This window comes from Corynebacterium sp. J010B-136 (assembly GCF_002967075.1).
Taxonomy (GTDB): Bacteria; Actinomycetota; Actinomycetes; order Mycobacteriales; family Mycobacteriaceae; genus Corynebacterium.
Genome location: NZ_PUGE01000007.1, coordinates 1 through 115,343, shown reverse-complemented (window position 1 = coordinate 115,343; position 115,343 = coordinate 1). Strand labels below are relative to the sequence as shown.

The following is a 115,343-nucleotide window of genomic DNA, read 5'->3' as shown; positions in this document are numbered from 1 at the left end:
CGATATTATGGACGGCCATTTCGTCCCGAATCTCTCTTTTGGTCCAGATATCACCAAGGCAGTTGACGGCATCACCGACCAGGTTCTCGATGTGCATTTGATGATCGAGGAGCCAGCACAGTGGGTAGAAACTTATGCTGAAGCAGGTGCAGATTGCATCATCTTCCACGTCGAGGCGGTTGAAGACGAGGCAGCAGCGCTTGCACTGGCAGCTAAGATCCGTAAGCTCGGCGTTCGCGCTGGTTTTTCCATTAAGCCGAATACGCCAATCCAGCCGTGGCTCGATAAGCTCTCGCACTTTGACTTAGTTCTGGTGATGAGTGTTGAACCGGGCTTTGGCGGGCAGAAATTTATGCCGGAGATGCTCGATAAGGTGCGCAAGCTCCGCTCAGCTATCGATGACCAAGGCTTAGATACGCTCATCGAAATTGATGGCGGAATTTCTGCTGACACCATCGCGCAAAGCGCGGAAGCTGGCTGCGATGCATTCGTGGCGGGTTCGGCAATCTTTAAGCAAGCTGACCGCGCAGCCGAGGTAGAGAACCTGCGAACTTTGGCCACCATCTAATTAAGGGATTACTGGATTATGGATAGCAACCCCGGTGAAGACCAGGCCGTAGCTCCAATTGTGGAGCAGGCGTTGCGCACCGCAATGTCTGCAGGGTGGGAAGTGCGCGGGACGACCAGCCCGAATCCACCGGTGGGTGCGGTAATTATTTCGACATCGGGTGAGATTGTGGGCACCGGTGCAACCCAGCCGGTGGGCGGGGCGCACGCAGAAGTCCAAGCGCTAGCCGATGCCGCAGGCAAGACCGAGGGCGCTACCGCCGTGGTGACGCTGGAGCCGTGCCGGCATACTGGCCGCACGGGGCCATGCACGCAGGCTTTAATCGACGCTGGCATCAAAGATGTCTTTTTCTTACACTCCGACCCGAATCCGAGTGCGGGCGGCGGGGCACAAGTGCTTGTCGAGGCCGGCATCAACGTCGAGCAGCTGCCAAGTCCGGAGGGGGTGCCGGATGCGCTTATTCCGTGGTTGAAGTCCGTGCAGTTGGGGCGTCCACACGTTACGTTGAAATTTGCGCAGACTATCGATGGCTTTACTGCAGCTGCCGATGGCACCAGCCAGTGGATCACTGGGGAAATGGCGCGTGACTATGTCCACGCTGACCGTGAACACCGCGATGCCATCATCATCGGCACTGGCACGGCCTTGATTGATAATCCATCGCTTACTGCCCGTTATCCAGACGGCACCCAACGCGAACATCAGCCACGGCGCGTTGTCATTGGCCGTCGCAATATTGCCGACGCTGGCGATGCCGCGTCTAATCTCAACCGGCTTGGATTTGAGCAATATGCCACCATCGATGAAGCTCTGGCCGAGCTTTATGCCACCGGCGCCCGTGATGTGCTCGTCGAAGGCGGAGCAGGTTTGGCCTCAGGCTTTGCCAACCAAGGACTGGTGGATTGGCTGCAGGTCTACCAGGCGCCGCTCCTACTAGGTGAGGGAATTTCCGTCTTGGCACATCCGTTGACCAATACGTTGAAAGGCGCAGCGCGCTTTGCCCGCGGGCAGGTTCTGGCGCTGGGCGATGATTTATTAATCAACTACGTGCGTACGGCACACACTAATTAATTTCACTAAAGGAGAATTGGTTGTTTACTGGGCTGGTTGAAGAAAAAGGCAAGGTTATCGCGCTGGAGGAGCTTGGGGATTCTATCCGCATGCAAATTGAGGCACCGGTGGTAACCGCTGATGCTCAACTAGGAGACTCCATATCTGTCAACGGCGTGTGCTTGACCGTCGCAGAGCTGGGAGACGCGACGTTTATCGCCGACATTATGCAGGAATCTCTTAACCGCTCAGCGTTGGGTAAACTTGCGCCACAGAGCACGGTAAACCTCGAACGTGCCTTGCTGCCTACCACCCGATTGGGCGGGCATATCGTGCAAGGCCATGTCGATGGCACCGCCAAACTAATCTCCCGCACTCCGTCGGAGCACTGGGATATTTTGCGTTTCGAATTGCCAGCGGATCTGGCTCGTTATGTTGTTGAAAAGGGCTCGATCGCAATTAGCGGTACGTCTTTGACGGTATCCGCAATTGGGGAAACCTGGTTTGAGGTCTCTTTGATTCCAGTGACTTTGCGCGACACCATCTTGGGTGATTTAGCCGACGGTGATCTGGTTAATCTCGAGGTTGACGTGTTAGCGAAGTATGTCGAGAAGATGGTTCGCCCCCAAGGCGAGGTTTAACAAGGGTAGAGACTAAGCTAGATAGCTATGAACGCACCTTTAAATAGCGCAGTTCGTCTGGACTCCATCGAGGAGGCGATTGCGGATATCGCTGCCGGCAAGGCAGTAGTTGTAGTTGACAACGAGGATCGTGAGAATGAGGGTGACCTGATTTTCGCCGCGGAGCTTGCAACACCTGAGCTCGTAGCTTTTATGGTGCGCTATTCCTCGGGTTATATTTGCGTGCCTTTGCTGCCTGAAGACTGCAAGCGCTTGAACCTGCCACCGATGATGGGCAGAAATGAAGACGTGCGCGGTACTGCGTATACCGTCACGGTTGATGCAAATACAGGCACCACCGGTATTTCCGCCACTAGCCGCGCAGAAACTATGCTGCGTCTCGCAGACCCTATGAGCGTGGTGGATGACTTTACCCGTCCAGGGCATGTGGTTCCGCTGGCTGCGCGTCCTAATGGTGTGCTTGAGCGTGATGGGCACACGGAAGCCGCCATCGACTTGGCTCGCTTGGCGGGCCTGCGTCCAGCGGGTGTTTTGTGTGAAATCGTCTCTGAAGAAGACCCGACCACGATGGCTCGTTCCGAAGAGCTGCGTCGCTTTTCTGATGAGCATGACTTGAAGATGATCTCCATCGAGCAGCTCATCCAATGGCGCCGTCACAATGAGACTCAGGTACTTCGCACGGTCGAAACCCAGTTGCCAACGGACTTCGGTTCTTTTACCGCACTGGGCTACAAGCACGAGATCGACGGCCAAGAGCACGTGGCACTGATTGCAGGTGGCGTGGAAGAACTCAACGGTGCCGAAGATGTTTTTGTCCGCGTGCACTCAGAGTGCCTCACCGGCGATGTCTTCCATTCCCGTCGTTGCGACTGTGGCCAGCAGCTGCACCAGTCTATGGAGATTATCCAAGAGGCTGGCCAGGGAATCATCATTTACTTGCGCGGTCACGAAGGCCGCGGCATTGGACTTTTGGCAAAGCTTAAGGCCTACAGCCTGCAAGATTCAGGCCTCGATACTGTCGATGCCAACCTAGAGCAAGGCTTGCCGGAAGATGCCCGTGAATACTCAGTCGCCGGGCAAATCCTGCGCGATCTGGGCATCAAGTCAGCAAACCTGTTGACCAATAATCCGCACAAGGGCGAAGGCTTGCGCGGTTTCGGGGTAGAAGCGTCCGCGCATACTCCGGTAGAAGTAGAGCCAAACGCAGACAATATTGATTACCTGCGCACCAAGCGTGACCGCATGAACCACGATTTGCCGCAGGTTGCGCGGTGGGACGCTGCGCACGCACCGAAGTAAGAACCCTGAAAAACGTCGAAGAAAGCAAGAACATGAGCAAAGAAGGACTACCAGAAGTCGCCACGATTGATGCCACCGGCATTTCCGTCGCGGTTATCAGCGCAACCTGGAACGCAGATATTTGTGACCGCCTCCATGAGCGAGCACTTGCTCATGCACAGCAACTTGGCGCCGAAGCAGATGGTTTCCGCGTCGTCGGCGCACTGGAGATTCCCGTCGCGGTACAAGAAGCAGCACGCCACTACGACGCAGTTGTAGCACTGGGTTGTGTTATCCGTGGTGGCACTCCGCACTTTGATTATGTCTGTGACTCCGTTACTCAGGGACTAACCCGAATTGCGCTGGATACTTCCAAGCCGATTGCTAATGGCGTGTTGACGGTCAACACCCACGACCAAGCGGTGGATCGTTCAGGTGCACCAGGTGCTGCCGAAGATAAGGGCGTAGAAGCCATGCAAGCGGCTTTAGATACTGTGCTGCAATTGCGTAATATCAAAGAACGCGCATCCAAGCGCGGACTGTAGGAGATGACTAATTCCATGACTGACTCAACGGCTGGTGCCCCCGGCGACTACCAACCGAAGAAGAAGCTAACTGATGAAGAGATCTTGGCGTATACCACCGCCGATCCCTTCGCTATGACCTCCACGAAGCCGTGGGAGTTGACTATTTCCTCGCCATTTCTGCGCAAAGTGGCGTGGGTGTGCATCGCGATTGTGATTCCCGTGCACCTTTTTATGGGCATCATGCTGGATATCGAATTCACCGGTGCGTATATCACTTTCATCGATAAGCTAGCTTTCCCTGGCATCGGTATTGTCATATCGATCATCGCGTGGCTGGCTTTCAACCGTCCACGCCTGCGCGCTAACTCTGATGGGGTAGAGATCCGCAACATCATCGGCACGCGCTTTTACCCGTGGGAAGTCATCTACGGCATGTCTTTCCCCGAAGGCTCACGCATGGCGCGCATCGAATTGCCGAATTTCGAATACGTGCCAGTCTGGGCAATCCAATCCGGCGATAAAGAAGCAGCGATTGCTGCTACCCGGAACTTCCGCGAACTAGAAGCGAAGTACATGCCGCTGGATTAACCAGCACACAAGAAGGGAAGTTGGCCACCGTGGCAGATCCAAGCACTTATCGGCCCGCTCCTGGAACCATCCCGACAGATCCAGGCGTATATAAATTCCGCGATGAAAATAAGCGCGTTGTATATGTCGGGAAGGCGAAAAACCTTCGCTCGCGGCTTTCGAACTATTTCCAAGACATCACGCAGCTGCACCCGCGCACCCGCCAAATGGTGCAAACCGCGGCGAGCGTCGAGTGGACGGTTGTTGCCAGCGAAGTAGAAGCTCTTGCGCTGGAATACACGTGGATTAAGAAATTCGATCCGCGCTTCAACGTCAAATACCGTGACGATAAAACTTATCCGATGCTGGCGGTATCCGTTGGCGAGCGCATTCCGCGAGCATTTTTCTACCGCGGTCCGCGCCGTAAAGGCGTGCGCTACTTCGGCCCTTATTCTCACGCGTGGGCTGTGCGTGAAGCCTTGGATCTACTCACGCGAGTCTTTCCCATGCGCACGTGCTCCAAAGGCGTTTATAACCGGCATGAAAGCCTTGGCCGTCCGTGTCTATTGGGCTATATCGGCAAGTGCAATGCGCCGTGCATTGGGCGAGTGAGCGAGGACGAGCACCGCGAAACTGTTAATCAGCTGGTCTCGTTTATGAACGGCAACACCGGCCCGGTGGTACGCCAGCTCACGGCACAGATGCAGGAAGCATCGGAAGCATTAGAGTTTGAACGCGCGGCACGCCTGCGCGATGACCTTGAGGCCATTAATAAAATCATGGAGCAACAAGCCGTTGTCTTCACTGATTCGACGGATGCGGACCTCATCGCTTTTCACACCGATGAGCTGGAAGCCGCAGTGCAGATTTTCCACGTGCGCGATGGACGTATCCGCGGCCAACGCGGCTGGGTTGTAGAGCGCATGGGCGACCAAGCCCCACTGGAGAAAGTCGACGAAGGCGAAGACGATCCAGCTCTTGCTGTGCTGATGCAAAACTTCCTCATTCAGTTCTACGGTGATGCTGTTGAACGCGAAAAGATTGAGGCCGAAGAAGACGCTGCATTACAGCGTAGGGGAGTAGACCAAGAATCCCGCGCTACGCCCCGGCAAGGCAAAGTTATCCCGCGTGAAATTCTCGTGCACACCATGCCCGAAGAATCTGATGAGGTAGTCAAGCTTTTGGAAGACCTGCGTGGTGCACAAGTGGATCTGCGTGTCCCGCAGCGCGGTGATAAGCGTGCGCTGATGGAAACAGTGGAAAAGAATGCGAAGGATGCGCTGCGCCAGCATAAGCTCAAGCGCGTCGGCGATCTGACCGCGCGTTCGGCGGCACTGCAAGATATCCAAGATGCGCTGGGCATGGAAACCGCGCCGCTGCGTATTGAATGTACGGATATCTCCCATATCCAGGGCACCGACGTTGTGGCATCGCTAGTTGTTTTTGAAGACGGCGTGCCGCGCAAGTCCGATTACCGGCGTTACCGAATCAAAGAGGCCGCGGGCGATGGTCGCTCTGACGACGTTGGCTCTATCGCTGAAGTCACCCGTCGCCGCTTTAAGCGTCACCACGAAGACAAATTGGCTCTTCCCGATGAAGAAGCCGAGGCATCGAACTTTGCTGATGAAAATGTCATCGAGGAAACCACGGATGTGGCGCGAAAGTTTGCCTACCCACCTCAACTCTTTATCGTTGACGGTGGTGCCCCGCAGGTAGCTGCTGCTCAAAAGGTCTTTGATGAACTAGGCATCGTCGACGTGACCTTGGTGGGATTAGCCAAGCGATTGGAAGAAATTTGGGTCCCGGGTGACGATGAGCCAGTCATCTTGCCGCGCAATTCTCAGGCTTTGTATTTGCTGCAGCAGATCCGTGATGAGGCGCACCGCTTTGCCATTAGCTATCACCGCCAACAACGCTCCAAGCGCATGCGTTCTTCTGTGCTGGACTCCATCCCTGGGCTGGGACCAACCAGGCGCACAGACTTGGTCAAGCACTTTGGCTCTGTCAAGAAGCTCAAAGAAGCTAGCCAAGAAGAGATTGCCGAAGTCAAGGGCATCGGCCCCAAGATGGCGGAAACCATTTTTGAGCATCTGCATGCTTAAAACCGGTAGCGGTGTTGCACCTGGAAGAAAAATTGAGATCACAATCCCAACAATGCTTTATTATTCTCCCGAGATAACTATTTCACGTTAGACTGGCGGGCATGACAACCAATGAGATGCCACCGATTTTGCTGACTGGAATGTCAGGTGCCGGTCTGAGCTCGGCATCAAAGGTTTTAGAAGACAAAGGTTACTATGTCTCGCACAATTTGCCGCCGCATCTAATCCCAGAGGTGTTCAAAGCAGGGCGGGATAATGACCCACCCGTCAAGCCCTTGGCCGTGGTCACTGATACGCGTTCGCGGGTATTTCCCGGCTCTTTCGGAGAAATACTTGCGGACCTAGAAGATATTGAAGTCAAGCCGACTATCTTGTTTTTAGATGCACGCGATGATGTTCTAATTCGCCGCTTTGACTCCGTGCGCCGCACCCACCCTTTGCAAAAAGGGGACACCCTAAAGATGGGTATTAGCAGGGAACGCGAGGCAATGGAAGACGTGCGCGATGCCGCAGATGTCATCATTGACACGACCTCTTTATCCGTCCATGATCTGCGCCGCGCGATTGAAGCTTCCTTTGGCTCCATGAGTGGCAACCAACAACATGTGACCGTGCAATCATTCGGGTTCAAGAATGGTTCACCGCGCGATGCCGACCTCATAGTAGATGTGCGCTTTTTGCCGAATCCCTACTGGATTCCAGAATTGCGCGGCTTCCGTGGAACCGATGAACCGGTTTCTGACTACGTGTTAAGCCAAGATGCCGCTGAGCCTTTCATTGAGAACTTCCTCGTGATGTTGGAATCCATGCTGGATGGATATCGCCACGAGGGCAAGAATTTTATTACCGTCGGCGTGGGATGTACCGGTGGGCACCACCGCTCAGTCGCGGTATCTGAAGAGATCGTGCGTCGCTTGCGTCATCGCACCGACTTAGATGTCAACGTTTTGCACCGAGACATCAATACTGGTTAACGTGCACTAAGCTCTTTTACATCTTTCTTTTTTGCCTGCTTGTCCTGAAAGTTTCAGGCAAGCAGAGCTCTTTAAATCCCCTAAGGAGTGTGTTGAGTACTTCTTCCGTTAATATCGCGTGTCTCGGCGGCGGGCATGGTCTGTTCCAGACCTTACTTGCCGCTCGGCAATGCGATCCCACCAATATTTCTGCCATCGTCACCGTCGCAGACGATGGGGGTTCCTCGGGACGCTTGCGCCGCGAGCTCGATATCATTCCGCCGGGTGACCTTCGCATGGCGTTATCAGCTCTTAGCCCCGAAGATGACAATGGCCAACTGTGGGCAATGACATTGCAGCACCGCTTTGGTGGCACTGGTGCGCTTGCCGGCCACGCGGTGGGCAATTTGCTGATTGCGGGTTTGGCTGAAGTCCTAGGTGATATGCAGGCAGCGCTGGACCAGGTGACTGCCTTGACGGGCTCCCGAGGTCGCGTGCTACCGATGGTTAATCAGCCGCTCAATATTGAAGCCGAAGTCGCAGGGCTTGACGATGACCCCCGTGTCATGCGCCCAGTACGCGGACAGGTTGCAGTTGCAACAACTCCTGGACAAGTACGCCGCGTGCATCTTTTGCCGGATGCCCCGCAAGCTAACCCTCGGGCGCTGCAAGCTCTTAACGAGGCGGACATCATCACCTTAGGGCCAGGATCCTGGTTTTCTTCCGTGTTGCCACACGTGTTGGTTCCACAGATTGTTGATGCCATTTCACGTTCTAATGCACTGCGTGTACTGGTTCTTAACTTATCTGCAGAGCCAGGGGAGACCAGTGGTTTCTCTGTAGAGCGCCACCTGCACGTGCTCGCCCAACACGCACCGAAGCTGCGCGTTGACCGCGTCGTGGTCAATAGTCATATGCAGCTAAGCGGCAGTGAGCGTAACCATATCCAGCGTGCGGCTGCGCAGTTGGGTGCGGAAGTTGTTTTTGATGATGTCTGTATGGTTACTAATGATGGATTAGAGCTCAACCGCCACGATCCGGCAAAACTAGCGCGCGTCATTCGATCTTTGCACGATGAGTGGGTCACAGCACGCTAACTGCGGTTAGCTGCCTGAGCATGGGCTCAGGCAGGTGCGCTATCGTTAATAATCTGACTCGGATGAGTATTTTCAAAAGGCAGGGAGATTTCTACAGTGGCATTGACCGATGACGTCAAGAAGGAACTTACGGCGACGACGACTACCCGTCCCAGCGCCCGTGCTGCCGAGGTTGCAGCGATTCTTCGCTTTGCAGGTCAGCTCCACACCTCCAATGGCCAGCTTGCTTATGAGATTGAATTAGAAGACCAGGCGATTGCCGATCGGCTCATCAACGCTATCCAAGATCTCTACGATATTAAGGTCTCAAGCCATATTGTTGGACCGCAAGGATCAACAAAGAAATCGCGCATTCAGTTGCGCATTGGTGCAGGTGCTAAGGAATTAACCCGCCGATTGGGTCTGGTGACACGTTCTGGCCATCCAGTGGTGGGCCTGCCACCGCAGGTGGTCTCCGGTTCGATTGCAGATAATGAAGCAGCGTGGCGCGGTGCCTTTTTGGCGGCAGGGTCGCTGACGGAACCGGGACGTTCTTCTTCCCTGGAAGTTGTGTGTCCATGCCAGGAAGCTGCACTGGCGCTTGTTGGTTGCGCGCGTCGCCTCGGCATTTCCGCTAAGACGAAAGAAACTCGTGGTGCAGATCGCGTGGTCATTCGCGATGGGGATGCCATTGGTGCACTGCTGACACGCATGGGTGCGCAAGTTACCCGCCTGCAGTGGGAAGACAAACGCCGCCGTCGGGAAGCACGCGCTTCCGAAAACCGACTGGTGAACTTCGATGATGCTAACTTGCGTCGTAGTGCTCGCGCTGCTGTGACTGCTGCGGCGCGTGTGGAACGCGCGATGGAAATCCTCGGCGATGAAGTACCTGAGCATTTGGCTGATGCTGGAACGCTGCGAGTGCAGCATCGACAAGCATCGCTCGAAGAGCTAGGCCGACTCGCTGAACCGCAGATGACCAAGGATGCTGTTGCAGGACGTATCCGCCGTTTGCTGTCGATGGCGGACCGTCGGGCGCAAGAACTAGGGATCCCTGATACTAATGAAGCAATCAACGAGCTTTCCTACGACGCTGACGAGTAGGAAAATCGGCGAATAAAGCTGAGAAATAGCAACGGTGTGCGTGTGATATCGCCACCGTTTTTCTAATTGAGACATATATCACAGTTGATGTGTGGCAATTCGGTCACAATCGGACATATACGGATTTACCTGCTGTTATCGCGCCGGCCCTTGCCCGAAATTGCGTGAATTTTAGTCTGATTGTGTTGGAATATCCGCAGAATGTGTGGGTTTGCTTTTATAAATCTGCGCAGTGTAGGGAACCTCGGTACTATCGGCAGTGTCGGAGAAACTTCCTCGATATAAATCTTTGAAGTAATTCTCCCAGGCAATAGCTTTTGTCGTACTCCGCTTCCCAACTTTTTAGGAGACAACTACCGTGACCACCCGCATTGGTATTAATGGCTTTGGCCGCATTGGCCGTAACTTGTTCCGCGCAATTGCGCAGGGTAACACCGACTTAGAAGTCGTGGCACTCAACGATCTCACTGATAACGCCACCCTGGCGAATCTTCTAAAATACGACTCCGTGTTGGGGCGCTTTGACGGGGAGATTGATTACGATGATTCGGCAATCATCGTCAATGGCAAGCGCATTGCTGTCTACGAAGAGCCGGACCCAAAGAACCTCAAGTGGGCTGACAACAACGTCGACATCGTCGTTGAGTCCACTGGCCGTTTCACCGATGGCGAAGCTGCAAAGGCACACATTGAAGCTGGCGCAAAGAAGGTCATCATCTCCGCACCTGCGAAGAATGTTGATGCGACCTTCGTCTATGGCGTGAACTCGGACACCTACGATCCGGCCAACCACAACATCATCTCGGCTGCATCCTGCACCACCAACTGCCTGGCACCAATGGCAAAGGTTCTGCACGAGAAGTTCGGTATCGAAAAGGGCCTGATGACCACCATCCACGCCTACACTGGTGACCAGCGCCTGCAGGATGCACCGCACAAGGACATGCGTCGTTCACGCGCCGCAGCGGTCAACATGGTTCCTACCTCTACCGGCGCAGCCAAGGCTGTCGCATTGGTACTGCCTGAACTCGAAGGCAAGCTGGACGGCTACGCAATGCGTGTTCCAACCATCACTGGTTCTGCGACCGACCTGACTTTCACTGCCTCCCGCGACGTTACTGCGGAAGAGATCAACGCAGCGATCAAGGAAGCAGCCACCGGCGAATTCGGTGAAACCCTCGCGTACACCGAAGACCCAATCGTCTCCACCGACATCATCTCCGATTCCCACGGCTGCATTTTTGACGCTGGTATGACCAAGGTCACTGGCGGCAATATGGTGAAGGTTCTGGGCTGGTACGACAACGAGTGGGGCTATACCTCCCAGCTGGTTCGCACCACCGCACAGGTTGCTGCAGCGCTGTAAAGCCTGCTGGTATTATTTCCATGTGCTTGAAATGAGCTATACCGACCCGCCTTAGCTGGCTGGGTCGGTATTGTTTTAGGTAAAGCTTTCACACAATTTTTCTATTGCGTGCCAATCGTGCACAGAAACAAGGAGTTGACATGGCATTTAAGTCCCTGGATGATTTGCTGGCAGAAGGCGTCGATGGGCGCCACGTGCTGGTTCGCTCTGACTTTAATGTTCCCCTCGATGACGACGGCAATATCACCGACCCGGGCCGCATCAATGCCTCCCTGCCGACTATTGAAGCTTTGGTCGAAGGCGGCGCGAAAGTAATCCTCAGTGCTCACCTGGGACGTCCAAAGGGAGAAGTCAACGAGAAGTACTCCCTGGCACCAGTCGCAGAGGCTCTCAGCGAGGCACTGGGGCAGTTCGTTGCACTAGCTAGCGATGTCACAGGCGAAGATGCACATGAGCGCGCTAATGGCTTAAGCGAAGGCGATGTCATGCTCATTGAAAATGTGCGCTTCGATCCTCGTGAGACTTCCAAGGATGAGTCAGAGCGCGCAGAGTTTGCTGCAGAATTAGCTGCTCTGGCTGCTGACGATGGTGCATTTGTTTCCGATGGCTTTGGTGTCGTGCACCGTGCACAGGCGTCGGTTTACGATGTTGCCAAGCTGTTGCCGGCATATGCAGGCAAGCTGGTGCAGTCGGAGCTTGAGGTGCTGTCGACGGTTGCGCAGAATCCTGAGCATCCTTATGTCGTTGTGCTCGGCGGTGCGAAGGTTTCTGACAAGCTGGGCGTTATCGAAGCCCTGGCTGATAAGGCTGACAAGGTCATCATCGGTGGTGGCATGTGCTACACGATGTTGGCGGCGCAGGGCTACAACGTCCAAAAGTCTTTGCTGCAGGAAGACCAGATTGATAACTGCAAGTCCTTGCTGGAGCGCTTTGGCGATAAGCTTGTACTACCAGTTGACCTCGTTGCGGCTTCCGAGTTTGCGGCCGATGCAGACAACAAGGTCGTCGAACTAGACGGCATTCCTGAGGGCTGGATGTCGTTGGATATCGGACCAAAGTCGGTCGAGGCATTCGCTGAGGTTCTGGCTTCGTCCAAGACTGTGTTCTGGAATGGCCCAATGGGTGTATTTGAAATGGAAGCGTTTGCGCAGGGCACCGCTGGTGTTGCGCAGGCCATTATTGATGCAACCGCCAACAATGGTTCCTTTACCGTCGTCGGCGGCGGCGACTCCGCTGCATCAGTGCGCACCCTCGGTTTGGATGAAGCTGGCTTTAGCCACATCTCCACCGGTGGCGGCGCATCCTTGGAATTCCTGGAGGGCAAGACCCTGCCAGGCGTCGAGGTTCTTGAGTCCTAAATCGCGGTATTTTCCGCTACTTTTTGAAAGGATGTGTGCCAAATGGCGCGTACCCCACTTATTGCTGGCAACTGGAAGATGAATCTTAACCACAAGCAAACAATCGGTGAGCTGCAAAAGTTCGCCTTTACTTTGCCAAAGGAATACTACGAAAAGGTAGATGTTTCCTTCCTGGTGCCTTTCACCGATATCCGCACCGCCCAGACGCTTGTGGAAGGCGACAAGCTGAAATTCACCTATGGTGCCCAAGATATCTCGCAGCACGAGTCCGGCGCGTACACCGGTGAAGTATCTGGCGCAATGTTGTCTGCACTGGGTTGCACCTATGTCGTTGTTGGCCACTCCGAGCGCCGCGAGTACCACAATGAATCCGACGAACTGGTGGCTAAGAAGGCCGCCGCAGCGTTGGAAAACGGCATGTCTCCGATTGTCTGTGTTGGTGAGCCGTTGGAGATTCGCGAAGCCGGCACCCACGTCGACTATGTCGTAGAGCAGACCCGCGCGTCGCTTGCTGGACTGGATGCTGATGCTTTGGCGAAGACCGTTATTGCTTATGAACCAGTATGGGCAATTGGTACCGGCAAGGTTGCCTCAGCTGACGATGCCCAAGAGGTATGCGCAGCAATTCGTGCGTTGGTCAAGGAACTTGCTGGCGACGACGTCGCTGCCGGCATACGTATTCTGTACGGTGGCTCCGTCAAGACCGATACCATCGCGGAAATTGTATCAAAGCCAGACGTAGACGGTGGCTTGGTCGGTGGCGCTTCGCTCAGCGGTGAAGAATTCGCAAAGCTGGCGGCATCTGCTGCGAACGCTGTTTAGTGGCCTTAGGGCCGTGCTCAACGCAAGCGGATGGCAATGGTGTAATATTGCCAGAAGCGAATATCTCATATCAACATGCAAGGTAGCTAATTAATGATTTTGACTCTGCAAATCGTACTGGTCATCGCCGCGATTTTGATGACAGTGTTTGTCTTGCTGCACAAGGGCAAGGGCGGCGGCTTGTCCAGCCTTTTCGGTGGCGGCGTTCAGTCGAACCTTTCTGGTTCCACCGTGGTGGAAAAGAACCTCGACCGCTACACCGTGGTCATGGTCATCATTTGGCTTGCCTGCATCGTCGGCCTTAACCTCATTCAGGCTTACGCTTAAAGCTTTTTCCTGGAAGCACGAAGCCCCGCTCAGAGTAACTCTGAGCGGGGCTTTGGACGTTTTAGAACCGCATTTTATTTAGGCAGTTTGCCAGCGGCGTTTTCTGCGAGGAAGAGAATGGTTTCCTCCGCGCCGTGAGCACCGGCGGCTGGCCAATCCTCGGCAGGGGAGCCAGCAGCCACGTGCGCTGCGGCCTCGGCTTTTTCTTCACCCGCAACGAGCAACCAGACATGCTGCGCTTTAGCGATGGCCGGAAGCGTAAGCGTCAGGCGCTCTGATGGCGGCTTCGGACTATCGTGCACGGCGACTACAAATTCTTCCTGTTCACGCACAGCATCAGTATGCGGGAAAAGGGAATTGATATGTCCTTCGCCACCCATGCCCAGAAGATGAAGGTCGAAGCCCTCGGGTGCGTATTCGCGCAGTTCCTCTTCGTAGGCATCGGCAGCTGAGCTCATAGAAATCGCGCCTAAATCAAAGCCGTGGATGTGGCGGTTCGGGATATCGACGTGGTCAAGAAGCGCTTCGCGTGCTTGGCCCTCATTGGAGTCCGGGTCACTAACCGGAACGTTGCGCTCATCGCCAAAGAAGATGTGAATCCGTTCCCAATCAATACGCAAAGCAGGGAAATCTTCCCCTTGGTCACGTGCTGCTTGGTCTAGGCGGCGTAGTTCTTTGAGCATGCCAATGCCAGCGCCACCGCCGGTGAGTACAACTCGCGCAATACCATCGCCATGGACACCTCCATTAAGAGACTGTGCTTGTGCGACGACGTCAATGAATTTCAACGCCGCGGAAGATATGAGCTCCTCGAGGTCAGCAACGCGATTGATAGTCACCATGACTAAAGTTAATGTCCTTTCAGGTACCTGCGCCGTTTCAAAAATTGTCCGGCGCAGAAAACTAAGCGATATAAAACTAGTTAGTAGTCTACTTGGCGCAGTCCGCGCAGTGTGTGTGCGTAGGCCTTATCCGCGTCCAGGTGGCGCAATTCTTCAGACAAAATCTCTGCACTGGAGCGGGTATTGAGCGCGACCATGGACTCCGGAGAGCCCGGAACATTGACGCGGACAGAACCTGCTTCCACGGCATCAATGATGATGTCGGAAGTATCGCGGAAAAAGTGCACGCTATGAATCGTGAATTTCTCATCCGCGCTGGATTTCGCTCCTGACGCTTCAGTTACAAGCCGCTTCACGGGAACTCCTAAGCGATCATGCAACCACGCTGCTGCCAAGTCGACTGCCAAGCTGTTGCTTGGACCAGAGACCTCGACGCGCTGAACTGCCTCATGCGGCAAGCGGTCCAAAGACGAGGCGACGATACCGCGCCACTGAGTAATCTCACCCCATGCCATATCGGTATCGCCCGGGGTGTAGCCGGAAGACAGATTGCCCAGATCCTGCTTGGTGGTGGCGTGGGTGATGCGACGTTGGCCTAAAGCGCCAATCGGTGTGCGTGCAGGTTCCGGTGGCGCAGCAGTTGGCCACCAGACCACGATTGGGGTATCAGGTAGCAACAGGGGAGTAACAACCGATTCGGCGTTATCTGCCAAAGCACCGAAGAGGTGCATAACCACGATTTCAGAAGCGCCAGCTTCGCCGCCGACACGCAGCTCTGCATTAAGCAATGGCTCCGCGCGACGATTACCGCGAATAACCACGAGCACGCGCGAGGGGTGCTCATGGGAGGCATCACGAATTGAATCTAATACCGCATCGACTTCATCATCGGCGTTGACGACCACAATCAGGGTCAACACGCGAGAAGTCGTCAGGGTGTAGTGCTCTTGAGCTTCAACGAGACCGCGCGCAATTTTGCTCGTGGTCGTATTGGGCATTGGGGTGATCACAGCTATTTATCCTTCACGCTTGATGATTTACGGACGACGCCAGGTGCGGCCAGTGCGCGAGAGCATGGCATCAGCCGATTCCGGCCCCCAGGTGCCCGCAGCATAGCTTTCTGGTTGGCCATTGTTCTCCCAGTATTCCAAAATTGGGTCGAGCATGGCCCAGGAAAGCTCCACTTCTTCATTGGTCGGAAACAGCGAGGATTCATCCAACAAAGCATCCAAGATCAAACGCTCATAAGCTTCTGGCGATTCTTCCGTGAAGGCCTGCGCATAGGAAAAGTCCATGTTAACGTCGCGGACTTCCATCGTGGACCCCGGAACCTTGGAACCAAAGCGCAAGGTCACGCCTTCGTCGGGCTGCACGCGAATGACCACGGCGTTAGCACCAAGTGCCGCAGCCTGATTGCTATCAAATGGCTGGTGCGGAGCTGGCTTAAAGACCAAGGCAATCTCGGTCACGCGGCGACCGAGACGCTTGCCGGTACGCAGGTAGAAAGGTACTCCGGCCCAGCGACGTGAGTTGACCTCCAAGGTACAAGCCGCGTAGGTCTCCGTGGTGGAATTAGGGTCGAAGCCTTCTTCTTCGCGCAGGCCCTTGACGTATTCCGAGCCTTGCCAACCAGCTGCGTACTGGCCACGCGCGGTGGTCTTAGACAAGGGGTAGACAGGCGTGGTTGCCTGTAAGACCTTAATCTTTTCAGCCTGCAGCGCCGAAGGACGGAAAGAGCTAGGTTCTTCCATCGCAACAAGCGCAAGGAGCTGAATGAGGTGGTTTTGGATAACGTCACGTGCTGCGCCAATGCCGTCGTAGTAGCCGGCACGCCCGCCCAAGCCGATGTCTTCAGCCATGGTGATTTGCACGTGGTCAATGTAGTGCGCATTCCACATCGGCTCATAAATCTGGTTCGCAAAACGCAATGCCATGATGTTTTGCACAGTTTCTTTACCGAGGTAGTGGTCAATGCGGAACACCGCATCTTCGGGAAAGACCGCGTTGACGATTTCATTGAGTTCGCGCGCAGATTCTTGGTTGTGGCCAAAAGGCTTTTCGATGATCACACGACGCCATGAATCATCCGTTGGAGTAGCCATGCCGACGCGTTCGATCTGGTGACAGATATCCGAGAAGTAGTCTGGCGGTACCGACAGGTAAAACGCCCAGTTTCCACCGGTGCCACGTGATGAATCTAGCTCTTTTAAGCGTGCGGAGAGAGCATCGAAGCCCTTGTCGTCAAAGTCACCGGAGACAAATTCAAAGCCCTGCGCAAGATGAGTCCACACATTCTCACGAAACGGGGTGCGTGCTCCAGCTTCAACAGCCTGCTTTACATAGTCGCAAAAGGCTTCTTTATCCCACTGCCGGCGGCCGTAGCCGACGAGGGTAAAACCAGCTGGCAATAAACCTCGGTTGGCCAAGTCGTAAATTGCCGGCAGGAGCTTCTTGCGGGCAAGGTCACCGGTTACACCGAAGATGACCATGCCGGCTGGTCCGGCAATGCGGGGGAGGCGTTTATCTTTATCATCACGCAGGGGGTTAACCCAGTCGCTAGGGCTAGTCACAAGCAAGCAATCCTTTCAGCGAAATTGAACTCTTCCGAGTCTACTAGCTTGTGCGGATTGGTAGTTGCTTGCCACTAAAAAGATGTCGGGTGCCAGCATGCGTTTATGCATCCTGGCACCCGACAGCTTCGTATACTTCGTTAGCTCGCCATAGCGATTGACGATTAAGTAAGGCGTGGGGTTACTGATTCGAGGAGTTCATTCCACGCGTCAACGAACTTTTCTACGCCTTCGCGCTCAAGCTGCGCAAAGACATCGTCGAGATCGACACCAATTTCCGCGATATCACGCAGGACCTGTGCTGATTCCTCAGCAGTGTTGGTCAAGGTGTCACCGTGCAAGGAATCGGATTCCAAGGTGGCGTCGATGGTCTTTTCTGGCATGGTATTGACCGTGTTTGGGCCAGCGAGTTCCGATACGTACAAGGTCGGTGCGTATTCAGGGTTTTTCACGCCTGTCGATGCCCACAGCGGACGCTGCAGGTTTGTGCCCTCCGGCAAGTCGGAAGCATTTTCCAACTCGGAGAGGTACAAAGCATAAGCCTGCTGTGCATTAGCAACGCCGGCCTTGCCGCGAAGCGCAAGAGCTTCATCGGAGCCAATCTTTTCCAAACGCTTATCAATTTCTACATCCACGCGGGAGACGAAGAACGACGCCACAGAGTGGATCTTGGAGATGTCCAAGTCGTTTTCCTTCGCACGGCGAATGCCGGTCTTGAAAGCCTCGATGACTTCCTTGTAGCGCTCAAGAGAGAAAATCAAGGTGACGTTGACGGAAATACCATCAGCCAAAGCTTCGCTGATAGCGCTCATGGAGCCATCGGTCGCTGGGATCTTGATCATGACGTTGTCACGGCCAACGCGGTTCCACAATTCACGCGCCTGCGCGATGGTCGCATCAGCGTCGTCAGAGATGCGCGGATCTACCTCGATAGATACACGACCATCTTTGCCGCCGGATTTCTCGAAGGTCTCCTGGAATACATCGCAGGCATTGCGCACGTCGTCAATAGCCAGTGAGTAAACTGCCTCATCTGCCTTTGCGCGGTCTGCCTTTAGCTGTGCGAAATCTTCGTCATAAGCGGTGCCCTGGGTCATTGCTGTGGCAAAGATCGCTGGGTTGGTGGTGACACCGACGATTGATTTGGTGCTGATGAGTTCTTTGAGGTTGCCAGACTCGAGGCGGTCGCGTGACAAGTCATCAAGCCACGTGGAGGTGCCGAGTTGTGCTAGTTCATCAATGGTGGTCATATGCCTTAACTCCTAATTCTTCGCTGCGGCTAGAGATTCTTCAGCAGCGGCGACGACGTTGTCGACGGTAAAGCCATAGCGCTCGAAGAGCTCTTCAGCAGGTGCAGAAGCACCGAAGTGCTCGATAGATACTGCGCGACCTGCAAAGCCCAAGTACTTGTGCCACGACTGAGCGACGCCAGCTTCCACTGAAACGCGTGCCAGAACAGATGATGGCAGAACTTCTTCGCGGTATTGCGCAGGTTGTTCCTCAAACCATTCCTGGCATGGCATCGAGACTACTCGCGTTGCGGTGCCCGCGGATTCCAGCTGCTTTGCAGCCTCGACTGCAAGCTGAACCTCGGAACCGGTGGCGATGAGGATTACGTCTGGGGTTTCTGCAGATTCTTCTACGAGGACGTAGCCACCGCGACGAACACCTTCGGCTGCCTTTTCCTTTGTGCCTTCCAGCACTGGGATGTTTTGGCGGGTGAGGGAAAGGCCCTTTGGAGCAGCCTTGTATTCCATTGCTGCAGCCCATGCCTGCACGGTCTCATTAGCATCCGCTGGGCGGATAACAGACAGATTAGGTACTGCGCGCAATGCAGAGAGCACCTCGACTGGCTGGTGGGTCGGGCCGTCTTCGCCCAGACCGATGGAGTCGTGAGTCCACACGTAGTAGGTATCAGTCGACATCAATGCGCCCAGACGAACAGCTGGGAACTGGTACTCGGAGAAGATCAAGAAGGTGCCGCCGTAGACGCGGGTGTTGCCGTGCAGTGCGACACCGTTCATGATTGCAGCCATCGCGTGCTCACGGATACCGAAGTGTAGGTTACGGCCAGCGTGCGGATCAGCGGACCACATGTCGGTGGTGATGGACTCTGGGCCAAAGGACGGTGCACCCTTGATGACCGTGTTGTTAGAACCTGCGAGGTCAGCGGAGCCGCCCCACATCTCCGGCAACTTAGCTGCCAGGGCCTGGATAGCTGCCTCAGAAGCCTTACGGGTTGCAACACCCTTCGGGTCTGCATCCCAAGAAGGCAGGTCTTCAGCAAAACCTTCTGGCAACTCACGTGCTGCAAGACGGTCAAACAGCGCCTTATTTTCTGGGTTGGCAGCTGCCCACGCGTCGAACTTCTGCTGCCACGCGGCCTTCTTCTCTTCACCGCGATCCGCGAGCTTACGGGTGTGCGCGATAACTTCGTCGTCAATGTGGAAGTTAACAGCTGGATCGAAACCGAGGATTTCCTTGGTTGCTGCCACTTCATCATCGCCCAAGGCAGCGCCGTGGACGCCACCAGTGTTCATCTTATTTGGCGCTGGGTAACCGATGACGGTCTTGACGCGGATAAAGGATGGGCGAGAGGTCTCAGCCTTAGCGTTTTCTACAGCTTCCAGGATGGATACGACGTCTTCGCCGGATTCCACAGTCTGCACGTGCCAGCCATAAGCCTCGTAGCGCGCATTGACGTCTTCATTGAAGGCAATGTTGGTGTCGTCTTCGATGGAGATGCGGTTGTCATCCCAGAAGACAATCAAGTTGCCCAACTGCTGCGTGCCAGCCAGCGAAGAAGCTTCTGCGGTCACGCCTTCTTGCAGATCGCCATCAGATGCGATGACAAAGACGTAGTGATCGAATGGGGACTCGCCGGCTGGGGTCTCTGGGTCGAAAAGACCGCGCTCCTTGCGCGCTGCCATAGCCATACCCACAGAGGAAGCTAGGCCCTGGCCAAGTGGGCCAGTGGTAATTTCTACGCCATCAGTGTGGCCAACTTCTGGGTGACCTGGAGTTAGAGAATCCCAGGTGCGAAGAGCTTCGAGGTCTTTCATCTCCAACCCGAAACCGCCCAAGTACAACTGGATGTACTGGGTCAATGAGGAGTGACCGACTGACAAGACAAAGCGGTCACGGCCTGCCCAGTTGACGTCCTTAGGGGCGTGGTCGAGCACGTGCTGGTACAGCGTATAAGCCAGCGGTGCCAAAGACATCGCGGTGCCCGGGTGGCCAGAACCGCAGTTTTGTACCGCGTCTGCTGCTAGAACACGCACGGTATCAATCGCGCGAGTGTCAAGCTCTGACCAGTCATCGGGGTAGCGACGCTCTGTCATCGCCTGCAATTCGGGGGAGAGGTTCGAAGAAGACACGGTTTAAGTTGCCTCACCAATCTAATCGGGATTATTACTGACGCGTACAAGTCTACTGATTCCTCGCCCGGGAAGGATCGACTAGATGAAGCTATTTCGTCCTTTCCACAAAAAGTTGTAGGCTGGGATGGTTAGCTGCTGCTTAACCTACTTATACGTAGATAAAAGTTGATGGGCTTATTGTCACAACACCCCAATGTGACATTGCCTACCAATTAGGTGCGGCGGGGAACTACATTGATTTCCTGTTCGACTAGTAAAGCGTAATCGGCACTGAGGTGCCATTATTTTTTAGTACAAATACGCGCCTGAACAAGCAGATAACACATGCTCCGATCAACACTCGGCGTATCCCAATTCTGCTGCACTGCGCAAAGACAATTAATAGTTGGAGGAAAATTCCTTGGACACCATCAAGGCCTATATTGCTTTGACAAAACCTAGGATCATCGAGCTCCTCCTTGTAGCCGCCATCCCTGCCATGCTGCAGGCTCAGCGCGGTATCGAAGCCGCTGCCGATAATATTTGGCTCATCGTATCCACCATTTTCGGCGGATGGATGGGTGCTGCGGCAGCGCACACGTTCAACAACGTGGTCGAATATGAGCTTGATCAAAAAATGCAGCGCACCCGCGCGCGTCCTTTGGTTCGTGGAAAAATCAGCCGTAAGAATGCTGCGGTCTTCGCCTTCATCATGCTGGCATTGTCCGTGTTCTGGCTCGGAGTTTTGGCCAATTCGTGGTTAGCAGCATTTTTCGTCTTGCTGACTAACTTCTTCTACGTCTTCGTCTACACCAAGTGGCTGAAGATGAAAAACGAGCAGGGCATCGTGTGGGGTGGCCTTGCAGGTTGCATGCCAGCACTCGTTGGCTGGGCTGTTATTCGCGATAATGCGATTGATGGTCAGCCAGACCGCTGGTGGCAAGCAGTTGTTCTTTTCCTCATCATTTTCTTCTGGACCCCGCCACACACCTGGGCGCTGGCAATGAAGTACAAGGAAGACTACCGCCGCGCTGGTGTCCCAATGCTGCCGGTCGTTGCGAAAGAAACCGAAGTAACCCGTCAGATTGTGTGGTACACAGTCGGCACTGTGATTGTGACTTTCCTTCTGCTTCCCGCAGCATCGTGGATCTATCTGGTTGCCGCTGTAGTTTCCGGCATCGGATTCTTGTGGATGGCTATTCGCCTGCACGATGGCGTGAAAAAGGGCGCGAAGGTCAAGCCAATGCGTCTATTTATCTACTCCAATAACTACCTCTCGGTACTGTTTATCGGCCTGACCATAGACGCGATTGTCGGTTGGGAACCACTCGGCCGCATGCTGGGTTGGTCAACCGTTCTCTTCTAAGTAAGCGCCCTCGATTGAGGACATAAGTACATAAATACATAATTTAGACGTGGCCTCCACTGGGAAAACCCTGGTGGAGGCTACGTCCTTGTTGTAGATTAGTGCAGATTAGTGCCAGTTAGCGCTGATCTGTGCTGCTTGGTTGCACCCGGAGGACGATAGAGCCGGTTGTTTTGCGGTTCTGCAAGTCGGTGTGCGCTTGACGCGCATCTTTAAGGTCATAGACATCGTGAACGCGGAAGGTGAGCTTTCCTTCGTTGACCATTTGTACGACGGTAGAAGCGCGCATCTGGAACTCAGCATCAGTGGCGGTATAGGCACCAATAGAAGGGCGCGTGAGAAAGATTGAGCCGTGCTTATTAAGTACCTGTGGGTCAATCGGGTCAACAGGGCCAGACGCCGCGCCAAAGAGGCAGACGATGCCGCGTGGACGCACTACTTCGAGCGATTCCTGGAAGGTGTCTTTGCCGACGCCGTCATAGACAACATCAACGCCGCGGCCGCCATTAAAGCGACGTACTTGTTCAGCGAGACCACCCGAATAGCGGAAGACTTGATCGGCGCCGGCTTCGTAGGACAGTTGCTCTTTTTCATCGGAAGAGACCACCGTGTACACGGTGGCGCCTGCAGCCTTGGCCATCTGAGTGGCCAATAGGCCCACGCCGCCGGCCCCAGCGGTAATCAAGCAGGAGCTATTTTCGCCCAAGTCGGCTACGCCGTGGATAAGGTAATGCGCGGTGATTCCTTGCAGCAGCATGGTGCCTGCGACATTGATGTCGATGTCATCAGGAACTGCCACCATGCGGTTGCGGTCCACACATACTTGCTCTGCATAGGAGCCAAAGGCATTGTTCCAGGCAACCATGGTGCCCTCAGCGATTTCGCCTTTCGGGTCTAGTGCTACCCGGCCGACGCCTTCTAATCCAATGGTAAAAGGTGTCGCGGCATTATAAATGCCCTCCCGATAATAGGTATCGATGTAGTTAACGCCGGCAGCGACGACGTCTACTAATACCTGCTCCTGGCTTGGGGTCGGGGAGGGCACTTCGGTGTATTCCAGTACTTCTGGACCACCATGTTTTGCTACCTGGATTGCATACATATATCCAGGCTAACTGTTTTTAGCGTGAAGCGAGTGATTTTTGGCGCTTTTCGCGCTTGATATCACCCTCAGGTGAACCGGTCTCAAGACCTAAGCTGCCACCTGCTCGCACGATTCCATGAGCATAAAGCAACGCTGAATATGCGGTAACAACGGAAGACATTCCGATGTGGAATGGAATGGTCCAGCGTGGTACACCCATGTAGAACTGGAATACACCAATCGCCCACTGCACGATAATGCAGGCGATAAGAACCCAGCCCGCGCTCTTAGCGGCTTGCGGCGCTTCCTTGCGGTACAAAAGGACCTGGACGATGACAGTGAAAATAACGTAGACATACATGCAGGCAGCATGGATATAGGCCATTACCTTGGTGTCCACATCTAAGCGGCCTTCCATGCCCACGCCAGCATCGCCAGCGTGCACACCAGAGCCAGTAACCATCGTGCCGGTCATCAACACCACGCCAAGCGCTACGGCGGCGACAATCGCGAGGTAACGGATGACATCGTTAAGCGCTGGCGTGCGAGCCCCATCATCTGCTTCCTTAATGCGCGAATACAGCATGGCGGCAATCCACACCAGAACCATCGACGGAAGGAAGTGGATAGCCACAGCCCACCAACGAAGGTCCAAAAAGACGGAGATAGCGCCGAGGACGGCCTGTACAGCAATGCCCGCAAGTGATAACCACGCATAGAGTTTGAGTTCATAACGGCGCTTTGCCATGTGCATAGCGACGATGACGGCAATTGCCGCGGCAGCAACCACAAAGGTCAACAAACGGTTACCGAACTCAATGACCTGGTGAATCCACGGAGCGGCACCTGGAACAGGAACCAAGGAACCAGCGTGGCAGTTCGGCCAGGTTTCACAACCTAAGCCTGAGCCAGTAACACGCACAACAGAGCCAGTAACCGTGATGCCACCTTGGCAGATCAAAAGAATCAACGCGATGATTCTTTGCTGCTTAATCGACGGGGCAGTATCGCGGAAGAAGCTGCGAACCCGGTTGATAGGGCCGAAGTTACTGTTTGTAGGTGTGTTTTGTGTGGAAGAAGAATCAGTCATGGCGCTCACAAATACCAACGTTACCTTTGAATATGGGGGTGGCCTAAAAAATTTGGGGTGGGAAGAAGAAACTCACATTTAGCCTTCAAACCGGAACCATTTGCTTGCCGCAAACGACGCAACAACGGCCCACGCAGCCAAAGAGACGACAGGAAGGATCGGGATGGACCCTGCCAGAGCCTCAGCCAATCCACTTGCTAGTGCGACCGACGGAATGATGTTGAGCCAACCGACATCAGTGAGGCCTTGGGAGTACAGTGTCCAGCCCACGATGCCCAGCAGCACGAACCAAATGAGGTTGGCAAGCGCAAGCACCATCTCAGCACTTAAGCTGCCACCGACGGTAAGGCCCATGGCGGTAAACGTCGCAACGCCTAAGAGCAACACCACACATGCGAGCAAGATACCCGTCAGTGGCGCGCGGAAGCCGAGGAAATAAGAAGCAAGCCCCAAGATAATGACCTGGAGGCAGACCATGGCGAATACTGCGATGATTTTGCCGACGATGATGGCCCACGCCGGCGCACCGGAGGCGCCACTGCGTTTCAGAGCCCCATAGCGACGGTCAAAGGCCACAGCGATTGCTTGGCCGGTAAAACCAGCAGAGGTGGCAGCTACGGCAAAGACCATGGGAATCGCGCCATCCATGCCGCCGAGATCCTCAGCGAAGGGGAAGACGCGAAAAGCAATGAGCATGCCCAAAGGAATGATGATGCTCAATAGCTGCTGTTCGCCGTGGCGAACCATGAGCTTGGCTTCCATGATGCCCTGCGCAGTAATCATCGAGGAGACACTAGATGCTCGGGCATCAGGGGCAAAGGTGCCAGGGGCGAAAGTCGGCAAGACTTGTCCGTTCATCACGGCTTCAGATGAAGTGGTGTTGGCCATTGTGTGTACTTAGCTCCTTAAGTGCCGGCCGGTGATATCGAGGAAGACATCTTCCAAATTGCGATGCGATGTTTCTAACTGCGTGATCAGAACCTCTTGACGCTTTAATTCAGAGGCAATCTTTGCAATTGCTTCCGGTGTTGGCTCGAGGTTGATGCGATAATGCAGCGGTCGAATGGCAGCGATTGTTGACCCGACAGAATTCTCGAAGGCTTGCTCATCCACATCTTTATTGCTGGTGATGAATACTCCTGCTGAATGAGCGATCTGAGTTAGCTCGTCCGGTGCTCCCATTGCGACTTCGTGGCCGTGGTCAATGATCAGGACGTTATCGGCGAGAGCCTCAGCCTCATCCATCAAGTGCGTGGTTAGCACGACTGCGACTCCGTCACGCTTGAGTGCGCGGATTAACTCCCACACCGCGATGCGCGATTGGGTGTCTAGTCCTGCGGTGGGCTCGTCCAAAAAGACCAAGTCAGGCCGGCCGATGATAGCTAGCGCCAGCGCCAATCGTTGCTGCTGGCCACCAGAAAGACGGCGGTAGGTATTCTTCGCAACCCCGCTTAGCCCTAAGATTTCAATGAGCCAATCTGGATCGTGTGGATTGGCGCTATAGCGTGCTGCAACCTGCAGCATCTCGCGAACTTTGATGCCGGTGTAGCCACCGCCGCCTTGCAGCATGATGCCAACGCGCTCGCGGACTGCATCGGGATGGGTTGCGGGATTTAAACCTAAAACGGAGATTTCTCCCGAAGTTGGGGCAATAAACCCTTCGCACATTTCAATGGTGGTTGTCTTGCCAGCGCCATTGGCGCCCAACAGACACAGCAATTCACCCCGGTGAACACTGAAACTTAATCCGTTGACCGCACGCTTGTCTCCGTAGTCTTTGATTACGTTCTCAAGGCGCAAAACCGGCTGTCCATCAAAAGTTGTACTCACGGTCTCCTAGTCTAGGGCACGAGTTCTCATAAGGCGTAATGCGACCAACCCGAAGGTGATTAAGGTCGCTAATCCCACAGCCGCTGAAAGATAGATCTGCGCAATAGTTCCAGGCGGCAATCCCAGTCCGCGGGGCAGGACTACAAAGCTCATTACCGCAGAGTAAATCACCACGGAGTAGAGGAAGAACCAGCGATTCGCCCATGCAGCAAGTGGGAAAATTGCCCACAGAATGTACCATGGGTGCACTACAGGAAAAAGGATGACCAGAACCAAGGTAGATACCCCCAGTCCGCCAATGGGGTGCATAACCCCGCGGAAGGTCGCAAAAAGCATGCGCACCATAAATCCGGCCGCGGCCAGAATTCCGACAGCCCGGGTGACGGACAAAATGGCTTCGGTGTGATCGCCAAGGCCCAGCATCATGCCGATGAAGCCAGAAGCGACGCCGACATCGGTGGACACAGACAGCCACGAGCGAATCGTCGCGGCACCTCCTTGGCCAGTGATCCACCCCAGGCCAATACCGGAGATGACGGTAAATGCAGCGATGGTCGCAAGAAGGATGATGAGAAAATATCCGGCAGCTGCCAAAATCGCGAGCCAGGACTTCATTTCAACTCGCTGGTGTAAAAAGCGTGCCAGCGCCATGCCGGCGAAACCGAGGCCAATAAAACCGGTCACTTTGACCATGCCCGCGGCGGAGATGAGCGCACCGCCCCCGAGAATTAGAAGCCATCCGGGCCAGGCAAAAGACATCGACAAGCGAGCGCTAGTATGCAGCTTATCGATGCCGCGTAGTGCCAGTTCCATGCCGACCAACACGAAACCAAGCATGAGGGACTCATTATGAATACCGCCAATGAGGTGCAAAATGGTCAACGGGTTTAAGATACCCAGCCACAGTGCTGCCGCCGGTTGAACCCGACACCGCTTGGCCAAGGATGTAATTGCCCACCCTGCTGCAATGACACCTAGGACAGAGGTGATGCGGTGCAAAATTACTGCCGCCACGATGGAGTCATTGGTAATAACGCTGATTACTGCCGCAATCCCTAAGGCGACTGGACCATAGGGAGAGGGGGAATTAGCCCAGATAAACGGCACTGATCTAGCCAGTGCATCTCCTGCTCCGAGGAGTTGAACAGGCCCTGCCGAATAAGGATCCATGCCCTGGACCACGATGGAGCCATTAGCAATATAGGAATAAATATCTTGAGTAAAAAGCGGCGCGGTAACAAGGATGGGCAACGTCCAGCTAAAAAATATGGCCCACACTTGGGTTGGTTTAAGCAGATGCTGAGGAGACCGGGAAAACGGTCGATGAAAAAGCAGGGGAGTGCCAGCCATTGGCGCCAGCATCAGCCACGCGATAACAATGAGTCCAACCCCGATAAAGACCATGGCGCTGGAAGACACCAGCATCCGGCCCATCAATTGGCCAAAAGGTAATTCGCCATAGGGGTTGCCCACGACCGGTAAAGCGCCAGCGCCAAGACCGCCAAGTCCAATTAATAAGGCCCCAACGGTGCCAATCCAGCGGAGGATGAAGATCTTGCGGCTATCGCCCAGAGACTGGCTGCTGAGATCTGACTGTGCTTTGTCCTCCCCGTGCAACAGAGCAGAACGAGAGCCAGCTGTGCCAACGCGGGGGAGTTCCCCGCGGACTTCGTTCAACATCTCGCCGAGACGACCCAGTCTTATCCTCATGGCCTATCACTCTAATGCCCACCACCTCGGGGGTGGGTAAAGATGTGCCTTTGGCTACACATTTTGCGACAAATTCAGCCCTGTTTCTTGTGAAATGGCTGGGAGTGGCGCTATTTACGCAACACCTATGTGCGAATTCGCCACGCCGATGACCTGCATTATTAGCAATTGGGAATGAATTAAGGAACACTAGTGTTGTCTAAAGAGAGAGCAAAAGGAGGTGGGCGCAATGGCGACAGAAACACAGTTACAGGCCGAGACTCGGTCAACTGATGGCGACACGCGCCGCCAAGTCATGCTTTTGCTGCTCAAAGAAGGTCCGATCACCGCGTCCGATTTGGGCACAGAGCTTGGTCTTTCAGCCGCTGGCGTACGCCGGCATTTAGACATCCTGGTGGAAGATGGCTTGACGGAAGTTGTCAATCGCCGTCCGCAGCCCAAAAATGGGCAAGCAGCGGGGCGTGGCAGACCGGCTAAGCACTTTCGCCTCACAGATAAAGGTCGATCCCAGTTCGGCCATACATATGACGAACTTGCTTCAGAAGCACTCGATACGCTGCGCGAGATCGGTGGCTCTGAAGCTGTCAAGAAATTCGCCATTCTGCGCATGGAACGGATTCTCGCTGACATCGAACCCCTCGTGGGGGCGGATGAATCGGTCGTGGATGTAGCCCGTAAACTTGCAGCTGCACTGGACGATAATGGGTATGCAGCCACCATCAGTGAGGCTGGACAAGGTGTACAAGTTTGTCAGCACCATTGCCCAGTAGCTCGAGTGGCCGAGCAGCACCCAGAATTGTGTGAGGCGGAACAGGAAGTCTTTTCCGCCCTGTTAGGCACTCACGTACAGCCCTTAGCCTCTATTGCAGATGGCCACGGAATCTGTACAACGAATATCCCCTTGACACCAATTAATAAAAATTCAGACGAAAGGAGCAGGGCATGACCCAGGCAAAACCGGCGCCAGGTACTGAAAAGAAGATGACCGATGACGAGATCATTGAGTCCATTGGTGCTTATGAATTCGGCTGGCACGACTCTGACGTCGCGGGTGCAGCAGCACGCCGTGGCCTAAGCGAGGACGTTGTCCGCGATATTTCTTCTCAGAAGAACGAGTCCGAGTGGATGCTGGAACAGCGTCTTAAGGCTCTTCGCATGTTCGAGAAGAAGCCAATGCCAAAGTGGGGTGCTGATCTTTCCGGCATCGACTTCGACAACATTAAGTACTACGTCAAGTCCACCGAAAAGCAGGCTCAGACCTGGGAGGACCTCCCAGACGACATCAAGGAAACCTACGACAAGTTGGGTATTCCAGAAGCTGAGAAGCAGCGCCTGGTCGCAGGTGTTGCTGCGCAGTACGAGTCTGAGGTTGTCTACCACCAGATCCGCGAGGACCTGGAGGAGCAGGGCGTTATCTTCCTGGATACCGACACCGCGTTGAAGGAACACCCTGAGTTGTTCAAGGAGTACTTCGGTACTGTCATCCCAGCTGGTGACAACAAGTTCTCTGCTTTGAACTCTGCTGTGTGGTCCGGCGGATCCTTTATCTACGTTCCACCAGGAGTCCACGTAGACATTCCGCTGCAGGCTTACTTCCGCATTAACACTGAGAACATGGGTCAGTTCGAACGTACCCTGATCATCGTTGATGAGGATGCCTACGTGCACTACGTAGAAGGCTGTACTGCACCTATTTACAAGTCTGACTCCCTGCACTCTGCAGTCGTTGAGATCATCGTGAAGAAGGGTGGACGCTGCCGCTACACCACCATTCAGAACTGGTCCAACAACGTCTACAACTTGGTGACCAAGCGCACCAAGGTAGAAGAGGGCGGCACCATGGAATGGGTCGATGGCAACATCGGCTCCAAGGTCACCATGAAGTACCCAGCAGTATGGATGATGGGTCCTCACGCTAAGGGCGAGGTTCTCTCGGTAGCGTTTGCTGGCGAAGGCCAGTTCCAGGACACCGGTGCGAAGATGAAGCACCTGGCTCCATACACCTCTTCTAACATCGTCTCGAAGTCTGTTGCCCGCGCTGGTGGTCGTACCGCCTACCGTGGCCTGATTGAGGTACACCCGAACGCGCACCACTCATACTCCAACGTTGAGTGTGACGCCTTGCTGGTAGACAACATCTCCCGCTCGGACACATACCCTTATAACGACATCCGTAATGACTACGTGACCCTGGGTCACGAGGCGACGGTTTCGCAGGTTTCCGAAGAGCAGCTGTTCTACCTGATGTCTCGCGGCATCGAGGAAGAAGAAGCAATGGCGATGATCGTTCGCGGTTTCGTTGAGCCAATTGCGAAGGAACTCCCAATGGAGTACGCGCTTGAGCTCAACCGTCTGATCGAACTGCAAATGGAAGGATCCGTAGGCTAAACAAAATGCTGAATTCTAACGAATTTTCTAGCGCAGTTGTCGAGGGCGCTGGCTACCAGACCAAGGGCGATTTGCCTACCTCTTTCGACGTCGAGGCTTTCGAGGTTCCAGGCGGTCGCGACGAGGAATGGCGCTTTGTTTCATTGCGTCGTCTTCGCGGCCTCCACAACGGTTCTTTCGCTGAGTCCCTGAAGGTTGTTCCACAGCAGACCAACGTAACCGCTCCTGAAGGCGTCAAGGTTGAAACCGTAGACGACACCAATGAGCGTCTGCGCGCTGCTGGCGCACCATCGGACCGCGTAGCTGCGCAGGCGTGGACCTCCATGCCGGAAGCAACGCTAATCACCATTGACCCTGAAACCCGCTCCGAGCAGCCAATCGAGGTCACCATCTCGGGCGCTGGCGAGGGCAACGTTTCCTTCGGCGCGACCACCTTTGATGTTGGCCGTCACGCTGAAGTGACCTTGGTTGTCAAGTACGAAGGCTCCGGCACCCACGCTGATAACCTTGGATTCGTCATTGGCGACGGTGCACATGTAACCGTCATCATTGACGCTGACTGGAACAACGACGCAGTTCACTTGTCTAACCAGTCCATCGTGATGGGCCGTGACTCTGTCATGCGCCACAACTCCGCCATCTTCGGTGGCGAGGTTGTACGTATCTTCCCACGCGTTCGCTACACCGCTCCGGGCGGCGACGCTGAACTGCTGGGCGTTTACTTCGCTGATGCTGGCCAGTACTTCGAAAACCGTTTGCTGGTTGACCACTCGGTTCCAAACTGCCGCTCGAACGTTCTCTACAAGGGCGCACTGCAGGGCACCAAGGAAAATGAAGCACGTACCTGCTGGGTTGGTGACGTCCTGATTCGTTCTTCTGCACCTGGCACTGACACTTACGAGACCAACAACAACCTGATTCTGTCGGACGGCGCTCGCGCTGACTCGATTCCAAACCTGGAAATTGAAACCGGCGAAATTTCAGGCGCTGGTCACGCTGCAACAGTTGGTCGTTTCGACGACCTAGAGCTGTTCTACCTCATGTCCCGCGGTATCCCCGCTGATGAGGCACGTCGTTTGATCATTCGCGGCTTCTTCAATGAAGTCATTCACCGCATCCCGGTTCAGTCCTTGAGCGAAGAGCTTGAGCGCCGCGTTGCCGTCGAACTCGAAAAGATCAACGCTTAAAAAGCACACGCGTAACACTTCATACATCGCAAGTATCAGACTAATCAGACAGAAAGAGCACTAGATTGTCTACTCTAGAAATCAAGAACCTCCACGCCCAGGTCCTGCCGAGCGAGGAAGGCGCAGAGCCAAAGCCAATCCTCAAGGGCGTTAACTTGACCGTTAACTCCGGTGAGACCCACGCCATCATGGGCCCTAACGGCTCCGGCAAGTCCACCTTGTCCTACGTTATCGCTGGTCACCCTCGCTACGAGGTTACCGAAGGCGAAGTCCTGCTCGATGGCGAAAACATCCTCGACCTTGAGGTCGACGAGCGCGCACGCGCAGGCCTCTTCTTGGCTATGCAGTACCCAACTGAGGTTGCTGGCGTGAAGATGAGCCAGTTCATGCGCTCTGCTGTTACCGCTGTGCGCGGTGAAGCACCGAAGCTGCGTGAGTGGAACAACGAGCTCAAGGAAGCTCGTGAGCGTCTGCACATCGATAAGTCCTTCATTGCTCGTTCCGTAAACGAAGGCTTCTCCGGTGGCGAGAAGAAGCGCCACGAAGTAATGCAGCTCGACCTGCTCAAGCCAAAGTTCGCTGTCATGGATGAGACCGACTCCGGTCTAGACGTTGACGCACTGCGCATTGTTTCCGACGGAATCAACTCCTACCAGGAGGAGACCAAGGGCGGAATCATCATGATTACGCACTACCAGCGCATCCTCAACTACGTCGTTCCTGACTTCGTACACATCTTCTCCGACGGCCAGATCATCAAGACTGGCGGCGCTGAGCTCGCACACGAGCTTGAGAATTCCGGCTACGAGCAGTTCATTTAAGAAAGATTATGTCCACACCTGCATTTGATATTGAATCTATCCGCAGCCAGTTCCCTGTGCTTAGCAGGACGGTTCGAGGCGATAAACCTTTGGTCTATCTCGACTCGGGCGCTACTTCCCAGCGCCCGCTGCCGGTGTGGAAGGCCGAAGAAGACTTCGTGCTGAATAAGTTTGCGCCCGTTCACCGTGGAGCATACCAGTTGGCCGAAGAAGCTACTGACGCCTATGAATCTGCACGCGATAGCATTGCCGCTTTCGTTGGCGCTAAGGGTGAGGAAATCGCGTTTACTAAAAATGCGACCGAAGCCCTTAATGAAGTCGCTTTCGTGCTTGGCGATGCCCGCGCGGGCAAGCTTCAGGTCACCGCGGATGACACCATCGTCATCACGGAACTAGAGCACCACGCAAACCTGGTGCCATGGCAGGAGCTTGCCGAGCGTACCGGCGCTACTTTGAAGTGGTACAAGTCCACAAAGGATGGCCGCATCGATCTGGATTCGCTCGAGCTCGATGGGTCTGTCAAAGTTGTGGCCTTTACTCACCAGTCCAATGTGACGGGTGCTGTAGCCGACGTCGATGAAATCGTTCGTCGGGCAAAGGCTGTCGGTGCACTTACCGTGCTGGATGCTTGCCAGTCGGTGCCGCACATGCCGGTTGATTTCCACGCACTCGATGTGGATTTCGCAGCATTTTCCGGGCACAAGATGTGTGGTCCTTCCGGTGTCGGCGTGCTCTATGGCAAGGCTGAACACTTGGATAAGCTGCCTCCATTTTTGACCGGCGGATCCATGATCGAAGTTGTGACCATGGAAAAGACCACGTTCGCGGCTCCTCCGCAGCGCTTTGAAGCGGGCACTCAAATGACCAGCCAGGTTGTTGGCCTCGGTGCCGCAGTGAAGTTCTTGTCTGAAATCGGCATGGAGAATATCCATGCTCACGAGCAAGACCTCACCGCTTACGCTCTGGAAAAGCTCAATGCTATTGAGGGCTTGACCATTGTCGGTCCGACATCTCCTGAAGACCGCGGCGCGGCTTTGTCCTTCCAGGTTGAGGGCATTCACCCACATGACTTGGGCCAAGTCCTCGACGACCATGGTGTAGCTATTCGCGTTGGTCACCACTGTGCGTGGCCTGTACACCGCACCATGGGTGTGCAGTCGACTGCGCGTGCTAGTTTTTATCTGTACAACACCCGCGACGAGATCGATGTCTTGGCTGAGGCTATCGTGGCGGCTAAGAATTTCTTTGGGGTGAATTAATGCTTGATTCGATGTACCAAGAAGTGATCCTGGATCACTATAAAAACCCACAGCACAAGGGTTTACGCGAACCGTTTCAGGCGGAAGTTCACCACGTCAACCCATCTTGTGGTGATGAGCTGACCCTGAGGGTGCAGTTGTCCGCAGATGGCAAGACGGTGGAAGACGTCTCCTATGACGCGATTGGCTGCTCGATCTCCCAGGCCTCAACTTCGGTTATGGCCGAGGAAATCATTGGAAAGTCTTTAGAAGAAGCGAACTTTAAGCTCGCTGAGTTCGAGAAGATGATTACCTCTCGTGGCAAGGAAGAAGGCGACGAAGACATCATCGGTGATGGCGTAGCTTTTTCCGGTGTATCTCAGTATCCGGCTCGCGTAAAATGTGCACTACTAGGCTGGAAAGCCTTCCAAGCTGCGTCGGCTGACGCACTCGACGAATTGGAGTCATAAATGACTAATGCCAACCCAACTCCCGATCCGTACCAAAACGAAAGCTCTTCCTTTGACGGTGCGCGTACGCGCCCTGAGCAAACCGAAGAGCAGATCGCCAAGATCTACGACGTTGCGGAGTACATGCGCGACGTGATTGACCCTGAGCTGGGCATCAATATTGTTGACCTTGGTTTGGTCTACGACATGTGGTTTGAAGAGCTCGAAGGCAAGAACACCGTTGTTATCAACATGACCTTGACTTCGCCTGCATGTCCTTTGACTGACGTTATTGCTGAGCAGATTGAAGATGCCATCATCGGCAATAAGCAGGCAGAGGCAGTAGACCTCAACTGGGTTTGGATGCCACCATGGGGTCCAAACATGATTACCGAAGAAGGCCGTGAGCAGCTCCAGGCTCTAGGTTTCTCCGTTTAATCTTGTTCTAATACCCGGTGAAGTACTGATTTAAACCGGGTTCAAAGATTCGCCTCAGTGCACACTTTGGGTGTGCCGAGGCGAATTTCTTTTCTTTATATAATGCTTAATTAGGAACTACGGCTTTGACCGTTAGAATGGTTCGTTGTGATTGTTACCCAAGACTTGGAAGTGCGCGTCGGCGCCCGTACGCTACTCGAGGCACCTGGCCAGCAACTGCGTGTGCAGCCCGGTGACCGGATCGGACTGATCGGTCGCAACGGTGCGGGCAAGACGACTTCGATGCGCATCCTGGCAGGGGAGACCGAGCCGTACGGTGGCAAGGTCGTATCTTCTGGTCCTATTGGCTACCTGCCGCAGGACTCCCGTGAAGGCAATATTGAACAGACCGCGCGTGAGCGTGTGTTGTCGGCTCGCGGACTCGATGAGATTAAGCGCTCCATGGCGAAGGCTCAGGAGATCATGGAGACCACGGAGGACGAGAAGAAGCGCGATAAGGCCATCGTTAAGTACTCTCGTCTGGAAGAACGCTACCAAGCGCTGGGCGGATATGAAGCCGATGCTGAGTGTGCGCAGATCTGTGACAACCTAGGATTGCCAGTACGTGTCCTTGACCAAAAGCTGGGAACACTTTCCGGAGGTCAGCGCCGCCGCGTCGAGCTTGCCCAGATTCTCTTTGCTGCGACTTCCGGTTCAGGCAAGTCGGAGACTACTTTGCTTCTCGATGAGCCCACCAACCACCTTGATGCTGACTCGATTACGTGGCTGCGTGGATTCTTGGCTAACCACGAGGGCGGCCTTATCGTGATCTCTCACGATGTTGAGCTCCTCGACGCAGTCTGTAATAAGATTTGGTTCCTCGATGCTGTGCGCGCTGAAGCTGATATCTACAACATGGGCTATAAGAAGTACTTAGACGCTCGCGCCACTGATGAGGCTCGTCGTCGCCGTGAGCGTGCCAACGCGGAGAAGAAGGCCGCAGCCTTGCACAAGCAGGCCGCTAAATTGGGTGCGAAGGCTACTAAGGCGGCAGCTGCGAAGCAGATGCTCGCTCGCGCGGATCGCATGATGAACCAGCTCGATGAAGTTCGCGTGTCCGACAAAGTTGCCAGCATCAAATTCCCTGAACCCGCTGCATGCGGTAAGACCCCAATGTTTGCCAAGGGTCTGACCAAAATGTACGGCTCACTGGAGGTATTCGCCGGCGTAGACTTGGCCATCGATAAAGGCTCCCGCGTCGTTGTGCTGGGCACCAACGGTGCCGGTAAGACCACACTGCTTAAGCTTCTTGCCGGTGTTGAGCGCACCGACGGCGAAGGGGGCATTGTCTCCGGACACGGTCTGCGCATCGGCTACTTTGCGCAGGAACACGACAACATCAACCCGGATAAAACTGTGTGGGAAAACACCATCGAAGCCTGCCCCGATGCAGGCCAGCAGGATCTGCGCGGTTTGCTGGGCGCGTTCATGTTCTCTGGCGACAAGTTGCAGCAGCCAGCAGGTACCTTATCCGGTGGTGAAAAGACCAGGCTTTCGCTAGCATCACTAGTTTCATCACGTGCTAACGTGCTGCTTCTCGATGAGCCCACCAACAACCTTGACCCACAGTCCCGCGAGCAGGTGCTCGACGCTCTCAAGACCTACACCGGCGCCGTGGTCCTCGTGACACACGACCCCGGCGCCGTCAAGGCCCTAGAACCCGAACGCGTCATCATCATGCCCGACGGCGATGAAGACCTCTGGTCGGACGAATACATGGAGATCGTCGAGCTTGCTTAGTCTTCTCAACCCACTTGTGAACCTCGGTGTCATCTTTGCAGGTGTACTAGAGGCTGTCTAACATTATCGTGCAAGGACTTGATCAGTCGTAGCAGCGTTCGTGGGCTTCCACTTTTGAAAAACCGATCGCCGAATTTCCCAACTAGATGGTATTTCTAGTTGGGTTTTCTCTTGTCCTGGGAATTAGATCAGGTTCATTGCTCCCATGCTGCTCAGGGCATGGGTGTTGCCCACCAGTTTGCCGCCTGGGGTGTGCAGGCGGACCTTGCCGCGGTGGCGGCGCATCCTCCCGCGATTGGGCTTGCCTCGTTTCGGCTTTCCTGGTCTGCGTTTGTTGCGCTGACCGTCTGGGTCATCGTTATTGACGCCGTTGTGATACTTACACAACATCGTCAAGTTTGATGGCTTAGTGTGCCCACCGTTCTTATGAGCATCGATATGGTGCACCTGGCACCGATCGGCAGGCACGTTGCAGTCCGGCCACGGACACACCAGGTTCTCCGCCATGGCAAGAGTGCGCAGCTTGTCTGACGCGAATCGGGCTTCGTAGAGATTGACTGGCCCGGCGGTGGGGTGGAAAAGCCCGACGTAGAGTTTGTCTCCGAGTGCACCTTCCATCGCGGTGTTAATAAACTCGGCACCGGTCATGGTCGTGCCGTCGGATAAGGCGACGATTACTTCCTCGCCCTTGCCGCAAGAGACTTTCTCGAAATCGTCGAGACCGATAGCAATCACTGTGCGTTATTCAGGCTTGATAAGCCCGGTGCCATCACCTTCGACTAGGTCCCAGAAGGGTTCCAGCAATGCTTCAGAACGTGGCTGGTCATCGTCTTTGATGGCAGCATCAAGCGTCTTTTCTAAGTCGGTAATCTTCCGTTGGGTATCGGTGATGCTAATGGTTCGGAGGCCATCAATAGCTCGGCCTACGCGCACGCCGCGTTGTTTGGGTTTATCGCCGCCTTCTTCGGTGATGCGCTTTTTGGCGTATTCATTGACTTCTTCTAAAGACCCTTCACGAGCGATAAGTTCAGCGCGAAGCTTCCACGCCGCGCCGCGGGCTTTGAGCTTCTTGGCGTGCTTGTTAATCATCAGCAGATGGTTGACGCTCAACTGGCGCTCTTCGGCAAGGGCTATAGCCTCGCGCTGCACTCGTGGGGAATCACACGGGCTAAAAAGGGTGCTTGCAAGTCGGGTGTAATTTTTAGCTAATGAAATTTCAATGCCGTCATCGGCTAGATCGTAAGGGGAGTACTCAGCGCACAGGCGTAAAAAGCCAATGCCGTTGCTGGTGAGAAGCTTGAAAGCTTTCATTAATGGGTCCATGACTTCGACACTAAAAGCCGCCGCAAGCTAGCGCTAGTGCAAGTTCAAAAATCTGCCCGAATTTCACATGACACGTCACCCAAACGGCGAAGTTATCCACAGGAAAGATAATCAGGTAAGACAATCAGGCAAGAGCAAATGCTACGAGATTGAGTGAAAGGCACACCCTAGAAGCGGATCTGCAATTCTTGACTCTCGTGATCAACTTGGGGTCTCTAGTTTTTCTGCTCCTATTTCACTCTTTAGTGGAAGCAGAAAGAACCTGGGATTGATCAATTACTCGTAACTGTGGTCCCTAACCCACTCGAGTGATTCGCAATGTTCAGGGTCAGTGATATAACCGGTATCGCACGCGACAACTGCTTGAAGCTCACCAGAGGAGGGATTCCGTTCTCCCTGACTATTAGTACCGTAACCACATTTGTAGGCAGGACAGGTACCTCCATCTGCATAGGGGATGTTAGCAAGACGTTCTTGTTCCTCAAGGTACGCAGCACGTGCGGGATTATCTGGGCTGTTTGCCCAACTTTCGGCTTCTAGATACTCGGGACCTCCGAGCTGCTCAAAGCAGTAGTCAGTGTAAATAGTTGAGCCGTCGGACATTCTGGATTGGATTCCAGGAGGTATGCCGATACATTCCACAATGTAGGGTTCAGCAGCTTCGGCAGGCACATGGTTTTCGGATTGTTCTGTCGGCTCAGGCTCCAGCGAGGGGAACGGATCTGAAGTGGTAGTTGCTGCACTCGTTGTAGAGCTACTGCTTGCGAGCTGAGTGGATGTCTTGGTGCTAGACGGGGCTGTATCAACTGTGCTTGATGTAGCCGGTGTGGAATCTGGTGCTGAGCAACCAACGACCAGAAGGGACGTAGCTGCGATAGGGAGAAGTCGCTTCATCTTGAAAATTCTTTCTGGGTATGGGGACGCCAACCCTTAACACTTTTGACCGTCAGTCCAAGATTTTGATCTAAGGGCTATGACCAACGTGCTTTGGGTGCCGCTCCACTTCGGAGACGGCACCCATGATTTATCGTGAGTGGGGAACTGAAGGAAGACTACTCGGCGAGGAAACCTTCTTCGACGAGGAAGTCGTAGGCCACATCGGCGTAGTCTTCGCCATCGATATCGACGCGGGCGTTAAGTTCCTGCATCCGTTCGTTGGTCAGGATATCGGCCAGGGGAGCGAAGAGCTCTTCGATCTCGGGGTGTTCCTCTAAGACTTCAGAACGCACTGTCATTGCTAGGTTGTACTTCGGGAAGAAAGCTTCGGGGTCTTCCAGAACGTTGAGGTCAAGCGCTGGGATGCGACCATCGGTTGTAAAGACCACGCCTAGGCTGCAGTCACCGTTTGCAACGGCCGCATAGACTGCACCGACATCCATTTCCATGATGTTGTCGTGCGGTGGTTCCTCCAGCCCGTATTCTTTCAGCAGTGGGAAGAGGCCATCGTTACGCGCGCGAAACTCAGCATCTGTACAGATGGTTTGCTCTTCCATCGGAATGTTCGCGATATCGTGCAGTGTTTCCAAACCATACTCATTGGCCACCTCCTGATTCGATGCCAACGCGTAGGTATTATTCAGGGGATACACGGGTAGCCACTCGATATCATTGGCAGCATCGGCTTCGCGGACCGCTTCGTACTGTTCCTGCTCATCCGGGATCGGATCAGCATTGCCCATGTACGTAATCCACGCTGTGCCGGTGTACTCAAACATCATGTCCAGGTCTCCAGAAACCAGCGCCTGACGCGCTGAAGTCGAGCCCGGCACGTTGGTGAGATCGCGAGCATTAGCACCTGCAGATTCCAAAAGGATGGCTGCGATTTTGCCCAGGATAATCTGCTCAGTGAAGTTTTTAGAACCGACACCGATGGCCGCGCCTTCTAGGTCAATATCGGCGAGGTCGCCTTGCAGCTCACTCGAAGGAATCAAGCCACCTGCTGTGCCCAAGCCACAGCTTGCTAAGAATAAGGTGCTTGCTGCTGTTAGCGTTGCTAATACTTTTTTCACTTCAGCATTCCCTTCGGTGTCAAGCTAATTTCTAGGACGCGGCCGACCCACTCAATGGCCAATGCCAAAGCGGCGATGAGCACTGCGCCAGAAATCAACACTGGGTTGCGGTACAAGTTGATGCCCGCGGTGATCAGACCGCCCAAACCGCCTGCGTCAATGAAAGTCGCGAAGGCGCCTGCACCAACGAGTAAGACCAATGAGGTTCGCACGCCAGTCATAATCACCGGCAGTGCCAGTGGCAGTTCGACCTTGAAGAGGACTTGCATGGGGGACATCGATAAGCCGCGTGCGGCTTCCACCAGCGAGCTATCCACCCCGCGCAAACCAGCGACGACGTTCGCTAGCACTGGCAAGAAGGCATAGAACCACAGCGCCAAGATAGCAACCGGTGGGCCGAAGCCAAGCCAAATAGCCAGCAGAACAATAACGCCGATAACCGGTGCTGCCTGGCCAATATTGGCAATAGCGGTAACCACAGGGCTTAAAAATTGCGTGGCGGGGCGCGTTAGCACGATACCCAGCGGAATCGCTGTGATTAGCACAAACACTGCCGATACCACGACGATGAGCAAGTGCTCCCAGGTCAAACTCATGACGGAAGCAGGGGCGAGTGTGCGGGCTTCAATATCATCCAAGGTCGCGGTAGAGCGCCAAATAGCCCAACCTGCCACGGCGGTGATAACTAGAACAGGGATGCCCAGAATAAGGAGGCGATTTTCGCCTTTGAGGGTTTTAAATTTCTCCACCGGAGTCGACCTCCTTTGGCGATGCGTCATCGGCTGCATCGTGAGCGGCAGCTTCATTGAGGCTGCGGATGTAGTCGTTGACCGTGTCGTAGCTGATAACGCCGATGTACTTGCCGCGGCGGGTGACCATCGCACCGCCGTGGGACGAGGCCAGCATGGCGGACATAGCATCGCTGACGGTTGAGCGGGCATCGACTGTCGATGACAACTCAATCTTCGGCTCTGGAATCCTATCCACGCGCTCCAGCTGGCGTAGCTGCACCCATTCGCGGGGGCGGTCCTGATTATCGAGCACAATGACAGACTTTTGCTTAGCCTCGCGTGCATGACGGATGGCTTCTGCGGCATTGTCACCAATGCGCGCAACTGGAGGCTGCTCCAAGGGGAATTCATCCACGCGACGCAGGTTCAGCTGCTTTAATGCAGAGCCCGAGCCGATGAAATCCTCCACGAAGTCGGATGCCGGAGCAGCCAAGATATGTTCTGGCGTATCGTATTGCGCAATTTTGGCGCCCGGTTCCAGGATAAGGATGCGGTGGCCTAGCTTGATAGCTTCATCAATATCGTGGGTCACCACGACGATAGTTTTGCCCAGCTCAGACTGGATATTTACCAGCTCATCTTGCAAACGAGCACGCGTGATGGGATCGACTGCACCAAAAGGCTCATCCATCAAGACCACTGGTGGGTCCGCCGCTAGACCGCGGGCTACACCAACGCGCTGTTGCTGACCACCGGAGAGCTCACGTGGGAAACGGTCGCGGTAGATGGACGGATCCAGCCCGACCATCTCCAAAAGCTCATCAGTACGCTTGGTGATTTTAGCTTTAGGCCATTTCAGCAGCGAAGGCACCAAAGCGATATTGTCAGCGACGGAAATATGGGGGAGTAAGCCACCACCTTGAATCACGTAGCCAATTTGGCGGCGCAGCTCAGTCGGATTGCGCTTAATAGCGTCGTCGCCATTGATCAGGATCTGGCCACTAGTAGGTTCCACCAAGCGGTTGATCATCTTGAGCGAGGTGGTCTTGCCACAACCCGACGGGCCGACGAAGGCGACCAACTCACCTGCAGGGATTTCCAACGACAAATTATCAACGGCTGGTGATGATTGGCCGCGGTACTTCTTCGTAATATTTTTGAACTCAATGCTCGCACCCGCAGTGCTTGCGCCCGCGGTGCTAGTGCTCGTGGAACTGGCACTAGCGGGAGTACTTGAATCGGAGGCAGCGCGTGCTTTAGAAGTTTCAGACATATTCCTATAGCCCCTTTGACGTGGTGAGTTTTTGCAGAAGTGCCAAAAGTGCATCGACAACAAGTGCGATAATGACGATGCCGATGGTGCCGACGAATGCATAGTTCAAGGCATTCGCACCGCCGATTTGGCTTAAGCCCGAAAAGATATAAGAACCCAAACCAGGGCCCAGCGCATAAGCGGCGATGGCGGCAACGCCCATAGACATCTGGGTCGAGACACGCACGCCGGTCATGATCACCGGCCACGCTAGCGGCAATTGAACTTTAAATAAAACAGCGGCCGGGCTCATGCCTTGCCCCCGAGCTGATTCAATAATTCCCGGGTCAATGTTTTGCAAGCCCACGATGGCATTGCGCAAAATCGGTAACACCGCGTAAAACACGACGAGAACAACTGAAGGAATGGTGCCGATTCCAAACAGTGGAATGGCCAGGCCCAATAGCGCCAAAGACGGCAGCGTTAAGCCAATTGATGAAAGTGAGTTAGCAATTGCGGTCGCACGATGGTGCGAAGAAACTAAAACCGCGATAATGAGTGCAATGACTAGCGCTAGCAACACCGACTGGAATACCAATGAAGCATGCTGGTAAGCGCGAAAGGTGATGTCTTGCCAGCGGTCAATAATGAACTCGCCCAAAATAGTCACCTGCCCAGATTCAATAGAAACGATTAATACATACCGGTCACGTAAATAAACCAAATGAATGGATAAGTAAACGTTACTAATTATAAATTCGTTTCTCCACCGATTCGCGGGGAAATCCGCAGAAAGATTGAGCCTGTATGCAGGATGTTTTGGATTTAACCCCCAAAATGCGGCCAAAACCCCAGCGTATTGAGTTATAAAAAATACCTATGATGAGGCCAGAAATATTTGGCCGCACCACAGGTATGGGGGTGAAACTATCGGGTATTAGTTTCTAAATCCATGTACCGGAGCGGGAATGAATCCTCCGCGGGAAATGAACTCGGAATTGCCCACCGTGTTGACAGGAATGATGGGCGCGTAGCCCAACAGTCCACCAAAGTTAACTTCATCGCCGACAGTCTTGCCCGGGACCGGGATGACGCGCACCGCGGTGGTCTTATGGTTCATCACGCCAATGGCTGCTTCATCAGCAATCATGCCGGCGATAGTCGAGGCAGAGGTATCACCAGGAAGCGCGATCATGTCAAAGCCAACTGAGCAGATTGCAGTCATGGCTTCAAGCTTGTCCATAGAAATTGCACCGGAGCGTACAGCATCGATCATGCCCTTATCTTCAGAGACAGGGATAAAGGAACCAGACAAACCACCAACACGGGAGCATGCCATCATGCCGCCCTTCTTAACTGCATCGTTAAGCAGCGCGAGTGCCGCGGTAGTGCCATGGGTTCCGACTTGGTCCAGGCCCATGTGCTCCAAGATGTGCGCGACCGAGTCGCCCAACTCCGCGGTAGGAGCCAGGGAAAGGTCCACGATGCCAAAAGGCACGCCGAGGCGCTCTGCGGCCATGTTGCCTACCAATTGGCCAGCGCGGGTGATCTTAAACGCCGCCTTCTTGATCTCTTCAGCGACCTGATTCAAGGAAGCCCCGGTAAGGTTGCCCAGCGCGCGGTCAACAACGCCTGGGCCAGAGACACCGACGGATACGACGCAATCTGGCTCTTCAATACCGTGGAAGGCACCGGCCATGAACGGATTATCGCCCACGGAGTTGGCAAAGACGACGAGCTTTGCACAGGCGATTGCCGAGTTATCCTTGGTCAGCTCGGCAGATTCTTTAATAATCTCGCCCATCTTCGCCACGGCATTCATATTGATACCTGCGCGCGACGATGCAATATTGACCGAAGAGCACACCACGTCGGTAGTCGCCAGAGCTTCCGGAATGGAGTTAATCAGCTTCTTTTCCGCGGTGGTTGCTCCCTTTTCAACCAGTGCAGAGTAACCGCCGACAAAGTTAACGCCCACCTTCTTAGCGGCCTTATCTAAAGCCTTAGCGGCATCAACCGGGTCACCGTCAACGCCTGCAACAACCAAAGAGATAGGGGTGACGGAGATGCGCTTGTTGACGATAGGAATACCCAGCTCAGCTTCAATGCCCTCACAAACCTCAACGAGTTGCTCAGCCTGAGTGGTTACCCGATCATAAATAGCCTGGCAGGTCTCTTCCATGGTGGTGCGAGTACAGCCCAACAAGGAAATACCCATGGTAACGGTGCGGATATCGAGACGATATTTCTCAATCATCTCGATGGTGTCTAGGATGCCGTGTGTTTCAAATGCCATTGCGAATGCGGCTCCCTTTAAATTTCGTTCATCGCGGTAAACAGGTCTTCCGACTGAATACGGATGACCTGCTGGGTTTCTTCCTCAACCGGTTTCATGCGCTCTTGGATCTTTTGAATAGAAGTTTCCGAATCAAGAAGTTCCACGCGCAAAATCATAGTGAAATAACCCGACATCAAAGTCTGGGACACGTCCACGATATTGACGTTGAGTTCCGCGAGGGCAGTGGTTACTTGGGCAATAATTCCAGTGCGATCGGCACCGGTAACAGTCATGATGGCAATCATAAATAACATCCTAGCTAGCTACGATTCACAAGCGTTAACAGGCTCGACGCCATTTGCTATTAGGTGGCTAAACTTACTTCGCTTCAAAGTTGTGCTGATGTTCGTAAAATACGTCGCGACGGTGGGAATTTCCCCGCGACGCGGTTAGGGTGGGGTCATGACTGTTACGAAGAAAGTTCTGTACATCGGTGGTCACGGCAAGATTGGTTTGCTGACTACCCCGAAGCTCGTAGAAAAAGGTCACGAAGTTCACTCGCTCGTGCGCAATCCTGATTACAAAGCTGAACTGGAAGGCCTTGGTGCTACTCCAGTTATCGCAGATATCACGAAGCAAAGTGCTGCTGATTGGGCACAGCTTGTCGATGGCTTCGATGTCATCGTCTGGGGCGCCGGCAACGGTGGCCGGGGTGGTGCTGAACTCACTTTTGCCGTTGACCAAGATGGCGCCATCGCCTTGGTTGAGGGCATGGAATCACTCGGGGATAAGGCGCCACGTTTAATTATGATTTCCTACATGGGCGCTACCACCAACGAAGTAGAAAATGACGGTGGCTCTTGGTATGCCTACGTGGAATCGAAGAAGAATGCCGATAACCGGATCAATTCCTCGAGCCTCGACCACGTAATTCTAGGCCCTGGCCTTCTAACTGAAGACCCAGCTGCTGGCATTACCGTCACCGAGCCAGGCAGTGTGCGCGACGGCGATGCTAAGACCCCACGCGAATTGGTTGCCAATGTCATCACTGAGATCATCAACGAAGACAAGGTGCCACCACACGCACCGCTGGAGTTCTTCACCGGCGACAAGCCAGTCTCCAGCATCTGGGAGTCCTAAAACCTAGGCCTGAATCTAGAGAAAGGGCCGGGCACATCCTATGTACTTCAGGATGTGCCCGGCCCTTGGGCGTTTTCTACTGCTACTCGGTTGCTTTTAACTTCGCTGAGGTTGCCGTACGAATAGAGTGCTCTACGATATCCAGAACGGCTTCGAGGTCATGAGTATCGCCTTGCACTAACCGAGAGATAAACCCGTCCATAAATGTCTGTAGATAAGCCATAAGCGTGTCCACGGAGATATCACCGCGCACGCGGCCTTGCTCTGCTTTAGAGCGCAGACGAGCACGCATGGCCTCATCCAAGATGGACTGCTGGTCTTTCCATCGGACACGGAAAGACGGGTCAGTGCGCACCAGCGAGGCAACCTCTAAGCGCGTAGCCAGCCAGTCGTGGCGTTCGGGGTGGCGCAACATCTCGCGCATCACCTCAACCAGACCGTTATTGGCTACGACTTCTGCCTGGCGCAGCGTGTCTTCTTTAGCGAGTGCCAGAAACAGCGATTCTTTATCACCGAAGTGGTGAAAGATTGCGCCGCGAGATTTCCCTGTGGCTTCCTCGAGCAGGCGAACAGTAGCGCCTTCATAGCCATGGTCCGCAAAGCATTTACGCGCGCCCACCAAGATGTCATGGCGACGGCGGTTTAGCTCTTCATCGCTAATGATTGGCATAAGCTCAGCCTGCTCCTTTGAAAATAGTAAGACACTACGGGATATAGAGGTTTATAAACGAAGGTTTAAAGACCAAGCGGGGTCACGACAAATAATCGTGACCCCGCTTTATTCTGTCGTCATCGCCTGGTGCAATTTCTTAGCAACTTCCGGCGGTGACAGTCAGCCTTTATCTTAAGACTTGACCATCTGACGCAGAACGTACTGCAGAATACCGCCGTGACGGAAGTAGTCAGCCTCACCCGGCGTGTCGATACGAACGGTGGCGTCAAACTCAACCTTTTCGCCGGAATCCTTGGTTGCGGTGACTTTCAGGGTCTTTGGCGTGGTGCCATTGTTGAGTTCCTCAAGGCCTTCGATGTCGAAGGTCTCGTGGCCGTCAAGGCCGAGGGACTCGTGAGACTCGCCAGCAGGGAACTGCAGTGGGACAACGCCCATACCGATGAGGTTGGAGCGGTGAATACGCTCGAAGGACTCAACGATAACTGCCTTAACACCCAGCAGGTTGGTGCCCTTAGCAGCCCAGTCACGGGAAGAACCGGAACCGTATTCCTTGCCACCGAGGACGACCAGCGGGATGCCAGCTTCCTGGTAGTTCACAGACGCATCGTAGATGAAGGACTGTGGTGCATCTTCCTTGGTGAAGTCCAAGGTGTAGCCACCGGTGATATCAACCAACTGGTTAGCCAGACGGATGTTAGCGAAGGTACCGCGAACCATGACCTCGTGGTTACCACGACGAGAACCCAAGGAGTTGTAGTCAACGCGGTCAACACCGTGTGCATCTAGGTACTGAGCAGCTGGGGTGCCTGGCTTAATAGCCGAAGCAGGGGAGATGTGGTCAGTGGTGACCGAGTCGCCCAGCTTCACCAGAACGCGAGCGCCCTTGATGTCTTGAACTGGAGCTGGCTCAGCTTCCATGCCGTCGAAGTAAGGTGCCTTACGGATGTAGGTGGAGTCTTCGTCCCACTTGAAGGTCTCGCCTTCTGGAACGTTCAGTTTGCGCCATGCGTCGTCGCCCTTGAATACGTCAGCGTAGTCGGCTTCGTACATTTCGCGGGAGATAGCTTCCTGGATGGTTGCTTCGATCTCTTCGGTGGATGGCCAGATGTCCTTCAAGAAGACATCGTTGCCGTCCTTGTCCTGACCCAGAGCCTGGGTCTCGAAGTCGAAGTCCATGGTGCCGGCGATTGCGTAAGCAATGACCATGATTGGCGAAGCCAGGTAGTTCATCTTCACGTCAGGGGAGATGCGGCCTTCGAAGTTACGGTTACCCGACAGAACTGCGGTTGCAGCCAAGTCGTGCTCGTTGATGGCATCAGAGATCTCATCTGGCAGTGGGCCGGAGTTACCGATACAAGAGGTGCAACCGAAGCCGGAGAGGTAGAAGCCCATAGCCTCAAGGTCCTTCCACAGGTCTGCACGACGGAAGTAGCCGTCAACAACCTGGGAACCAGGAGCACAAATGGTCTTAACCCATGGCTTGGACTCAAGACCGAGCTCAGCAGCCTTGCGAGCAATCAGACCAGCACCGATCATGACCGATGGGTTAGAGGTGTTGGTGCAAGAGGTGATGGAAGCAATAGCAACCATGCCGTGGTCCAGGGTGTACTCGCCACCGTTAGGGGACTCAACGATAACTGGGTTGGACTGACGGCCAACAGCACCAGCTGCAGCAGACTCGCCCTTACCAGCGCGGGAGTAGTTCAGGCCACCGGTGACGTCGTCACCGTCAGCAACAATGCCGGACTCGGAGGTCATGCGCTTTGCAGCAGCAGAGGACTCGTCGACAAGAACTTCGTCGGTGGTGTAGTTGCCCAGGTCCTTACGGAACTGTTCCTTCGCCTCGGACTGCAGGATGCGGTCCTGTGGACGCTTAGGGCCAGCGATGGAAGGCACAACGGTGCTCAGGTCGAGTTCGAGGTACTCAGAGAACTTAGGCTCTACACCGTCCTGCTCCAGCCACATGGTCTGAGCCTTAGCGTAAGCCTCGACGCGATCGATCTGCTCCTGTGGGCGACCGGTCAGCTCGAGGTACTTGATGGTTTCCTCGTCGATTGGGAACATCGCCGCGGTGGAACCGAACTCAGGGGACATGTTGCCGATGGTTGCGCGGTTTGCCAGTGGGATGGACTTAACGCCATTGCCGTAGAACTCTACGAACTTCTGGACTACGCCGTGCTGACGCAGCATCTGGGTGATGGTCAAAACCACGTCGGTTGCGGTAACGCCAGCTGGGATGTCGCCGGTCAGCTTGAAGCCAACAACCTTAGGGATGAGCATGGAAACTGGCTGGCCAAGCATTGCGGCCTCAGCCTCGATGCCGCCAACGCCCCAGCCCAGAATGCCCAGGCCGTTTTCCATGGTGGTGTGGGAGTCAGTACCAATACAGGTATCTGGGTATGCCAGACCGTCGTTGTCGAAGACTACGCGGGACAGGTACTCAATGTTTACCTGGTGGACAATACCGGTTCCTGGAGGAACAACCTTGAAGTTGGAGAAGTTCTCAGCACCCCAACGCAGGAACTGGTAGCGCTCTTCGTTGCGCTGGTACTCAATCTCAACGTTCTTTTCCAAAGCATCAGCGGAGCCGAAGGCCTCAGTAATAACGGAGTGGTCAATAACCATCTCAGCTGGGTTCAGAGGGTTTACCTGGTCTGGGGTGCCACCCAGTGCGGAAACTGCCTCACGCATGGTTGCCAAGTCGACAACACATGGAACACCGGTGAAGTCCTGCATCAGAACACGAGCTGGGGTGAACTGAATTTCAGTCTCTGGCTCAGCTTCTGGGTCCCAGTTTGCAAGAGCCTTGATGTGCTCTTCGGTTACGTTCTTACCGTCTTCGGTGCGCAGAAGGTTTTCTGCCAAGACCTTCAGAGAGTATGGAAGCTTCTCGAGGCCTTCAACGGCGGTAATGTCGAAATAAGTGTATTCCTTGCCATTGACATCAAGAGTCTTCTTGGTATCAAAGGAGTTCAAGCTTTCAGTCACAGGGAGCTCCATTCCTTGTTGTTTTGAACTAAACATTCAGTTATCCTCACCACCCGCTGCCTTCTAACCGCTTGAGTCATGGGTTTTCAGTCAAACGCTAATGAGGCGAACCGAATGGTTCATCCTCCCATTGTAGTGAGGTATCTCGTTGGACGCCTTCGATACTAACGGAACGCGCGTACTGTTTCCACTATTTGCGGTTTATCGGCGCGTCATCGCTACTCAAAGCACCCAATTTGGATATAACCTGGGAAGAGGCTTGAAGTATCCACCAATGGACTACACGACAAAAGGGGTAGCACGTAATGATTCCAGAGGGCGTTGACATCCCCGACCTTTCTGCACAGCTCGCAGAAGATGGCGTGGCGTTTTCAAACCCCGATCTTGCTACCAATGCAGAGATTCAAGGCCCAATCGTTTCCGCCCTCCAGGATTCGCACGGCATAGCTGTTGTTGATGTTTATCCAACACGGCTTGCCGACGCGCGAGATATTGCACAAGAACTTCAAGATGCAACCGGGCTAGATACTGTCGTTGTGCAAACCGTGCGTAATGTATCTGCAGTTAGCGACACCTACTCGCGTGCGGCTATCGAAGCGACACAGGGTGATATAACGCAAGGCGTAAATCAAGTTGAGTTACTTGACCGGTTTTATGCCGGCGTCGATCCCTTCGGCGTTCCCTGGCCGCTGATTGTGGCGATGGTTGTTGTCGCCCTCGTCGTCGCGGGACTGTTTGTATATAGGTCCGTTATTCAAAAGTAAGGCATCACCCCTTTACTTTTCGCCGCCCCTCCCTTGTTGGAGCGGGCGGTTTTTTCTTGCGCATCATCCGGCAATGAGAGCCTTTTGGGCGTTGGCCTGCGGATTTTAGGCAGAACACTGGGGTCGCTTCTCCATATCACGCCGATGGTGGCTATCCCGGTAGATTATTGCGCGCGCTTTGCCAAGTGTGACCAACATTACAATTGTCACGAATTGATTACAGAAGTGCTGGTTACCTACCCGAGTTAAGTCATGTGGCGGTGCTTGACGTATGTGTTTCTTGTGAAAGTAGATGCGAGGGGTTGGGTGTGTGTCGTATGGTTCAAACATCGACTCACGAGTTGGTTCTAGTGATAATTAGTCACGGTTTAAGACTTGAATATTGACAGTGATGCATGAAGTCAGCACGGGCATGTGGGGAAGCACGCCAAGAGCTGAAGCATTCTTGGTCAATAGTGGGGTCTTTGCAGTGGCAAATATTCGGTAGCAATTAATTCGCGGAGGCGTATTTTCTATTCGCTTTTTACTGAGCACCCACTGCTGGTTGTCAGGAGTGAGGGTCTTTATTGAGGCGCTGAAGAGCGCGTGTGCAAATAAGCGTGTGTTCGCGGCAGCCTGAGTAAGGGCTCCCGGGCATTTCTATGCTCAAATCACTCCACCGCATCATGGCTTTGACTTCTGGTGGTGGTGTGAGGAGTTAATTCGTGGCCACCACCTCTTCCAAGCGCACGCATCGTATGCGGGCAGCCTTAGCAGCTGTCGCATGTACGCTCAGCGTTTCGCTGATCTCCACAACAACCCCAGCGGTTGCTGAAGAAAACACTTCCGCTATCGAAAAGCTTCAAGGTGTCTTAAACGGTGATGTTTCGGTTGCTTCTTTGGCCGGTGCGATTGCCGATGTCCAGGAAGAAATAGCCCGTCTGGAAGGCGAACTCGGTGAATTCCGTGAGCGCGCCAACCAGGCTTTGGTTGACTTGCAGGACGCGCGCAACCTTTCTGAGCAAGCACGACGCGGAACCCTTGCTGCACGCAGTGAGCTTGACGATGCCCAGGTAGACGTCGAAGGCGCACAGGAAAAACTGGACGAGATTTCTCGTTCGGCTTATCGTCGTGCCAATACCTCAGAGTCTGTCACCAGTGCTGCTGGTGGCGATGCCCGGGAGGACATGCTCACGCGCCAGAGTTTCCTGCGCTCTCAAGCAGAAAAGCAGCAGGGCACCGTTACTGAATTGGAACGAGTACGCACTGAGAAGTCCAATAAGGAATCTCAGCTGCGCAAGGCTGAGCAGCTAGCGGTTGAGCGTGAAGCTAATGCCGAAGCAGCTGAAGATGAAGCTCGCGCTGTGCTGGAGCAAAACCAAACGCGCGTCAGCGAAGTCTCCTCTGAGCATGAAAAGCTGGTTGCCCTTCAGCAAGAGGCACAAGCAGCATTATCCTCGGCACGTGGCGAAGAACCTTCGGAATCTGAAGCGTCCACGGAGGCTAAAGAAACGAGCCCTAGCGAGTCTCCTGCATCGACAAGCGAAGCATCAGAGCCCTCGGCAGAGTCGGAAACCTCCGAGCCGGAAGCTGCTGCAAACAGTGAATCTGAGTCGGCTAGTGAAACCGCTGAGCCTGCAGACGCTTCTTCGTCCCAGGAAACGCCTGCGCAGTCTTCCACGCAGAATTACTCCGCGCCAGTAGCGCCTTCAGCTGCTGGAACCCCAGGCGATGCTCCAGCACAGGCTGAGCCAAGTCAAGGCAGCAGTGTTGATGGTGACCAGGCAGCGCAATTGGCGGGTCTCGCCGTAGGTGCAGCAGCGGCAATCATTGCTGCTTCCCAGCCAGAACTTTCTGTCGATTCAACATCAGGTGGCGCAGATACTTCCTCTACAGAAGCAACATCCGAAGCATTGGTCGCTGGCAGCAGTGCGCTATTTCCACAACAAGGACCTGCAGAAGAATCTAGCTCCGCAGCTGAATTGGCTGGCGTCTTAGAAGATCTGCCGACTGCAAGTTCCGTGGAAGAGTCCGCGGCAGCAGAGCTTGGCGATGCCTCCCGCAGCGAGAAGATCGAAGCGGTCATCGCACGTGCCGAGTCGCAAATTGGCGTTCCTTATGCCTGGGGCGGCGGCGACGCGAATGGTCCTACCAAGGGTATTCGCGACGGAGGCGTTGCCGATTCCTTCGGTGACTACAATAAGGTCGGTTTCGACTGCTCAGGTTTGATGATCTACGCCTTTGCTGGCGTTGGCATCTCGCTGCCGCACTTTACCGGCTACCAGTACAACAAGGGCCAGCACATTAGTCCGCAAGAGATGGAACGCGGCGACCTGATTTTCTATGGCCCTAGTGGCAATCACCACGTCGCTATCTACTTGGGCGACGGCATGATGCTGGAAGCCCCACAGTCCGGTCAAACTGTAACCAAGAGCCCGGTTCGCTGGTCCGGAATGTCAGAATACGCAGTTCGTCTGCTCTAAAATTCACGCACTGATAAGTGTGTCAGACCCAACCTCACGGTGGTTCTAAATATCCAACTTTAGTTGGTATGATGCTTCACTATGACCGAATCATCCCCAAACCCCCGTGATTATGATGCCCTCCTCGTACTTTCCTTCGGTGGCCCGGAAAGCAATGAGGAGGTCGTTCCATTTCTAGAGAACGTAACGCGTGGACGCGGCATTCCACGCGAGCGCTTAGTAGAAGTAGGAGAGCACTATTTCCACTTCAACGGCAAAAGCCCGCTCAATGACCTCAACCGCGAAATCATTGACCATGTAGAAAAGGAGCTGAAGTCCCGCGGCATCGATATGCCCGTGTACTTCGGCAACCGCAACTGGCACCCGCTAGCTGAAGACACCGCTGAGCAAATGGTGGCCGACGGTGTTCGTTCCGCCCTCGTATTCGCCACTTCTGCGTGGGGCGGATATTCAGCGTGTCGTCAATACAACGAAGACATCGTGCGTGTGCGGAAGCACCTGGAAGATAAGAACCTTCCAAGTATTGACATGGTAAAGCTGCGTCATTTCTTCTCGCACCCAGATTTCATCGAGGAAAATGCAAAGGCGTTGCAAGAAGCAATTGCTGCGGTTGATGAAGATAAGCGCGATAGCATGCGCGTGCTCTTTACGGCGCATTCTGTTCCAACGGCACACGACGAAGTCGGCGGCGGCGAGGATAATCCCAATCTCTACTCGCGTCAGGTTGCTGAAGCAGCCCGCTTAGTCGCTGAGGCCGCCGGCGTTGAGGAGTATGACGTGGTGTGGCAGTCACGCTCCGGCGATCCGCGCACGCCGTGGCTGGAGCCCGATATTGTTGACCACACCGAGGCAATCCATGCGGAAAATGGCGTTAAAGCCGTGGTGGTTTCTCCGATCGGTTTTATCTCCGATCACATGGAGGTCATTTGGGACCTGGACACAGAGCTTGTCGATGCAGCCCAGGAGCTTGGAGTACAGGTTTCCCGCGCGAATACCGTGGGTCCTAAAGATTCCTTCGCCGCGATGATTGTCGATTTGATCGAGGAAAACACCGCGGGCTGCAAGCCTGAAATCCTAGGTGATGTCACCGTGCAAGGGCGCACGAAAAATGGCAACCCCTGCGCCGCAGGCTGCTGTGATATCTGGGCGTTAAAGCAAGCTAAGACTTCTGCCTAAGTTGCCGTAGGGTCTAGGCACCGCGAGCAAAATCGATCAGCGCGTAGTCGACTCCGGCTACGCGCGCTGCTCGTACATGGCGCCAGAGGCGAAAGAGCTGCGGGTCGAGGCTGTGGTCACCGACGCGATCGGTGACTGTTTCAATGATCGCAGCTACGCGATCCGCGCGAGCAAATAGCTTTGCTGAGCGCGCAGGAGTACTCGATGGCAGTCCTGGGGTGTCATAAAAGTCAGCCAAAGTCCCCACCGTTAAACGCGGATTGGGGACTTTGTCCGTTTTATAACCCATCGCTTCAATCAGGGCCGCCGATTCTTCGGTCGCTTGGGATAGTAAGGCATCGGCATCACCGGGGCTTAACCACGCGGGCGAAGGCAGGGGCGCGGACTCTTTAAAGATGGTCCAGTCTGTTCCGCGCGCTGTCTTTTCTGGTACTAGGACTAGATGGTGCTCATCAGCAGGATTATCAGCCTGTATGCGCACGACCAGCGCCCCTTGACCGTTGATTGTCGCCGCGATGGTAGCTGGAGAACCAGCGGGCAATGCAGGCGGATCGCCGGGGCCTGCAAGAACCAGACGCAAGCTTGGACCGTCTGCAGTATTTACCGTGGACGTTGCTTCGCGGATAAGCGATAGCGCATCGATGAAAGGGCGAGTCGTTGCAAGATCGTCAGGGCTCGATACCAGACGCTGTGCGCCGCCTAGTTCATTAAGTGCCGCTAGGACATCGTCAGCTGGCTCATGACCATAAAGCCATGCCCCCATCCATACGGCCGTGTTTTGAAGTGGTGACCACACCTGTTCGCGCATATCCATGGCGAGCCAGTCTAGTGGAGACTGCTTGTGGCGATAAAATGGCCGGCATGAGTTTTTCTTCCCGCGATCCTTATGCAGGCGATATCCTCGGTGGACACGCCCGAAATAAACCCGTTGAATATCCCGTCATTCCCGCCAAGCCGGGCATGGTAGTGGAAGTCTTTGGTGATGACTTCGTGGGTGCTGTCATGGGGGTTGATAAAACCGTCTACGGAGACGTTATCCGCTTAGAAGACCGCTACGGTGCCCAGCGAGTATTCAACCTGATTAAAGGCGGCTTTCTATATGAAGGAAACCGCGTTTCCCTCGAGCGTTATGTCGCCCCGCGTCAGACCGAGACAAAGTCGAATTCAGGCTCACGGCGTGTAGCGAATGTGGAAGCTAAAGTTGCGGCGCCCTCACGGATTTGGGTCGAAGGTATTCATGATGCGGCCATCATCGAACGCGTCTGGGGGCATGACCTGCGCGTCGAGGGCGTCGTGGTGGAATATCTGGAAGGACTCGACAACTTAGAAGAGCGATTGGCTGAATTTAGGCCGGAAAAAGGCCGTCGCGTTGGCGTGCTCGCGGACCACTTGGTGCAGGGCTCCAAAGAAACCCGCATGACTGAAACCGTAGGGGAGCACGTGCTAGTTACTGGCCATCCTTTTATCGATATTTGGGCGGCGGTAAAACCCCAGGCCGTCGGGATTAAAGCCTGGCCCGACGTTCCTTATGGTGAGGACTGGAAGACTGGCGTATGCGAGCGCCTAGGCTGGTCAGACCCGAAAGAAGGCTGGCGCCGCGTCTACAATTCGGTCAACAACTTCCGAGATCTAGACTCAACCTTGATAGGCGCAGTCGAGCGCTTAGTGGACTTTGTGACCACACCAGAGCTTTCCAAGCACGACCTTCTTTAGAAGTCTTAAGATTCTAAAGAAGGGTTTGCGGCAGCAATCAGATTAACTGCTAGTTGCCACCCCGCGCCCTCAGCAGCCCACCCGGCAGCTTGCAGCCGCTGGGACATGGCCTGCTTAGAAATACCTAATTCTTCAGCAGCTTCATTTTGGTTAAAGCCCGAGCGCACCAAGGAGGTCGCCTCACGCCCTTCCGCCGTGCGCTTTCCAAGAACGAAACTTAATAGGGCAAAGGCTGCGACAATATTGGAGGCATCCTTCTTCGCCTTTTCTTTCGCTGCCTTTGAGCCAGTGCCGCTGGCGATGGCAGGTTCGATGGTGGCATAGACCTGGCCCGGGCGTGCCGATGCTTTCAGACCCTGCGTTGCAGTCTTTTTAGCGTCATCGTGGGAGATACCGATGGAGATGGCCCAGGAGCCATCGGCAAGCAATGCCATGGCAACCTCGCACACTGCTGTCGCAGTGTCGACTTCGGCGCAAATATCTTCGACGCCAAGAAACTCAAACTCACCGACACCATCCAAAGTCGAGAGTGCAGCGGCGGAGCGTTCAACTAATTCAGCGCGCCGTACAGCGCGGCCACGGTAACGTGCATGGACAGCTAACATAACAACTAGTCTACGGTGTTGCCTTGACTTAATTGTGTAACTGGCATCCGCGAGTCGAGGATTAATCCACCGACTCCCACTAGGGCACACACGATCATCGCCGCGATGATTCCAGGGTGCATTTGCCCTGTTAATAGGTCGCCGAAAAAGACACCGATTGCCGTAGTTGGGATCGACCCGACCAGCGTGGCAACGGCAAATTGTCCCACGGGAATAGCTGTCAACGCCGCGGCGTAGTTAAGCAAGGAAAAGGGGACCCCTGCTACCAAGCGCAAGGAGGCGATGGCAAGCCACCCGCGGTGCTCGAGGTGGGCATTAATTCCCGCGACCGCTGGGTGGTTCAGCCGCGGACGCATCCAATCACCAAGCAGTCCGCGCACAACTAAAAGTGCGATCACGGCGGAAACGGTCAGGGCAGTTAAGGAAATCGCTAACCCGGTTACCGGACCGAAGAGAACGCCCGCAGACACCGTCCAGATTGTCCTTGGAAGGGGAAAGAGGGTGAGGATGACATAGCACAGCCAAAACAGAGCTATGAACCAAGAACCAGCCCCATTGGCCCATGTGCGCAGTTGCTCAACGCCGGGCAGGTCCACAAAGAAAATAACGGCCAACACTGCGATGGTCGCTGCTGCGACTATCAAACGTCGTGTCCAGCTCCATTGGCTTATCGATGCCACGGCGTCTTTTAAAAGCCCACCTAGAAACTCAGCGAAGCTTTTAATCCACGACATAAACGATGACACCAGCGCTATAACCTTCCAGCAAGCAAAAAGTCCTAGGCCGCATTATGCAACCTAGGACTAAAATATTGTGCCCGGAGGGGGACTTGAACCCCCACGTCCGTTAATAGGACACTAGCACCTCAAGCTAGCGCGTCTGCCATTCCGCCACCCGGGCTGGGTGTTATATAACGAGGCACAGGGCTCCGTTAGGCACGGACTAACTGTATCGGTTAACTAGCACACCTTACAAATCGCCAGCTCAATGCGCTAAAACGCGACTATTGGTCACGTCAAACCGTCTTATAAAACACATTGGTGTCAGATGGTGTGACCGTGTCGAGAGGCGCGGTCCATGTTTTCTGCTGGGATCTACGCGGGCGAGATCTGGTAGGCCACGGAAAAATTCTGTGATCTCCGGTACAAATGGAGCTATGCCTACATACAATGAAGCCCGCTTTCCAGGCCCAGATCCATATGAACCACTGGGCAACCCTCCAGCATTTACTTTGACTTCCACCGACCTCGCCGATGGCGATGAGATTGCAGAGCAATTCCGCGCACCATCAAATGTTTCCCCACAGCTGCAGTGGGCGGATCTTCCTGAAGGTACGAAGTCTTTGGCAGTAACCCTGTTGGATCCCGATGCGCCAACAGGTGCCGGCTTCTGGCACTGGGCAGCGTTCAACATCCCTGCGGATGTCACGGAATTGCCACAAGGAGCAGGCTCGCAAGCCGACCTGGGCATCGAAGGTGTTATCTCCTTGAAGCACGACGGCGGGCAGCGTGAGTATTACGGCCCGCAGCCACCAGCAGGTCACGCACCGCACCGTTACCTATATTCCGTGCATGCTCTCGATGTGGAGACGCTCGATATCGATCCGGACGCAACACCTACGGTTTTGGGCTTCAATCTCTACTTCCACACCATTGGACGTTCCATCTTGTGGGGTTGGTACGAACAAAACTAAGCCGACCAGTTAATCTAATTAACCATGGCGCAAAATTCCCCTCAGTCTTCTCAGAGCTCGGGCAAGAACCCGGGCGTGAGCATTCCCATTCAAGTTCGCGTCGGCGGTGCCTTCATGGCGCTGGCGGCAGTGTTGTTCCTACTCGCACTAGTTGCAGTATTTACTGATGGATGGGGAACACCTTTTGCATGGACGCCTATCCGCGTCGCAATCATCATCGCCGCATTGCTCGTCGGTGGTTTTGCTACGGTCCGAACTGACCAAAAGTCCAGTGTCGTCCAAGTAGTTGCATTGGCGATAGCAGTGCTGCTGATTATCGGCAGCCGCTTTGTCCCGCAGAATGTTTATCTCGTCCAGCACCAGTCTTTCTTGGTGCTCTACGGCGGCGCGGCGTTATTGTGTGCGCTCATCCTGCGGCGTTCGGTGATGCCCAAGGCTTAGTCCCACGGGCTCGTCCTGGATAGATACAGCTAGGGGCTACCACTTGAAAAATAGTGGTAGCCCTAGCTGCTTTTTACTTAGCCGTGCTTCCAGCCCAAACCAGAGCCAACTGCCTCTGAGATATTGCTCAAGCCATGCGCGCGGATCTGCGCTGCGATGGCCTTATGGATATCGCGAATCCAGTCCGGTCCGCCATAAATCAATCCCGTGTATCCCTGCAGCAAGCTAGCACCGCTGGTGATGCGCTCCCAGGCTTGCTGTGGGGTAGTAATACCGCCGACTGAGATAATCACGAGCTTGTCGCCCACACGCGCATAGAGACGCTTTAAGACCTCGAGCGAGCGTGCTGCGACTGGAGCGCCGGAGATGCCACCTGCTCCTAATTCGCGCACGAACTGGTCATCGGAATTTAAGCCTTCACGCGAGATGGTGGTGTTGGTCGCCACGATGCCGGCGAGTCCAAGTTCAACGGCAAGGTCAGCGACTGCGTCGACATCTTCATCGGAGAGATCAGGCGCAATCTTCACCAGCACCGGAACTGACGTGGATTCTTGCACGGCCGAGAGAATCGGGCGCAAAGATTCTACGGCCTGGAGATCGCGCAAGCCCGGCGTATTAGGGGAGGAGACATTCACAACGAGGAAGTTCGCAAGGTCTCCCAGTAGTGAGGCGGAGCGACGGTAATCAGCAACTGCTTCATCTGCCGGGGTGACTTTAGTCTTTCCGATATTGATTCCAATGACGCTCTTAGTTTTGCGCTTGTGCAGGTTGCGTGCGGCTTCCGCTGCGCCTGCGTTGTTAAAGCCCATGCGGTTCAAGATGGCTTTATCTTCCGGCAAGCGGAACAAGCGTGGCTGAGGATTGCCTGGCTGCCCCTTAGCGGTTACCGTGCCAAGCTCCGCATAGCCAAAGCCGATTGCAGACCATGCGTCCGCAGCAGCGGCGTTTTTATCAAAGCCTGCAGCAAGACCCAGTGGCCGTGGAAAGGTGACGCCGAAGACTTCCTGTGCCAGCACCGGATCATTGACCGGCAAGACTGCTCCGAGCGCCTTGTACACCGGTGGGACCTTATTGATTGCGCCCATAAGCGAATTGGCCATGACGTGGATACGTTCTGGATCAATTTTGAACATAGTCTTGAGCGCGAGCTCGTACCCAGTGCGGCGAGCCGAATTCGCCAATCTTCCAGCATTCGATCCAAGCTTGTTAACAAAGTTCATTGCGGTTGACCTTCCAGAGCCTAAAATAAAGGCCCCGAATAATCGAAGCCTTGGTGAAAATATATTACTTAGGGTTTTCTACAGATTCATCGATGTCAGCAGCGGGAATAACCTGCAGACCAGCACCCGTTGCAGAGCCGATCACAAGGTCGCCATTGTCCAAAGCCTGAATGCTTTGCGCATCAGCGACGGTCCCTAACGTTGTGACCAGTTCAGGCACACCAGTGGAGATATTAAAACCGTGCACCAAGTTATTATCGGTGGTCGTTACCCAAGCAATCTGACGCTTTTCATCCCAGGCCACACCCCATGGTGAGCCGTCAACTGGGCCAAATTGATGTTGGCGGACAACGTCTTCAGAGGTGTAGACCATGAGGCGGCCACCGAGGGTGTCCGAAACCAAAATGGTGCCATCTTCACCGACTGTGCCTTGGCCAAGACCAATGCCTGCGCGAAGGCGTCCACCTTCGCGGGAGTTTTCCCAATCCAGGTTTTGAATCGTCGTTGCCTCGCGGTTGATGCGGATGACGTTATCGACGCCGGCCTGGTTCGGAACCGCAAGGAGTTGATCAGAGGGTTCTTCAACCGTGAAATCATCAATCACTTCACCGTCTTTATAAATGACGATGTCTTTGGTCTCATTCGATGCAAGGAAAAGCTCGCCGGAAGACAACTCAGTTGCGGCGGTGACCGCAAAGTCGACATCAACCGGAATCACGCGGGGATCGCTGGGGTTGTTTGGGTCAATCTTGTAGACCTTGTCCCCGCAGCCGATAAAGAAGAAGCCAGCAGAGGAATTCAGGTCACCGCACGAAGGGGAAATCTTCAGGGGATTGCCCAAGGAGTTGGGGGCGCCGAAGGTAATGGTGTCCTCAGAGCGAACGGAAATCGTGTCTCCAACATGAGCGATATCACTGATCTCGCCGTATTCTTCGACGTTACCTGCGGGATCAGTATCCTGCGGCGAAGATGCTGGCGTGGCATTGCCTTGCACCTCAGTTTCATTGCCTTCATTTGGATTGTAGCTGCACGCTGTAATGACCAGCGATGATGCAGCAATTATGCCGACCAAGAACTTTTTTGCACCAGAAGATGAATACACGATTGGCCATTCTATCAGCTGGCCTAACCAGGAAAGAACCACGCGCGGGGTAGGATAACCGGCGTGGAAAATCTGACTCTTGCGCAATCTACAACCGAAATGACCGACATGTCCTGGGTGCAGGTCTTAGTCCTGTCCATTGTCCAAGGGCTGACCGAGTTTCTCCCCGTGAGCTCTTCCGGCCACCTCCGGATCGTGTCCGAGCTTTTTTGGGGCCAGGATGCAGGTGCTTCCTTCACCGCAGTGATTCAGCTTGGCACAGAGCTTGCCGTAGTGGTCTTCTTCGCCAAGATGATCTGGCAAATTCTCACCGGCTGGTTCAAAGGCTGGGTTGATAAAGAATCCCGCGGCCAGGATTGGAAGATGGGCTGGTTTGTCATCGTGGGCTCCATTCCCATCGGCGTTCTGGGACTCGTGGGCAAGGACCTTATTCGCGATGCGCTGCGCAACCTGTGGATTACCGCAGGAATGCTGATTTTGTTCTCGCTGGTGTTCATCGTCGCTGAGCGCGTGGGTAAGAAAAATCGCGGCTTTGATGAGCTGACGATGAAAGACGCCATCATCATGGGTCTCTGCCAGTGCTTGGCGCTGATTCCTGGCGTATCTCGTTCGGGTGGAACCATTTCCGGTGGTCTGTTCCTCGGTCTTGACCGCGAAGTTGCAACCCGATTTTCCTTCCTGCTGGCTATTCCCGCAGTACTGGCATCAGGCCTTTTTTCGCTTCCCGATGCCTTCGATCCGGCTGCTGGCCAAGCCGCGTCCGGCATGCAACTTCTAGTCGGTACGGCAGTTGCGTTCGTGGTTGGTTACGCCTCCATCGCGTGGCTGTTAAAGTTTGTTTCCAACCACTCCTTCGAGTGGTTCGCGGCCTACCGAATCCCAGTGGGTATCTTCGTTATGATTCTGCTGGCAATCGGAGTTCTCCAACCCTTTTAAACTTAACGGTTGAAGCTAGGTACGATAGCAGGCATGAAATCTTGGCCAATCCCGTCCGTACCCCTAATTCCAGGCACCGCTGCGCAGTTGCATCTCTACGACTCAGCGGATGAGAAGACCAAGCCTGTCGAAGTCGCAGGCGATACAGCTACAATGTATGTCTGCGGCATTACCCCTTATGACTCCACGCACCTCGGCCACGCTGCAACTTACGTCACCTTCGACGTCATCTACCGAATGCTCCTGGACCAGGGGCACAAGGTTCACTACGTCCAAAATGTCACCGACGTGGACGATCCACTCTTTGAGCGCGCAGAACGCGATGGCGTCGACTGGCGCGAATTAGGCGAAAGCCAAGTCCAGCTCTTCCGCTCCGATATGGAACAGCTCGGAGTCATGCCGCCGCAGGATTACATCGGCGCTATCGAATCCATCGATGAAGTCATCGAGCTGACTCAAAAGCTCCTGGAAAATGGCGCTGCCTATGTCGTTGATGATGAGCAATATCCAGACGTTTACGCGTCTATCGATGCCACCAAGCAATTTGGCTATGAATCGAATTATGACCGCGCAACCATGGAAGAGTTCTTCGCAGAGCGCGGTGGCGATCCCAAGCGAGCGGGCAAGAAAGATCCGCTCGACGCTTTGTTGTGGCGCGCTGTGCGCGAAGGCGAGCCATCCTGGGAATCCCCATTCGGCCCTGGCCGACCAGGCTGGCACGTGGAGTGTTCGGCAATCGCTACAAATCGTCTCGGTTCTTCCTTCTTAATTCAGGGCGGTGGCTCGGACCTGAAGTACCCGCACCACGAATACTCAGCAGCTCATGCAGAGGCCGGATTGGGTGTAGACCGCATGGCGGAATTCTACGTACACGCTGGCATGATCGGTCTTGAGGGCACCAAGATGTCAAAGTCCTTGGGCAACCTCGTCTTTGTGCATAAGTTAGTAGAGCAGGGCGTCGACCCTTCAGCGATCCGCCTCGGTTTGTATGCACACCATTATCGCGGCGATCGCGACTGGTCCGACGAGCTACTCAATACCGCTATCGAACGCCTCAATTCTTGGCGCAGCGCATTTACCAATGCTCAAACAGCAGGCGTCGGCGTTGATGAAACCCAAGCTCAGGACGTGGCGAACAAGGCAGTTTCACAGCTTCGTGAGCGCCTTGCCGATGACTTGGATACCGTCGGCGCACTGCAGGTAATCGATGAGTGGGCGCAGACTCCTTCCACTGCACAGGCAGCAGGGGTAGTAGCTACAGCTGTCGATGGTCTGTTGGGCGTGCGCATTTCCTAGTTTTAGGGGACAATATCCACATGAGCATTCGCGCGACCTATCAGCCACAAATCGACGAGTTTATGAGCAATCTGGAGTCATTCGCCACGGGTGACTACCTCAACGAAGATGAGAAAGAGTTTTGGGACCAACCTTTCGATCCCAAAGCACTACCTTCACTTCGTACGATCCTTGAGCGTCTTTTCGATGCTTTCGATGCGATCCCAGATGACCCGTCAGGTGAACAGCTCAAAGGTGCAGTGACACCATTTTTCACGGAGCTGGAAGCATTCAATCGCAAGAATGCCGACGCCATCTTGGAGCCCGAAGAAAAGCAAGAGCTCAACGAGCTCATCTCTCAGGCAGCCGCTGATACCGGCGCCGATGACGAAGCACTGGGCGAGCTACCTGAGCTCGACTAGTCCTAAGCTCGTCTCTTTCTCCTCGCGGAGCCAAGCGCAGTACACTGACGCAGCACGCTAGCGCATTTGGTGCCGCGAGGACTTACTCATGCCTTTAGCGACGGGCACCTTTAATCAACCGATATCAACGAGAAAAGTATTAGCACCAGATTCATGAAGAAACCTCTCGCCATCTTTTGGGATATGGACGGCACCCTCACCGACTCAGAACCATTGTGGGAGGAAGCAACGTATTTTCTCTCTGAGCTATTGGGCAAACGACTCACCCCAGAGCAAAGGCAGCTCACGGTTGGTTCGACCTTCGAAAACACCCTGCGCATTTGCGCTGAGGCCGCAGGCGTGGAACTAACCCCTGAAGACTATCCGAAGTACCAGGCCTTGACTTTCAATAAGACGCGCGAGCTTTTCGCCGAGCGCCTCGAGGTCTTCCCAGGCATTCAAAATCTTCTGACGCAGCTTAAAAGCGATGACATGGCGATGTTCGTGACCACAAATACCGTGCGACACGTAGCAGATTCCGCCATCGACACAGTGGGCCGTCACTTCTTCGTCGACACCATCTGTGGCGATGAAGTAGCAGAGGGTAAACCTGCCCCGGATATGTACCTGGAGGCCGCTCGCCGCGCAGGAGTCGACCCTGCCGGTGCACTGGTATTCGAGGACTCCACGACGGGTATGCGCGCTGCTTTGGCCGCTGGATGCCAGGTTATTGGGCTGCCCGAACATGCGCAGATGGAGATTCCGGAAGGCGCGGTAAGCATCGAAAAGCTAAGCGGCAACAAGCACCTTGACGGTGCCACTGCTGCCGATGTCTACGACTGGTTTGCCCGCATTTCGGGGTAAAAGCTAGGCAATGGCATGCGAAATCAACTATCTATGGAACAATAGGTAACCGTGAAGAATTTTGAGACTTTGTTTAATGAACTTGCAGAAAAAGCCAGTGAGCGCCCAGCGGGCTCAGGCACGGTTGAAGCATTAGACAAGGGCGCCCATTTCATCGGCAAGAAGATCATCGAAGAAGCCGGCGAAGTGTGGATCGCATCGGAGTACCAGTCCGACGAAGAACTGGCTGAAGAAATGTCACAGCTTATTTACTGGACCCAGGTGATGATGCTCCATCGTGGCATCACCTTGGATGACATCTACAAGAACCTGTAAATAATCTTCGTATCCGCTTAACAACTGAAGTGTTTTCGACGCGGATAGGCGAAATAGAAAAATTCGAAGGACCAATTCATGATTAAGATTGCTGTTCCGAACAAAGGCTCACTGTCTGAAATGGCAGTGAAAATCCTGAGCGAGGCTGGCTACAAGTCTCGCGGCATGACCAAAGCTCTCAACATTGTTGACGAGGCAAACGGCGTGGAGTTTTTCTTCCTGCGCCCGAAGGACATCGCTATTTATGTTGCCAAGGGCCTGCTGGACCTGGGCATTACCGGACGTGACCTTGCCGCTGATTCCCGCGTCAAGGTTCAAGAGTTGCTGCCTTTAGGCTTTGGTTCATCTACTTTCCGCTACGCCGCGCCACAGGGGCAGAACTGGAAAGTGGAAGACCTCGACGGCAAGCGCATCGCGACTTCGTACCCAAATGTGGTGCGTGACTACCTGACCGAACACGGCATGAAGGCAGAGGTCATCCGTCTTGATGGCGCCGTGGAAATCTCCATCAAACTTGGCGTTGCCGATGTCATCGCAGACGTCGTTTCCACTGGTAACACGCTGCGTCAGCACGGCCTGGAACCTTTCGGCGAGCCATTGATTGACTCCGAAGCTGTAGTCATCAAGCGCGTTGACACCGATGTCACCGAAGATGAGCAGGTCATTCTCAAGCGTATTCAAGGCATCTTGAACGCCTATAACTACCTGATGATTGACTACAACATCCACAAGGACAACTTGGATGCCGCCACAAACATCACGCCGGGACTGACTGGTCCGACTGTTTCGCCACTGGCGCGTGAAGATTGGGTCGCAGCGCGCGCGATGGTGCCAAAGAAGCAAGCGAACCAGCTCATGGATGATTTATCAAAGCTCGGAGCCGAGGCAATTTTGGCTTCAGAGCTTCGCATTGCCCGCATTTAGGGGTATCACAACCTGATTTGGTTCGTACGCCATGTGAACGCGGTTACGATTGTTGCAGAACACTTCAGTTTTGCTTGATTACCTCCAGTAAAACCACGGTGAAAACATCACCGTGGTTTTCTGCTGCGACATCAGGCACGTATCCGAACAAGGAGCGCAACTAACATGGCCAAGACCTCCAAGAAGGACGAATCCACGCAGGATAAGTCAGCACCGGAGAAATCTGCCGAAGCAACCGCGAAAACAGCGGATGCTCAAGCGACAGATAATCAGTCAATTCCAGCCTCAACCGGGTTAAAAGGTCCAGCAGTCGCGACAGAGAAGGCTGTGAAGACCTCTAATATCAAGACCCGCGTGGAAGAAGACCTTCTGGGCAAACTTGAGGTTCCAGAAGATGCTTATTACGGCGTGCACACCATGCGTGCGCTGGATAACTTCCAGATCTCTTATGTCACCGTCAACTCCATCCCGGAGTTCATCCGCGGCATGGTGATGGTGAAAAAGGCCACGGCCATGGCCAACCGTCGTTTGCACACCTTGCCAAAGAAGAAGGCCGAAGCCATTGTTTGGGCATGTGACCAGATCCTGGAAGAGGGTCGTTGCATGGACCAGTTCCCGCTGGATGTTTTCCAGGGCGGCGCTGGTACCTCGACCAACATGAACACCAACGAGGTCATCGCCAACCTAGCGTTGGAATATCTGGGGGAGAAGAAGGGCAGCTACGACGTCATCAACCCTAATGACGACGTCAACATGTCGCAGTCGACCAACGACGCTTACCCAACCGGTTTCCGTTTGGGTCTGTACTTCTCTATCAACAAGTTGATTGAGCGTATCGATGCACTGCAGGATTCCTTGTCAGCCAAGGGTAATGAGTTCCAAGACATCTTGAAGATGGGCCGCACCCAGCTCCAGGATGCAGTGCCAATGACGCTTGGCGATGAATTCCAGGCCTTTGCACGCAACCTCCAGGAAGAGCAAGCAGTGCTGCGCATGGCACAGGGCATGCTGCTCGAGGTTAACCTCGGCGCAACTGCTGTCGGTACCGGTGTTAATACCCCGGCCGGCTACCGCCACCAGGTTGTTGCTGCGCTGAGCGAAGTTACCGACCTGGAAATCAAGACTGCACGCGATCTTATCGAAGCAACGTCTGACTGTGGTGCCTACGTGCTGCTGCACTCTGCGATCAAGCGCACGGCGATGAAGCTGTCCAAGATCTGCAACGACTTGCGGCTTCTGGCTTCGGGTCCACGCGCTGGCCTGGGTGAAATCAACCTTCCACCACGCCAGGCTGGTTCTTCGATCATGCCAGGTAAGGTCAACCCAGTTATCCCTGAGGTAGTCAACCAGGTGTGCTTCAAGGTCTTCGGCAATGACCAGACCGTAACCATGGCGGCTGAAGCAGGACAATTGCAGCTCAACGTCATGGAACCAGTCATCGGCGAGGCTTTATTCCAGTCGATTCGTATCATGGGCAACGCCGTGGACACCCTGCGCGAGAAGTGCATCGTCGGTATTACCGCTAATGCTGATGTGTGCCGCGACTACGTGGTCAACTCCATCGGTATTGTTACCTACCTCAACCCATTTATCGGCCACCACAATGGCGACCTCATCGCCAAGGAGTCCCTCGAAACCGGCCGCGGCGTTCGCGAACTGGTCTTAGATAAGGGCCTCATGGACGAAGAAACGCTGGACAAGGTGCTCTCTGTTCAAAACCTCATGCACCCAGAGTTCCGTGGCCAGCTCTACGTGGACGAATAAATCCCGCGTGCTTATTAAGCAACAACTGATGTGATAAATGCCCTCCTGCGTGGAGGGCATTTTCATTGCTTTTGAAGGCGAATTAATATCACGTGGGTGGTGGTCGAAGCACCTAAACGCGCTGCGTACGATGGAAGGTATGACAAAGCATCTAAGTGACGTAGAAATTGCCCAAGCCCATAAGCTGCATCCGATTGCTGAGATTGCCGCTAGTGTAGGGATCCCCGCTGGAGCGCTCATTCCGTATGGAACGAACAAGGCCAAGGTGGACATCGACAAGCTGCCCAAGCCGGAAAAGCCCGGCAAATTGGTGTTGGTGACCGGAGTTTCTCCAACTCCAGCGGGTGAAGGAAAATCTACGGTCCTTATTGGTCTCACTGATGCGCTCAATCGCCTGGGTAAGAAGTCTATTGTCGCAATTCGGGAGCCTTCCCAAGGCCCGGTGATGGGTCTTAAAGGTGGCGCGGCCGGCGGCGGCTTTGCGCAGATCGTGCCCATGGAAGATATTAACCTGCACTTCACGGGTGATTTCCACGCGATTGCTGCTGCGACTAATACTTTGGCCGCTTTGATCGATAACCATATCCACCAGGGCAATGTCTTAAATATTGACCCCAATAAAGTCACGTGGCAGCGCTGCTTAGATGTCAATGACCGTGCTCTGCGCAAGGTGGTCACTGGTCTGGGCGGGGCAGTTAACGGTGCTGCCGCGGAAACCGGTTTTACCATCACGGCGGCTTCAGAAATCATGGCCATTTTGGGTCTTGCCACCGACTTGGAGGATCTCAAACGCCGCTTAGGTGCAATTACCATTGGCTTTACTTTCGATGACCAGCCGGTTACCGCTGACGACCTTGAGGCAGCAGGTGCCTTGACTGCTTTAATGCGCGATGCCTTGCTGCCAAACTTGGTCCAAACATTAGGTGGAGCGCCTGCTTTTGTGCACGGCGGACCGTTTGCCAATATCGCCCATGGATGCAATACGTTATTAGCTACGCAGGCCGCGCTTAATCTTGGCGATATCGCGCTGACTGAAGCTGGCTTTGGCTCGGATCTCGGCGGCGAAAAGTTCTTCGATATCAAAGCTCGCTTCGGTGGCCTCAACGTGGATGGGGCAGTGGTTGTCGCCACTATTCGCTCTCAGAAATACAACGGTGGCGTTGCTCGCGAGGATTTGCAGAAAGAAGACCTGGAGGCGCTGGCCAAGGGCATTAAGAATTTGGAGCGCCACGTAGAAAACATTCGGAAGTTTGGTATCCGTCCGGTGGTAGCGCTTAACCTATTCCACTCCGATACCGAGGCAGAGCGTGACTTAATGCGCCAGTGGGCGAAAGATTTCGATGTTGCCTACGCCGAGGCCGATGTGTTTACCCAGGGAGGTGCGGGTGCCGAAAAGCTGGGGCAGACGCTGCTCAACAATCTGGAGGGAACCTCGACTCCGCTATATGATCCGGCGCATGGCGTCGAAGCGTCGATTGACACCATCGCCAAGGAAGTCTACCGCGCAGAGGAAGTTCAGTACTCCAAGCGGGCGCTTCGTGATCTGCAAACCTTAAAAGACAACGGCTGGGACACCATGCCGGTGGTGATTTCAAAGACGCAGTACTCCTTCTCCGATGATCCTACGGAACTGGGCGCACCTGAAGGCCACACACTGCACGTGCGCGAAATCATCCCACGCACAGGTGCCGGCTTCAATGTCGTTCTCACCGGTGATGTCATGACCATGCCTGGGCTACCCAAGGTACCTGCAGCCAACAACATCGACGTCGATGCTAGCGGAAGCATCTCTGGCCTGTTCTAACTAAAAATGGGCATGACTAATTGACAGGTGTACCACGCTTGTTGAGCGCACCTGTTGCACTAGAACTTCTTTAAACCTTCGGCGGATCTAGTCGGGCCTCGGGACTTGCCGCTGTTGGAGGCTGGAGTGATTAGATAAGGTCCATCGCCCCCATGCTGCTCAAGTCATGTGTATTGCCCACAAGCTTCCCACCAGGGGTGTGCAGGCGGACCTTGCCGCGGTGGCGTCGCATTCTCCCGCGATTGGGCTTGCCTTTTCCTCGCTTATTTTTTCTTTTCTGTGACCCGGGATTACCCGGGTCACCGTCGTCGTTGACGCCGTTGTGGTATTTGCACAGCATGGTCAGATTCGACGGCTTGGTGTGCCCGCCGTGTTTGTGGGCGTCGATGTGGTGAACCTGGCACCTATCCGCAGGCACATTGCAGTCTGGCCACGGGCAGACCAGATTCTCTGCCATGGCTAAGGTTCGTAGTTTGTCTGATGCGAAGCGGGTCTCGTAAAGGTTGACCGGCCCAGCGGTGGGGTGAAAGAGTCCGACATAGAGTTTGTCGCCGAGTGCGCCTTTCATTGCGGCGTTGATGAACTCTGCGCCGGTCATGGTGGTGCCATCGGAGAGACCGATGATGACCTTGTCGCCCCGCCCGCAGCTAACTTTCGCGAAATCGTCGAGACCGATGGCAATGACGGTGCGGTATTCCGGCTTGATAAGCCCAGTGCCGTTGCCTTCGACTAAGTCCCAGAATGGTTCTAATAATGCTTCGGAGCGGGGCTGGTCGTCGTTGGTAATGGCGGCGTCGAGAGTTTTCTCGAGGGCGGTAATACGTCGTTGGGTATCGGTAATACTAATGGTGCGCAGGCCGTCTACAACGCGACCTAGGCGTAAACCGCGTTGCTTCGGTGCGTCGCCGCCTTCTTCCGTGACACGTTTCTTGGCGTAAGCTTCGACTTCTTCGAAGGTGCCCTCAAACGCGATAAGTTCAGCACGCAAGCGCCAGGCGGCACCGCGCTTCTTCAACTTCTTGGCGTGCTTTTCCACCATCTCTAAATACTCAAGGCTTAACCCCCGCTCTTCAGCGAGAGCTACCGATTCGCGTTGCAGCCGCGGTGAATCGGTGGGGCCGAAAAGAACATCGGCCATCGAGGTAAAATTCTTCGCGGTCTTACGTGCCATGCCATCGCTTGCCATGTCGTATGGCGAGCGTTTAGACATGTCTCTTAAGATGCCTATTGCTTGGCTGGTAAGAGCCATAAATTCTTCGTACTTATCCATGCCTTCGACACTAAAACGCAAACGCAAGCCCGCGCTAGGGCAAGGCCAAAAACCTGTGGATAACTATGGTGACACGTCACCTAACGGTCGAAGTTATCCACAGGCGAGTGGTTTAGGAGCCATCGACAAGCTAATCTGCGGTGGAGCCTGGCCACCCGGGATACTCTGGTGGGGTACCGCCGAATGCGGGGCACAGGTCCTGGAAAGAGCACCAGCCGCACAACTTTGATTTCTTGGGGCGGAAAAGACCTTCCTTGCCATCGCCTTCGATCTTGGCCCATAGGTCACCCAAATCGCGCTCGAAGTACTCGAGTTCCTCCCGCGAGGGCATCAGGAACATCGAATCGAAGACCTTCAAATACATCAGGCGGAGCTGGGTAGGGATGACGCCGTGGATGCGCCAATACACGAGGGCATAAAAACGCATCTGGAACTGGGCATCGTGCGAGTACTGCGGCTTGGGCTTCTTGCCAGTTTTATAGTCCACCACGCGCACTTGCCCGGTTGGCGCTTCATCGACGCGGTCAATAAATCCACGCACAGGCACGTTGTTGGGCAGGACAGTATCGACGTACATCTCAACGGCCTTGGCATCGAAGCCTTGCGGGTTTTCCATCTGGAAATAGCCCTTGACCAGATCCCGGGCATCGATGAGGAAGTCTAAAGTCTCGTCCTCGGGCACTAATTCTTTAAGTTCAGTGTCTTTTTCACACATGAGCTCCCACTCGGGCTTGAGGAATTTCACCGCCCGGGGATAAGTGCGCTCATCGCGCGGAAGCTCATGCGTCTTTTCCAAAGCTGCGTGGACCAAAGTACCTTTGACCTGCGCGATGGTCTTTGGCTCAGGCAGGCGGTCAATCGCCCGGAAGCGATACAGCAAAGGGCACTGGTTGTAATCGCTCGCGCGCGATGGAGACAGCGCCAGCGGCCGCGGGCGTCGCGGCGCGTGAGGTTGTGCTTGCTTGTCTGCAGTCATGGGGGTAGAAGCAGCAGAGCTAGAAAGAGAGTTATGGGGGAGATTCATGGTGTTTCAAGCTTAACGCGGGCAAAGAAATGGCACAGTGGAGGGTATGGAAAATACCATTGCAGACTTTATTGATTTTATTGAGCAATCGCCAAGCTCCTACCATGCCGCCGAAGTAGTAGCGTCGCGGTTGCAGGACGCTGGTTTTGCGCGTGTCGATGAAACCGCGCAGTGGCCATCTACTCCCGGTGGATATGTCATGGTGCGCGGCGGGGCAGTGATGGCCTGGGTTGTGCCAGAAAATTTCACCGGGGGATTTAAGATTGTTGGCTCGCACACGGATTCACCGGGGTTTATGGTCAAGCCCAATCCGGATTTTCGCAATGCTGGGTGGTCACAGCTTGCAGTTGAAGTCTACGGCGGGCCGATTCTGCACACGTGGTTTGACCGCGAGTTAAAACTTGCGGGCCAGGTGGTTTTAAAGGATGGTTCGAGGCGTCTGGTTGACACTGGTGCGTTGGTGCGCATTCCTAATCTGGCTATTCACCTGCACAGGGAGAAGAACTTTGAGCCAGACCGACAGGTACATGTACAGCCGATTATTGGCCTAGATGCTGACGATGTTTCCTTCGCAGAGATTCTTGCTGAAAAGCTTGAGGTGGATGCCAAGGAGATTTCCGCTTTCAACCTGATTACCGTAGATTCCCAGCGCGGTGAAATCTTTGGCGCTGGTCACAAGCTTCTTGCTGCCGGTCGCATGGATAATCTTTCTTCGGTGTGGGCAAGCATGCAGGCGCTCATTAGCGCGGCCGAGGACTATTCCGGCGAGGATGTGTTGGTTCTTTCTGCCTTTGACCATGAGGAAGTCGGTTCGGCATCACGCTATGGTGCTGCGGGCCCGATTTTAGAAGATGTGCTCACCCGTACCGCCGCGGCACTGGGCAAGAATGAAGAAGAACGCCGGCAGATCTATGCACGCTCTTCGTGCATCTCCGTCGATGCCGCGCACAGCGTGCACCCCAACTATGCAGGCAAACACGATCCGACCCACCACCCGTTGATTGGCCAGGGCCCGGTGACGAAGATTAACGCGAATCAGCGCTACGCTTCCGATGCCACCTCAATCCACCTGTGGGAGTCCGCCTGTGCGCGTGCTGGAGTTCCAGTGCAGCGTTTCGTCGGTAATAACGCCGTGCCGTGTGGCAGCACGATTGGCCCAATCACCGCAACGCGCTTGGGCATTGACACCGTGGATGTGGGCGTGCCGTTATTGTCCATGCACTCAGCCCGTGAACTTGTGGGCGTGCAAGACCAACTATGGATGATCGACGCACTTAAGGCATACTTGGTTGGTTAAAAGAACTAGAGCCTAGCCTTTCGGCGCTAAAGGAGATTCTCACATGCCTTATTCCGGTCCATTTCAATACGGTGACCGAGTGCAGCTTACCGATGCAAAACGTCGCCACTACACCTTGGTCCTGGAAGAGGGAGTCAAGTTTCACTCCCACCGCGGCATCATTGAGCACTCGCAGATCGTAGGCATGGATGAGGGCTCCGTGGTCACTTCCACACTCGGCTCTGATTTCTTGCTCTTCCGTCACCTCATGGTTGACCATGTCCTTTCAATGCCGCGTGGCGCTGCCGTGATTTACCCTAAAGACTCGGCGCAGATCCTGGTCGAAGGCGATATCTTTATGGGCGCACGCGTCTTGGAGGCGGGTGCTGGTTCAGGTGCGCTGTCTATGACCTTGCTGCGTGCGGTGGGACCTGAAGGCCACGTATTTTCCTATGAGATCCGCGAAGACCACCTGGAATTTGCCGAAAATAACGTGGAAGAGTACTTCGGCAGCAAACCTGAATGGTGGTCACCACGCCTAGGTGATCTAGGAGATGTCACCGTAGATGATCTCGGCGGCCCGGTCGACCGCATCGTCCTGGATATGCTCGAGCCATGGGAGCACTTGGAGACCGTACGCGATCTGCTCATCCCAGGTGGCGTCTTTATGACCTATGTTGCCACCGTGCCGCAGCTGATGAAGGTTATGGAAGGCCTGCGTGAACTTAAGTGCTTTACCGAGCCGCGCGCGTGGGAGTCTTTGGTGCGTGAGTGGAAGGTCGAAGGCCTTGCAACCCGTCCAGAGCACCGCATGAATGCCCACACAGCCTTTTTGATTTGGACCCGTCGCCTGGCCGATGGCGTGACTCCACCAGCGGTAAAGCGACGTGCGCGCCGCTAGCATTACCCCTAAAATTACCCACCCACGGTATTAGCATCTCGCAGGTCACACTCGCTGACCTGCGTTTTTATTAGGGTAAGCTTTGCCTTAGCTTTAACCGCGTGGTTTTGAACGGCAAGGTTACTCAAAGCGCTAAGGTGGACTCATGTCACAATCCAACCGAGATCAAGAAAAGAATTTAGACGCCCACAACGTGAGTGAGTTACGCGTTCAGGTGCGCAAGCTTAGTGAACGCAATTCTTCACTTGCCTCGTTGTTGCAAAGTTCCCGCAATAAACTGCAGCAATTGGCTGCAGATGTTAATGAATTAGCCGAACCCGCATCCTCCTACGGAATCTTTTTGGGTTATTCCGGCCGTCCGCACGATTCGCGCCGAGACGCCGAAGTTTATACCAATAACCGGCCCATGCGTTTGAAGATTTCCCCGCAGGTAGAACCAGGGACTTTAAAAGTTGGCCAGCTGGTTCGCTTAGGCGATGGCATGGTGGTTGTCGAAGGCTGCGGTTTTCCACGCGATGGCCAACTTGCCACTTTGTCCGAGCGCATCGGTTCTGACCGCGCGGTGGTCTTAGCAAGCAATAATGAAGAATCTATCGCAATTATCGCAGAGCATCTGCGCGATTCGGTGCGCTCGGGTGATACGGTGCTCATCGATAGCCGAGCGGGCATCATCTTGGAGCACGTGCACAAAACCGAAGTCTCGCAATTGCAGCTGGAAGAAGTCCCCAATGTCTCCTTTGAGGATATTGGCGGTTTGGATGCTCAAATTTCGCAGATCCGTGACTCCGTCGAACTTCCTTTCCTGCACCCAGAGCTTTACCGCGATTATGCACTGAGCCCGCCTAAAGGCGTGCTGTTATACGGCCCTCCGGGCTGCGGTAAGACGTTGATTGCAAAGGCTGTAGCGAATTCGCTCGCCCAGCAAATGGGGGAGGAGTCATCTTCTTATTTCCTTAATGTCAAAGGTCCGGAGCTGCTCAATAAGTTCGTCGGTGAGACCGAGCGCCGCATCCGCATGATCTTTGAGCGCGCACGCGAGCTTGCGGCAATTAACCCCAACCGTCCTGTCATTATCTTCTTCGATGAAATGGAATCGATCTTCCGCACCCGCGGCTCCGGCGTGTCCTCGGATATGGAGACCACCGTCGTCCCGCAGCTGCTGACGGAGCTAGACGGTGTAGAAAAGCTCGACAACGTCATCATCATCGGCGCGACTAACCGCGATGAGCTCATCGATCCAGCAATCATGCGCCCTGGCCGCCTTGACATTAAGGTGCGCGTCAATCGCCCGAATAAACAAGGTGCGAAAGATATCTTTGATTCGCACTTCCCAGAAGATGTTCCGCACATTGGCCAGCGTCAAGATCTCATCGAGTTCGCCACCGACGAGCTCTTCGGAGACCGCCCCTTTGTCCGCGTCCACTTTGATGATGGTTCGGACCGCGTTTTGCACTACCGGGACTTTGTCTCCGGTGCGATGATCGCGAATATCATGTCGCGTGCAAAGAAGCTGGCTATCAAGGATTCTCTGCTGAACCCAGATGCGCCAAAAGGCATCGACCGCGCGCACTTGTCACTGGCTATTGCTGCTGAGCAAGCAGAAAGCGAGCATTTGCCCACCAAGACGAATGCGGATGAATGGGTCAAAACCATCGACGGTGGCTCTTCCAGCCCACTGAGTCAAGGGCTTAAGATTGAAAGCATCGAGTTTTTAGGTTTTAGGAGTTCAACATGGCACGTTTCCTAGGCACTGAAACTGAATACGGTATCTCTACGCCTGAGTGGCCAGAGCTTTCCCCGATCATCACCTCGACGCACGCGGTGGTTGCTTATGGTGCGATGTTTACTACGGCGCGCTCGCGGTGGGATTTCGCTGAAGAACATCCGCTGCGCGATATGCGCGGATTCGATCTCAAACGCTATTCCACCGTGCCCGTTGTGGATCCCAACGCGATCGGTGTTGCCAATGTGGTCACGCCCGCCGGCGCGCGCTTTTATGTTGACCACGCGCACCCTGAATATTCCTCCCCGGAGTGCTCCAACGCGTGGGATGCGATGGTCTATGATGCCGCCGGTGATGGTGTCTTGCTCGATGCCGCGGCAGCGGTCGCCGGGCTCACCGCCGAAGGCAAGTCCGTTCTGGCGAATAATGAGCCCTGCCCACCGTTGAAGCTGTATAAAAACAACGTCGACGGCAAGGGCGCATCCTATGGTGCGCACGAAAACTACCAATACTCGCGTGATACGGACTTTGACGTGTTGGCGCAGGCGCTGATCCCGTTTTTCGTCGCGCGCATCGTCGTCACCGGCGCCGGCAGGGTCGGGATCGAGCAGGATGGCTCCGAGCCAGGTTTCCAGATTTCCCAGCGTGCCGATTACATGGAGCAGGAAATTACGCTAGAGACCACGCTTAACCGCGGCATCATTAACACCCGCGACGAGCCACACGCCGACGCCGAACATTGGGGTCGCCTGCACGTTATCGTGGGCGATGCCAATATGTCGCAGACTTCTAACCTGCTCAAGCTCGGCATGACCTCCATGGTCCTCGATGCCATCGAACAGGGCATTGATTTTAGCGATCTGAAACTTGCCAACCCCGTCGCGGAAATCAAGAACGTCAGCCGCGATCTGAGTTTGCAGCACAAGCTGAAGCTCAAAGACGGCCGCGAGCTCACCGCTTTAGAGATTTTGGCCATTTACCGCGAGCGCGTCACCCCAGGTTCCGAGGTAGACACAAAGGTACTTGAGGCGTGGGATGAGGTTGTCGCATTGCTTGTCGATGACCCCCTGTCCGCCGCCCATCTTCTCGATTGGGTGGCAAAATATCGCCTCATTGAAGGCTTTACCAACCGCGGTGTTGCGTTAGATGATCCCAAACTTGCCCTGATCGACCTGCAATACACCGATATCGATCCTGAAAAGTCTTTGTATCACGCGCTCGTGCGCAAGGGGCAGATGCGAACACTGGTAAGCCAAGAGGAAATCGATACGGCTAAGACCACGCCGCCACACGATACCCGGGCGTATTTCCGTGGCCGAGTCACGGAGAAATTCGGCGAGGATGTCTTGGCTACCAACTGGCAAGTGATGTCCGTACAGGAGCACCAAGTCACGCAAGGCACAGACACCACAGCACACCTAGCGCATATTCGCTTCGACGATGTGGGCAGTTTCAACTACCAGGCAGTAGGGGAGATCATCGATGCATCGTCCACGGTGTCCGGCTTGGTTAAAAAGCTCGAGGAGCAGGGAATTGGCATACAACGTACAGCCAAGCCCATTAAAGTACGACGTTAGCGTGCGTTTGCACACTAACGATAAAGAGAAGACACTGGCGATTAAGAGTTCAAAGCACTAAGAGGAGAAATAATGTCTGAAAAGCAATCCCAGGTTTATGGTTCCGGTAGCGGAGATAATTCAACCGATGACGAGGCTCAAGCAGCTGGTCAGGTCCACGTTGATACGACGGGCACCGATGATTTATTAGATGAGATTGACGGCCTGTTGGAGTCGAACGCAGAGGAGTTTGTGAAGTCTTATGTTCAAAAGGGCGGTCAGTAAGACCTCATGACTTTTCACAGACCACAGTCGCCGGTCTATGCCCGCCGCATCATGGGTATTGAGACGGAATACGGCATTACCGCTTTATCGGAGCCATCGCAGCGGCATCTGACCCCAGATGAAGTAGCGCGCGAGCTTTTTCGCCCCGTGGTGGATAAGCACCAGGCGACGAATATCTTTACAGATAATGCGTCGCGCCTTTATTTAGACGTCGGCTCGCATCCGGAAATCGCGACAGGGGAGTGCGATAGCCTGACGCAATTGCTCAACTATGAGCGCGCGGGCGATGTCATCGTCAATGACCTAGCTGTCCAAGCAGAGTCAACCTTGCAGAATATGGGTCTGGCAAAGTCACTGATCTTGTTTAAAAATAACGTGGATAGCCAGGGTAATTCCTACGGTTGTCACGAAAACTATCTGATTTCGCGGCACATGGTCTTGCGCGATATTTCGCGGAAGCTGATGCCTTTTATGATCACTCGTCAGCTGATTTGCGGGGCCGGAATGGTCGCTCCGGAAAAGGCGAACTCACCGGCACGTTTCGTGCTTTCGCAACGCGCCGACCAGGTGTGGGAAGGTGTTTCTTCGGCGACGACGCGCTCGCGTCCCATCATCAACACGCGCGATGAACCGCATAGCGATTCTTCACGTTTTCGCCGCATGCACGTCATCGTAGGCGATTCCAACATGGCGGAACCTACCTTTGCGCTGAAGGTCGGCTCTACTTTGTTGATGTTGGAGATGATTGAGGCGAATTTCGACCTGCCGAATTTAGAGGTCGAAGACCCCATCGCGCATATTCGCCAAATCGCTTTGGATCTCACGGGGCAAACTCCGGTGCAGCTTGTCGATGATTCCGCTCCAGCCTCACAGATGACCGCCCTAGAGATTCAAACGCTCTTGTGCCAGTACGCCGAAAAGTGGCTACAGCACCGCCCTGAAGAAGGAACTCCCACGGCAGAGATGGCCAAGGTAGTGGAGCTGTGGAAGCGCGTGCTCGAAGCTATCCGCACTCAGGATTTCTCTAAGGTCAACCGCGATATCGATTGGGTTATCAAGAAGGATCTGCTGGATAAATATCGTGACCGCCTGCAGTCGGATTGGTCGCATCCGAAACTTGCCCAAATTGACTTGAGCTATCACGATATCCGTCCAGGTCGTGGCCTGTATGACGTGCTGATGCGCAAGGGTTTGGTGTCGCGCTGGACCGATGATGAAGCCATTGCCCAAGCAGTAAATATCGCGCCGCAGACCACGCGCGCAAAGCTGCGCGGGGAGTTTCTTGCCAAGGCTCGCGAATACGGTGCCGATTTCACTGTCGATTGGACGCGGTTAAAGGTTAATCGCCCGGAGCCACAGGTGGTGGAATTTGCCGATCCCTTCATTTTCGAAGATGAACGCTTAGCAGGGTTGATAGACTACATCGCAGAGCATATGCACGATTGATAGTTTGCAGTCTAAAGCTGAAAGGGCACGCCGAATGGGAATTGGGTCAGGCGATAAGCCAATGAAAGGTTCCGCCGGTCAAGAGTACGTAGCACTTGGACGGCACATTAGCTTATATCTGGCCCTTTTAGGCGCTGCTAATAGCGGCGCTAACCCCACGCGGACCGCCGAGTGGATTCGACGCAGCGTGCAAGGCTACAAAGATAAATCGGACGAAGCCTTTGATAAGGCTTTACGCCGTGACATCCTGACCTTGCGTCATGCTGGCATTCCGATTTCTCATTCGCGCGATGCTAACGGCTTTACCCACTACCAGCTGCTTACTGAGCAATACGCCCTTCCTGATATCCAGTTCACTCCGGAAGAGGCCATGGCTTTGAGCGTGGCCGCAAGTTTTGGCAATACTGGCGGGCTCGCTGACTTTTCGCAATCCGGTTTTAGCAAGCTGGCGGCATCTGGTGCCCCCCGCAGCCACGGTCCAAGTCCTGTGCACACCGCGGTTTCAGATATGACTTTGGTGCAGCCGGTTATTATTCGCGATATCAATACGATAATTCGCAATGGCTTGCGGATGAGCTTTGACTATAAGCCACAGCCGAGTGTTCCCGCGCAGCGGCGAGTAATGGATCCGTGGGGATTAGTGGTCCACCATAATCGTGTGTATTTGGTGGGCTATGACATCGACAAGCAAGCTCCCCGCGTCTTCCGGATCCTGCGCGTTACTTCGGTAAAAGCTCGTGATGAGAAAGCCACTCATCCGCCCGTGCAAGAATCCTTGCAGTCTTTAGTCAACGACGCACTGCGCCGCAGCCAAACATCTGCCACAGTTCGCGTGGATGCTGATAAAGCCATTGAGCTCATTGAAGAGGCCGAAGATAAAGGCGATGGAACCTACTTCCTGGATAAAGTCTCCTCCGATTGGCTAACGCGCACCGCGCTGTCGTATGCAGATTCCGCGGAAGTGCTTGAGCCGGGTGAGATTCAGGAGGGCATCGCAAAGCTAGCGAAGAAAGCCCTGGACGAGAATCTTGTCGATCTCGATGGTAAACCCACCACCTGGCGCCGCGATGAAGAAGCAGAAGATACTGCACCGAAAAACTCGAATCTCGGCCCACGTATTCACCGCTTGGTGCGGATGACCAATATCTTGCCGTACTTTAAGCGCCATCCTGATAAGTCGATGATGGAAGCGGCCTCGGATTTGGACATGTCGCATGAAGAACTCGTCGCGGCACTCAACACTTTATTTTTGTCCGGCGCAACGCAAAATACCGAGGACCTTATTGACTTGTCTTGGGATTTTCGCAAGGTCAATATCATTGACAGCCAAGGCATGGACCAGGCTCTGCGCCTGACTCCCACCGAAGCCAGTGCTTTGCTGCTGGCGCTGGAATCCCTTGAATCGATGCCCGGTCTGATAGATCCGCAGGCCGTGCAATCTGCGGCCAATAAAATCCGCGGGATCATGGATACCAAGACACAAGGAATCTATGACTCGCTGGCAACGACCCCACCTGAGGAATCTAAGATTCAGGCGGCTCTAGCCACGGCTATCGACACCAATAAGCAGGTGCGTTTTGAGTACTGGTCTTCCGGAGAGAATGAATCCACCTCGCGTACAGCAGATCCGGTTCGCGTCTTTTTAGCTGATTCGGAGCTTTACCTCAGCGCGTGGGACAAAGACCGTGACGCTCACAGGACATTTCGGCTAGACCGCATGCGCGATGTTGAGGTGCTAGAAACCGCTGCCACCCCCAAATCGGCGAGTACTGAGATCGATCCCACAGACCCCTTTGGCTTCGATTCCAGCGCAAAAGCCACAATCTTTTTGCATGAATCTGCCAGCTGGCTCGCAGATTATCACGACATCGCATTGGCCGAAACAGCGCGAAATGGCTGGATTGAGGGTTCTATGCCAATTGGCCGGGATTCATGGTTTGTCCGCTTTGCGTTGAGCAATGCCGATCGGCTGCGTGTGACAAGCCCTGAAAGTATCACGGTTGCCATTGCGGAAAACGCAATTGCGGCGCTTGCTCGTTATACTCAGAAACTAACGTAAGTATTTAGGCTGCGGGTACCTAAAATCACGAGGTACGCGCCCGATCTTTGGAGTTAGTTCATGCCTGGTTTAGGTGCCGTAGAAATCATCCTCATCATTGTGGTGATCGTATTGCTTTTCGGATCCCGAAAGCTGCCGGATTTGGCCCGCTCTGTGGGTCGCTCCATGCGTATTTTCAAATCCGAAGTCACCGAGATGACCAACGAGTCCAAAGCTCGTGAGGAAAACAAGCCGCAGGGCGAGTTAACCCAGGGCAACGGAAACGATCAGTTCTGGCAAGACCCCAACATGCAGCCTCGCCAGTACCCACAGCAAAACAACCCTCAGCAGGGTTACCCGCAACAGGGTTACCCGCAACAGGGCTACCCACAGGGCGGTTCCCCACAGCAGCAGAACTGGGAACAACAGCAGCAGCAACAGCATAATTGGAACAATCCCCAGCAGGGCAATAACCCTCAGCAGGGTGGTATCTACGGAAACAATTATCCTCCACAGCAGCAGTAATCGCTGTCGGTAAAATTGTATAAAGCGCCTCATTTACCACGAAGAATTCGTGAGCATGCTGGTGAGGCGTTGTGAGTTTCGGTAGGGGATAGAAGGTTATGTCTAACGGCAGGCCAGCACGTTCAGGTAAGAGCGGAGCGGTTCAACGACTCCAGCAACTGCAAGCTAAGCGTCGCGCGAAAAAAGCCAATACAACGGGAGAGATGACTCTTGTTGAGCACCTCCAAGAGCTGCGACAGCGCGTCATCGTCTCCCTCCTTGCCTTGGCTATCGGTACCATCTTGGGTTTCATCTGGTACCAATCCTCACCGTTCGGGTTGCCACCATTAGGAGAAATCCTGCGTGGCCCTTACTGTTCCTTACCTGCAGAACAGCGTGCGGCTTTTACCCCGGATGGCGAATGTCGACTCCTGGCTACGCAGCCCTTTGAAATGTTTATTCTGCGCTTGAAAGTAGGTGCGTTGGCTGGCGTGGTTCTTTCTTCCCCAGTCTGGCTGTATCAAATCTGGGGCTTTATCACCCCCGGTCTGCACAAGAACGAAAAGCGTGGCACCGTCACGTTTGTTTCGCTTGCTGTTTTATTATTCGTAGCTGGCGCAGTACTTGCTTACTTCATCGTGGCATTGGGATTGGAATTCCTCATCAGCATGGGTGATGAATTCCAGATCACTGCGTTAACCGGTAATGAATACTACAACTTCCTTTTGGCACTGCTTACCATCTTCGGAGTGAGTTTCGAGGTGCCATTAATTCTGGTCATGCTCAACCTCGTCGGCGTGTTGCAGTACCACCACGTGGCTGATAAACGTCGCGTCATCATCGTTGGCATCATGATCTTCGCTGCGTTTATGACCCCGGGCGGAGATCCAATCTCCATGATGATCCTGTCCGCGGCAATCACCCTGCTCGTGGAATTGGCATTCCAGTTCTGCCGCATCAACGACAAGCGCCGCGGCGAAGAACGCCCAGAGTGGCTGGACTTAGACGATGAACAATCTTCTGGCCCGATTGCACCATCCGCACCCATCGGAGCTGACGGGGGAATTGATCCAATACAACCTGTTGCTCCCGCGGCACCAATTCAGAACATTCCAACGCAACAGTTCCAGCAAAGCTTCTCTGAACCCAACCCGCAAAAGCCTAAGGCCACCCCTTTCGATGATGTGCTCTAGGAACGTCGCCAGCACGGCGTTCCTGTTCGCACTACCTGCTGGTAGCAGGTAGTGTTGGCTATTATGAATCACCCGCATCTAGAGGAATTCCGAGCAACATTGTCACATCCCCTGGATGATTTCCAGGTTGCGGGCTGTGAGGCCGTTGAAGACGGACACGGCGTACTTGTGTGCGCACCGACCGGCGCTGGCAAGACCATCGTTGGCGAATTTGCCGTATCCCTTGCTTTGTCGCAGGGGACGAAGTGTTTTTACACCACGCCGATTAAGGCACTGAGTAATCAGAAATACCACGACCTCGTTGCGGAGCACGGTGAGCAAGCTGTCGGTTTGCTCACCGGTGATGTCTCCATCAACGGCGGTGCTGACATCGTCGTGATGACGACTGAGGTTCTGCGCAACATGATTTACGCAGATTCACCCGCATTGCATCGTCTTAGTCACGTGGTGATGGATGAGATTCACTTCCTAGCTGATGCCTCGCGCGGTGCCGTCTGGGAAGAAGTTATCCTTAACCTTGATGAATCTGTCTCAATCATCGGTCTATCAGCAACCGTTTCTAACTCCGAAGAATTCGGTGATTGGCTCTCCACGGTGCGTGGAGACACCAAGATTATCGTTACCGAGCATCGTCCAGTGCCGCTGGATCAGTGGATGCTGCTCGGGCGCAAAATTTTTCCCCTTTTCGAGCCAAGTTCGGGCGGGCAGGTTAATTCAGAGTTAGCACGCCGTATCGCGCGACTTGAGGCAGGTTCTGCCGATGAAGGTCGCGACGACTATAAATCAGGAAAGGGCTTTCGCGCTCGCGCACGCCACAATGGGCGTGAACCACGTGATGACAGGTCAAGCCGATCCGGCGCACCCCGTCCGCAGGATCGCTACCACCCACTGGGTCGCCCAGAGGTACTTAAGATCCTGCAGGGGCAGAATATGCTGCCGGCCATCACCTTTATCTTCTCACGCGCAGGTTGTGACGGCGCGCTCTATCAATGTCTGCGCTCGCGCATGACCTTGACCTCCGAGGAAGAAGCGGAAGAAATCAAGGCCATCGTGGACGCCGGCGTCGAGGGCATCCCAGAAGACGATCTGCAGGTCCTAAACTTTCGGCAGTGGCGCCAGGCTCTCTCGCGAGGTTTTGCCGCGCACCACGCGGGCATGCTCCCAGCGTTTCGGCACATCGTCGAGGACCTCTTTGTCAAAGGCTTGGTTCGCGCGGTCTTCGCAACCGAAACACTCGCGCTGGGCATCAACATGCCGGCGCGCACCGTGGTGTTGGAAAAGCTGATTAAGTTCAATGGCGAAGCGCACGTTGATCTCACCCCAGGTCAGTACACGCAGTTGACCGGCCGTGCAGGCCGACGCGGCATTGACACCATCGGTAATGCAGTTGTGATGTGGGCGCCAGCCATGGATCCACGTCAAGTAGCAGGGCTTGCCTCAACGCGTACCTACCCGTTGATTTCGACTTTTGAGCCTGGCTACAACATGGCTATCAACTTGCTGGGTATGTTGGGATACCAAGACTCCCTGCGCCTGTTGGAAAAGTCTTTCGCACAGTTCCAAGCAGATGACTCAGTGGTGGAAGAATCCCGCCAAATCGAACGTGCAGAGCACCGCGTCAATGACTTACGCGCGCAATTGGATGAGCTGCTGCGCATGCTGGCGCCACCAGTCCCTGATGATGACAACGCCACTGATATGCTGCTCGATTACATCGATCTGCGCCGTGAGCTCACCGAAGAAGAGCGCAAGTCCAATGAGTCCAAGAGCCATGAGCGTTCTAAAGAAGTCGTCAAAATTTTGGGCAAACTGCAAGTAGGCGATGTCATTGCGCTTGCCGGCAAGAAGCACCCGACACTGGCAGTAGTGGCTACACCTGCCAACCAAACTGCCGATCCACGCCCGTGGATCACCACAGAAACCGGATGGTCAGGCCGTATTGATGCCAGTGGCATTCAAAACCCTCCGATTGTGATCGGTCATATGAAGTTGCCGCGTTCGGTGCAGAAGAACCCACGTCGAAACGCAAAGTTCGTCCAGGATCAGTTCCGTCGCCAGCACTTTGACCGTCCAAAGCGCATGAAGGTCAAGCCGCGCAGTCGTCCAAACCCAAAGGTTGGGGTGCTTCGCGATGCCATCCGTTTGCACCCAGTTCATGAATGGCCAGCTACCGATCGTGAGCAGTTGGCAGCTTTGGCGCAAAAGCTGGCGCGCAGGGAACGCGACTTAAAGAAACTCACTACTGCTGTAGAGCGCGCGACAGATACTCTGGGTAAGACTTTTGAGCGCATCGTCGACTTGTTGGCGCAGATGGACTACGTCGAATTCGAAGGCGTCGGCGAAGACCGCACCCCAGTCATCACGGATGAAGGCGAGCGTTTGGCTCTCATTCACAACGAGTGTGACCTGCTGGTGGCGCAGTGCCTCAAACGCCGCGTGTGGGATGACCTTGACCCAGCGGAGCTGGCAGGAGTGGTCTCCATGTGCTCCTTTGAAAACCGCAAGGAGACTTCTGGTGCGCCAGATGCGGCAACCGACCGGATGGCGGATGCGATGAATGCGACTTTGCGCATCCACGAGGAATTGATCACCGATGAGCGACTGCACAATTTGCCGCTAACTCGTCAGCCAGAGGCCGGGTTTGCCTTGGCCTTGCACCAGTGGGCAGCGGGCGCACCATTGGGTTATTGCATGTCGGCTGCAGCTGAGTCTGGAGCAGAATTAACCCCTGGTGACTTTGTGCGCCAATGCCGTCAAGCCATTGACTTGTTGCAGCAGGTCGCGAAGACGGCATACACCGATGATGTCAAAGCCAATGCCCGGCGCGCGGTCGATGCCATCCAGCGCGGGGTAGTAGCCATCGGCGCTTAGCGGTGCTTAGCTACGCGGCATCGCCATTAAGCTATCGGCAGCCCGGCGCAGGGTCTCAAGGTGCGGTCGAAGCGGTGCTACGGTTGCGAGCCCGAAATTGATCCCCAGCGGGTCGAGGATGAGAGACTGTACCGCGTTGATGCATAGCTGGCCGTCCTTGTGCCTCGCAGCTAGTACGGCGCCACCGGAGTCACCCTTGATTGCCTTAGGGCTATTAAGCTGAACCGCTGCTGGGCGTACGCGCGTGCCGCCACCCCGTGATATTGACAGCGGAGTTGGAAAAAGCACTGTGCCAGGCTTCGTGTTGACCTCAGCGGAGTTCCCGCCAAAGCCATAAGTGGCCACCTTCAAACCGGGGTAGAAGAACTGGGATCCGACCCCGAGTAGTTTGCGCGGCGGTGCCGGGCGGCGTAGCCGCGCAATAGCAATGTCGGTGCCATTAATGACGCGCACAGCATCAAGCTTGCCGCGAATACCGCGGCCGCGGATGTTGAAGGAATTAAGCGGTGCGGTACGAAAATAGTGCGCGCAGGTAAGGATCAACGGGGTTGACACCAGCTCGGCCGAGGCATTTAAGTTAGGGGCCACCAACATTCCTGAGCAGTATCTACGCCCAGTGGAGATACGAACCGCTAAGTTCTCAGGCACTGCGTTTAATTCTTCGTTCACCTTGCCCACCTTAGACAAACCAGTAGATTACCGGCGGGCTTAAAATCTCGCGGACTTAGAGGGTTATCATGGCAGATATGAGTTTATTGACTACTTTTGCGCCGGAAGTCTACGCACAGCGCTTAAAGCGTGCGCAGGCAATAACGAAGGCGGCCGGCATTGATGCAGTGGTCGTGGCCACCGGCGAGGATTTCTTCTACCTCGTGGGTTCAACGCTGTCCTCGCATGAGCGTTTGACCGCGCTGATCATCCCGGCGGAGGGCACCCCGCAGCTTTTCGCACCCGGCACGGACATCTTGGACTTGAACTTATCACCGGTTCCGCAGCTGGATATGCAGGTGCACGGCTGGAACGACGGCGATGACATCTACGGCCAGGTTGCTGACGTTATCGGCCGGAATGCAGGCAAGGTTGCAGCCACAGTAGCGCTAACAGCAGATCACCTCTTCCAGCTGCAGGGTTTGATTTCCGCTGAGTGGGTGCTCGCCAACACGGCACTGGCTGAGCTCTTTTCTTCCAAAGACCCAGCGGAGATCGATGAGCTGCGCAAGTCCGCACAATCCATTGATCGCGTCCACGCACAGGTACCGGAGCTTTTGCAGCCGGGCCGCACCGAGCGCGAGGTAGCAGACGATCTTGAGGCGCTTATTCTCAAAGAGCACGTCAGCGTCGACTTTGTCATCGTCGGTTCGATGGAAAACGGTGCCAACCCGCACCATAGCTTCTCCGATCGCGTTATCAATGCCGGCGACCCAGTGGTCGTCGATATCGGAGGCACCCTGGCTAGTGGCTACCACTCGGACTGCACGCGTACCTACGTTGCCGGGGGAGATATCACGAAAGCTCCACAGGACTTCCTCGACGCGTACAAGGTGTTGCAGGATGCGCAGATGGCATCGCTGGAGTTCGCAAAGCCTGGCCGCACGGCGGAAGAGATTGATGCATCATCACGCACCCCGATTAGTGAGGCCGGCTACGGCGAGTACTTCACCCACCGCCTAGGCCACGGCATTGGGCTGAGTGGACACGAAGAGCCCTTCATCATTGCTGGCAATGACTTGGTTATCCAGGAAAGTATGGCCTTTTCCATCGAGCCAGGTATCTACATGCCGGGCAAGTGGGGCATGCGCATTGAAGATATCGTGACCACGACCAAAGATGGCATTGAATCTTTGAACCAGGGGCCGCGTGAGCTCCGCTAAGGGCGCTGTCCTCATCCTCGGTGGGCGCAGCGATATCGGTGGTGAGCTGGCGCGCAGGTTGTGCCCAGGTCGTCCAGTTGTGCTGGCTGCGCGTGGTACGCACGGTATGGACAAGCTTGTCGATGATTTACGCACCCTCGGTGCCACCGACATCCACACGGTGGACTTCGACGCGACGGCGGTGGACACACACCGTGAGCTGCTAAACAATGCGCAACAGCTCGCGGGTGAGATTACTTGTGCGATAGTCGCCTTTGGGATCTTGGGCGAGCAGAACAAGGCCGAGCACGATGAACACCATGCGGTAGACATCGCCACGGTGGACTACTTGGCGCAGGTATCGATGCTCACAGTGCTTTCCGATGTCATGTCGCGCGGGCACATCGTCGCCTTTTCCTCGATTGCCGGGTGGCGAGCCCGGCGCGCTAATTATGTCTACGGCTCGACTAAAGCCGGACTGGATGCTTTTTGCCAGGGGCTTGCGGACAAGCTGACTTTGGATAAAAGCAAGGATCTAGCGCTGATTACTGCACGCCCAGGCTTTGTCATCGGTTCCATGACGGTTGGCATGAAGCCCGCACCGATGTCGGTTACCCCCGATGTTGTAGCTGATGCCATCACCGCGCAGATTCCCACGGAACTTACCAAGAAACCGCGCAGTGTCACCTTGTGGATTCCGCGCAGACTAGCTGTGCTGGCTTTCATAATGCGCCTGGTGCCGCGCGCAATCTGGCGCCGCATGCCGAGGTAAGTGCCGCGTTAAATGCCTGCCGCATTTAACGTAAGAGAAAATCGCACTTATCTCTAGAGGAATGGGGAATTGACGTCGAAGATCAGCCCGCGGGGCGCGAGCACACGCACGACAACATCTGCGTCGCCTTCGGCAAGATCGTGGAAGATGAGTCCTTTCCACGGCGTAATCGTCACGGGCACTTCCATGCGCCCCACTAGTTCAGCGATATCAGCACTCATGACGCCCTCGAATAAGCCCACGCCCAATTCCACGCGCCCTTCCGGCATGTGATCGGCTAACCAGCCGATCGGCAGTGGGGTGGTGGGCAGGGTGGCATCGGAAAGCACTGCGTCATGAGCCACCTCGATGCGGTTTGCAATCTCTGACACGGCATCCGGAGCCTGCTCCATGGTGGTGCGGATGACCTCTTGTGAAGTGCTGATCTGCACCTTCGAGCTATCGTCTGCTACCTGCACGCACACATCCAGCTGCTGACAAGCAATTGAACCTTCGCCGCCATCGACACCGATAAGCAGGCTCTCGGCCGCAGAGTCTGGAACCTGAGAACCAATGGCCTGGGCAAGGTGACGGGCTTGCTTACTGAGTGGCGAGGCAACAACGCGGCACGAGCTCGTGTGCAAGGAAGTGGCGCTCAAGCGCTTTGCTGCATTCTCGCTGTCTTTGAGGTTGCGAAGTTCCACGGCGCTATGCGCGTTGAGATAGATATTTGCATCCGCATAACTGCGCGCGCTCTCAGCCAACTCCAGCCAATCCTGAGGGGTAGTTGTACCACCGGCAGGAAAGAGACGAAGCACGGTGGAATCTAGCTGGGAGGTAATAATTGGTCGAGGCATGCGGCAATTCTACTACTTGGTGACAAATCCACAGCATGTACACATGTCTTGTCACAGCCGAGCTTGTAGGATGGTCTGCATTATGCCGTTCATGCTTGTCTTGTTCTTATACATCGTCCTAGAAGGTTTAGCCTTCGCAGGTATCGCCAACCTCATTGGTCTCGGGTGGACCCTGCTCTTGCTGCTGGCCACCATGCTCTTTGGCATGACCATCGCCAGTCTAGAAGTCCGCCGCATCATGCATGGAAAAACCACACGCACCGAAGATGGCTCCGTCATCATGGAAGACGCCACCCCAGGGCGTACTGCCGGAAATGTGGGCTTGACCTTAGCCGGCGGTGTACTTTTATCCCTCCCTGGCTTCCTCACTACCTTCCTAGGCATCCTGCTCATCTTGCCGCCAACCCGCGCGCTGCTGCGCACCCTGCTATCGGTCAAACTTTTTAAATCCGTAGAAAATATGGGCGTGCGCTTCTACGATGCATCACCTATGTCCAGCCAACACGATAGCTACGGAAGCTTCGGCACTTTCGGTGCGCCCAGCACCGGCAACCCCGGCACGGCTAGCACGCAACCAAGTGCTGCACAAGAGCGCGAAGTCATTGATGAAGACGAGATCCGCAACTGGAGCCAGTCTCTATCCCCAGAAGACTTCGGCGGTAACGGCGGTAATGGATCGAACGGCACAGATGGATCTTCCCGCGGCAAGTAAGTGCTAGTAATTGAGAGTGTTACTTTTTCTTCGCCTCCTGCTCGCCGGTCTATCCGGCGCCGGAATTTACTACTCCTATGAACCCCACGGCCTTTGGCTGCTGGGGGTTTTCGGCATCACGGGGCTGTTTTTGTCCCTGTGCCCGTGGCGCGGCAACTTTGTCAGCGCGAAGTCAGGTGCGCTGATCGCGTTTGCTCACTCACTAGTCGCGTTTTTAATGCTCTTGCCTTGGATCGGGGAACTAGTAGGAGCAATGCCTTATATTGCGCTCTCAGTCTTTTTGAGTCTGTATGCGTTGCTGCTGGGAATCTTCGGCGTCTTTATCGCACGCCTGGGCTGGGGGTTCTTAATCTTTCCCAGTTTTTATCTCGCGGTTGAATTACTGCGTTCCTCGGCACCTTTCGGCGGATTTTCCTGGGTGCGCCTGGGCTGGGGGCAAGTAGACGGCCCCTTGGCTTTTCTGGCCGCCTGGGGCGGACCAGCACTAGTGACCGTTGCTGCTGCGACCGTTGGTACCGCTATCGCGGCAGTGCTTATCGATGTACGCGGTGACATCGATAAGCAAGCTTTCAGCGGATGGGGGATGCGCGGTGTGGCGATAGTTTGTGCTTTAGTGCCGTTCGGGCTGAGCTTACTGGCTGGTTTCGGGGTTAACCGTCCTGAATACACGACGGATACGCTCAAAGTAGCGGCGATCCAGGGCAATGTTCCACGCTTAGGCTTGGAATTTAATGCGCAGCGCAGGGCCGTGTTGGAAAACCACGTCAACGTCACTCAGGAGCTTGCAGACTCTGGCGAAGACGTCGATATTGTGCTGTGGCCGGAAAATTCTTCAGATGTCAATCCCTTCCGCGACCGCCAAGCGCGCGCCTTGATTAATGAGGCCGTCGATTCCGTCGGCGTTCCTATCTTGGTGGGCACCTTGACCGTGGATGAGGTCGGGCAGCGCAACACCATGCAAGTATTTGAAACCGATTATGAGCCCGGGGACTATCACCACAAGAAGTACCTGCAGCCTTTTGGTGAGACCATGCCTTTACGCGATCTGCTGATCCACGTCAGTGATTATGTGGAGCTTGCCGGGGATTTTAAGCCCGGCGATGGTCCAGGCGTTGTGAATATGGATGGCGTCGTGGTCGGCGTGGCTACTTGTTATGAGGTCAGCTTCGATAATGCATTTAGAAACTCCATCGACAACGATGCGCAGATTCTTACCAGTCCGACGAACAATGCCACCTTTGGCTTTTCTGATATGACTTATCAGCAACTTGCCATGAGCCGCATGCGCGCAATTGAGGCTGATCGGGCGATGGTGGTGCCTGCTACCTCCGGCGTTTCAGCGATAGTGCAGCCAGACGGCACGGTGTCGCAGCACACGGAGATCTTTGAGCCTGGATACTTGGTGGAAGAACTCCCGCTGCGTGATTCCATAACTTTTGCGATGCGCTATGGCTGGTGGATTCAGCTTGTGCTTACCGTCTTCGGCGTGGCGGGAGCAGGGTATGCTTGGTGGACAAAGCGTCAGCCCAAAAGTCGGCGTGGCGATGCCAAGTCGGCAAAAGCAACTTCAGCGACTAAACTATAGTGGTTAAGGTTTGTTTGGCCGCACCCATTTTATTGCTGATTAAGGAGTACCAACGCCCGTGACTTCTCCCCAGACCGTAAAGTCTGACACCACCTTGGTGATCATTCCCACGTTCAATGAAATTGAGAACCTCCCGCTCATTACCAAGCGCGTGCGTGAAGCAACGCCAGAGGTACACATCTTGATCGTGGATGATTCTTCACCTGATGGCACCGGTGAATTAGCTGATGAATACGCTGGCAAAGATGACCACGTGCACGTCATTCACCGCGAGAGCAAAGATGGCCTCCTGGGCGCATATATCGCGGGCTTTAAGTGGGGCTTAGAGCGCGACTACCAGGTTCTGTGCGAAATGGATGCCGACGGCTCCCATGCACCGGAGCAGCTGCACTTGCTGCTGGAGCAGATCGCCGATGGCGCTGACTTGGTCATTGGCTCCCGCTACGTACCCGGCGGTGAAACCGTTAACTGGCCAGCATCGCGTGAGTACCTCTCACGCTTGGGCAATATCTATATTTCCGTCGCGCTGGGCGCAGGTCTTTCCGATATGACCGCGGGCTACCGTGCATTCCGCCGCGAACTGCTGAAATCCATTGACTTCGATGAGCTTTCTGATGCTGGCTATATCTTCCAGGTGGACTTGGCTTTCCGCGCGGTCAAGGAGGGCTTCGATGTCCGCGAAGTACCCATTACCTTCACTGAGCGCGAATACGGCGAATCCAAGCTGGATGGCTCCTTTGTTAAAGACTCTCTGGTTGAAGTAACCAAGTGGGGTCTTGAGCACCGCAGCGAGCAGGCCAAAGATGCCGTTGAAGATATCACTCCTGTGGTCAAGCGCCTAGTCGATGATAGCGGCGTGACCTCCATTCCATCCAAGCTCGGTGAAGCAGCGTCCTTTGTCGGTGACATGGCAGGGGAGATGTGGAAGATCGCTAAATTTACGGTCAACGACGTGCGCTCCAACATTAAGCGCTAGGCTTTTAGCAACCTTAATTAACCCTAAAAAGGAATGTCATGGCTCACGTAGTTTTTGAAAACGCCACCTGCACCTACCCAGGTGCGGAGAAGCCTTCTGTCGACAAATTCAACTTGGAAATCGCTGATGGCGAGTTCTTAGTTCTAGTCGGGCCCTCTGGCTGCGGTAAGTCCACTACCTTGCGCATGCTCGCTGGTTTAGAGCAGGTTACTGGTGGCTCCATTTCTATTGGGGGCAAGGATGTCACCAATCAGGAGCCACGTGAGCGGGACATCGCCATGGTGTTTCAAAACTACGCGCTGTACCCGCACATGTCCGTGCGTGACAACATGGGCTTTGCGCTCAAGATGGCGGGCAAGTCCAAGGACGAGATCAAAAAGCGTGTCAGCGAGGCTGCTGAAACTCTCGGTTTGACGGAGTTTTTAGACCGCAAGCCAAAGGCACTATCGGGTGGTCAGCGCCAGCGCGTGGCCATGGGCCGTGCGATTGTGCGTAACCCGCAGGTGTTCTTGATGGATGAGCCTTTGTCTAACTTGGACGCCAAGCTGCGTGTGCAAACCCGTACGCAGATTGCTGCGCTGCAGCGCAAGCTCGGCGTGACCACGGTATATGTCACGCACGACCAGACTGAAGCCTTGACTATGGGCGATCGCATCGCGGTCTTGCAAGAGGGTAAGTTGCAGCAGGTGGGTACGCCGCGCGAGCTTTACGATGCCCCACGTAACACCTTCGTGGCCTCTTTCATCGGCTCACCCGCGATGAACCTGTCGACATTCAACGTCGATGCCCAAGGCATGGCTAGCAATGGCGCTGCGTACGTCAAGCTGCCGGATAATGCCCGCGCGGTACTAGCAGAATCTGGCGAGTCCACGGTAGTGGTGGGCTTTCGCCCCGAAGGCCTAGAGCTGGTTTCCGACGCTCGGCAGCTACCTACTGATAGCCATGGAGTAGTTGCCTTTACCGTGGACTTTACGGAAGAACTCGGCAGCGACACCTATCTTTACGGCCATCTTTCCGGCAGCGATGGCAATTCGGCGGCTGGTGTTGCACCAACCGCCGCGGCACCCGTGGCGGCACAAAATGCCGCAGAGATTGTCATGCGGGTCAATGCCAATACTCATATCCAAACCGGTGAGACGGTCCATGCGGCTATCGCTGCGGGTGGACTTCACGTCTTCTCTTCTGGTGATGGCGAGCGGCTGAACTAGCAAAGGCATAAAAATTGGTGGCACCTTTCCTTGTCAGGAAGGTGCCACCAATCGTTTTTCTTGCCAGATTACTAGCGCATAAAAACCAAAATTAAGCGTTCTTAGCTTGTTCTTCCTGCTGTTCCTTCAGCATGCGAGCAGCCGAACGGCGACGCTTGCGCAAAGCGTCGATGCGCTGCTCCAGCAACTCATCAAGCTCCTCGATAGAGCGACGTTCACGCAGCATGTCCCAGTGAGTACGTGGAGGCTTGACGGGCTTGGATTCCACGCCTTCGCCTTCTACCAAGGTTCCCCATGAGCCGTTCTTGCACAGCCACTCTTCGGGTACTTCTGCGTCGTGTGCGAAAGGAACCTCATAGATCTCGCCCGCTGCCGTGCGGTACTTGACCATCTGGCGGGGTGCGAGATCGTGGTCGCGGTCGGTTTCGTAGCTAACTGCGCCCATTCGGCTGCCACGGAGTACGCGATCTGCCATTGCGACATCATCCTTTACATCTAGGGATAGGAGAGTGCGGGCAACATACCCACACGACCTTCTCATTAAACAGAACTATAAGTATAACGAACTAAGGCCACGAATTGTTCCCGGGCCCCTTAAGACTTAAGATCTAGGTGCATAATTACGCCTACGGGCGCGAATATATTCCTTGCAAAATAACAATCAGCGACCTACGAGTTTTCGCAATCATGTACTAAGGTAGAGACAGTGATACATACTTCCGGCGACAAAAGCGAGCAAGCTGCATGCCTGAGGTGTGGGAAAACCATCATAAACCAGGGTAGAGGCAGGCCAAAGAAGTATTGCAGTTCTGCATGTAAGCAACGAGCTTATGAAAAGCGCGTGGCCCTTCGGAATTTTTCAGATAACGACAAAGCCTTGATACTATCGCCTGAGCGCGCGGTGAAGTTGCATGATGGGCTGTTTGAGCTTCGTTGTTCTGCCGAAGATATAGCCACCGCCGTGGAAGATAAAGCGCCGGCATCTGAGATACGGCAATTGGTTGAAGAATTGGTAGGCATTGCCCGCCGAGTGGAAGAGTTGAGATAGAAACCTAATGTTGAAAAAAATTTTCTACACCCGCAAGATCATGGTTCCAATTTTTATTGTGATCATCGTTGGTCTCACGCTTGTAGCCCTGGTCCCGATGTTCTACTCAATCTTTACCGGCCCCGGAGTAACCACCGAGCCGATCAACGCGGAGAAAACCAAGCCCGCGTCCACTGAAGTCGACGGCAATTGGGAAGTTGTTGCAGGTAATGCTAATAATTCCACCTCAGTCGGCTTTACCTTCGCGGAGATTTTGCCAGCCGAACAAACCGTTACTTCCGGCTCAACCACTGATGTTACCGGTCAGGCAGAAATTTCTGACCAGACCATTGAGTCAGCGCTGATTACCGTCACCATGGATGGTCTCACCACGGACAAGAAAGTTCGAGATGAGAACATGAAGACTAAGCTGTTTGAGACTTCCGAGTTCCCAGAATCCACCTTTGAGCTCACCGAGCCCGTCGACATCAGCGCAGTACCTGAAGACGGCAGCCTCGCCGATGTTGAACTCACCGGAGATCTCACCATCAAGGGTGAAACCAAGTCCGTGACGGAAACCTTCCAGGTCGCACGCGACGGCGAGACCATCTTGCTCGGCGGCAATATTCCAATTAACCGCCTGGACTTCAACGTGATCACACCTGACATGATTGCAGCGAAGATCGATGAGGAAGGCACCGTAGATATTCGCCTGACTATGAAGAAGATCGATAACTAACTTTAGCTATCAGCTAAACCTCTCTAAATGCCCCTAATAACGTCACAGTGACGTTATTAGGGGCATTTACGTATATGGGACAAAAGGGTGGCCCAAACACCGATCGTGACATGGCGGAGCCTATAAGGCTCTTCAGGTAAACATTGAGGCAAGCAAGCCACAGAGCGTGCGTCTACATATAAGCGGTCATAAACCTCCGCAAGAACTGCAGCAAGCTTCGCACGGAGGCTTTGCAGAACCGAACCGTGCGGCAACTGCAAGTAGCAAGCAGTAAGCGACACCAGTAACCGGTAGGCACCCACAAGACGGCGCAGACTGCGGGCAAGGACAAGCGCACGCTATATGGACATCCAGGCAAGATAATAATAACTTCCACTTTTGTCCGATAATGCACATTATGTCATTTTAGATCCGTATCCCGCTCCCCATGCCTGTTTGGTGCACATCGGCACGCCCTTTTGCTGGCCTCGGCCACACATCGACAAGCTCTGACAATATGTATGGGCGCAGACTGGCTATAGATTCGTTCCACAGTATGGAATCACTTCTAGATTCATTACTGAAAGCCGTCGCCTGGGCGCACCCGTAGCTATTTCGAACTGCACTACAGGCGGTCGGCGCTCTTGAAATTCCTTTAAAGTATGTCAATCTTTGATTTATTCACGCAAAAGGACTAATCTAAAATTCTCACTAGCTGAAACATAGTTGGCCACATAGTGAGACATTATCTAAAACGCCGGGTGATAGATGAACACTGCCTATATCTCTATCTCACCCTATGAACCTTTTAATTAGAAAGCGCCGTAAATGACTACTTCTGTTTTCCAAGACGGCAATACGCCACCGGATGGCGCAACCGCACCGAAGCTGACCAGCAAGGACCGTCGTCGCGTGGCTTTTGCCTCGACCATTGGCACGACGATCGAGTTTTATGACTTCTACATCTACGCCACGGCGGCTGTAGCAGTCTTCCCTTTGCTCTTCTTCCCTGCTACTGAGGATCCAACTGTAGCGCTGCTGCAGTCTTTTGCCACCTTTGGCTTGGCCTTCGTTGCACGTCCGCTGGGCTCAATCATCTTTGGCCACTTCGGCGACCGCATCGGCCGCAAGGCAACCCTGGTGGGCGCATTGTTGACCATGGGTATCGCGACCTTCATCATTGGCCTGCTGCCAACTTATGCCACTGCGGGAATTATCGCACCAGGTCTTCTGGCACTAATGCGTTTCTGCCAAGGCCTCGGCCTAGGCGGCGAATGGTCAGGTGCTGCCCTGCTGGCGTCTGAAACCGCTGAGGATGGCAAGCGTGCTTCGGCAGCCATGTGGCCACAGTTCGGTGCGCCATTCGGCTTCTTCCTTGCCAATGGCCTGTTCTTGATTCTGGTATCGGTGCTCGGATACACCCGCGGTGACACCTCAGGCCCATTCATGGAGTGGGGCTGGCGCATTCCATTCTTGGCTTCCGCAGTCATGGTGCTTATCGGTTTGTACGTGCGTTTGAAGCTGGAGGAAACCCCGGTCTTCCAAAATGCCGTCGACCAGGGCAAGAAGGTTAAGGCACCTATCACCGAGGTATTCAAGGTTGCTGGCAAGCCAATGGTTATCGGCACCTTTGTCATGGTGGGCTGCTACACCCTGTTCTACTTGGTCACCACGTGGATTCTTTCCTTCGGTATTGGCGATCCTTCCAAGGGTCTTGGCCTGGGTATCCCGTACACCGACTTCCTGCAGCTGCAGCTGATCTCCATCTTTGCGTTTATCGCAGGTATTCCAGTTTCTTCCATCCTGGCAGACAAGTACGGCCGCAAGCCGATTTTGGCAATTGTCTCAGCTTTGATTATTGTCTTTGGCTTTACCTTTACCCAGTTCTTGGCCATTGATGCGGCGACAGAAGCATCAGTACTGGCCTTCTTGACCATCGGCATGTTCTTGATGGGTCTTATCTTTGGCCCTATGTCCGCTGTCTTGCCTGAGCTCTTCCCCACTAACGTGCGCTACACAGGCTCTGGTATTTCCTACAACGTCTCTTCCATCTTGGGCGCTGCGATTGCACCGTTTATTGCCACCTGGCTGGTCGCTGAAGTTGGCGTTCACGCAGTCGGTATCTACTTGGCGATCATCTCCGCAATCTCCTTGGTTGCAGTGCTGTGTATGAAGGAATTGTCGAAGCAAGATCTCAACGAGGTTTAAGCTATAGCCTTTCTCCAAGGGCTACTCCCCTTGTAAAAAATAGAAATTCCCACCCAGACCATGTTTCTAAAGTCTGGGTGGGAATTTTTCTATCGGCACCAGGGTCGGTGCCGATACACTTATGTATTTATGTACTTATACCCTCGATTAGTGGTGGGCCGCTCCAGCGTCGCTGTAGTGAGCGATTTGGCAGGAGTAATTAGCCAGGCACACATCGTTGATATCGCCGCCATCAAGAGCGATTTCAAGGCGGTCCAGAATCAATTCCCACTTCGGAGCGATCAGGCCAACCTGGTCCTCGACGCCCTCCACACTGTGATGGAACTCCAGGTAGGTCTGACCATTTTCTTCCGCTAGGTAGAAACGCAGGTTGAGATCGTGCCCCTGGTGGTCGTTGACTTCCAAGTGCAGAAAATGCGGAGGCATGGATTCTGCGATGTTGACGTCATAGGTGGACTGGATTTCTTCAGAGACCATGGTCATGTGTGAAGGGTTGTCCATGGTGTGGCAATGCCCAAACCACCGGGAGATGCGTGCAGCATCAGCCAAGTAGCCCCACACGACCTTCGGAGCTTGCGGCAGCTCACGCGAAATAACGATCTGACGGCCGTTGTCAGTTTCTTCGATATCACCGGTTGGCTCGAAGTTCTCGACATCGAGTGCATCCCTTGCATCCACGAGGGCTACGGCGTTTGCGCCACCCAAGCTCTGCGAAGCACGCTGTACAGACACTTAAACAGTCTCCTTAAGTAGATACTGCATTTTAGGTATAGATTATGAAAGGCATTCAAGGCCACGAAAGGGCCCATTAGCAGTTAATAGACCCTTTAGAAAAGAATGCTTGTTTTTAAGCAAGACCCAACACTAGCCCTCCTTTTAAAAAAGGTGGTAACGAAATCGCTCATCACCCCCAATTGGAGGGGGCTAAAAGTAGCCCTCACCAGCAACAATAGTCTCAGAAGTTAGCGCTTTCCGCCGCGGTGACGATGCATTGCGGCAAACGCCACGGAATCTACCATCTCTAAAGCCAGCAGCGCTTCACGCAGGGCGAATTGATAGGTCCATAAGCGGCGAAAGACTTGATCGAAGCCAGCAGCGGCAGCTTCACGCAGGCGCCCGTCAAAAAAGGAACGCTCATGCTGCAAGGATGCCTGGTAGTGAGCGCCTAGGTGGATTTGTTCCACGATTCGCAGCCCGGAATGACGCTCAACTAGTTTATGGACATCGTCGACGCTCGGCAGCTCCATGCCTGGCCAGATATAAGCGCGCAAAGGTTGCATCGCAGAACGCGCAGCTTTGGTCATGCGCTCTGTGGAAACCAGAGATTGCAAGACCGCACGTCCAGTGCCGACCAACAACCTTCCGAGGGCTTCGATAAAGACTTGCCGTTGCTTGGGGCTTAATGCTTCAAGTTTTTCGATGCTCACAATCGCCTCATAACGACTACGCAGCTCGGTGCGATTAGGAACGCCCTTGGCAAGCGCTATGCAAGCAACGGAATCTTCCACGCCCTCTAAGACCAATTGCTCATGCAAGTACTTTAAGTGGGCATCGTCAGCCGAGGCGATATCAACCGTGGCACGTCGTGCGGCGGCCTGTACGCCAACCTGGGAACCGGAGGCAGGATAAACCAGCATGTGGGAACCCACGCCTGTTTTCGTCAGGTCGCAGAGTTTTTGAGCCCACCGCCGTTGTGCATCGCCGAGGTCCTCCCGGTCTACGGTGTCATCGGGCTCATGCATCGTGGTGACATCAACGAAGTGGGGCTTTTTCGCCCCTGGACCGCGGGTATAAGACGGCCAAGACTGTCGCACCGTGGTGTGCACACCGGAAGTAAAGAGTCCGCCGTGATGGCTCAAGCCGTCGCCGGAATACAGGCTGACCAAGTCGCCGGGGAGTTCCCCACCGAAAGATTCTGAGATCTCAACGGCTTTCGTAGCGGGGCTGTAGTCTACTTTCAGCAGCTGTGTGAGAACTTTTACCAAAGTCGCAGAATCCGGTGTAGACCACTCCCCAGCCATATAGGACTCGGCCACACCCAACCAACCGCTGTGGGCGATGCGCGCAAATAGAGCGTCATGGTGGACCACTAAGTCGGGGTCTTCGACCAAGGAAAGGCCTGCCTGTGAGCAGGCTTTTGCGAATTCCGCTTCTGCCTTGCGGGCCCTTACTTTAGTTAAAATTCCACTTGGATATGTAGCTATTCCAGGCCATTGTTCAGCGTCAATGCTGGACAAGTGTTGGTCTAGGGCCATTTCTGCCTTTCTCATCCTCAGATCCCCCTGAAATAATACAAGGGAGATCCCCAGCGGAACGCTCATCAAAGAGCTAACGTTTATCTCAACGTCCGATAATAGTTACTTAAAATCACTTCTTTTATCAGGCATGCCGCACAGAAGTTAAGCCACAGTGATTAATAACTAGTCTTTCAGCCTTTTCGGATCTAGACTGTTTACGTCGAAAAATTACTTATTACACCTACCAGGAAGGGTGCCCCTTCATAATGACTGATGCTCCATTTCGTCCAAACGGTGGCCGTCACCACGTTGTAATCGTCGGTGCGGGCATGGGCGGCCTCGCTGCTGCACAAAAGCTCAAGGGTGAGAACGTTGATATCACCTTGATCGACAAGAAGAACCACCACTTGTTCCAGCCAATGCTATACCAGGTGGCCACCGGCATGATTTCTGCTGGCGAAATTGCTCCTTCCACTCGTCAGCTCTTGCGCAACCAGGACAACGCGAACTTCGTTAACGCTGAAGTAACCGACATTGATATCAAGTCCCAGACCGTGACTGCAGTCAATGACGAGTTCACCCGCGTCTTCGAGTACGACTCTTTGATCCTGGCTTCCGGCTCCGGTCAGTCCTACTTCGGCAATGACCACTTCGCTGAGTTCGCGCCTGGCATGAAGTCTTTGGACGACGCTTTGGAGCTGCGCTCCCGCATCATTTCGGCGTTCGAAAAGGCAGAGCTTACCGATGACCCTAAGGAGCGCGAGCGCCTTTTGACCTTCATCATCGTCGGTGCTGGCCCAACCGGTGTGGAGCTCACCGGTCAGATCGCTGAGTTGGCAAACCGTACCTTGACGGATGTCTACTCAAACTTCTCTACCTCCTCCGCGAAGATCTACCTGCTGGATGGCGCACCACAGGTGCTGCCACCATTCGGTAAGCGTTTGGGACGCAAGTCCCAGCGTGCCTTGGAGAAGCTGGGCGTAGATGTACGTCTCAACGCAATGGTTACCGATGTCAACGAAGAGTCCGTCACCTACAAGAACATGAAGGACGACTCCGAGCACACTCTGACCGGTGCTATCAAGATCTGGTCCGCAGGTGTTGCTGCTTCCCCACTGGCTCGCCTGGTTGGCGAGCAGGCTGGTGTCGAGGTTGACCGCGCGGGTCGCGTCTCCACCAACGAAGACCTCACCGTGGGCGAGTACTCCAATGTCTACGCTATTGGTGACCTCATGGGGCTAAACCGTCTGCCAGGTCTGGCGCAGGTTGCTATGCAGGGTGGCGCTCACGCTGCGAAGCTGATTGCTGCCAAGGTTGACGAAGAGTCCACCTCCAATGAAACCGAAGCTTTTGACTACTTCGACAAGGGAACCATGGCGATCATCTCCCGTGGCTATGCCATCGTGAAGATGGGCAAGACCGAAATCACCGGCTTCGTCGGCTGGTTGGCATGGTTGGGTCTGCACCTGATGTACCTGCAGGGCTTCCGCAATCGTCTTGTCGCTGTTGTTAACTGGGCACAGAACTTCTTCACCCGTTCCCGCAGCAACATTGAAATCACCAAGCAGCAGGCATATGCCCGCAACATCATTGATAATGCTTCGAAGCAGGAAGTGAAGTAAACCCTTCCGGCTAGATTTCTAGCGTTATAGCAAAAGTGCTCGTATTCCCTCTCACTGTGAGGAGGAAGACGAGCACTTTTGCTTATTGCCGCGATTTGCAGGCGCGGCATGCACGAAAGCTATTTAGCCCAGCAAGGAGCTGCCTGGGCGCGATAAGACCGCGACGAGGAAGGTGGAATTGGCGCTATAGGTATTCAAGTCCCAGGAAGAGAACTTGAAGTCGATGCGGAAGCCAACCTTTTCCACTAGGTTGAAAAATTCCTCGAAGGTCCAACCGCGGCCTTCGCCAAAGCCAACTAGGAAGCGCCCACCGGGCTCTAGTGCATTAAAGATATTGCGCAGGGCGTCTTCGCGGCCCTCAGGTGCTAGAAAGCCCATGACATTTCCCGCGGAGATTGCGAAGTCAAAGCCGTTGTCAGGGATTTCATCGTGGGAGAGGTCTCCAACTTCCCAACGCACGTCAGGATGTTCTTCACGCGCATAATCAATCAAAATCGGGTCTATGTCCATGCCGAGCACGTCATGGCCTTGGCGTGCTAAATAGCCCCCGATTCGGCCCGTGCCGCAGCCAGCGTCGAGTACCTTGGAACCGCGCTCCAACATGGCATCGGCGGTTCGCGCTTCGCCGTAAATATCTTTACCCTCTGCCTCCAGCACCTTCCAGCGACGAGCGTAGTTATGCGAGTGCGATGGATCTGCGTCCGTGATTTCTTTCCAAGTAGCCATAACAATCAGTATAGGCGTTCAACTTGGGGGTATGATTCCTAAGCGTCATTATGAACTAGGCGCTAAGCTCGCGCTTTGTTGAGAAATCTTTCAATCCTGGGACAAGGAGGCTGATATGCCCGCTGTACCGTCGCCCTTTAGGCCACGCAAGCCGAAGGTGGAGCCTCCCTCACCTTCGAAAGTAAAAGTTCCCGTAGAACGCGCCATCGAGCACTGCCGTGTCTTTGTTGACGGCGAAGCCCTTCCGGGTGAATTCACGCCACATTCTGCTTTAGACACAGTCGCCGAGTACAAACGCGGCTTCGTGTGGGTGGGATTGGTGGAGCCAGTTGAGCACCAAATGACCAGCATTGCAGAGCAGTTCGGCATCCATGAGCTGATCGTGGAAGATGCCGTCGTCGCTCACCAGCGGCCTAAGCTGGAACGCTATGACGATCAACTCTTTGTTGTCGCACGCTCAGTGAACTACCGCGACTCTGATGAGGTCAAAGACCGCCGTGACGTCATCTCCACCGGTGAGGTGCAAATGATCATGGGCAAAAACTTCCTGATTACCGTCTGCCACAAGGCAAAGCTGCCCAACTTGGCATACACGGTTGCCGATGATCAGTCATTGGTGGAAATTGGTCCCGTTGCCATGGTGTGGAAGATCTTGGACATGCTCGTTGACCGTTACTCGGAGATTTCTGCACTTCTTGCTATCGAAGTCGATGATATTGAAGAAGAAGTCTTTGAGCCGGGCGCCAAGTTCGATGTCAACCGCATCTACCTCTATAAGCGTGAGATCTTGGAGATGAAGCATGCCATTGAGCCGCTTTCTGCCGCGTTGAAGTCGCTGGTGGAAAACCACAAGGATCTCATCGACAAGCAAATCCGCTCCTACCTGCGCGATGTCAACGATCACCAGTCTGTGGTCAAAGACCATATCCAAAGCTTCGATGAGCGGCTATCTTCGCTACTCGATGTCTCCGTCGCCAAGGTTTCCATGCAGCAAAATACCGACATGCGCACCATTTCTGCGGTAGTCGGTATGGCGGCAGTGCCGACGCTTATCGCCGGTATTTACGGCATGAACTTCGATAACATGCCCGAGCTGCATGCCGAATATGGCTACTATGCCTCCATTGCTTTCATGGTGGTCACCGTCGCCGTTATTTTCTGGTGGTTTCGCAAGAACAACTGGTTGTAAGAAATTTTTCCAAAATTTCTTACAACATAAAGACCTAGGTCTAATTTTCCTACAACGGAAGCGTCTGGGTGAAATTCCTTCCGAATTTCACCCAAGCGTCATCGTGCGCAGCTTGGAGAGGGCAACGAGTTTGCCTTCGTGGTGCAGCTCAATATTCCAAATCTGGCTGCGGCGCCCGGCCTGAATCGGCGTTGCGTGCGCCTCGATGATGCCCTGGGTGACCGATTTAATGAAGTCGGTGTTGTTGTTGACTCCCACAACTACTTCCCCAGCCATGACGACTCCGGCCAAGGAGCCCACGGATTCTGCAATGGAGCTAAACACTCCTCCGTTGACCAAGCCCCACGGCTGCAACAGCGTCGGGTTAACGCGCACCATCGCGCGCACCTCGCCGCGGGAGATGTGGGTATAACGAAGACCTAAAACCGCATCGAAGCCGATGGTATTTTCATTGATCATCAACAACTCTTGCGAATTCAAAGGCCGCTCGTGTGCGGCTTTTAGCAGCTCATCGAGTTGCGCGCGGATTTCCTTGGTCTGCTTCGGGGTGCTCATAGCTTCTTATCTTAATCGCCGTGGGGTGTACTAGGTGTCACTTCATCGGCACGAAGATTGAAGGTGTGCGTAAAATACCTGACATGAGTCAATCTACTGATAAAGCACACATTGGTGTTGTCGGTTTGGCAGTTATGGGCAGCAACTTAGCTCGTAACTTTGCCCGCAATGGCAATACCGTCGCCGTCTATAACCGCAGCCCGGAACGCACCCGCGCCCTCATCGAGGGTCACGGTTCGGAAGGCAATTTCATTGCTTCGGAAACGGTTGAGGAATTCGTCGCATCCTTGGAACGCCCACGCAAGGCCATCATCATGGTCCAGGCGGGTGCTGCGACCGATGCGGTCATCAACCAGCTCGCAGATGCGATGGAAGATGGCGACATCATCATCGACGGCGGCAATGCGCTCTACACCGACACCATTCGTCGCGAAAAGGAGATGGCGGAGCGTAACCGTCACTTCGTCGGCGCTGGTATCTCCGGTGGTGAAGAAGGTGCGCTCAACGGCCCGTCCATCATGCCTGGCGGTCCTGCTGAGTCGTGGAAGACTTTGGGTCCTATCTTGGAGTCGATTGCCGCAGTTGTGGACGGTGTCCCCTGTGTGACCCACATCGGCCCCGATGGCGCTGGCCACTTCGTCAAGATGGTGCACAACGGCATCGAGTACGCCGACATGCAGGTCATCGGTGAGGCTTACCAGCTGCTGCGCTACGGCGCGGGCATGGAACCAGCGGAAATCGCCGAGGTGTTCAAGGAATGGAACTCCGGCGACTTGGATTCCTACCTCATTGAAATCACCGCAGAAGTTCTAGCCACCACGGATCCAGACACTGGCAAGCCGCTTGTCGATGTCATCTTGGACGCTGCGGGACAAAAAGGCACCGGCCGATGGACGGGCATTAGCGGTCTAGAATTCGGTATCCCGATTACCGCTATCGTCGAAGCTGTCTTTGCGCGTGCTTTGTCTTCTTCCGCTAACCAGCGCCAGGCTGCGCAGGAAGGCGAATTGCCAGCAGGTTCCGCTGTTGATTTCGACGCGCTGGGTACTACCCGCGAGGACTTTGTCGAAGACGTCCGCCGCGCACTGTATGCTTCCAAGCTGATTGCTTACTCCCAGGGCTTTGACCTCATCAAGGCTGGTTCTGACGAACACAACTGGGATGTTGACCCACGCGATCTCGCGACCATTTGGCGCGGCGGCTGCATCATCCGTGCGAAGTTCCTGGATCGTATCCGCGAAGCTTATGACACCAATCCGCAGCTGCCGGCTTTGATTTTGGATCCTTACTTCAAGGGTGAGCTTTCCGATCTCATCGATCCATGGCGCCGCGTTGTCATCGCCGCTACCCAACTAGGTTTGCCAGCACCAGTATTTGCGTCCTCGCTCTCCTACTACGATTCCCTGCGTGCACAGCGCCTGCCAGCCGCTTTGGTCCAGGGCCAGCGTGACTTCTTCGGCGCACACACCTTCAAGCGCGTCGATAAGGAAGGCACCTTCCACATCGAGTGGTCGGCAGACCGCTCACTTACTCAGATGGATTAACTTTTAAGCAATACCGGCGGCTAAACTGATGGGCAATGACTACTTTTGCCGATCTCGGTTTGCCCCGGCCCATTGTTTCCGTCCTTTCAAAGCAAGGGATCATCTCGCCGTTTCCTATCCAGGAAGCGGCGATTCCTGATGCCTTAGCCGGAAAGGACATCCTCGGCCGCGGACCCACGGGTTCAGGCAAAACTTTCACTTTTGGTTTGCCGATCATTGCCCGCCTCGCTGGCTCTGGCGCATCCAAGCCAGCCCGCCCCCGCGCCTTGATTCTCGCACCGACGCGCGAATTGGCCATCCAGATTCAAGAACGCCTCGATGAACCTGCCAACGCCATGGGCATGCGCGTTCTCGCGGTGGTCGGCGGCGTCAATATCAACCACCATATTCGCCAGCTAGCACGCCCAGTGGACATTTTGGTGGCCACGCCCGGCCGCGCGCAGGACCTAGTGAATCAGAAGAAGCTTTCGCTTTCCGATGTTCGCCTCACCGCCCTCGATGAAGCCGACCAAATGGCCGATATGGGCTTTTTGCCGCAGGTCAATAAGCTTTTAGACCTCACCCCACGTGATGCGCAGCGCCTGCTGTTTTCTGCCACGTTGGATGGCGATGTCAACAAGCTAGTTGACCGCTTCATGCATGACCCCGTCACGCATTCCACCGCTCCTGTTCAAGCCGCGGTGGATACGATGAAGCACTATCTCTTTTACGTCGGCGAGCGCGAGGACCGCAATAAAGTAGTCATCCGCATCGGTGCCCGCGATGGCAAGACCATCATGTTCATGCGCACTAAGCACGGCGTTGACCGCCAGGCGAAAAAGCTTCGACGCGCTGGTATTTCCGCCATGGGTCTGCACGGCGATAAGGGACAAAACACCCGCAGCACCACCTTGCAAGGATTCGCCGATGGCAGCGTATCCGTTCTGGTTGCCACCGATATTGCCGCCCGCGGCATCGACGTGCACGACGTATCCTTGGTTGTCCACGTCGATCCGCCTGCCGAACACAAGGCATATTTGCACCGCGCGGGACGTACCGCGCGCGCCGGCGAATCAGGCACCGTTGTCACCTTGGTAATGAATGAACAACGCGATGAAGTAGCCAAACTCATCGACAAAGCCGGCGTGGATGCTCAAACCATCGATATCTCCACCGACGCCAGCCCCGCGCATAACCGCACCCTAGCGCAAATCACGGGCGCCCAATCCGCAACTGGCATACCAGTCCCCGAGCCCGGGGCGCAGCCTGCTAAAAAGCAGGCAGCGCCGAAGAAACAGGCGGCACCGAAGAAGCAATCTGCTAGAATGCAGACCGGGAAAAACCAGGCCAGCACGCGCGGTTCTTCCTCTCGAGGCGGTCAAAAGCGCGGCAGGGGTGCATCGACAAGCAATAAGCCCTCCCGCTCTACCAACTCCCGACGTCGCTCACGATAAAGATGATTTTCCTCGACCCTTCCGAATGGGGTGCGCGCATGCAGGCGCACCAACACCGCGCGGATGAGTTGCTTGCTGCTTATCGGCATCCTGGTGAAAAGCACCCCGTGTACGACTTTTTATTCAACTACTACCCTGTGCGCCCCAAGCACCTGCGGCAATGGCATCCCGGCGTCGGGGTTAAGCTACTGGGACCGGATGAAGCACCGCATGCCACCTGGCGCGACTACGTTGCCGATGACATTGGGGTTTGTCTGGATATTCCGGCCTTTTGGGCGCGTCGCGGTGACTCGATGGAACACATCCGCACGCTGATGGAAAACTCTGCTGCGAATCCTTCCCGATTTGAATGTTTCGGGCTACACGAGTGGGCCATGTTGTATAAGTCTGAGGAGACTCGCCACGATTTGCCGCTGCGACTGGGCCAAGCTGGGACCGATGAAGTGGTGGAAACCCACCGCATTCGGTGTTCACACTATGATGCTTTCCGCTTCTTTACCCCGCCCGCGCGTCCGTTAAACCTGACTGTGCTGCACCGCGAAGACCAAGTGCACGTCGAACAAGCTGGCTGTGTGCACGCCACAATGGACTTGTATAAGTGGGCGTGGAAGATGGGACCTTTAGTGCCTGGCGAGCTTTTCCTAGACACGTTAGAACTAGCTGTCGATGCGCGCATTCTAGACATGGAGGCTTCCCCCTACGACTGCCGTGAGCTAGGGTTTTCGGTAGTTGCGATTGAAACTACCGAAGGTAAGGCTGAATATGTGCGACGCCAACGCGCCCTGGCAGACCGCGCAAAGCCGATGCGCAATCGGCTTGTCGCACTCATTGAGGAAGCTAAACGCGCTAATCTAAGTTCCGATAATACTGTGGCGTAGGAAATGAAAGGCACTGCAGAATGGCTCGGCACTCAAATGGACAAGAGAACTACAAGCCCGCTGGCTGGGTCATTGCTGTGGCCATCGTCGTCATCGTGGCGATTATCGCGCTGTTGTACTTCTGGCTCGGAAACAACAACGGCGACGATGTAAACAACGCCGCGGAACAAGAAAGCACTGCTCAGGAGACATCTTCGGATGAAGCCACCTCGGACGATGCTTCAGCTGAAACTTCCGTTGATGAGGCTTCCACTAAGGAGACTTCAGAAGAAGAAACCCCCTCTGAGGAGCCCGAGACCTCAGAGGCTCCTGCGCCTGCACCTTCTGCTGAGGCTGCTGATACCTTAATCCTGCTCGATACTTCCAATGCCATGGCGGGTCAATTTGATCCGGTCTCCGGCGCTTTGGCTAATACCGCACATGCCCTGTCTGGTGCGAACAAGGCTGTGGCCCTGTGGAACTACTCTTCCCCACTTAACCCTGGTGTGATGGTGGGTTACCGCGATAACTTGGGCTTTGGAAACGGTGACGAGGCAGCTAACACCATCCAGGCATTCGGCACTGGTGGCGAACCGCAGACGCGTCCAGCAGTGATTGCTGCGGCTGATGTTGCTGCCGACCGCGCTGCTGATATCAACGGGCCTGTTCGCGTCTTGCTCGTTACTACCGGTACCGTCACCGCCATGGACGATGCCGCTTTTGCCGACGCTTTCGCACAAGCAGCCGGCAACAACGTTGAGCTGTCCGTTGTTCACGTTGGCCCAGGCGCTCCGGATGCAGCTGTGGAACATGTTGCTACAGAATTTACCTCCGTTGATGGCACCGACTCACGCGCGGTTGCTGACGCTTTGAAGGCTGCCGCCGGAGCGTAATAATACCCCCGTTTTAGGGAGGTTTAGGGCTTTGACTCGCGCGAGTTAAGGCCCTCTTTTTATGCGCTGAGGAAGTAAATTGTGCCAGTTCGCAAGAGTGTATTTCAAGCTTTAAGTAATGGTTTTTGTCGCGACCGGTTTCGAACATAGCCGCGACAAGCTCGAGTGAGGTTGCTAGGCTTTCAGGCAGAAGAACGCAATATTCACTGGGTAGCAAAAGTCCATCTAGCTTGGGAAAGGAGGTAGATGACATGGCCGGCTACAACCCCACATCGCAAAATCAAGATCCACAAATTGCACGGGGGATTATTCGCGAATCTATCGCACATATCTCTTCCGGTTTAACCAACTTGCAAGCCGCCATGCATTCGGTGGAAACACTCAAGTTCCACGACATCTACCTGTTGATGGAAGACCTCGAGGAAGCTTTCGGCAAGAAGACCTTTGTGGATGCCGCATTCGCTTTCCTGGCGCAACGTGATGATGCAGGGCGCCTTGTCTCTTCTGCTCACGCTACTGAATACTTCATCAAAAGGATGAACCTGTCTTATGGCGAAGCAATGGACAGGCTCCGCAATGCAGAATCACTGTTTGGCAAGGATGTCGAGCCCGACCTTGGCCCACCACCCACTCCGGAGCCAGTGGAAAAGCCAGAAGATTTGCCTGCCGATGATCCCTCCGCTGACTCCAACAGTGAGGAAGAAAAAGCTAAAGAAGCCGAGCGAAAAGAACGTGAAGAACGAGAGGCTCGGCAACGCGCGGAGCAAGAGCGTGAGCGTGAAGCTCAAGAGCGTGCTGAGCGTGAAAATGAAGCAAAAGCGCGAAATCGCGACAAGATTGGCACCGGTTCAATTCCGGCCGATGTGCTGCGGATGATTGATTATGAACTCAAGCAGCTAGATCGCTACGCCAAACCCGGCCGTCACGAACTGCGCTCGATGGCAATTGACAAGGCGCGCGAGCTTTCAAAGTCCCAGCTCAAGACGTGGCTGCGCAGGGCTATCCGTCAGGCCAATGCCAACGCCGTTATGCCCAATGGTGAGCGTGACCATACCGCGCAACTAGCCAAGCGCGAATTGCACATCTCAGAACCTGATGCTGAAGGCATGGTTTCTATCCGCGGCAAGCTAGACCCAGTATCAGCAGCCATCTTCGCCAAAGCGATGTCACCGGCTGCGCGGCCTGGCTTCGATAGAGAAGAAACCGGTTTCGACGATACTCGCAGCTTGCCCCAGCGCCGTGCGGACCAACTCACGCAGTTGTGCTCGAACTTTATGACTAGCCGAAACCCGAATTCTGGCCTGTCCTCCATCGTGGTCTCGGCCACACGTCAGGAATTGGAAAACCTCTCCCCTGACACCTTGCTGCCAACCGATACGGGAATCTATCTCACCCCGCTGGACCTTATCCGGCTCGGAGCCGCAGGAAGTGACTACCTGTGCATCATGGATGACACGGACTTTCAGCCTCTGGCGCTAGGGCGCAGCAAGCGAAGCGCAACGCTAGCGCAAAAGCTGGCGCTGATAGCTTCGGAGATGGTGTGTTCCCACGATGGTTGTGAAGTTTCTGCCATGAACTGCGACGTTCACCATATCGTTGCGTGGAGCTATCAAGGGGTAACTGACCTGAAAAATCTCACGCTGCGGTGTCGCAGGCATCATGGCGATAACAATGATGCACAGGATTTCCGTCACAATATGGCGCATGCTGCCCGATGTCCCGATACCGGGCGGGCCGGAACTCAGTATCCTCATGAAGATAGTTTGAGGTTCAATGATTCCGTCGCTGCACAACAGTCAGCGCATCATAAGCTCAAGACTCAAGGCCCACCGCCCGAAAGTCCTCCGCCACCAGGCGATGATGACGATGGTGCAGTTCAACCGGATCTATTTGCTCCCGCATAAAGAACTAACCACTAGCAAGACCCTTGCCTACCGGAGATTTCCGAAGGCCCATGGGGTCTTGCTAGTGGTTGTTTGCTTAATTTTGCTTGGTGTTCAAAGCCGGTTTAGCGAAAGCGCTTGGGAACGTTTGGTTCGCCTAAGGTCAGCATTAAGCGGTTGGCCCAGTTGAAAAATGCGGAGGAATTGATGACGTCGATGATGCTCAAGTCATCTAGACCGGCCTCGCGCAGTGCGGTGACGTTCTCATCGTTGAATGCGAACGGGGTCGCGGTTAGCGCTACCGCTGCATCGCGAATGGCAGACCACAGCGAAGAACCGAGGTCGGCGGTAATGCCTTCGTCCAACAGGCGATCGATGGCTGCGGCATCGCCGCCTTCTTCCTTAGCTCGTGCCTGGTGCACTGAGGCGCAGTATTCGCAGCCGTTGAAGCGGGAGGCCACGGTAGCGGCTAATTCACGCTCGGCCCGGGCGAGTCCGCCCTCGGTGTTGTAGAAAATATCGAGGTCGGTCAAGGTGCGTGCCTTGAGAGCTTGCGGGTCACGAGCCAGCAAACGGAAGTAAGGCATGTCCGCGCGCTCCGGCTTGATGAGGGCGTCGATGTGCTCGTCAGTGAGGTCTGCCTTGGCCATCGCTGGCACCCAGGGCTCCCAGCCGAGTGAGTGGTTGACGAACTTGGCGGGCTTTACCACCTCGGGAATCAAGATATTCGCGGTTGCTTCCCAGCTGGGATTAGCCACGGCCTGAGAAGCATGCTCCTGGGAGGCTTGTGGCGAAACCGACTGCGGCGCGGTGCCTGCCAAGACTTGCATGCCGTGAACAACGCGCTGTTGAAACGCGAGGAAGGAAATCAACTGGCTCAGGGAGACAATCTCATCGGCCGACCAGCCAGCGGCATCTAGGTGGCCAACCGCAGCAGGACTGGCATCCTTTGGATGGAAGGTCAAAAGGTGCGCGAAATCAAAGGCTGCTGCCAGTCGTGGGCCGAGCGCGGAGCTAGCGTCGAAGACAGTGAAGTGACCGTCGTGGAAAGGGCCAGTCGTGGTGCCGGCAGCGATGGCTGCTTGGACGGCGGTGACAAGTGCATCATCGGATTCATCGGCAAGCAGGTCGAGGTAGAACTGCGCTGCTCGGTCTGCCTGTGAAATGCCGGTGATAAAAGCTGCGACAGCGTAGCGTTCTGCGTAGGTGAATTCGCCAGGATTTTCTGGCTCCAGCAGTGCTTGGAAGCTAATCTGCGCATTCGTGACTGCATCAGAGCGACGCTCACGCAGCGCGACGAACTCCGTTCCGTCAAGGACAGCTAGTTGATTAATAATATCGGTCATAATCTCCTCTTTCTTTCTCAAGCCCTATCTTAAAGCCCTAAGTTCAGGTCGCCGGCGCGGTAACGCTGCCCAGGAATAGCCCCGATGAGATCGCGGGTAAATTCTGACTGCGGCGCACGAAAGACCTCTTCAGTGATGCCTTGCTCGACTTGTTCACCACGGCGCAGAACGCTCACGGTATCGGAAATCTGGCGCACCACCGCAAGATCATGCGAGATGAAGATGTACGTCAAGCTCAAGTCTTTCTGCAGCTTGTCCAGCAGGCGGATGATCTGGGCTTGCACGGTGACGTCGAGGGCGGAGACTGCCTCGTCCAAAATGACCAGCTCGGGCTCTACTATGAGCGCGCGGGCAATGGCTACGCGCTGGCGCTGCCCACCGGATAGCTCACGGGGGCGGCGCGAGTACATATCAGCATCCAAGGAAACTAATTCCAAGTACTCCTTGGCACGCTCCTGGGCTTTGGATTTGGAAGCGCGGGTGAAGTTACGGAAAGGCTCGGCAATGATATCGCCGATGCGCATGCGCGGGTCTAGTGACGAGTATGGGTTCTGATAGACCAGCTGGATATTGCTGCGCAGTTCTTTGCGTTCGGCGGCGTTAGCGGCCAAGATATCGACCCCATCCACCGTGATTGAGCCGGCTGTCGGGGTCTCGAATAAGGAGATCATTCGGCCGGTGGTGGTCTTACCGGAACCGGACTCCCCGACTAGCGCGTGGGTGGAACCGGGGCGCACCTCAAAGGAGATATCCTCCACGGCGGTGAAATCCCCGTACTCTTTGCCCAGACCTTCTACCTTTAGCAAAGGCTGGCTGCCTGTTCCGGCAGCCTCCTCGGTCAAAGTACTCAGCGCTGGAGCCGCTTGGCGGTGGATTTGTGCGGTGGCGAGCGACGGAGCATCGGCAAGCAAACGCTTGGAGTAGTCGTCCTGGGGATCGGTGAGCACGTTGGCTGCCAATCCCTCTTCGCGGACTTGGCCCTTTTCCATCACCACGATGCGGTCGGCGCGATCACCGGCCACCGCGAGGTCGTGGGTAATAAATAAGATGCCTAGTCCCAGATCTTCGCGCATGCGGTCCAGCAGGTCCAAAATGACCTTTTGCACGGTGACATCGAGCGCCGAAGTCGGCTCATCGGCGATAATCAGCTCGGGCTCTAAAGACAGCGCCGCAGCAATGAGCACGCGCTGCTTCATACCGCCGGAAAGCTCGTGCGGATATTGGCCATACCGGCGCTGCGGATCGTCTATGCCGACGGTTTCCAACAGTTCAATCGCGCGGCGCTTGCGTTCTGCAGCCGTGCCCTGGCGGTGAATCACCATGGCTTCTTCCACGGAAGCACCAATGGTTTTGACCGGGTTTAAAGAGTTGTTCGGGTCCTGCGGAATCAGCGCAATCTGCTGCCCACGCAGCTGTCGCCACTGTGAATTAGACAAATTGGTGATATCGCGGCCTTTGAAGTGCACCTCGCCGGTATCCACGCTGGCGCTGCGCGGCAAAAGGCCAATGGCAGCCATCGCTGTGGTGGATTTACCGGAGCCGGACTCGCCGACAATCGCGGTAATCTCACCTGGATGCACTTCTAGGCTCACACCTGATACTGCAGCGACATCTCCGCGGCGGGTGTGGTAGCTAACCGCCAGGTTGTCAATATGAAGCAATGCTTGAGACATGGTCCTTTAAGCCTCCGTGTGGATGTTGCGAGACAGGTGGTTGGCAGCCATGACTACCGCGATAATCGCGAGACCTGGGAAGGTAACAACCCACCAAGCGGTGGCGACAAAGTCGCGGCCATCGGCGATAATCAAGCCCCACTCCGGAATCGGAGGTGGTGCGCCGTAGCCCAAAAAGCCCAAGATGGCGAGCTGCAGAATGGCACTACCGAATTGCAGGGTGGCCAGCGCAATGACTGGGGTCAGGGAGTTCGGCAGGACGTGCTTAAACAGCACCTGGGTGCCGGAGGCGCCAGAGCCATAAGCGGCTTCAATAAAGTCCGCTTTCGCCACGCTCATCACCTGCGAGCGCGCCAAACGCGCAAAGGTAGCCACCGAGGTCATACCGACGGCAAAGGCAGCGTTGGTGGAGCCAAAGCCCAAGATGATGATGATCGACAGGGAAAGCAGGATGCCGGGGATCGACAGGAGGACATCGACAAGCCGCATGATGACGGCATCAATCCAGCCACCGCGGGTACCGGCGATAAGCCCCAGCAAGGTGCCCAGCACTAGGCCCACGGCCACGGCAATCAGGGCGCCGAAGAGGGATTGTTGCGCGCCGTAGATGATGCGCGCATAAACATCGCGGCCCACGGCATCAGTGCCCAGCCAGTGCGCGCTGCTTGGTGCTTGCAGCGCCACATCGGTGCCGGCATAGGGGTCAAGGCTGGTAAATAGGCTTGGGAACAGTGCCCAGGCAAAGGCGATGATCAAGATGATGGACGCGATGATAGAACCCGGGGTTAGCCACGGGTTGCGTCCCTTGTGGCGTTTGCTGGTCGACTGCAGACGTGATTCCTCGTGCTGCGGTATAGAGGTCTGATTAGTCATTTACTTAACCTTCCTGCGCAAGCGCACGTCAAGGACTGGGTACAGCAAGTCCACGATCAGGTTGATGATGATGTACGCGGTTGCGGCGATAACCACCACTGCCAAAAGCACTGGGGTGTCGCGGTTGGAGACAGCTTGCACCGTCATGTTGCCCAAGCCCGCGCGGCCGAAGACGGTTTCGGTCACGACTGCGCCGCCGACGAGCTCGCCGAAGAGCAGGCCGACCATCGTCAGCGCCGGCAAGATGGCATTGCGCAGCACATTGCGCCAAAAAATCCAGGCTTCCGATGCGCCCTTGGCTCGTACGACCTGCACAAAGGAGAGTTGGTTGACCTCATCGATAGAGCGAATGAGCACTTGGATCAGTGGCGCGGCCATCGGCACGACCAGGGTCAAGGTCGGCAGGATGAGACCTTCGATCGCTCCAGGGTTAATAGCCGAGACCCAACCCAGGCGGAAGGAGAAGAATTGCAGGAGCAAAATCGCCAGCCAAAAGCCTGGGAGTGAGACCAGCAGCGAAGGCAGGGAGCGGAAGAAGGTGCCGATAAAGCCGAGGCCAGGCACCGTCGCCAGGAAGGCCACAATCAAGGCGATAATGACGGCGAGACCTACCGAGGTGGTTGCAAGCGCTAGGGTGTGCGGGAGGTTTTCGGCCACCATCGTCGATACGGCGGTGCCAGTTTGCACAGAGGTACCAAAGTTACCGGTGAGAAAGCCTCCCAGGGTGGTAATAAATTGCACCAAGATTGGCTTGTCGATGCCCATCTCTTCCCTAATACCAGCGATCTCCGCCTGGGAAAGCCCCAACGCGGGAGCACCGTAGCGCGCCATCACGCCATCGGAAGGCAGCGCTGAGAGAAGGAAGAATGCGACAGTGAAAGTAATAAAGAGCACCAGGATGGATTGCCCGATGCGACGAGCGAGAGCCGAGCTAGTCATTTACTTAACCTCCTGGTGATCGATCCATGCGCCATAGAAGCTAGGGCGGCCAATCGCCTCAGGGGCAAAGCCCTTGAGGTAGGGCTGCACCGCGTAGACGACTGGTTCCTCGAAAAGTGGCAAGGCATAAGCCTGCTCGGTGACGTAATCTTGCACGGCGGCGGTGGCTTCTGCGCGGCCGGCGTCGTCCGCCGTTGCGACCACGTCGCTCAAGAGATCTTCTAGGTGCTGGTCTAGGACGTTGCCGTTGTCATCCTGGTTGATGAAAGAGTCACGGTTGTCGACTGAATAATGTGACTTGATCACGTCATAGTCTGCGCGTCCGACCATCGTGTGGTCCAGCTGAATCTTATTCGGGTCCTTGGAATCGGAGTCCTGGGTTGCTTGGTCACCGGAATTGAGGTGCAGCTCGATGCCAATGCCGCGCAGCTGCTCCTGAATCATGGTGATGACCTCGCGCGAACGCGGCTGCGGCATCGCCAGCTTGGCGGTAATGCTCAAGCGCTTGCCATCTTTGACGCGGATGCCGTCGGCACCGACTTCCCACCCGGCGTCATCGAGAAGCTGCTTGGACAGCTCGGGATCAAAGTCATAAGCTGCGCTTTGTTCCTTGTAACCACGGGCATTTTTGGCCATCGTGGACGTTGCCAGCGGATAAGAATCGGAGAAGAGCACGTGAATAATCTGCTCGCGGTCCACGCCGTGGATAACGGCCTCGCGCACGGCCTTGTCATTAAAAGGCCAGACATTAAAGCGGAATGCCAGCTGGTTATTCATGCCGTTGGTACCGTGCGAAATCACGTTAATGCCGGCAGCTTCTAAGTGCGATTCCTGCGGAGCAGATACCTGGCGCACAATTTGCACCTGGTTGGATGTAATCGCGCCGGTACGCATGGACTCTTCAGCTGCGAGTACATAATTAATGCCATCGAGCTGGGCGCGGCCTTGATGCTCATGCGCGGGCGGCGCCCAGTCATAATCCTCACGTGCGGACAGGTGCAGGTCGGTGCCAAGCTTTTCACCATCGATGACAAAGGGACCAGAGCCGATAATTGCCTCAGCGTTGCCAGGGCCAAAGCCCTCGTTGTCTAACTCCAAGGTGGAATCCGCCAACAGGCCGGCGTTGAAGGACGAAACCGCCTGCTCAAAGCCCGGTGAAGGCTCGGAGAAGTAGAACTTCACGGTGTCTTCATCAATGACTTCCCCGCGCTCATAATTGGAGATCTGCTCAGAAACATTGAGTAGACGCTCATCATCGCCCTGGCCGTAAAGGTCAATATTGCGCACGACATTTTCAGCCGTGAGCGGCGTGCCGTCCGAGTAGGTGACATCGGTGCGGATATCAAAAGTAAATTCGGTCGCATCCTCATTGATCTCCGGCAGGTCCGTCGCGATCCACGGGGAAAGCTCCAAGGTCTCCGGGTCTTGGTACAACAGGCGGTCAGTAATCTGATTTACAACCGCGCCGTTGGGGTAAAACCCTGCTGCTGGTGGGTACAGGGTGCGGAAGAACTGCGGTTCGAGGTAAGTAATCTCGTTGGCTTCGATGCCGGCCTGCTCGTCGATGCTCCCCTCTTCGCTCTCTGCGTTTGTCGTGCACGCGGCCACCATGGAGGTTGCCAGCAGCACGCTCAAAACGCCCAGGCTACGAGCATTTTTCAAGCTCTTGTGGCGTTTCACTTAATTCGCTTCACTTTCCAATAGCTAAATTTGATGAGTTGATATTATTCAATGAAGAAAACCTAACAGATAGCAAACTAGACTGTCTTATTTAGGTAGACTACACTGTCTATTAAATTTCAAATTAGCACTTCACCAATGAAATCGAAAGAAAGCCGGGCGATTATATCC

At 54.8% G+C, this 115,343-nt stretch carries 101 protein-coding genes, 1 tRNA gene and 1 pseudogene (1 of these 103 running past the window's edge); 64 read left to right on the top strand and 39 right to left on the bottom strand.

What is annotated here, in order from left to right; all coding sequences use genetic code 11:
- The 14 genes from rpe to secG form a co-directional block, all read left to right on the top strand.
- Positions 1-568, top strand: partial view of a ribulose-phosphate 3-epimerase gene (gene rpe / locus C5Y44_RS11260; RefSeq protein ID WP_105325054.1) — the 3' portion only. 113 nt of this gene lie to the left of the window's left edge; 568 of the gene's 681 nt are visible here — the last part of the coding sequence; its start codon lies beyond the left edge, outside the window; it ends in the stop codon at positions 566-568.
- Positions 569-586: 18 nt separating this feature from the next.
- Positions 587-1,639: a bifunctional diaminohydroxyphosphoribosylaminopyrimidine deaminase/5-amino-6-(5-phosphoribosylamino)uracil reductase RibD gene (ribD, locus tag C5Y44_RS11255; RefSeq protein ID WP_105325017.1), complete on the top strand. Its 1,053-nt coding sequence runs from the start codon at positions 587-589 to the stop codon at positions 1,637-1,639.
- 20 nt (positions 1,640-1,659) lie between these two features.
- A complete protein-coding gene (locus tag C5Y44_RS11250; protein WP_105325016.1) occupies positions 1,660-2,259 on the top strand; it encodes a riboflavin synthase in 600 nt (199 codons plus the stop codon).
- Positions 2,260-2,286: 27 nt separating this feature from the next.
- On the top strand, positions 2,287-3,558 hold the full coding sequence (locus C5Y44_RS11245) for a bifunctional 3,4-dihydroxy-2-butanone-4-phosphate synthase/GTP cyclohydrolase II (protein WP_105325015.1): 1,272 nt from the start codon (positions 2,287-2,289) through the stop codon (positions 3,556-3,558).
- Positions 3,559-3,590: 32 nt separating this feature from the next.
- Positions 3,591-4,082: a 6,7-dimethyl-8-ribityllumazine synthase gene (gene ribH, locus C5Y44_RS11240; RefSeq protein WP_066797626.1), complete on the top strand. Its 492-nt coding sequence runs from the start codon at positions 3,591-3,593 to the stop codon at positions 4,080-4,082.
- A 15-nt stretch (positions 4,083-4,097) separates the two neighbouring features.
- Positions 4,098-4,652, top strand: a complete 555-nt coding sequence (locus tag C5Y44_RS11235) for a PH domain-containing protein (protein WP_233189963.1) — start codon at positions 4,098-4,100, stop codon at positions 4,650-4,652.
- Positions 4,653-4,681: 29 nt separating this feature from the next.
- Positions 4,682-6,733: an excinuclease ABC subunit UvrC gene (uvrC, locus tag C5Y44_RS11230; protein ID WP_105325053.1), complete on the top strand. Its 2,052-nt coding sequence runs from the start codon at positions 4,682-4,684 to the stop codon at positions 6,731-6,733.
- A 92-nt stretch (positions 6,734-6,825) separates the two neighbouring features.
- Positions 6,826-7,707 carry an RNase adapter RapZ gene (gene rapZ, locus C5Y44_RS11225; protein ID WP_199186045.1) on the top strand — a complete coding sequence of 294 codons (882 nt, stop codon included), beginning with the start codon at positions 6,826-6,828 and terminating at the stop codon, positions 7,705-7,707.
- Positions 7,708-7,820: 113 nt separating this feature from the next.
- On the top strand, positions 7,821-8,783 hold the full coding sequence (gene yvcK, locus C5Y44_RS11220) for a uridine diphosphate-N-acetylglucosamine-binding protein YvcK (RefSeq protein WP_105325052.1): 963 nt from the start codon (positions 7,821-7,823) through the stop codon (positions 8,781-8,783).
- 96 nt (positions 8,784-8,879) lie between these two features.
- Complete coding sequence (gene whiA, locus C5Y44_RS11215; protein WP_105325012.1) at positions 8,880-9,866, top strand: DNA-binding protein WhiA; 987 nt, start codon at positions 8,880-8,882, stop codon at positions 9,864-9,866.
- Positions 9,867-10,224: 358 nt separating this feature from the next.
- A complete protein-coding gene (gene gap / locus C5Y44_RS11210) occupies positions 10,225-11,232 on the top strand; it encodes a type I glyceraldehyde-3-phosphate dehydrogenase (protein WP_066839760.1) in 1,008 nt (335 codons plus the stop codon).
- Between the two features lie 140 nt (positions 11,233-11,372).
- On the top strand, positions 11,373-12,590 hold the full coding sequence (gene pgk, locus C5Y44_RS11205) for a phosphoglycerate kinase (protein ID WP_105325011.1): 1,218 nt from the start codon (positions 11,373-11,375) through the stop codon (positions 12,588-12,590).
- Between the two features lie 42 nt (positions 12,591-12,632).
- Positions 12,633-13,412: a triose-phosphate isomerase gene (tpiA, locus tag C5Y44_RS11200; RefSeq protein ID WP_105325010.1), complete on the top strand. Its 780-nt coding sequence runs from the start codon at positions 12,633-12,635 to the stop codon at positions 13,410-13,412.
- A 93-nt stretch (positions 13,413-13,505) separates the two neighbouring features.
- The gene (gene secG, locus C5Y44_RS11195; protein WP_105325009.1) at positions 13,506-13,739 is read left to right on the top strand and encodes a preprotein translocase subunit SecG; all 234 of its coding nucleotides are present in this window, start codon (positions 13,506-13,508) and stop codon (positions 13,737-13,739) included.
- Positions 13,740-13,813: 74 nt separating this feature from the next.
- Here the strand turns inward: secG and pgl are convergent, their stop codons facing one another.
- The 5 genes from pgl to tkt all read right to left on the bottom strand — a co-directional run bounded on the left by pgl (position 13,814) and on the right by tkt (position 20,492).
- On the bottom strand, positions 13,814-14,581 hold the full coding sequence (gene pgl, locus C5Y44_RS11190; RefSeq protein WP_105325008.1) for a 6-phosphogluconolactonase: 768 nt from the start codon (positions 14,579-14,581) through the stop codon (positions 13,814-13,816).
- 80 nt (positions 14,582-14,661) lie between these two features.
- Positions 14,662-15,591, bottom strand: a complete 930-nt coding sequence (locus tag C5Y44_RS11185) for a glucose-6-phosphate dehydrogenase assembly protein OpcA (protein ID WP_105325007.1) — start codon at positions 15,589-15,591, stop codon at positions 14,662-14,664.
- A gap of 27 nt (positions 15,592-15,618) precedes the next feature.
- Positions 15,619-17,151: a glucose-6-phosphate dehydrogenase gene (zwf, locus tag C5Y44_RS11180; protein ID WP_105325006.1), complete on the bottom strand. Its 1,533-nt coding sequence runs from the start codon at positions 17,149-17,151 to the stop codon at positions 15,619-15,621.
- Positions 17,152-17,315: 164 nt separating this feature from the next.
- Positions 17,316-18,401 (bottom strand): transaldolase, encoded by a 1,086-nt coding sequence (gene tal, locus C5Y44_RS11175; RefSeq protein WP_105325005.1) that lies wholly within the window; start codon positions 18,399-18,401, stop codon positions 17,316-17,318.
- A 12-nt stretch (positions 18,402-18,413) separates the two neighbouring features.
- A complete protein-coding gene (gene tkt / locus C5Y44_RS11170; RefSeq protein ID WP_199186044.1) occupies positions 18,414-20,492 on the bottom strand; it encodes a transketolase in 2,079 nt (692 codons plus the stop codon).
- Positions 20,493-20,931: 439 nt separating this feature from the next.
- Here tkt and C5Y44_RS11165 point away from each other — a divergent pair, with 439 nt between their 5' ends.
- Positions 20,932-21,876, top strand: a complete 945-nt coding sequence (locus C5Y44_RS11165) for a heme o synthase (RefSeq protein WP_105325003.1) — start codon at positions 20,932-20,934, stop codon at positions 21,874-21,876.
- Positions 21,877-21,994: 118 nt separating this feature from the next.
- Here the strand turns inward: C5Y44_RS11165 and C5Y44_RS11160 are convergent, their stop codons facing one another.
- The 5 genes from C5Y44_RS11160 to mptB form a co-directional block, all read right to left on the bottom strand.
- Positions 21,995-22,978, bottom strand: a complete 984-nt coding sequence (locus C5Y44_RS11160) for a quinone oxidoreductase (RefSeq protein WP_105325002.1) — start codon at positions 22,976-22,978, stop codon at positions 21,995-21,997.
- A 19-nt stretch (positions 22,979-22,997) separates the two neighbouring features.
- Positions 22,998-24,050, bottom strand: a complete 1,053-nt coding sequence (locus C5Y44_RS11155) for a heme A synthase (RefSeq protein ID WP_105325001.1) — start codon at positions 24,048-24,050, stop codon at positions 22,998-23,000.
- Between the two features lie 78 nt (positions 24,051-24,128).
- Positions 24,129-24,938 (bottom strand): ABC transporter permease, encoded by an 810-nt coding sequence (locus C5Y44_RS11150; protein WP_105325000.1) that lies wholly within the window; start codon positions 24,936-24,938, stop codon positions 24,129-24,131.
- A 9-nt stretch (positions 24,939-24,947) separates the two neighbouring features.
- Complete coding sequence (locus C5Y44_RS11145) at positions 24,948-25,880, bottom strand: ABC transporter ATP-binding protein (protein WP_105324999.1); 933 nt, start codon at positions 25,878-25,880, stop codon at positions 24,948-24,950.
- 6 nt (positions 25,881-25,886) lie between these two features.
- Positions 25,887-27,590, bottom strand: coding sequence for a polyprenol phosphomannose-dependent alpha 1,6 mannosyltransferase MptB (gene mptB / locus C5Y44_RS11140; protein WP_105324998.1), 1,704 nt, complete (start codon positions 27,588-27,590; stop codon positions 25,887-25,889).
- Positions 27,591-27,819: 229 nt separating this feature from the next.
- On the opposite strand from mptB, the gene C5Y44_RS11135 reads away from it, so the two are divergent.
- The 8 genes from C5Y44_RS11135 (at position 27,820) to C5Y44_RS11100 (ending at position 35,890) form a co-directional block, all read left to right on the top strand.
- A complete protein-coding gene (locus C5Y44_RS11135; RefSeq protein ID WP_105324997.1) occupies positions 27,820-28,536 on the top strand; it encodes a metalloregulator ArsR/SmtB family transcription factor in 717 nt (238 codons plus the stop codon).
- Positions 28,533-29,978, top strand: coding sequence for a Fe-S cluster assembly protein SufB (gene sufB / locus C5Y44_RS11130; RefSeq protein ID WP_105324996.1), 1,446 nt, complete (start codon positions 28,533-28,535; stop codon positions 29,976-29,978). Before C5Y44_RS11135 ends, sufB begins: the two co-directional genes overlap by 4 nt.
- Positions 29,979-29,983: 5 nt before the next feature.
- Positions 29,984-31,165, top strand: coding sequence for a Fe-S cluster assembly protein SufD (gene sufD / locus C5Y44_RS11125; RefSeq protein WP_105324995.1), 1,182 nt, complete (start codon positions 29,984-29,986; stop codon positions 31,163-31,165).
- Between the two features lie 65 nt (positions 31,166-31,230).
- Positions 31,231-31,986, top strand: coding sequence for a Fe-S cluster assembly ATPase SufC (gene sufC, locus C5Y44_RS11120; protein WP_105324994.1), 756 nt, complete (start codon positions 31,231-31,233; stop codon positions 31,984-31,986).
- Positions 31,987-31,994: 8 nt separating this feature from the next.
- Complete coding sequence (locus C5Y44_RS11115; protein ID WP_105324993.1) at positions 31,995-33,245, top strand: cysteine desulfurase; 1,251 nt, start codon at positions 31,995-31,997, stop codon at positions 33,243-33,245.
- Entirely contained in the window at positions 33,245-33,694 is a 450-nt protein-coding gene (sufU, locus tag C5Y44_RS11110) for a Fe-S cluster assembly sulfur transfer protein SufU (protein WP_066839793.1), read from the top strand. The genes C5Y44_RS11115 and sufU overlap by 1 nt, the downstream gene beginning before the upstream one ends.
- Entirely contained in the window at positions 33,695-34,111 is a 417-nt protein-coding gene (locus tag C5Y44_RS11105) for a metal-sulfur cluster assembly factor (protein ID WP_066794047.1), read from the top strand.
- A 147-nt stretch (positions 34,112-34,258) separates the two neighbouring features.
- Positions 34,259-35,890 (top strand): ABC-F family ATP-binding cassette domain-containing protein, encoded by a 1,632-nt coding sequence (locus C5Y44_RS11100; RefSeq protein WP_105324992.1) that lies wholly within the window; start codon positions 34,259-34,261, stop codon positions 35,888-35,890.
- A 183-nt stretch (positions 35,891-36,073) separates the two neighbouring features.
- Here the strand turns inward: C5Y44_RS11100 and C5Y44_RS11095 are convergent.
- The 7 genes and pseudogenes from C5Y44_RS11095 to C5Y44_RS11065 all read right to left on the bottom strand — a co-directional run bounded on the left by C5Y44_RS11095 (position 36,074) and on the right by C5Y44_RS11065 (position 43,788).
- A pseudogene (locus C5Y44_RS11095) lies at positions 36,074-37,201 on the bottom strand (HNH endonuclease signature motif containing protein).
- Between the two features lie 1,064 nt (positions 37,202-38,265).
- Complete coding sequence (locus C5Y44_RS11090; protein WP_105324991.1) at positions 38,266-39,222, bottom strand: glycine betaine ABC transporter substrate-binding protein; 957 nt, start codon at positions 39,220-39,222, stop codon at positions 38,266-38,268.
- Positions 39,219-39,971, bottom strand: coding sequence for an ABC transporter permease (locus C5Y44_RS11085; RefSeq protein ID WP_199186040.1), 753 nt, complete (start codon positions 39,969-39,971; stop codon positions 39,219-39,221). Before C5Y44_RS11085 ends, C5Y44_RS11090 begins: the two co-directional genes overlap by 4 nt.
- Positions 39,958-41,226, bottom strand: a complete 1,269-nt coding sequence (locus tag C5Y44_RS11080) for an ABC transporter ATP-binding protein (RefSeq protein ID WP_105324990.1) — start codon at positions 41,224-41,226, stop codon at positions 39,958-39,960. The genes C5Y44_RS11085 and C5Y44_RS11080 overlap by 14 nt, the downstream gene beginning before the upstream one ends.
- A gap of 4 nt (positions 41,227-41,230) precedes the next feature.
- Complete coding sequence (locus tag C5Y44_RS11075) at positions 41,231-41,866, bottom strand: ABC transporter permease (RefSeq protein ID WP_105324989.1); 636 nt, start codon at positions 41,864-41,866, stop codon at positions 41,231-41,233.
- 276 nt (positions 41,867-42,142) lie between these two features.
- Complete coding sequence (locus C5Y44_RS11070; RefSeq protein WP_105324988.1) at positions 42,143-43,501, bottom strand: PFL family protein; 1,359 nt, start codon at positions 43,499-43,501, stop codon at positions 42,143-42,145.
- 17 nt (positions 43,502-43,518) lie between these two features.
- The gene (locus tag C5Y44_RS11065) at positions 43,519-43,788 is read right to left on the bottom strand and encodes an ACT domain-containing protein (RefSeq protein ID WP_006823717.1); all 270 of its coding nucleotides are present in this window, start codon (positions 43,786-43,788) and stop codon (positions 43,519-43,521) included.
- Between the two features lie 157 nt (positions 43,789-43,945).
- Between C5Y44_RS11065 and C5Y44_RS11060 the strand changes: the two genes are divergently transcribed.
- Positions 43,946-44,623: an NAD(P)-binding oxidoreductase gene (locus C5Y44_RS11060; protein ID WP_105324987.1), complete on the top strand. Its 678-nt coding sequence runs from the start codon at positions 43,946-43,948 to the stop codon at positions 44,621-44,623.
- Between the two features lie 82 nt (positions 44,624-44,705).
- On the opposite strand, the gene C5Y44_RS11055 is transcribed toward C5Y44_RS11060, so the two are convergent.
- Positions 44,706-45,293 carry a TetR/AcrR family transcriptional regulator gene (locus C5Y44_RS11055; protein WP_066794037.1) on the bottom strand — a complete coding sequence of 196 codons (588 nt, stop codon included), beginning with the start codon at positions 45,291-45,293 and terminating at the stop codon, positions 44,706-44,708.
- A 174-nt stretch (positions 45,294-45,467) separates the two neighbouring features.
- Positions 45,468-48,284 (bottom strand): aconitate hydratase, encoded by a 2,817-nt coding sequence (gene can / locus C5Y44_RS11050; protein WP_233189961.1) that lies wholly within the window; start codon positions 48,282-48,284, stop codon positions 45,468-45,470.
- A gap of 305 nt (positions 48,285-48,589) precedes the next feature.
- Between can and C5Y44_RS11045 the strand changes: the two genes are divergently transcribed.
- From C5Y44_RS11045 to C5Y44_RS11035, 3 genes are all read left to right on the top strand, one after another.
- Positions 48,590-49,048, top strand: coding sequence for a DUF6676 family protein (locus C5Y44_RS11045; RefSeq protein WP_105324985.1), 459 nt, complete (start codon positions 48,590-48,592; stop codon positions 49,046-49,048).
- A 704-nt stretch (positions 49,049-49,752) separates the two neighbouring features.
- The gene (locus C5Y44_RS11040) at positions 49,753-51,510 is read left to right on the top strand and encodes a DIP1281 family NlpC/P60 protein (RefSeq protein ID WP_105324984.1); all 1,758 of its coding nucleotides are present in this window, start codon (positions 49,753-49,755) and stop codon (positions 51,508-51,510) included.
- A gap of 81 nt (positions 51,511-51,591) precedes the next feature.
- Entirely contained in the window at positions 51,592-52,686 is a 1,095-nt protein-coding gene (locus C5Y44_RS11035) for a ferrochelatase (protein WP_105324983.1), read from the top strand.
- A 13-nt stretch (positions 52,687-52,699) separates the two neighbouring features.
- On the opposite strand, the gene C5Y44_RS11030 is transcribed toward C5Y44_RS11035, so the two are convergent.
- The gene (locus C5Y44_RS11030) at positions 52,700-53,500 is read right to left on the bottom strand and encodes a hypothetical protein (RefSeq protein ID WP_105324982.1); all 801 of its coding nucleotides are present in this window, start codon (positions 53,498-53,500) and stop codon (positions 52,700-52,702) included.
- Positions 53,501-53,547: 47 nt separating this feature from the next.
- Between C5Y44_RS11030 and C5Y44_RS11025 the strand changes: the two genes are divergently transcribed.
- Positions 53,548-54,399, top strand: a complete 852-nt coding sequence (locus tag C5Y44_RS11025) for a DUF3097 domain-containing protein (RefSeq protein ID WP_105325050.1) — start codon at positions 53,548-53,550, stop codon at positions 54,397-54,399.
- A 5-nt stretch (positions 54,400-54,404) separates the two neighbouring features.
- On the opposite strand, the gene C5Y44_RS11020 is transcribed toward C5Y44_RS11025, so the two are convergent.
- The 3 genes from C5Y44_RS11020 to C5Y44_RS11010 all read right to left on the bottom strand — a co-directional run bounded on the left by C5Y44_RS11020 (position 54,405) and on the right by C5Y44_RS11010 (position 55,904).
- Positions 54,405-55,004: a MarR family transcriptional regulator gene (locus tag C5Y44_RS11020; protein WP_105324981.1), complete on the bottom strand. Its 600-nt coding sequence runs from the start codon at positions 55,002-55,004 to the stop codon at positions 54,405-54,407.
- A gap of 5 nt (positions 55,005-55,009) precedes the next feature.
- The gene (locus tag C5Y44_RS11015) at positions 55,010-55,750 is read right to left on the bottom strand and encodes a TVP38/TMEM64 family protein (RefSeq protein ID WP_105324980.1); all 741 of its coding nucleotides are present in this window, start codon (positions 55,748-55,750) and stop codon (positions 55,010-55,012) included.
- A 68-nt stretch (positions 55,751-55,818) separates the two neighbouring features.
- Positions 55,819-55,904 (bottom strand) — tRNA-Leu (locus C5Y44_RS11010).
- Between the two features lie 256 nt (positions 55,905-56,160).
- Here C5Y44_RS11010 and C5Y44_RS11005 point away from each other — a divergent pair.
- Together C5Y44_RS11005 and C5Y44_RS11000 are read left to right on the top strand one after the other, a co-directional pair.
- Positions 56,161-56,697 (top strand): YbhB/YbcL family Raf kinase inhibitor-like protein, encoded by a 537-nt coding sequence (locus tag C5Y44_RS11005; RefSeq protein ID WP_105324979.1) that lies wholly within the window; start codon positions 56,161-56,163, stop codon positions 56,695-56,697.
- Positions 56,698-56,721: 24 nt separating this feature from the next.
- A complete protein-coding gene (locus C5Y44_RS11000; protein ID WP_105324978.1) occupies positions 56,722-57,138 on the top strand; it encodes a hypothetical protein in 417 nt (138 codons plus the stop codon).
- A 77-nt stretch (positions 57,139-57,215) separates the two neighbouring features.
- Here C5Y44_RS11000 and C5Y44_RS10995 read toward each other — a convergent pair whose 3' ends face one another.
- Both C5Y44_RS10995 and C5Y44_RS10990 read right to left on the bottom strand, forming a co-directional pair.
- On the bottom strand, positions 57,216-58,358 hold the full coding sequence (locus tag C5Y44_RS10995) for a quinone-dependent dihydroorotate dehydrogenase (protein WP_105324977.1): 1,143 nt from the start codon (positions 58,356-58,358) through the stop codon (positions 57,216-57,218).
- Between the two features lie 64 nt (positions 58,359-58,422).
- Positions 58,423-59,460: a hypothetical protein gene (locus C5Y44_RS10990; RefSeq protein WP_105325049.1), complete on the bottom strand. Its 1,038-nt coding sequence runs from the start codon at positions 59,458-59,460 to the stop codon at positions 58,423-58,425.
- A 108-nt stretch (positions 59,461-59,568) separates the two neighbouring features.
- Here C5Y44_RS10990 and C5Y44_RS10985 point away from each other — a divergent pair, with 108 nt between their 5' ends.
- The 8 genes from C5Y44_RS10985 (at position 59,569) to C5Y44_RS10950 (ending at position 67,743) form a co-directional block, all read left to right on the top strand.
- A complete protein-coding gene (locus tag C5Y44_RS10985) occupies positions 59,569-60,396 on the top strand; it encodes an undecaprenyl-diphosphate phosphatase (protein WP_066797608.1) in 828 nt (275 codons plus the stop codon).
- 33 nt (positions 60,397-60,429) lie between these two features.
- Complete coding sequence (gene mshC / locus C5Y44_RS10980) at positions 60,430-61,692, top strand: cysteine--1-D-myo-inosityl 2-amino-2-deoxy-alpha-D-glucopyranoside ligase (RefSeq protein ID WP_105324976.1); 1,263 nt, start codon at positions 60,430-60,432, stop codon at positions 61,690-61,692.
- 20 nt (positions 61,693-61,712) lie between these two features.
- Positions 61,713-62,093: a hypothetical protein gene (locus C5Y44_RS10975; RefSeq protein WP_066794004.1), complete on the top strand. Its 381-nt coding sequence runs from the start codon at positions 61,713-61,715 to the stop codon at positions 62,091-62,093.
- A 153-nt stretch (positions 62,094-62,246) separates the two neighbouring features.
- Positions 62,247-62,936, top strand: coding sequence for an HAD family phosphatase (locus C5Y44_RS10970; RefSeq protein WP_105324975.1), 690 nt, complete (start codon positions 62,247-62,249; stop codon positions 62,934-62,936).
- 51 nt (positions 62,937-62,987) lie between these two features.
- Positions 62,988-63,251 (top strand): phosphoribosyl-ATP diphosphatase, encoded by a 264-nt coding sequence (locus C5Y44_RS10965; RefSeq protein WP_066839830.1) that lies wholly within the window; start codon positions 62,988-62,990, stop codon positions 63,249-63,251.
- 78 nt (positions 63,252-63,329) lie between these two features.
- Positions 63,330-64,175, top strand: coding sequence for an ATP phosphoribosyltransferase (hisG, locus tag C5Y44_RS10960; protein WP_066793986.1), 846 nt, complete (start codon positions 63,330-63,332; stop codon positions 64,173-64,175).
- Positions 64,176-64,340: 165 nt separating this feature from the next.
- Complete coding sequence (gene aspA / locus C5Y44_RS10955; RefSeq protein ID WP_105324974.1) at positions 64,341-65,939, top strand: aspartate ammonia-lyase; 1,599 nt, start codon at positions 64,341-64,343, stop codon at positions 65,937-65,939.
- Between the two features lie 139 nt (positions 65,940-66,078).
- Positions 66,079-67,743, top strand: a complete 1,665-nt coding sequence (locus tag C5Y44_RS10950; protein WP_105325048.1) for a formate--tetrahydrofolate ligase — start codon at positions 66,079-66,081, stop codon at positions 67,741-67,743.
- Positions 67,744-67,873: 130 nt separating this feature from the next.
- Here the strand turns inward: C5Y44_RS10950 and C5Y44_RS10945 are convergent, their stop codons facing one another.
- On the bottom strand, positions 67,874-69,013 hold the full coding sequence (locus tag C5Y44_RS10945; protein ID WP_105325047.1) for an HNH endonuclease signature motif containing protein: 1,140 nt from the start codon (positions 69,011-69,013) through the stop codon (positions 67,874-67,876).
- Positions 69,014-69,143: 130 nt separating this feature from the next.
- Positions 69,144-69,989 carry a RecB family exonuclease gene (locus C5Y44_RS10940; protein ID WP_105325046.1) on the bottom strand — a complete coding sequence of 282 codons (846 nt, stop codon included), beginning with the start codon at positions 69,987-69,989 and terminating at the stop codon, positions 69,144-69,146.
- Between the two features lie 94 nt (positions 69,990-70,083).
- Between C5Y44_RS10940 and C5Y44_RS10935 the strand changes: the two genes are divergently transcribed.
- The 10 genes from C5Y44_RS10935 to C5Y44_RS10890 all read left to right on the top strand — a co-directional run bounded on the left by C5Y44_RS10935 (position 70,084) and on the right by C5Y44_RS10890 (position 83,830).
- Complete coding sequence (locus C5Y44_RS10935; protein ID WP_105325045.1) at positions 70,084-71,334, top strand: M18 family aminopeptidase; 1,251 nt, start codon at positions 70,084-70,086, stop codon at positions 71,332-71,334.
- Between the two features lie 43 nt (positions 71,335-71,377).
- Positions 71,378-72,214 (top strand): tRNA (adenine-N1)-methyltransferase, encoded by an 837-nt coding sequence (locus tag C5Y44_RS10930; protein ID WP_066793973.1) that lies wholly within the window; start codon positions 71,378-71,380, stop codon positions 72,212-72,214.
- A gap of 145 nt (positions 72,215-72,359) precedes the next feature.
- Positions 72,360-73,961, top strand: a complete 1,602-nt coding sequence (gene arc, locus C5Y44_RS10925; protein WP_105324973.1) for a proteasome ATPase — start codon at positions 72,360-72,362, stop codon at positions 73,959-73,961.
- On the top strand, positions 73,946-75,514 hold the full coding sequence (gene dop, locus C5Y44_RS10920) for a depupylase/deamidase Dop (RefSeq protein WP_105324972.1): 1,569 nt from the start codon (positions 73,946-73,948) through the stop codon (positions 75,512-75,514). Before arc ends, dop begins: the two co-directional genes overlap by 16 nt.
- Before the next feature lie 72 nt (positions 75,515-75,586).
- Positions 75,587-75,778, top strand: a complete 192-nt coding sequence (locus C5Y44_RS10915) for a ubiquitin-like protein Pup (protein WP_105324971.1) — start codon at positions 75,587-75,589, stop codon at positions 75,776-75,778.
- A 6-nt stretch (positions 75,779-75,784) separates the two neighbouring features.
- Positions 75,785-77,224: a Pup--protein ligase gene (gene pafA / locus C5Y44_RS10910; RefSeq protein WP_105324970.1), complete on the top strand. Its 1,440-nt coding sequence runs from the start codon at positions 75,785-75,787 to the stop codon at positions 77,222-77,224.
- Positions 77,225-77,258: 34 nt separating this feature from the next.
- Complete coding sequence (locus C5Y44_RS10905) at positions 77,259-79,283, top strand: YafY family protein (protein ID WP_105324969.1); 2,025 nt, start codon at positions 77,259-77,261, stop codon at positions 79,281-79,283.
- Between the two features lie 60 nt (positions 79,284-79,343).
- Complete coding sequence (tatA, locus tag C5Y44_RS10900) at positions 79,344-79,787, top strand: Sec-independent protein translocase subunit TatA (RefSeq protein ID WP_105324968.1); 444 nt, start codon at positions 79,344-79,346, stop codon at positions 79,785-79,787.
- A gap of 98 nt (positions 79,788-79,885) precedes the next feature.
- Positions 79,886-80,959 (top strand): twin-arginine translocase subunit TatC, encoded by a 1,074-nt coding sequence (gene tatC, locus C5Y44_RS10895; RefSeq protein ID WP_199186039.1) that lies wholly within the window; start codon positions 79,886-79,888, stop codon positions 80,957-80,959.
- Between the two features lie 63 nt (positions 80,960-81,022).
- On the top strand, positions 81,023-83,830 hold the full coding sequence (locus C5Y44_RS10890; RefSeq protein ID WP_105324966.1) for an RNA helicase: 2,808 nt from the start codon (positions 81,023-81,025) through the stop codon (positions 83,828-83,830).
- Between the two features lie 6 nt (positions 83,831-83,836).
- Here C5Y44_RS10890 and C5Y44_RS10885 read toward each other — a convergent pair whose 3' ends face one another.
- Entirely contained in the window at positions 83,837-84,499 is a 663-nt protein-coding gene (locus C5Y44_RS10885; protein WP_233189960.1) for a trypsin-like peptidase domain-containing protein, read from the bottom strand.
- A 68-nt stretch (positions 84,500-84,567) separates the two neighbouring features.
- Here C5Y44_RS10885 and C5Y44_RS10880 point away from each other — a divergent pair, with 68 nt between their 5' ends.
- Both C5Y44_RS10880 and C5Y44_RS10875 read left to right on the top strand, forming a co-directional pair.
- Positions 84,568-85,701, top strand: coding sequence for a Xaa-Pro peptidase family protein (locus C5Y44_RS10880; protein WP_105324964.1), 1,134 nt, complete (start codon positions 84,568-84,570; stop codon positions 85,699-85,701).
- Positions 85,688-86,452: an SDR family oxidoreductase gene (locus tag C5Y44_RS10875; RefSeq protein WP_105324963.1), complete on the top strand. Its 765-nt coding sequence runs from the start codon at positions 85,688-85,690 to the stop codon at positions 86,450-86,452. Before C5Y44_RS10880 ends, C5Y44_RS10875 begins: the two co-directional genes overlap by 14 nt.
- Positions 86,453-86,505: 53 nt before the next feature.
- Here the strand turns inward: C5Y44_RS10875 and C5Y44_RS10870 are convergent, their stop codons facing one another.
- A complete protein-coding gene (locus C5Y44_RS10870; protein WP_105324962.1) occupies positions 86,506-87,288 on the bottom strand; it encodes a cobalamin biosynthesis protein CobG in 783 nt (260 codons plus the stop codon).
- A gap of 82 nt (positions 87,289-87,370) precedes the next feature.
- Between C5Y44_RS10870 and C5Y44_RS10865 the strand changes: the two genes are divergently transcribed.
- From C5Y44_RS10865 to C5Y44_RS10850, 4 genes are read left to right on the top strand one after another with little or no spacing between them, the layout of a single operon-like run.
- Complete coding sequence (locus C5Y44_RS10865; RefSeq protein WP_105324961.1) at positions 87,371-88,000, top strand: FxsA family protein; 630 nt, start codon at positions 87,371-87,373, stop codon at positions 87,998-88,000.
- 16 nt (positions 88,001-88,016) lie between these two features.
- Entirely contained in the window at positions 88,017-89,585 is a 1,569-nt protein-coding gene (lnt, locus tag C5Y44_RS10860; protein ID WP_105324960.1) for an apolipoprotein N-acyltransferase, read from the top strand.
- A 58-nt stretch (positions 89,586-89,643) separates the two neighbouring features.
- Positions 89,644-90,561 carry a polyprenol monophosphomannose synthase gene (locus C5Y44_RS10855; RefSeq protein ID WP_105324959.1) on the top strand — a complete coding sequence of 306 codons (918 nt, stop codon included), beginning with the start codon at positions 89,644-89,646 and terminating at the stop codon, positions 90,559-90,561.
- 38 nt (positions 90,562-90,599) lie between these two features.
- Complete coding sequence (locus tag C5Y44_RS10850) at positions 90,600-91,769, top strand: ABC transporter ATP-binding protein (protein WP_105324958.1); 1,170 nt, start codon at positions 90,600-90,602, stop codon at positions 91,767-91,769.
- Between the two features lie 91 nt (positions 91,770-91,860).
- Here the strand turns inward: C5Y44_RS10850 and C5Y44_RS10845 are convergent, their stop codons facing one another.
- Positions 91,861-92,244 (bottom strand): RNA polymerase-binding protein RbpA, encoded by a 384-nt coding sequence (locus C5Y44_RS10845; RefSeq protein WP_066793926.1) that lies wholly within the window; start codon positions 92,242-92,244, stop codon positions 91,861-91,863.
- A gap of 231 nt (positions 92,245-92,475) precedes the next feature.
- On the opposite strand from C5Y44_RS10845, the gene C5Y44_RS10840 reads away from it, so the two are divergent.
- The 3 genes from C5Y44_RS10840 (at position 92,476) to C5Y44_RS10830 (ending at position 95,722) form a co-directional block, all read left to right on the top strand.
- Positions 92,476-92,817 (top strand): hypothetical protein, encoded by a 342-nt coding sequence (locus C5Y44_RS10840; protein ID WP_105324957.1) that lies wholly within the window; start codon positions 92,476-92,478, stop codon positions 92,815-92,817.
- 7 nt (positions 92,818-92,824) lie between these two features.
- Positions 92,825-93,535 carry a YceI family protein gene (locus tag C5Y44_RS10835; protein WP_105324956.1) on the top strand — a complete coding sequence of 237 codons (711 nt, stop codon included), beginning with the start codon at positions 92,825-92,827 and terminating at the stop codon, positions 93,533-93,535.
- 807 nt (positions 93,536-94,342) lie between these two features.
- A complete protein-coding gene (locus C5Y44_RS10830; protein ID WP_105324955.1) occupies positions 94,343-95,722 on the top strand; it encodes an MFS transporter in 1,380 nt (459 codons plus the stop codon).
- Between the two features lie 147 nt (positions 95,723-95,869).
- Here C5Y44_RS10830 and C5Y44_RS10825 read toward each other — a convergent pair whose 3' ends face one another.
- Positions 95,870-96,454 carry an SRPBCC domain-containing protein gene (locus C5Y44_RS10825; RefSeq protein ID WP_066839862.1) on the bottom strand — a complete coding sequence of 195 codons (585 nt, stop codon included), beginning with the start codon at positions 96,452-96,454 and terminating at the stop codon, positions 95,870-95,872.
- A gap of 230 nt (positions 96,455-96,684) precedes the next feature.
- Positions 96,685-97,977 carry a class I SAM-dependent methyltransferase gene (locus tag C5Y44_RS10820; protein WP_105324954.1) on the bottom strand — a complete coding sequence of 431 codons (1,293 nt, stop codon included), beginning with the start codon at positions 97,975-97,977 and terminating at the stop codon, positions 96,685-96,687.
- Positions 97,978-98,225: 248 nt separating this feature from the next.
- On the opposite strand from C5Y44_RS10820, the gene C5Y44_RS10815 reads away from it, so the two are divergent.
- Positions 98,226-99,581 carry an NAD(P)/FAD-dependent oxidoreductase gene (locus C5Y44_RS10815; RefSeq protein WP_075722854.1) on the top strand — a complete coding sequence of 452 codons (1,356 nt, stop codon included), beginning with the start codon at positions 98,226-98,228 and terminating at the stop codon, positions 99,579-99,581.
- A gap of 123 nt (positions 99,582-99,704) precedes the next feature.
- Here the strand turns inward: C5Y44_RS10815 and C5Y44_RS10810 are convergent, their stop codons facing one another.
- Positions 99,705-100,307: a class I SAM-dependent methyltransferase gene (locus C5Y44_RS10810; RefSeq protein WP_105324953.1), complete on the bottom strand. Its 603-nt coding sequence runs from the start codon at positions 100,305-100,307 to the stop codon at positions 99,705-99,707.
- A gap of 115 nt (positions 100,308-100,422) precedes the next feature.
- On the opposite strand from C5Y44_RS10810, the gene corA reads away from it, so the two are divergent.
- Positions 100,423-101,496 (top strand): magnesium/cobalt transporter CorA, encoded by a 1,074-nt coding sequence (corA, locus tag C5Y44_RS10805; protein ID WP_066797592.1) that lies wholly within the window; start codon positions 100,423-100,425, stop codon positions 101,494-101,496.
- An 87-nt stretch (positions 101,497-101,583) separates the two neighbouring features.
- Here corA and C5Y44_RS10800 read toward each other — a convergent pair whose 3' ends face one another.
- Positions 101,584-102,051 (bottom strand): PaaI family thioesterase, encoded by a 468-nt coding sequence (locus tag C5Y44_RS10800; protein WP_105324952.1) that lies wholly within the window; start codon positions 102,049-102,051, stop codon positions 101,584-101,586.
- 83 nt (positions 102,052-102,134) lie between these two features.
- On the opposite strand from C5Y44_RS10800, the gene gndA reads away from it, so the two are divergent.
- The 5 genes from gndA (at position 102,135) to C5Y44_RS10775 (ending at position 108,682) form a co-directional block, all read left to right on the top strand.
- Entirely contained in the window at positions 102,135-103,595 is a 1,461-nt protein-coding gene (gene gndA, locus C5Y44_RS10795) for an NADP-dependent phosphogluconate dehydrogenase (protein ID WP_105324951.1), read from the top strand.
- Positions 103,596-103,630: 35 nt separating this feature from the next.
- A complete protein-coding gene (locus C5Y44_RS10790; RefSeq protein WP_105324950.1) occupies positions 103,631-105,028 on the top strand; it encodes a DEAD/DEAH box helicase in 1,398 nt (465 codons plus the stop codon).
- Between the two features lie 2 nt (positions 105,029-105,030).
- Positions 105,031-105,906 (top strand): 3-methyladenine DNA glycosylase, encoded by an 876-nt coding sequence (locus C5Y44_RS10785; RefSeq protein ID WP_105324949.1) that lies wholly within the window; start codon positions 105,031-105,033, stop codon positions 105,904-105,906.
- A 20-nt stretch (positions 105,907-105,926) separates the two neighbouring features.
- Positions 105,927-106,778, top strand: coding sequence for a hypothetical protein (locus C5Y44_RS10780; protein WP_105324948.1), 852 nt, complete (start codon positions 105,927-105,929; stop codon positions 106,776-106,778).
- Positions 106,779-107,008: 230 nt separating this feature from the next.
- Complete coding sequence (locus tag C5Y44_RS10775) at positions 107,009-108,682, top strand: HNH endonuclease signature motif containing protein (RefSeq protein ID WP_233189959.1); 1,674 nt, start codon at positions 107,009-107,011, stop codon at positions 108,680-108,682.
- 104 nt (positions 108,683-108,786) lie between these two features.
- Here the strand turns inward: C5Y44_RS10775 and C5Y44_RS10770 are convergent, their stop codons facing one another.
- The 5 genes from C5Y44_RS10770 to C5Y44_RS10750 are packed head-to-tail and all read right to left on the bottom strand — an operon-like array spanning position 108,787 to position 115,103.
- Complete coding sequence (locus C5Y44_RS10770; protein WP_105324946.1) at positions 108,787-110,007, bottom strand: alkylhydroperoxidase domain protein; 1,221 nt, start codon at positions 110,005-110,007, stop codon at positions 108,787-108,789.
- A gap of 29 nt (positions 110,008-110,036) precedes the next feature.
- Positions 110,037-111,680 carry an ABC transporter ATP-binding protein gene (locus tag C5Y44_RS10765; protein WP_105324945.1) on the bottom strand — a complete coding sequence of 548 codons (1,644 nt, stop codon included), beginning with the start codon at positions 111,678-111,680 and terminating at the stop codon, positions 110,037-110,039.
- 6 nt (positions 111,681-111,686) lie between these two features.
- The gene (locus C5Y44_RS10760) at positions 111,687-112,553 is read right to left on the bottom strand and encodes an ABC transporter permease (protein WP_105324944.1); all 867 of its coding nucleotides are present in this window, start codon (positions 112,551-112,553) and stop codon (positions 111,687-111,689) included.
- A complete protein-coding gene (locus C5Y44_RS10755; protein ID WP_105324943.1) occupies positions 112,554-113,492 on the bottom strand; it encodes an ABC transporter permease in 939 nt (312 codons plus the stop codon). It lies immediately after the preceding gene.
- Positions 113,493-115,103 carry a TIGR04028 family ABC transporter substrate-binding protein gene (locus C5Y44_RS10750; RefSeq protein WP_369831089.1) on the bottom strand — a complete coding sequence of 537 codons (1,611 nt, stop codon included), beginning with the start codon at positions 115,101-115,103 and terminating at the stop codon, positions 113,493-113,495.
- Between the last annotated feature and the right edge of the window lie 240 nt (positions 115,104-115,343).

Bases quoted from the DNA above. Each gene is read 5' to 3' on its own strand.
- ribD (WP_105325017.1), top strand. From the start codon at position 587: ATGGATAGCAACCCCGGTGAAGACCAGGCCGTAGCTCCAATTGTGGAG.
- C5Y44_RS11245 (WP_105325015.1), top strand. From the start codon at position 2,287: ATGAACGCACCTTTAAATAGCGCAGTTCGTCTGGACTCCATCGAGGAG.
- ribH (WP_066797626.1), top strand. From the start codon at position 3,591: ATGAGCAAAGAAGGACTACCAGAAGTCGCCACGATTGATGCCACCGGC.
- C5Y44_RS11235 (WP_233189963.1), top strand. From the start codon at position 4,098: ATGACTGACTCAACGGCTGGTGCCCCCGGCGACTACCAACCGAAGAAG.
- pgk (WP_105325011.1), top strand. From the start codon at position 11,373: ATGGCATTTAAGTCCCTGGATGATTTGCTGGCAGAAGGCGTCGATGGG.
- tpiA (WP_105325010.1), top strand. From the start codon at position 12,633: ATGGCGCGTACCCCACTTATTGCTGGCAACTGGAAGATGAATCTTAAC.
- secG (WP_105325009.1), top strand. From the start codon at position 13,506: ATGATTTTGACTCTGCAAATCGTACTGGTCATCGCCGCGATTTTGATG.
- pgl (WP_105325008.1), bottom strand. From the start codon at position 14,581: ATGGTGACTATCAATCGCGTTGCTGACCTCGAGGAGCTCATATCTTCC.
- tal (WP_105325005.1), bottom strand. From the start codon at position 18,401: ATGACCACCATTGATGAACTAGCACAACTCGGCACCTCCACGTGGCTT.
- tkt (WP_199186044.1), bottom strand. From the start codon at position 20,492: ATGACAGAGCGTCGCTACCCCGATGACTGGTCAGAGCTTGACACTCGC.
- C5Y44_RS11160 (WP_105325002.1), bottom strand. From the start codon at position 22,978: ATGTATGCAATCCAGGTAGCAAAACATGGTGGTCCAGAAGTACTGGAA.
- C5Y44_RS11155 (WP_105325001.1), bottom strand. From the start codon at position 24,050: ATGACTGATTCTTCTTCCACACAAAACACACCTACAAACAGTAACTTC.
- C5Y44_RS11150 (WP_105325000.1), bottom strand. From the start codon at position 24,938: ATGGCCAACACCACTTCATCTGAAGCCGTGATGAACGGACAAGTCTTG.
- mptB (WP_105324998.1), bottom strand. From the start codon at position 27,590: ATGAGGATAAGACTGGGTCGTCTCGGCGAGATGTTGAACGAAGTCCGC.
- C5Y44_RS11135 (WP_105324997.1), top strand. From the start codon at position 27,820: ATGGCGACAGAAACACAGTTACAGGCCGAGACTCGGTCAACTGATGGC.
- sufB (WP_105324996.1), top strand. From the start codon at position 28,533: ATGACCCAGGCAAAACCGGCGCCAGGTACTGAAAAGAAGATGACCGAT.
- sufD (WP_105324995.1), top strand. From the start codon at position 29,984: ATGCTGAATTCTAACGAATTTTCTAGCGCAGTTGTCGAGGGCGCTGGC.
- C5Y44_RS11115 (WP_105324993.1), top strand. From the start codon at position 31,995: ATGTCCACACCTGCATTTGATATTGAATCTATCCGCAGCCAGTTCCCT.
- sufU (WP_066839793.1), top strand. From the start codon at position 33,245: ATGCTTGATTCGATGTACCAAGAAGTGATCCTGGATCACTATAAAAAC.
- C5Y44_RS11105 (WP_066794047.1), top strand. From the start codon at position 33,695: ATGACTAATGCCAACCCAACTCCCGATCCGTACCAAAACGAAAGCTCT.
- C5Y44_RS11080 (WP_105324990.1), bottom strand. From the start codon at position 41,226: ATGTCTGAAACTTCTAAAGCACGCGCTGCCTCCGATTCAAGTACTCCC.
- C5Y44_RS11070 (WP_105324988.1), bottom strand. From the start codon at position 43,501: ATGGCATTTGAAACACACGGCATCCTAGACACCATCGAGATGATTGAG.
- C5Y44_RS11065 (WP_006823717.1), bottom strand. From the start codon at position 43,788: ATGATTGCCATCATGACTGTTACCGGTGCCGATCGCACTGGAATTATT.
- C5Y44_RS11060 (WP_105324987.1), top strand. From the start codon at position 43,946: ATGACTGTTACGAAGAAAGTTCTGTACATCGGTGGTCACGGCAAGATT.
- C5Y44_RS11055 (WP_066794037.1), bottom strand. From the start codon at position 45,293: ATGCCAATCATTAGCGATGAAGAGCTAAACCGCCGTCGCCATGACATC.
- C5Y44_RS11045 (WP_105324985.1), top strand. From the start codon at position 48,590: ATGATTCCAGAGGGCGTTGACATCCCCGACCTTTCTGCACAGCTCGCA.
- C5Y44_RS11035 (WP_105324983.1), top strand. From the start codon at position 51,592: ATGACCGAATCATCCCCAAACCCCCGTGATTATGATGCCCTCCTCGTA.
- C5Y44_RS11030 (WP_105324982.1), bottom strand. From the start codon at position 53,500: ATGGATATGCGCGAACAGGTGTGGTCACCACTTCAAAACACGGCCGTA.
- C5Y44_RS11025 (WP_105325050.1), top strand. From the start codon at position 53,548: ATGAGTTTTTCTTCCCGCGATCCTTATGCAGGCGATATCCTCGGTGGA.
- C5Y44_RS11020 (WP_105324981.1), bottom strand. From the start codon at position 55,004: ATGTTAGCTGTCCATGCACGTTACCGTGGCCGCGCTGTACGGCGCGCT.
- C5Y44_RS11005 (WP_105324979.1), top strand. From the start codon at position 56,161: ATGCCTACATACAATGAAGCCCGCTTTCCAGGCCCAGATCCATATGAA.
- C5Y44_RS11000 (WP_105324978.1), top strand. From the start codon at position 56,722: ATGGCGCAAAATTCCCCTCAGTCTTCTCAGAGCTCGGGCAAGAACCCG.
- C5Y44_RS10995 (WP_105324977.1), bottom strand. From the start codon at position 58,358: ATGAACTTTGTTAACAAGCTTGGATCGAATGCTGGAAGATTGGCGAAT.
- C5Y44_RS10985 (WP_066797608.1), top strand. From the start codon at position 59,569: ATGTCCTGGGTGCAGGTCTTAGTCCTGTCCATTGTCCAAGGGCTGACC.
- mshC (WP_105324976.1), top strand. From the start codon at position 60,430: ATGAAATCTTGGCCAATCCCGTCCGTACCCCTAATTCCAGGCACCGCT.
- C5Y44_RS10975 (WP_066794004.1), top strand. From the start codon at position 61,713: ATGAGCATTCGCGCGACCTATCAGCCACAAATCGACGAGTTTATGAGC.
- C5Y44_RS10970 (WP_105324975.1), top strand. From the start codon at position 62,247: ATGAAGAAACCTCTCGCCATCTTTTGGGATATGGACGGCACCCTCACC.
- hisG (WP_066793986.1), top strand. From the start codon at position 63,330: ATGATTAAGATTGCTGTTCCGAACAAAGGCTCACTGTCTGAAATGGCA.
- aspA (WP_105324974.1), top strand. From the start codon at position 64,341: ATGGCCAAGACCTCCAAGAAGGACGAATCCACGCAGGATAAGTCAGCA.
- C5Y44_RS10950 (WP_105325048.1), top strand. From the start codon at position 66,079: ATGACAAAGCATCTAAGTGACGTAGAAATTGCCCAAGCCCATAAGCTG.
- C5Y44_RS10945 (WP_105325047.1), bottom strand. From the start codon at position 69,013: ATGGATAAGTACGAAGAATTTATGGCTCTTACCAGCCAAGCAATAGGC.
- C5Y44_RS10940 (WP_105325046.1), bottom strand. From the start codon at position 69,989: ATGACTGCAGACAAGCAAGCACAACCTCACGCGCCGCGACGCCCGCGG.
- C5Y44_RS10935 (WP_105325045.1), top strand. From the start codon at position 70,084: ATGGAAAATACCATTGCAGACTTTATTGATTTTATTGAGCAATCGCCA.
- C5Y44_RS10930 (WP_066793973.1), top strand. From the start codon at position 71,378: ATGCCTTATTCCGGTCCATTTCAATACGGTGACCGAGTGCAGCTTACC.
- arc (WP_105324973.1), top strand. From the start codon at position 72,360: ATGTCACAATCCAACCGAGATCAAGAAAAGAATTTAGACGCCCACAAC.
- dop (WP_105324972.1), top strand. From the start codon at position 73,946: ATGGCACGTTTCCTAGGCACTGAAACTGAATACGGTATCTCTACGCCT.
- C5Y44_RS10915 (WP_105324971.1), top strand. From the start codon at position 75,587: ATGTCTGAAAAGCAATCCCAGGTTTATGGTTCCGGTAGCGGAGATAAT.
- pafA (WP_105324970.1), top strand. From the start codon at position 75,785: ATGACTTTTCACAGACCACAGTCGCCGGTCTATGCCCGCCGCATCATG.
- C5Y44_RS10905 (WP_105324969.1), top strand. From the start codon at position 77,259: ATGGGAATTGGGTCAGGCGATAAGCCAATGAAAGGTTCCGCCGGTCAA.
- tatA (WP_105324968.1), top strand. From the start codon at position 79,344: ATGCCTGGTTTAGGTGCCGTAGAAATCATCCTCATCATTGTGGTGATC.
- tatC (WP_199186039.1), top strand. From the start codon at position 79,886: ATGTCTAACGGCAGGCCAGCACGTTCAGGTAAGAGCGGAGCGGTTCAA.
- C5Y44_RS10890 (WP_105324966.1), top strand. From the start codon at position 81,023: ATGAATCACCCGCATCTAGAGGAATTCCGAGCAACATTGTCACATCCC.
- C5Y44_RS10880 (WP_105324964.1), top strand. From the start codon at position 84,568: ATGGCAGATATGAGTTTATTGACTACTTTTGCGCCGGAAGTCTACGCA.
- C5Y44_RS10870 (WP_105324962.1), bottom strand. From the start codon at position 87,288: ATGCCTCGACCAATTATTACCTCCCAGCTAGATTCCACCGTGCTTCGT.
- C5Y44_RS10865 (WP_105324961.1), top strand. From the start codon at position 87,371: ATGCCGTTCATGCTTGTCTTGTTCTTATACATCGTCCTAGAAGGTTTA.
- C5Y44_RS10850 (WP_105324958.1), top strand. From the start codon at position 90,600: ATGGCTCACGTAGTTTTTGAAAACGCCACCTGCACCTACCCAGGTGCG.
- C5Y44_RS10845 (WP_066793926.1), bottom strand. From the start codon at position 92,244: ATGGCAGATCGCGTACTCCGTGGCAGCCGAATGGGCGCAGTTAGCTAC.
- C5Y44_RS10835 (WP_105324956.1), top strand. From the start codon at position 92,825: ATGTTGAAAAAAATTTTCTACACCCGCAAGATCATGGTTCCAATTTTT.
- C5Y44_RS10830 (WP_105324955.1), top strand. From the start codon at position 94,343: ATGACTACTTCTGTTTTCCAAGACGGCAATACGCCACCGGATGGCGCA.
- C5Y44_RS10820 (WP_105324954.1), bottom strand. From the start codon at position 97,977: ATGGCCCTAGACCAACACTTGTCCAGCATTGACGCTGAACAATGGCCT.
- C5Y44_RS10815 (WP_075722854.1), top strand. From the start codon at position 98,226: ATGACTGATGCTCCATTTCGTCCAAACGGTGGCCGTCACCACGTTGTA.
- C5Y44_RS10810 (WP_105324953.1), bottom strand. From the start codon at position 100,307: ATGGCTACTTGGAAAGAAATCACGGACGCAGATCCATCGCACTCGCAT.
- corA (WP_066797592.1), top strand. From the start codon at position 100,423: ATGCCCGCTGTACCGTCGCCCTTTAGGCCACGCAAGCCGAAGGTGGAG.
- C5Y44_RS10800 (WP_105324952.1), bottom strand. From the start codon at position 102,051: ATGAGCACCCCGAAGCAGACCAAGGAAATCCGCGCGCAACTCGATGAG.
- gndA (WP_105324951.1), top strand. From the start codon at position 102,135: ATGAGTCAATCTACTGATAAAGCACACATTGGTGTTGTCGGTTTGGCA.
- C5Y44_RS10790 (WP_105324950.1), top strand. From the start codon at position 103,631: ATGACTACTTTTGCCGATCTCGGTTTGCCCCGGCCCATTGTTTCCGTC.
- C5Y44_RS10785 (WP_105324949.1), top strand. From the start codon at position 105,031: ATGATTTTCCTCGACCCTTCCGAATGGGGTGCGCGCATGCAGGCGCAC.
- C5Y44_RS10780 (WP_105324948.1), top strand. From the start codon at position 105,927: ATGGCTCGGCACTCAAATGGACAAGAGAACTACAAGCCCGCTGGCTGG.
- C5Y44_RS10770 (WP_105324946.1), bottom strand. From the start codon at position 110,007: ATGACCGATATTATTAATCAACTAGCTGTCCTTGACGGAACGGAGTTC.
- C5Y44_RS10765 (WP_105324945.1), bottom strand. From the start codon at position 111,680: ATGTCTCAAGCATTGCTTCATATTGACAACCTGGCGGTTAGCTACCAC.
- C5Y44_RS10760 (WP_105324944.1), bottom strand. From the start codon at position 112,553: ATGACTAATCAGACCTCTATACCGCAGCACGAGGAATCACGTCTGCAG.
- C5Y44_RS10755 (WP_105324943.1), bottom strand. From the start codon at position 113,492: ATGACTAGCTCGGCTCTCGCTCGTCGCATCGGGCAATCCATCCTGGTG.
- C5Y44_RS10750 (WP_369831089.1), bottom strand. From the start codon at position 115,103: ATGGTGGCCGCGTGCACGACAAACGCAGAGAGCGAAGAGGGGAGCATC.